At 63.4% G+C, this 112,853-nt stretch carries 92 protein-coding genes and 2 riboswitches (1 of these 94 cut by a window edge); of the genes, 55 read left to right on the plus strand and 37 right to left on the minus strand.

The features are described from left to right. Both ACP7B7_RS10210 and ACP7B7_RS10215 read left to right on the plus strand, forming a co-directional pair. A protein-coding gene (locus ACP7B7_RS10210; RefSeq protein ID WP_308920422.1) for a type II toxin-antitoxin system HigB family toxin crosses the window boundary here: on the plus strand, positions 1 to 128 show its 3' portion. 154 nt of this gene lie to the left of the window's left edge; the window shows 128 of its 282 coding nt (coding positions 155–282); the start codon falls outside the window, past its left edge; the stop codon is at positions 126 to 128. After that, positions 116 to 541, plus strand: a complete 426-nt coding sequence (locus ACP7B7_RS10215; RefSeq protein ID WP_308920423.1) for a helix-turn-helix domain-containing protein — start codon at positions 116 to 118, stop codon at positions 539 to 541. The genes ACP7B7_RS10210 and ACP7B7_RS10215 overlap by 13 nt, the downstream gene beginning before the upstream one ends. 23 nt (positions 542 to 564) lie before the next feature. Here ACP7B7_RS10215 and ACP7B7_RS10220 read toward each other — a convergent pair whose 3' ends face one another. Next, positions 565 to 984 (minus strand): DoxX family protein, encoded by a 420-nt coding sequence (locus tag ACP7B7_RS10220; RefSeq protein ID WP_308920424.1) that lies wholly within the window; start codon positions 982 to 984, stop codon positions 565 to 567. Positions 985 to 1,212: 228 nt separating this feature from the next. Further along, entirely contained in the window at positions 1,213 to 2,514 is a 1,302-nt protein-coding gene (locus ACP7B7_RS10225; protein ID WP_426076594.1) for a dicarboxylate/amino acid:cation symporter, read from the minus strand. A gap of 269 nt (positions 2,515 to 2,783) precedes the next feature. Here ACP7B7_RS10225 and ACP7B7_RS10230 point away from each other — a divergent pair, with 269 nt between their 5' ends. The 5 genes from ACP7B7_RS10230 (at position 2,784) to ACP7B7_RS10250 (ending at position 19,408) form a co-directional block, all read left to right on the plus strand. Then, positions 2,784 to 3,665: an alpha/beta fold hydrolase gene (locus ACP7B7_RS10230; protein ID WP_426076595.1), complete on the plus strand. Its 882-nt coding sequence runs from the start codon at positions 2,784 to 2,786 to the stop codon at positions 3,663 to 3,665. Between the two features lie 50 nt (positions 3,666 to 3,715). Continuing rightward, positions 3,716 to 4,066: a RidA family protein gene (locus tag ACP7B7_RS10235; RefSeq protein WP_426076596.1), complete on the plus strand. Its 351-nt coding sequence runs from the start codon at positions 3,716 to 3,718 to the stop codon at positions 4,064 to 4,066. A 7-nt stretch (positions 4,067 to 4,073) separates the two neighbouring features. Continuing rightward, positions 4,074 to 6,329 (plus strand): RelA/SpoT family protein, encoded by a 2,256-nt coding sequence (locus ACP7B7_RS10240; protein ID WP_426076597.1) that lies wholly within the window; start codon positions 4,074 to 4,076, stop codon positions 6,327 to 6,329. Positions 6,330 to 6,629: 300 nt separating this feature from the next. Further along, positions 6,630 to 8,738 carry a filamentous hemagglutinin N-terminal domain-containing protein gene (locus tag ACP7B7_RS10245; protein ID WP_426076598.1) on the plus strand — a complete coding sequence of 703 codons (2,109 nt, stop codon included), beginning with the start codon at positions 6,630 to 6,632 and terminating at the stop codon, positions 8,736 to 8,738. After that, positions 8,735 to 19,408, plus strand: coding sequence for a YDG domain-containing protein (locus tag ACP7B7_RS10250; RefSeq protein ID WP_426076599.1), 10,674 nt, complete (start codon positions 8,735 to 8,737; stop codon positions 19,406 to 19,408). Before ACP7B7_RS10245 ends, ACP7B7_RS10250 begins: the two co-directional genes overlap by 4 nt. Before the next feature lie 63 nt (positions 19,409 to 19,471). On the opposite strand, the gene ACP7B7_RS10255 is transcribed toward ACP7B7_RS10250, so the two are convergent. Further along, positions 19,472 to 20,440 (minus strand): cation diffusion facilitator family transporter, encoded by a 969-nt coding sequence (locus ACP7B7_RS10255; protein WP_426076600.1) that lies wholly within the window; start codon positions 20,438 to 20,440, stop codon positions 19,472 to 19,474. Between the two features lie 158 nt (positions 20,441 to 20,598). Here ACP7B7_RS10255 and ACP7B7_RS10260 point away from each other — a divergent pair, with 158 nt between their 5' ends. Then, positions 20,599 to 21,567 carry an IS1595 family transposase gene (locus tag ACP7B7_RS10260; RefSeq protein WP_426076601.1) on the plus strand — a complete coding sequence of 323 codons (969 nt, stop codon included), beginning with the start codon at positions 20,599 to 20,601 and terminating at the stop codon, positions 21,565 to 21,567. Between the two features lie 55 nt (positions 21,568 to 21,622). Here ACP7B7_RS10260 and ACP7B7_RS10265 read toward each other — a convergent pair whose 3' ends face one another. Further along, the gene (locus tag ACP7B7_RS10265; RefSeq protein WP_426076602.1) at positions 21,623 to 22,510 is read right to left on the minus strand and encodes a pirin family protein; all 888 of its coding nucleotides are present in this window, start codon (positions 22,508 to 22,510) and stop codon (positions 21,623 to 21,625) included. 36 nt (positions 22,511 to 22,546) lie between these two features. After that, the gene (locus tag ACP7B7_RS10270) at positions 22,547 to 23,146 is read right to left on the minus strand and encodes an FMN-dependent NADH-azoreductase (RefSeq protein ID WP_426076603.1); all 600 of its coding nucleotides are present in this window, start codon (positions 23,144 to 23,146) and stop codon (positions 22,547 to 22,549) included. Between the two features lie 124 nt (positions 23,147 to 23,270). On the opposite strand from ACP7B7_RS10270, the gene ACP7B7_RS10275 reads away from it, so the two are divergent. After that, complete coding sequence (locus ACP7B7_RS10275) at positions 23,271 to 24,176, plus strand: LysR substrate-binding domain-containing protein (RefSeq protein ID WP_426076604.1); 906 nt, start codon at positions 23,271 to 23,273, stop codon at positions 24,174 to 24,176. 4 nt (positions 24,177 to 24,180) lie between these two features. Here the strand turns inward: ACP7B7_RS10275 and asd are convergent, their stop codons facing one another. Continuing rightward, complete coding sequence (gene asd / locus ACP7B7_RS10280; protein ID WP_426076667.1) at positions 24,181 to 25,029, minus strand: archaetidylserine decarboxylase; 849 nt, start codon at positions 25,027 to 25,029, stop codon at positions 24,181 to 24,183. A gap of 214 nt (positions 25,030 to 25,243) precedes the next feature. On the opposite strand from asd, the gene ACP7B7_RS10285 reads away from it, so the two are divergent. From ACP7B7_RS10285 to ACP7B7_RS10305, 5 genes are all read left to right on the plus strand, one after another. Then, positions 25,244 to 27,460 carry a TonB-dependent receptor plug domain-containing protein gene (locus ACP7B7_RS10285; RefSeq protein ID WP_426076605.1) on the plus strand — a complete coding sequence of 739 codons (2,217 nt, stop codon included), beginning with the start codon at positions 25,244 to 25,246 and terminating at the stop codon, positions 27,458 to 27,460. Positions 27,461 to 27,636: 176 nt separating this feature from the next. After that, on the plus strand, positions 27,637 to 29,850 hold the full coding sequence (locus tag ACP7B7_RS10290; protein WP_426076606.1) for a TonB-dependent receptor plug domain-containing protein: 2,214 nt from the start codon (positions 27,637 to 27,639) through the stop codon (positions 29,848 to 29,850). A gap of 61 nt (positions 29,851 to 29,911) precedes the next feature. Further along, positions 29,912 to 31,150, plus strand: coding sequence for a DEAD/DEAH box helicase (locus tag ACP7B7_RS10295; protein ID WP_426076607.1), 1,239 nt, complete (start codon positions 29,912 to 29,914; stop codon positions 31,148 to 31,150). A 54-nt stretch (positions 31,151 to 31,204) separates the two neighbouring features. Further along, a complete protein-coding gene (locus ACP7B7_RS10300) occupies positions 31,205 to 31,822 on the plus strand; it encodes an LON peptidase substrate-binding domain-containing protein (RefSeq protein WP_426076608.1) in 618 nt (205 codons plus the stop codon). Between the two features lie 146 nt (positions 31,823 to 31,968). After that, complete coding sequence (locus ACP7B7_RS10305; protein ID WP_426076609.1) at positions 31,969 to 32,712, plus strand: DNA-binding protein; 744 nt, start codon at positions 31,969 to 31,971, stop codon at positions 32,710 to 32,712. Between the two features lie 6 nt (positions 32,713 to 32,718). Here ACP7B7_RS10305 and ACP7B7_RS10310 read toward each other — a convergent pair whose 3' ends face one another. Continuing rightward, positions 32,719 to 33,060, minus strand: a complete 342-nt coding sequence (locus ACP7B7_RS10310) for a DUF1294 domain-containing protein (RefSeq protein ID WP_426076610.1) — start codon at positions 33,058 to 33,060, stop codon at positions 32,719 to 32,721. 135 nt (positions 33,061 to 33,195) lie between these two features. On the opposite strand from ACP7B7_RS10310, the gene ACP7B7_RS10315 reads away from it, so the two are divergent. After that, positions 33,196 to 34,179, plus strand: a complete 984-nt coding sequence (locus ACP7B7_RS10315) for a chemotaxis protein CheB (protein WP_426076611.1) — start codon at positions 33,196 to 33,198, stop codon at positions 34,177 to 34,179. Between the two features lie 21 nt (positions 34,180 to 34,200). Here ACP7B7_RS10315 and ACP7B7_RS10320 read toward each other — a convergent pair whose 3' ends face one another. Further along, the gene (locus ACP7B7_RS10320; protein WP_426076612.1) at positions 34,201 to 34,659 is read right to left on the minus strand and encodes a DUF2141 domain-containing protein; all 459 of its coding nucleotides are present in this window, start codon (positions 34,657 to 34,659) and stop codon (positions 34,201 to 34,203) included. A gap of 26 nt (positions 34,660 to 34,685) precedes the next feature. Here ACP7B7_RS10320 and ACP7B7_RS10325 point away from each other — a divergent pair, with 26 nt between their 5' ends. After that, positions 34,686 to 35,207, plus strand: a complete 522-nt coding sequence (locus ACP7B7_RS10325; RefSeq protein WP_426076613.1) for a sterol desaturase family protein — start codon at positions 34,686 to 34,688, stop codon at positions 35,205 to 35,207. Here ACP7B7_RS10325 and crtB read toward each other — a convergent pair. The 8 genes from crtB to trpS all read right to left on the minus strand — a co-directional run bounded on the left by crtB (position 35,116) and on the right by trpS (position 45,149). Continuing rightward, the gene (gene crtB, locus ACP7B7_RS10330) at positions 35,116 to 36,084 is read right to left on the minus strand and encodes a 15-cis-phytoene synthase CrtB (protein WP_426076614.1); all 969 of its coding nucleotides are present in this window, start codon (positions 36,082 to 36,084) and stop codon (positions 35,116 to 35,118) included. The genes ACP7B7_RS10325 and crtB overlap by 92 nt on opposite strands. Continuing rightward, positions 36,081 to 37,571, minus strand: a complete 1,491-nt coding sequence (locus ACP7B7_RS10335) for a phytoene desaturase (RefSeq protein WP_426076615.1) — start codon at positions 37,569 to 37,571, stop codon at positions 36,081 to 36,083. The genes crtB and ACP7B7_RS10335 overlap by 4 nt, the downstream gene beginning before the upstream one ends. Next, complete coding sequence (crtY, locus tag ACP7B7_RS10340; protein ID WP_426076616.1) at positions 37,568 to 38,749, minus strand: lycopene beta-cyclase CrtY; 1,182 nt, start codon at positions 38,747 to 38,749, stop codon at positions 37,568 to 37,570. The genes ACP7B7_RS10335 and crtY overlap by 4 nt, the downstream gene beginning before the upstream one ends. Continuing rightward, the gene (locus ACP7B7_RS10345) at positions 38,742 to 40,040 is read right to left on the minus strand and encodes a glycosyltransferase (RefSeq protein WP_426076617.1); all 1,299 of its coding nucleotides are present in this window, start codon (positions 40,038 to 40,040) and stop codon (positions 38,742 to 38,744) included. The genes crtY and ACP7B7_RS10345 overlap by 8 nt, the downstream gene beginning before the upstream one ends. A gap of 21 nt (positions 40,041 to 40,061) precedes the next feature. After that, positions 40,062 to 41,054 carry a polyprenyl synthetase family protein gene (locus ACP7B7_RS10350; RefSeq protein ID WP_426076618.1) on the minus strand — a complete coding sequence of 331 codons (993 nt, stop codon included), beginning with the start codon at positions 41,052 to 41,054 and terminating at the stop codon, positions 40,062 to 40,064. A gap of 208 nt (positions 41,055 to 41,262) precedes the next feature. Continuing rightward, positions 41,263 to 42,498 (minus strand): chloride channel protein, encoded by a 1,236-nt coding sequence (locus tag ACP7B7_RS10355; protein ID WP_426076619.1) that lies wholly within the window; start codon positions 42,496 to 42,498, stop codon positions 41,263 to 41,265. Further along, positions 42,476 to 44,071, minus strand: a complete 1,596-nt coding sequence (locus ACP7B7_RS10360) for a pyridoxal-dependent decarboxylase (RefSeq protein WP_426076620.1) — start codon at positions 44,069 to 44,071, stop codon at positions 42,476 to 42,478. The genes ACP7B7_RS10355 and ACP7B7_RS10360 overlap by 23 nt, the downstream gene beginning before the upstream one ends. 4 nt (positions 44,072 to 44,075) lie before the next feature. After that, a complete protein-coding gene (trpS, locus tag ACP7B7_RS10365; protein ID WP_426076621.1) occupies positions 44,076 to 45,149 on the minus strand; it encodes a tryptophan--tRNA ligase in 1,074 nt (357 codons plus the stop codon). Between the two features lie 288 nt (positions 45,150 to 45,437). On the opposite strand from trpS, the gene ACP7B7_RS10370 reads away from it, so the two are divergent. Continuing rightward, positions 45,438 to 47,396: a CocE/NonD family hydrolase gene (locus ACP7B7_RS10370; protein ID WP_426076622.1), complete on the plus strand. Its 1,959-nt coding sequence runs from the start codon at positions 45,438 to 45,440 to the stop codon at positions 47,394 to 47,396. Positions 47,397 to 47,428: 32 nt separating this feature from the next. Here ACP7B7_RS10370 and ACP7B7_RS10375 read toward each other — a convergent pair whose 3' ends face one another. The 3 genes from ACP7B7_RS10375 to ACP7B7_RS10385 all read right to left on the minus strand — a co-directional run bounded on the left by ACP7B7_RS10375 (position 47,429) and on the right by ACP7B7_RS10385 (position 50,485). Beyond that, on the minus strand, positions 47,429 to 48,265 hold the full coding sequence (locus ACP7B7_RS10375; RefSeq protein ID WP_426076623.1) for a substrate-binding periplasmic protein: 837 nt from the start codon (positions 48,263 to 48,265) through the stop codon (positions 47,429 to 47,431). Positions 48,266 to 48,396: 131 nt separating this feature from the next. Continuing rightward, positions 48,397 to 49,671 carry a TCR/Tet family MFS transporter gene (locus tag ACP7B7_RS10380; protein WP_308920457.1) on the minus strand — a complete coding sequence of 425 codons (1,275 nt, stop codon included), beginning with the start codon at positions 49,669 to 49,671 and terminating at the stop codon, positions 48,397 to 48,399. 154 nt (positions 49,672 to 49,825) lie between these two features. Then, entirely contained in the window at positions 49,826 to 50,485 is a 660-nt protein-coding gene (locus ACP7B7_RS10385) for an HD domain-containing protein (RefSeq protein ID WP_426076624.1), read from the minus strand. A gap of 211 nt (positions 50,486 to 50,696) precedes the next feature. Between ACP7B7_RS10385 and ACP7B7_RS10390 the strand changes: the two genes are divergently transcribed. From ACP7B7_RS10390 to ACP7B7_RS10400, 3 genes are all read left to right on the plus strand, one after another. Further along, a complete protein-coding gene (locus tag ACP7B7_RS10390) occupies positions 50,697 to 51,188 on the plus strand; it encodes a chemotaxis protein CheW (protein WP_308920459.1) in 492 nt (163 codons plus the stop codon). Positions 51,189 to 51,370: 182 nt separating this feature from the next. Next, complete coding sequence (locus ACP7B7_RS10395; protein ID WP_426076625.1) at positions 51,371 to 52,990, plus strand: methyl-accepting chemotaxis protein; 1,620 nt, start codon at positions 51,371 to 51,373, stop codon at positions 52,988 to 52,990. 136 nt (positions 52,991 to 53,126) lie between these two features. Then, the gene (locus ACP7B7_RS10400; RefSeq protein ID WP_426076626.1) at positions 53,127 to 54,677 is read left to right on the plus strand and encodes a methyl-accepting chemotaxis protein; all 1,551 of its coding nucleotides are present in this window, start codon (positions 53,127 to 53,129) and stop codon (positions 54,675 to 54,677) included. A 78-nt stretch (positions 54,678 to 54,755) separates the two neighbouring features. Here ACP7B7_RS10400 and ACP7B7_RS10405 read toward each other — a convergent pair whose 3' ends face one another. From ACP7B7_RS10405 to ACP7B7_RS10420, 4 genes are read right to left on the minus strand one after another with little or no spacing between them, the layout of a single operon-like run. Beyond that, positions 54,756 to 55,241 (minus strand): ribonuclease HI family protein, encoded by a 486-nt coding sequence (locus tag ACP7B7_RS10405; RefSeq protein ID WP_426076627.1) that lies wholly within the window; start codon positions 55,239 to 55,241, stop codon positions 54,756 to 54,758. After that, positions 55,241 to 55,579 carry a hypothetical protein gene (locus ACP7B7_RS10410; RefSeq protein WP_426076628.1) on the minus strand — a complete coding sequence of 113 codons (339 nt, stop codon included), beginning with the start codon at positions 55,577 to 55,579 and terminating at the stop codon, positions 55,241 to 55,243. The genes ACP7B7_RS10405 and ACP7B7_RS10410 overlap by 1 nt, the downstream gene beginning before the upstream one ends. Before the next feature lie 36 nt (positions 55,580 to 55,615). After that, entirely contained in the window at positions 55,616 to 58,312 is a 2,697-nt protein-coding gene (gene mgtA / locus ACP7B7_RS10415; protein ID WP_426076629.1) for a magnesium-translocating P-type ATPase, read from the minus strand. A 57-nt stretch (positions 58,313 to 58,369) separates the two neighbouring features. Continuing rightward, positions 58,370 to 59,074: a hypothetical protein gene (locus ACP7B7_RS10420; protein WP_426076630.1), complete on the minus strand. Its 705-nt coding sequence runs from the start codon at positions 59,072 to 59,074 to the stop codon at positions 58,370 to 58,372. 416 nt (positions 59,075 to 59,490) lie between these two features. Here ACP7B7_RS10420 and ACP7B7_RS10425 point away from each other — a divergent pair, with 416 nt between their 5' ends. From ACP7B7_RS10425 to ACP7B7_RS10440, 4 genes are all read left to right on the plus strand, one after another. After that, on the plus strand, positions 59,491 to 59,943 hold the full coding sequence (locus ACP7B7_RS10425; protein ID WP_426076631.1) for a MarR family winged helix-turn-helix transcriptional regulator: 453 nt from the start codon (positions 59,491 to 59,493) through the stop codon (positions 59,941 to 59,943). 48 nt (positions 59,944 to 59,991) lie between these two features. Beyond that, positions 59,992 to 61,122, plus strand: a complete 1,131-nt coding sequence (locus ACP7B7_RS10430) for an efflux RND transporter periplasmic adaptor subunit (protein ID WP_426076632.1) — start codon at positions 59,992 to 59,994, stop codon at positions 61,120 to 61,122. 1 nt (position 61,123) lies between these two features. Further along, complete coding sequence (locus ACP7B7_RS10435) at positions 61,124 to 62,650, plus strand: MFS transporter (protein WP_426076633.1); 1,527 nt, start codon at positions 61,124 to 61,126, stop codon at positions 62,648 to 62,650. 91 nt (positions 62,651 to 62,741) lie between these two features. Beyond that, positions 62,742 to 62,963: a DUF2283 domain-containing protein gene (locus ACP7B7_RS10440; RefSeq protein WP_426076634.1), complete on the plus strand. Its 222-nt coding sequence runs from the start codon at positions 62,742 to 62,744 to the stop codon at positions 62,961 to 62,963. A 19-nt stretch (positions 62,964 to 62,982) separates the two neighbouring features. On the opposite strand, the gene ACP7B7_RS10445 is transcribed toward ACP7B7_RS10440, so the two are convergent. Continuing rightward, positions 62,983 to 63,924 (minus strand): LysR substrate-binding domain-containing protein, encoded by a 942-nt coding sequence (locus tag ACP7B7_RS10445; protein ID WP_426076635.1) that lies wholly within the window; start codon positions 63,922 to 63,924, stop codon positions 62,983 to 62,985. A 105-nt stretch (positions 63,925 to 64,029) separates the two neighbouring features. Here ACP7B7_RS10445 and ACP7B7_RS10450 point away from each other — a divergent pair, with 105 nt between their 5' ends. Continuing rightward, positions 64,030 to 65,118, plus strand: a complete 1,089-nt coding sequence (locus ACP7B7_RS10450) for a tartrate dehydrogenase (RefSeq protein ID WP_426076636.1) — start codon at positions 64,030 to 64,032, stop codon at positions 65,116 to 65,118. A 79-nt stretch (positions 65,119 to 65,197) separates the two neighbouring features. Then, entirely contained in the window at positions 65,198 to 66,550 is a 1,353-nt protein-coding gene (locus ACP7B7_RS10455) for a dicarboxylate/amino acid:cation symporter (protein WP_426076637.1), read from the plus strand. Positions 66,551 to 66,561: 11 nt separating this feature from the next. On the opposite strand, the gene ACP7B7_RS10460 is transcribed toward ACP7B7_RS10455, so the two are convergent. Genes ACP7B7_RS10460 through ACP7B7_RS10470 form a run of 3 tightly spaced genes read right to left on the minus strand, consistent with a single transcriptional unit; the run spans position 66,562 to position 68,924 of the window. Further along, positions 66,562 to 67,068, minus strand: a complete 507-nt coding sequence (locus ACP7B7_RS10460; RefSeq protein ID WP_426076638.1) for a nuclear transport factor 2 family protein — start codon at positions 67,066 to 67,068, stop codon at positions 66,562 to 66,564. 16 nt (positions 67,069 to 67,084) lie between these two features. After that, positions 67,085 to 67,687, minus strand: coding sequence for a TetR/AcrR family transcriptional regulator (locus ACP7B7_RS10465; protein ID WP_308920476.1), 603 nt, complete (start codon positions 67,685 to 67,687; stop codon positions 67,085 to 67,087). A 19-nt stretch (positions 67,688 to 67,706) separates the two neighbouring features. Beyond that, positions 67,707 to 68,924 (minus strand): Bcr/CflA family efflux MFS transporter, encoded by a 1,218-nt coding sequence (locus ACP7B7_RS10470; RefSeq protein ID WP_426076639.1) that lies wholly within the window; start codon positions 68,922 to 68,924, stop codon positions 67,707 to 67,709. A gap of 119 nt (positions 68,925 to 69,043) precedes the next feature. Here ACP7B7_RS10470 and ACP7B7_RS10475 point away from each other — a divergent pair, with 119 nt between their 5' ends. After that, positions 69,044 to 69,202, plus strand: coding sequence for a hypothetical protein (locus ACP7B7_RS10475; RefSeq protein ID WP_308920478.1), 159 nt, complete (start codon positions 69,044 to 69,046; stop codon positions 69,200 to 69,202). 19 nt (positions 69,203 to 69,221) lie between these two features. Here ACP7B7_RS10475 and ACP7B7_RS10480 read toward each other — a convergent pair whose 3' ends face one another. Continuing rightward, on the minus strand, positions 69,222 to 69,527 hold the full coding sequence (locus tag ACP7B7_RS10480; protein WP_426076640.1) for a hypothetical protein: 306 nt from the start codon (positions 69,525 to 69,527) through the stop codon (positions 69,222 to 69,224). A 16-nt stretch (positions 69,528 to 69,543) separates the two neighbouring features. On the opposite strand from ACP7B7_RS10480, the gene ACP7B7_RS10485 reads away from it, so the two are divergent. Then, the gene (locus ACP7B7_RS10485; protein WP_426076641.1) at positions 69,544 to 69,840 is read left to right on the plus strand and encodes a hypothetical protein; all 297 of its coding nucleotides are present in this window, start codon (positions 69,544 to 69,546) and stop codon (positions 69,838 to 69,840) included. 64 nt (positions 69,841 to 69,904) lie between these two features. Here the strand turns inward: ACP7B7_RS10485 and ACP7B7_RS10490 are convergent, their stop codons facing one another. The 4 genes from ACP7B7_RS10490 to gcvT form a co-directional block, all read right to left on the minus strand. Further along, on the minus strand, positions 69,905 to 70,612 hold the full coding sequence (locus ACP7B7_RS10490; protein ID WP_426076642.1) for a DUF6058 family natural product biosynthesis protein: 708 nt from the start codon (positions 70,610 to 70,612) through the stop codon (positions 69,905 to 69,907). Positions 70,613 to 70,801: 189 nt separating this feature from the next. Next, a complete protein-coding gene (gene gcvP, locus ACP7B7_RS10495; protein WP_426076643.1) occupies positions 70,802 to 73,708 on the minus strand; it encodes an aminomethyl-transferring glycine dehydrogenase in 2,907 nt (968 codons plus the stop codon). 100 nt (positions 73,709 to 73,808) lie between these two features. Beyond that, positions 73,809 to 74,189 (minus strand): glycine cleavage system protein GcvH, encoded by a 381-nt coding sequence (gcvH, locus tag ACP7B7_RS10500; protein WP_308920483.1) that lies wholly within the window; start codon positions 74,187 to 74,189, stop codon positions 73,809 to 73,811. Between the two features lie 70 nt (positions 74,190 to 74,259). Further along, positions 74,260 to 75,381 carry a glycine cleavage system aminomethyltransferase GcvT gene (gene gcvT, locus ACP7B7_RS10505; protein WP_426076644.1) on the minus strand — a complete coding sequence of 374 codons (1,122 nt, stop codon included), beginning with the start codon at positions 75,379 to 75,381 and terminating at the stop codon, positions 74,260 to 74,262. Between the two features lie 90 nt (positions 75,382 to 75,471). After that, positions 75,472 to 75,578, minus strand: a riboswitch (glycine riboswitch). Positions 75,579 to 75,604: 26 nt separating this feature from the next. Beyond that, positions 75,605 to 75,691: riboswitch (glycine riboswitch) on the minus strand. Between the two features lie 201 nt (positions 75,692 to 75,892). Between gcvT and ACP7B7_RS10510 the strand changes: the two genes are divergently transcribed. Next, positions 75,893 to 76,453, plus strand: coding sequence for an ATP-dependent Clp protease proteolytic subunit (locus ACP7B7_RS10510; RefSeq protein WP_308920485.1), 561 nt, complete (start codon positions 75,893 to 75,895; stop codon positions 76,451 to 76,453). Positions 76,454 to 76,538: 85 nt separating this feature from the next. Here the strand turns inward: ACP7B7_RS10510 and ACP7B7_RS10515 are convergent, their stop codons facing one another. Continuing rightward, complete coding sequence (locus ACP7B7_RS10515) at positions 76,539 to 76,760, minus strand: hypothetical protein (RefSeq protein WP_308920486.1); 222 nt, start codon at positions 76,758 to 76,760, stop codon at positions 76,539 to 76,541. 319 nt (positions 76,761 to 77,079) lie between these two features. Here ACP7B7_RS10515 and ACP7B7_RS10520 point away from each other — a divergent pair, with 319 nt between their 5' ends. The 6 genes from ACP7B7_RS10520 (at position 77,080) to def (ending at position 86,385) form a co-directional block, all read left to right on the plus strand. Then, positions 77,080 to 77,706 (plus strand): phosphatase PAP2 family protein, encoded by a 627-nt coding sequence (locus tag ACP7B7_RS10520; protein ID WP_426076645.1) that lies wholly within the window; start codon positions 77,080 to 77,082, stop codon positions 77,704 to 77,706. A 149-nt stretch (positions 77,707 to 77,855) separates the two neighbouring features. Continuing rightward, positions 77,856 to 81,389, plus strand: coding sequence for a chromosome segregation protein SMC (gene smc / locus ACP7B7_RS10525; RefSeq protein ID WP_426076646.1), 3,534 nt, complete (start codon positions 77,856 to 77,858; stop codon positions 81,387 to 81,389). Then, on the plus strand, positions 81,386 to 82,558 hold the full coding sequence (locus ACP7B7_RS10530) for a cell division protein ZipA C-terminal FtsZ-binding domain-containing protein (RefSeq protein ID WP_426076647.1): 1,173 nt from the start codon (positions 81,386 to 81,388) through the stop codon (positions 82,556 to 82,558). The genes smc and ACP7B7_RS10530 overlap by 4 nt, the downstream gene beginning before the upstream one ends. A gap of 13 nt (positions 82,559 to 82,571) precedes the next feature. Then, positions 82,572 to 84,914 carry an NAD-dependent DNA ligase LigA gene (ligA, locus tag ACP7B7_RS10535; RefSeq protein WP_426076648.1) on the plus strand — a complete coding sequence of 781 codons (2,343 nt, stop codon included), beginning with the start codon at positions 82,572 to 82,574 and terminating at the stop codon, positions 84,912 to 84,914. 44 nt (positions 84,915 to 84,958) lie between these two features. Next, positions 84,959 to 85,852 carry a UTP--glucose-1-phosphate uridylyltransferase GalU gene (galU, locus tag ACP7B7_RS10540; protein ID WP_308920490.1) on the plus strand — a complete coding sequence of 298 codons (894 nt, stop codon included), beginning with the start codon at positions 84,959 to 84,961 and terminating at the stop codon, positions 85,850 to 85,852. Further along, positions 85,849 to 86,385, plus strand: a complete 537-nt coding sequence (def, locus tag ACP7B7_RS10545) for a peptide deformylase (RefSeq protein ID WP_308920491.1) — start codon at positions 85,849 to 85,851, stop codon at positions 86,383 to 86,385. Before galU ends, def begins: the two co-directional genes overlap by 4 nt. Before the next feature lie 56 nt (positions 86,386 to 86,441). Here the strand turns inward: def and ACP7B7_RS10550 are convergent, their stop codons facing one another. The 4 genes from ACP7B7_RS10550 to map form a co-directional block, all read right to left on the minus strand. After that, a complete protein-coding gene (locus ACP7B7_RS10550) occupies positions 86,442 to 87,206 on the minus strand; it encodes a flagellar brake protein (RefSeq protein WP_426076649.1) in 765 nt (254 codons plus the stop codon). 107 nt (positions 87,207 to 87,313) lie between these two features. Continuing rightward, positions 87,314 to 88,063, minus strand: a complete 750-nt coding sequence (locus tag ACP7B7_RS10555; protein ID WP_308920493.1) for a pseudouridine synthase — start codon at positions 88,061 to 88,063, stop codon at positions 87,314 to 87,316. Between the two features lie 39 nt (positions 88,064 to 88,102). Next, positions 88,103 to 90,670 (minus strand): [protein-PII] uridylyltransferase, encoded by a 2,568-nt coding sequence (locus ACP7B7_RS10560; RefSeq protein WP_426076650.1) that lies wholly within the window; start codon positions 90,668 to 90,670, stop codon positions 88,103 to 88,105. A 39-nt stretch (positions 90,671 to 90,709) separates the two neighbouring features. After that, positions 90,710 to 91,522, minus strand: coding sequence for a type I methionyl aminopeptidase (gene map, locus ACP7B7_RS10565; protein WP_308920495.1), 813 nt, complete (start codon positions 91,520 to 91,522; stop codon positions 90,710 to 90,712). Between map and ACP7B7_RS10570 the strand changes: the two genes are divergently transcribed. The 20 genes from ACP7B7_RS10570 (at position 91,521) to ACP7B7_RS10665 (ending at position 112,777) form a co-directional block, all read left to right on the plus strand. After that, positions 91,521 to 91,877: a hypothetical protein gene (locus ACP7B7_RS10570; protein ID WP_426076651.1), complete on the plus strand. Its 357-nt coding sequence runs from the start codon at positions 91,521 to 91,523 to the stop codon at positions 91,875 to 91,877. The genes map and ACP7B7_RS10570 overlap by 2 nt on opposite strands. A 266-nt stretch (positions 91,878 to 92,143) precedes the next feature. After that, entirely contained in the window at positions 92,144 to 95,041 is a 2,898-nt protein-coding gene (locus ACP7B7_RS10575; protein ID WP_426076652.1) for a TonB-dependent receptor domain-containing protein, read from the plus strand. Positions 95,042 to 95,316: 275 nt separating this feature from the next. Further along, positions 95,317 to 96,069: a 30S ribosomal protein S2 gene (gene rpsB, locus ACP7B7_RS10580; protein WP_086145236.1), complete on the plus strand. Its 753-nt coding sequence runs from the start codon at positions 95,317 to 95,319 to the stop codon at positions 96,067 to 96,069. Positions 96,070 to 96,225: 156 nt separating this feature from the next. Continuing rightward, positions 96,226 to 97,137: a translation elongation factor Ts gene (gene tsf, locus ACP7B7_RS10585; RefSeq protein WP_426076653.1), complete on the plus strand. Its 912-nt coding sequence runs from the start codon at positions 96,226 to 96,228 to the stop codon at positions 97,135 to 97,137. Positions 97,138 to 97,286: 149 nt separating this feature from the next. Next, positions 97,287 to 98,003 carry a UMP kinase gene (pyrH, locus tag ACP7B7_RS10590; RefSeq protein ID WP_308920498.1) on the plus strand — a complete coding sequence of 239 codons (717 nt, stop codon included), beginning with the start codon at positions 97,287 to 97,289 and terminating at the stop codon, positions 98,001 to 98,003. 176 nt (positions 98,004 to 98,179) lie between these two features. Continuing rightward, entirely contained in the window at positions 98,180 to 98,740 is a 561-nt protein-coding gene (gene frr, locus ACP7B7_RS10595; protein WP_065305957.1) for a ribosome recycling factor, read from the plus strand. A gap of 99 nt (positions 98,741 to 98,839) precedes the next feature. After that, the gene (uppS, locus tag ACP7B7_RS10600; RefSeq protein ID WP_426076654.1) at positions 98,840 to 99,607 is read left to right on the plus strand and encodes a polyprenyl diphosphate synthase; all 768 of its coding nucleotides are present in this window, start codon (positions 98,840 to 98,842) and stop codon (positions 99,605 to 99,607) included. Then, positions 99,607 to 100,443 (plus strand): phosphatidate cytidylyltransferase, encoded by an 837-nt coding sequence (locus ACP7B7_RS10605; RefSeq protein WP_426076655.1) that lies wholly within the window; start codon positions 99,607 to 99,609, stop codon positions 100,441 to 100,443. Before uppS ends, ACP7B7_RS10605 begins: the two co-directional genes overlap by 1 nt. 13 nt (positions 100,444 to 100,456) lie before the next feature. Then, complete coding sequence (gene ispC / locus ACP7B7_RS10610) at positions 100,457 to 101,641, plus strand: 1-deoxy-D-xylulose-5-phosphate reductoisomerase (RefSeq protein WP_426076656.1); 1,185 nt, start codon at positions 100,457 to 100,459, stop codon at positions 101,639 to 101,641. Further along, the gene (gene rseP / locus ACP7B7_RS10615; RefSeq protein ID WP_426076657.1) at positions 101,638 to 102,999 is read left to right on the plus strand and encodes an RIP metalloprotease RseP; all 1,362 of its coding nucleotides are present in this window, start codon (positions 101,638 to 101,640) and stop codon (positions 102,997 to 102,999) included. The genes ispC and rseP overlap by 4 nt, the downstream gene beginning before the upstream one ends. 81 nt (positions 103,000 to 103,080) lie before the next feature. Next, positions 103,081 to 105,417, plus strand: a complete 2,337-nt coding sequence (gene bamA, locus ACP7B7_RS10620) for an outer membrane protein assembly factor BamA (protein WP_308920504.1) — start codon at positions 103,081 to 103,083, stop codon at positions 105,415 to 105,417. 49 nt (positions 105,418 to 105,466) lie between these two features. Beyond that, the gene (locus tag ACP7B7_RS10625; RefSeq protein ID WP_308920505.1) at positions 105,467 to 105,985 is read left to right on the plus strand and encodes an OmpH family outer membrane protein; all 519 of its coding nucleotides are present in this window, start codon (positions 105,467 to 105,469) and stop codon (positions 105,983 to 105,985) included. Positions 105,986 to 106,149: 164 nt separating this feature from the next. Beyond that, positions 106,150 to 107,205, plus strand: coding sequence for a UDP-3-O-(3-hydroxymyristoyl)glucosamine N-acyltransferase (lpxD, locus tag ACP7B7_RS10630; RefSeq protein ID WP_308920506.1), 1,056 nt, complete (start codon positions 106,150 to 106,152; stop codon positions 107,203 to 107,205). After that, positions 107,202 to 107,687 (plus strand): 3-hydroxyacyl-ACP dehydratase FabZ, encoded by a 486-nt coding sequence (gene fabZ / locus ACP7B7_RS10635; RefSeq protein ID WP_308920507.1) that lies wholly within the window; start codon positions 107,202 to 107,204, stop codon positions 107,685 to 107,687. Before lpxD ends, fabZ begins: the two co-directional genes overlap by 4 nt. Before the next feature lies 1 nt (position 107,688). Further along, positions 107,689 to 108,480: an acyl-ACP--UDP-N-acetylglucosamine O-acyltransferase gene (lpxA, locus tag ACP7B7_RS10640; RefSeq protein WP_426076659.1), complete on the plus strand. Its 792-nt coding sequence runs from the start codon at positions 107,689 to 107,691 to the stop codon at positions 108,478 to 108,480. Next, entirely contained in the window at positions 108,464 to 109,627 is a 1,164-nt protein-coding gene (lpxB, locus tag ACP7B7_RS10645; RefSeq protein WP_426076660.1) for a lipid-A-disaccharide synthase, read from the plus strand. Before lpxA ends, lpxB begins: the two co-directional genes overlap by 17 nt. Before the next feature lie 16 nt (positions 109,628 to 109,643). Further along, complete coding sequence (rnhB, locus tag ACP7B7_RS10650) at positions 109,644 to 110,282, plus strand: ribonuclease HII (protein WP_426076661.1); 639 nt, start codon at positions 109,644 to 109,646, stop codon at positions 110,280 to 110,282. Continuing rightward, the gene (locus ACP7B7_RS10655; RefSeq protein ID WP_426076662.1) at positions 110,279 to 111,064 is read left to right on the plus strand and encodes a TrmH family RNA methyltransferase; all 786 of its coding nucleotides are present in this window, start codon (positions 110,279 to 110,281) and stop codon (positions 111,062 to 111,064) included. Before rnhB ends, ACP7B7_RS10655 begins: the two co-directional genes overlap by 4 nt. A gap of 13 nt (positions 111,065 to 111,077) precedes the next feature. Next, positions 111,078 to 112,277 (plus strand): aminotransferase class V-fold PLP-dependent enzyme, encoded by a 1,200-nt coding sequence (locus ACP7B7_RS10660; protein WP_426076663.1) that lies wholly within the window; start codon positions 111,078 to 111,080, stop codon positions 112,275 to 112,277. Between the two features lie 125 nt (positions 112,278 to 112,402). Further along, a complete protein-coding gene (locus ACP7B7_RS10665) occupies positions 112,403 to 112,777 on the plus strand; it encodes a hypothetical protein (protein WP_426076664.1) in 375 nt (124 codons plus the stop codon). Positions 112,778 to 112,853 lie beyond the last annotated feature (76 nt).

The following is a 112,853-nucleotide window of genomic DNA, read 5'->3' on the forward strand; positions in this document are numbered from 1 at the left end:
GCAATTACTATGTTTTTGATATTGGTGGAAATAAGTACCGGATCATCGCGGCGATTCACTTCAATCGCCAGATGCTGTTTATCCGGCACGTCCTGACACACAAGGAGTATGACGCATGGAAGCGCTGATGGATCGCGAGAAAGTCGCGGCAATTACCGAGCATTATCGCGCCCTGTCGGCCCTGGTGCCGCTGCACGCGATTCAGGATGAGTCCGCTTACAAGCAGGCGGTGCGGGTATTGAATGGCTTGCTCGATGCCGGTGCCGCAGATGAACACCATCCGCTTGCCGCCTTGGCGCATCATCTGGGCGGGCTGATCGGCGACTATGATGATGCCAATTTTCAGCCGCAACCAGTGCCCCCTGCCGCAACCTTGCGGCTGTTGATGGCGCAACATGGATTGACGCAATCGGACATGCAGGAGATCGGCACGCAAGGCGTGGTATCCGAACTGCTCAGTGGCAAGCGAGAAATGAATGTCCGGCAAATCAAGGCGCTGGCCAAGCGCTTCCATGTTCCAGCGAGTGTGTTTCTCGCATAAAGGCTGGCTTTGCAGTATCCAGTTCAGCGATTGTGTGCCTTGCCGCGCAGTCCATCCAGGCTGAACGCGCCGCCACCCGCCGCCGCGAAATACAGGAAGATAAAACTGTACAGCACCGCCAGTTCGCCGCCGTTCAGGATCGGCAGGAAGCCTTGCGGCGCATGCGCCATGAAATAGGCGGCCGCCATCTGGCCCGACAAAATGAAGGCGACCGGGCGGGTGAACAGGCCCAGCAGCAGCAGAGCGCCGCCCACCAGTTCCAGGATGCCGGCCACCCCCATCAGCGAGAACACCTGCAGGCCATCGAACATGGCCACGTGCGGCGCGCCGAACAGCTTGGCCGTGCCGTGCTGCAGATACAGGAATCCCGCGATGATGCGCAGGATGCCCAGCAGGCGTGGGGTCCAAGTGGCGAGGAGGGCGGGCGAGGGGAAGGTGGACATGGCGTACTCCATTCAAGGGTGAAATGAATCGGTGTCATGCTGCAATCCTGTGTGGATGATTATGCATGGGTTTGCCGACGAATGGATCAACTTTAAATGTTTTTGATACGTTGATCATCCAGCAAAAAATTGATGCATCGTTTCCTGTGAATTGATATTCGTCAAATGTTGCGGCCATAAAAAAAGCCCCGCGGAGCGATCCGCGGGGCTTTTTTGACAGGTGAAGGATTACTTCACGATACTGACTGCCGGTGTGATGAGCGTGTCATCGGCCGGGTGGGTCGGATTGGCCAGCTCGCTGTGCAGCTTGTCCATGTCCAGTTCTTTTTCCCATTTCGACACGACGATGGTGGCCACGCCGTTGCCGACGAAGTTGGTCAGCGCGCGGCATTCGCTCATGAAGCGGTCGATGCCCAGGATCAGCGCCATGCCGGCCACTGGAATCGTCGGTACCACGGCCAGGGTCGCGGCCAGGGTGATGAAGCCGGCGCCGGTGATGCCGGACGCGCCTTTCGAGGTCAGCATCGCCACGCCGAGGATGGTCAGCTCTTGCCAGATGGTCAGCTCGGTGTTGGTCGCTTGTGCCACGAACAGGGCGGCCATGGTCATGTAGATGTTGGTGCCGTCCAGGTTGAACGAGTAGCCGGTAGGAACCACCAGGCCAACCACCGGCTTGGAGCAGCCCAGGCGTTCGAGTTTCTTCATCAGGGCCGGCAGGGCCGATTCCGACGAGCTGGTGCCCAGCACGATCAGCAGTTCTTCCTTGATGTACAGCAGGAAGCGGCCGATCGAGAAGCCCGTGTACTTGGCGATCAGGCCCAGTACCACGAACACGAACAGGAAGCAGGTCAGGTAGAACGAGCCCATCAGTTTAGCCAGCGGGATCAGCGAAGCCAGGCCGTATTTGCCGATGGTGAAGGCCATCGCGCCGAACGCGCCGATCGGAGCGACTTTCATGATGATGTTGACCATGCCGAAGATGGCATGCGACAGTTCGTCGATCAGCTTGGTAACCGGACGGCCGCGCTCGCCCAGCAGCGACAGCGAGAAGCCGAACAGGATGGCGATCAGCAGCACTTGCAGGATGTCGCCCTTGGCGAACGCATCGACAAACGTCTTCGGGATGATGTTCATCAGGAAATCGGTGGTGGTCAGGCCTTCGGCGTGCGTGTATTGCGCAATCGACTTGGCGTCCAGGTGGGCCGGATCGGCGTTGAAGCCGGCGCCCGGTTTGAGCACGTTGGCAACCACCAGGCCGATGGCCAGGGCGAAGGTGGAGACGACTTCGAAGTAGATCAGGGCCTTGCCGCCGACGCGGCCGATTTTCTTGACGTCCTGCATGCCGGCGATGCCGGATACCACGGTACAGAAGATCACCGGGGCGATGATCATTTTAATGAGTTTGATGAAGCCATCGCCGAGCGGCTTCATGTCGACGGCGTTCGATGGATAGAACACCCCCAGCAGCACGCCCGCCACGATGGCGAACAGCACCTGTACGTACAGGATTTTATAGAATGGTTTTTTCACGGAAAGTCTCCTCTTGCGGGTTGATGGATGCGATCATCCGCGCATTGGATCGCCCGCTCAATTGTGGATAACCGCAGATATGCACATTTTGTATATCGGGTATTTAACAATGGGAAAGCCGCACCGGGCATGCTGCGCCGCAGCAAATCAGCCGTGCGCTTGGAGCATTGCGCGTGCTGCGCTACACTTCGCCAGAGGCTTGCGCGCGGCACCCGTCACCTGGTACGGCGCGCTGCTGTTTTCCCATCGACTCCACCACCGGAATTAGCATGATCGAAGCCCGTATCCAGTCCGTCCAGTGCATTTCCCCGGCCGGCCTGCACAGCATGTCCTATAAAGAATGGGGCGCGCCCGACAATCCCAATGTGCTGGTGTGCGCCCACGGCGTCACGCGCGTGTCCGACGACTTCGACAGCCTGGCACAGGCCATGGCCAGCGACTATCGCGTGATCTGTCCCGACGTGGTCGGCCGCGGGCGTTCCGGCTGGCTGGCCAACCCGGAGTTCTACCGCGTGCCGCAGTATGTGAGCGACATGGTGACCCTGCTGGCGCGCGTGCTGGACTATGGCGAGCGCCAGACGGTGGACTGGTTCGGCACCTCGATGGGCGGCCTGATCGGCCTGGGCCTGGCGTCCTTGCCGCACAGCCCCGTCAGCAAGCTGATTCTCAACGATATCGGCCCGACCCTGGCGCCGGAAGCCCTGCAGCGCATCGGCGACTATATCGGCCAGGATCTGCGCTTCGATTCCTTTGACCAGGGCGCTGCCTTTGTGCGCGCCGTGTCGGCCAGTTTCGGCCCGCACACGGAAGCGCAATGGCACAAGCTGGCCCAGGACGTGTTGCGCCAGGACAAGGACGGCTACTGGCGCCGCCATTACGATATGGGCCTGGCGCTGCCGTTCCGTTCGGCCACGCCGGAATCGGCCGCGCGCGACGAAGCCATGCTGTGGGCCGCCTACGATGCCGTGCGCTGCCCGACCCTGCTGGTGCGTGGCGCCGAATCGGACCTGCTGACGCACGACACGGCGCAAGCCATGTTGCAGCGTGGCCCCAAAGCGCAACTGGTGGAAATTGCCGGCGTCGGCCATGCGCCCACCTTTATCCATGAAGATCAGATCGCCATTGCGCGCCAGTTCCTGCTGAACAAGTAAAAGTGTTACCGAATTTGTCATACGATTTTGAAACAAACAGAAAGAAAAGCATGGAAATTACCCGCTTGCATGTAGGCAAACGCCTGTCCGAAGTCGCCATCCACAATGGCACCATTTACCTGGCCGGCCAGATCGCCGAAGACACCACCCAGGATATCGTCGGCCAGACCCGCGAAGTGCTGGGCCATGTCGACCGCCTCCTGATGGAAGCGGGCAGCGACAAGACCTGCATCCTGTCGTGCCAGATCTATATTGCCGACATGCAGCACTTTGCCGGCATGAATGAAGTGTGGGACGACTGGGTGGCCTCGGGCCACACGCCGCCGCGCGCCACCGTCGAAGCCAGATTGGCCAACCCGGCTTGCCTGGTTGAAATCGTCATCATCGCTGCAGAACGCTAAGGTCACCATGGTTTCCACTTCGGCCCCGAATAGCGCCACCACGGATCAACTGGTCGAGGGCCTGAGTGCGCCGGACAGCGCGCGCGTGCTCGATGCGCTGGCCTATGCGACCGAAGCGTATGGCGACAAGCTGACCTTTGCCGGCCGCCCGGCGCTCGACTTCGCCATCGGCGTGGCCACCACCCTGGCCTTCCTGCGCAGCGATGCGGAAACCCGGATTGCCGGCCTGATGTTCGAGCTGACCCTGCTCGAACCCGATACGGCGGCCGATATCGAACCGCGCTTCGGCAAGCAGGTGTGCGACCTGGCCACCGGCGTGCGCCAGCTGATACGGCTGCGCGCGCTGACCCAGACCTCGCATGCGGGCGGCGCCGGTGGGCGCGGCAAGAATGCGGCCCAGCAAGCCGTGGCGCAAGTGGAAACCCTGCGCAAGATGCTGCTGGCGATGGCGTCGGACATGCGCGTGGTGCTGGTGCGCCTGGCGTCGTGCGTGACCACCCTGCGTTATTTTGCGGAATTGAAGTTGTTCAATGACATGACGCGCGAATACGGCCGGGAAACCCTGGACCTGTACGCGCCGCTGGCCAACCGGCTCGGCATCTGGCAGCTGAAGTGGGAACTGGAAGACCTGTCGTTCCGCTTTATCGAACCGGACGCCTACAAGCGCATCGCCAAGATGCTGGAAGAAAAGCGCATGATGCGCGAGGGTTTTGTTTCCTCGGCGATCTTGCGCCTGCAGACGGAACTGGCGTCGGCCGGCATCCAGGCCGAAGTGTTCGGCCGCCCGAAACATATCTACAGCATCTGGAACAAGATGCGCGGCAAGGAGCTGGACTTTACGGCCTTGTACGATGTGCGCGCGTTTCGCGTGATCGTCGCCGATGTGAAGACCTGCTACACGGTGCTGGGCGTGGTGCACAATATCTGGACCCCGATCCCGAAGGAATTCGACGACTATATCTCGCGCCCGAAACCGAACGGCTACCAGTCGCTGCACACGGTGGTGATGGCCGATGACAGCCGGCCGCTGGAAGTGCAAATCCGCACCAACGAAATGCACAGCTTTGCCGAATACGGCGTGGCCGCGCACTGGCGCTACAAGGAAGAGGGCGGCTCGAACTTTGCCGGTCAAAAATACGACGAAAAGATCGCCTGGCTGCGCCAGTTGCTGGCGTGGAAGAGCGATGTGGCCGATGCTGTCGTCGGCCAGGAAGAAATCCAGCGTGAATGGGTGGAAAAGCTCAAGTCCGCCACCCTGGACGACCGCATCTTCGTCATGACGCCGCAGGCGCGCGTGCTGGAGCTGCCGGTCGGCGCCACCCCGGTCGACTTTGCCTACCACCTGCATAGTGACGTCGGTCACCGTTGCCGCGGCGCCAAGGTCGACGGCGTGATGGTGCCGCTGAACACCCAGCTGAAAAACGGCCAGACCTGCGAAATCATCACCGCCAAGGGCGCGCCGGGCACGGCCGGGCCGTCACGCGACTGGCTCAGCGCCGGCTACGCCGTCAGCACCCGCACGCGCTCGAAAATCCGCGCCTGGTTCCATGCGATCGACATGCAGGAAACCCTGGGCCACGGCCGCGCGCTGGTGGAAAAATCGTTGCAGCGCGAAGGCAAGACCGCCGTCAACCTCGAAGCGCTGGCGCACAAGCTGGGGTTCGGCAAGGTCGATGAACTGTTTTTGTCGGTCGGCAAGGACGAATTCAGCCTGCGTCATGTGGAGCAGGCGCTGCACGACAACGGCGAAGTGGCGGCACCGGAAGACGCCGTGCTGGTCGGCAAAAGCCGCGCCTCCAGCGTGGAGCAGGGCGCCAAGTCCGGCGTGCTGGTGGTCGGTACCGAAGGCCTGATGACGGTGCTGGCCAAATGCTGCAAGCCGGCGCCGCCGGACAGCATCGTCGGTTTTGTCACGCGCGGCAAGGGCGTCTCGATCCACCGCGCCACTTGCAAGAACTTCGAGGAAATGCGCGCCAAGGCGCCCGAACGCGTGATTTTCACGGAGTGGGGCAGCACCGGCGGACACGATACGGTGTATCCGGTCGACATCTTCATCCTCGCCGGCGACCGCCAGGGCCTGCTGCGCGATATCTCCGAGATCTTCTCGCGTGAAAAAATCAACGTCATCGGCGTCAACACGCAAAGCGCCAAGGGCCAGGCCCGCATGACCTTTACGGCCGAGATCAGCTCGACGGCGCAGTTGCTGAAAGCCTTGAATGTGATCAAGGACGTCAGCGGCGTGCTGGAAGCGCGGCGCAGCTGATGCTTGCCTGCAAAGGCCCGGGCCGGCCGCATGGCGACGGGCGCTGACCGCCTTCGCTGTGCCCCGTGGCGCCCCGCCGCGCGGTCTGTTGTCATTATTTTCCATCCGGATAAGATGGCAATTGACTTAAGTTCTTGATGGCAATACACTGCAAATTGAACATTTTGCAATTTATTTTGCCGCGGCATGCAGTTTCGCCACGTTTATGTTGTCCATTGCGCGATCAGGCATGCGCCAGGTGTTTCTCGCGTACCGCAGATTGCACCCGGAAATACCACCCTCTCCCTATCGTCGGACATCATGAATCGCATCTACCGCTCCATCTGGAACCAGGCCACCGGCGCCTACGCAGCTGTTTCCGAAAACGTCAAATCGGCCGGCAAGCGCTCGATGCCCGGCAGCGCCGGCGGCGGCGCGCATTTTGCCCTGACCAGCATGGCGGCGGCGCTGATGCTGGGCTATGGCAGTCTTGCGCTGGCGGGGCCCACCGGTGGCACGGTGGTGGCGGGCCAGGCGAACATCACCGGCGCGCCCGGTTCGACGGTGATCAAGCAGGGCAGCCAGAACGCGGTCATCAACTGGGCCAACTTCAATATCAACAAGGGCGAGTCGGTGCAGTTCGTGCAGCCGAACAGCAATGCGGTGGCGCTGAACCGCGTGCTGGGCAGTGACGGCACCACCATCCTGGGCAATCTGTCGGCCAACGGCAAGGTGTTTGTCGTCAATCCGAACGGCATCCTGTTCGGTAAAGAAGCCTCCGTGAATACGGCCGGCCTGGTGGCCTCCACGCTCGATATCAATAACGCCGACTTCATGTCGGGTAACTATAAATTTTCCGGCAACGGCACCGGCAAGGTACTGAACCAGGGGTCGATCAGCGCGCCGGGCGGCTATGTCGCCTTGCTGGGCGCGAATGTGTCGAACGAAGGCACGATCAACGCCCGCCTCGGTTCGGTGGCGCTGGCGGCGGGCCGCGCCATCACGCTGGATGTGGCCGGCGACGGCTTGCTGAACGTGGCGGTGGACCAGGGTGCGGTGGGCGCGCTGGTGCAAAATGGCGGCCTGATCCAGGCCGATGGCGGCAGCGTGCTGCTGACCGCCCAGGCCGCCGGCGACCTGCTGAAAACCGTGGTCAACAATACCGGCGTGATCGAAGCGCACACCATCGATACGCGCAGCGGCACCATCAAGTTGCTGGGCGACATGCAGAGCGGCACCGTCAACGCCGGTGGCACGCTGGACGCCAGCGCGCCGGCGGGCGGCAAGGGCGGCTTTATCGACACCTCGGCCGCGTATGTGAATATCGCCGACGGCATCAAGGTGACAGCCAAGGCGGCCAAGGGCCTGTCCGGCACCTGGCTGATCGATCCGGTTGACTTCAATATCGCGGCCACCGGCGGCAACATGAGCAGCGCGGCCCTGACGACCAGCCTGGCGGCGGCTGACGTGCAGATCCAGAGCACCAACGGTAGCGGCGGCACGGCCGGCGACATCAACGTCAACGATACCGTCTCATGGTCGGCGAATAAATTGACGCTGACGGCGCAAAACAATATCAACATCAACCGGCCGCTGCGCGGTTCCGGCACGGCCAGCCTGGCGCTGGAATACGGGCAGAGCGCGGTCGCCGCCGGCAATACGTCCACCTATAATGTCAAGGCCGAGATCGACCTGCCAGCGGGCAATAACTTCAGCACCAAGCTGGGCAGCGATACGGTGACGGCGACGACCTACACGGTGATCAACAGCCTGGGCGCGGCCACCAGCACCAGCGGCACCGATTTGCAGGGCCTGAAAAATGCGTTGTCCGGCAACTTCGTGCTGGGCGCCAATATCGACGCCACCGGCACGTCGAGCACGGGGATGTGGGGCGCCAACGGCTTTACGCCGATCGGCACCACCGCAACGCCATTCACCGGCCAGTTCGACGGCCTGGGCCATGTCATCACCGGCTTGACCAGCGGCACCACTACCGGCAACGCCGGCGTCGGCTTGTTCGGCACCATCAGCACCACGGCAAATGTGCGCAATATCGGCATGGTCGGGGTCGCAATCACGGGCAATGCGCCGAACGGCACCTACGGTTATATTGGGGGGCTGGTCGGCATCAATAACGGCACCATCAATAACGCATATGTCACTGGCTCGGTCAGCAGCCCGGCCAACGCGGTGATGGGCGGCCTGGTCGGGAAAAACGCCGGCACCATCCGCAACAGCTACAACAGCGCTACCGTCACCGCGCCGGGCCTGAGCGTCGTCATCGGCGGCCTGGTCGGCATGACCAACAGTTTAAGCAAGATCAGCAGCAGTTATAACAGCGGCGCGGTGACCGCGGCTGTCAATCATGCCGGCGGCCTGGTCAACTACAACCTGGCAGCATCGTCGACAGTTTTAACACCGGCGCCGTGACCGGCAAACTCGGCGCCGGCGGCATCGCCGTCACCAACCGCACCAACGGCACCATCAGCAACAGCTACAGCACCGGCGCCGTCACGGGCAACGGGCAAGCCGGCGGCCTGGTCGGCTATAACTATGCGACGGCGCAAATCAACAACAGCTACGCCACCGGAACGGTGACCAATCCCGGCATTGCCGTCGCCGGCGGCACCGCCACCGGTGGCCTGGTCGGCGATAACCGTGGACTCATCGCTAACGGTTATGCCACCGGCGCGGTGAACGGCAACAATGCGGTGGGCGGCGTGGTGGGCGCGATGTCCTCGACGGGCGCCTCGCTGACGAATGTCTATTCGTCCGGCGCCGTGGCCGTGATCGCCAGCGGCGCCGGTGTGGTGGGCGGCGTGGTCGGCACCATGAGCGGCACCAGTACGGTCAACAGGGGGTATTTCAATGCGACGCAGAATCCGACGCTGGCGGGCGTCGGCGTCAATACCGGCAGTGGAGCCGTCACCTCGGTCACCGGCCTGACCTCGGCGCAAATGCAAACCGGATCGAGCTTCACCAACTTCAACTATACGACCACGACTGGCCTGACCGGCAATAACTGGGTCATGGTCGATACCGACGGCACGCTCAACAACAGCGGCGGCGCGCTGGGCGCCACCGGACCGATGTTGTCGTCCGAGCACAGCAGCACGATCAAATCGGCGCATCAATTGCAATTGATGGCGATGAACCTGGCCGGCAATTACACCTTTGGCAAGGATATCAATGCCGCCGCCACCGGCGCTACCGGCGACGTCTGGAATGGCGGCAGCTTCATTCCGGTCGGCACCGACACGTCGGCGCCGTTCACCGGCACCCTGGACGGCGCCGGCCATGTCGTGTCAGGCCTGATCATCAACCGTCCCACCACGAATTTCAACGGCTTGTTCGGCGCCACGTCGGGCACGGCGATCGTGCGCGATATCGGCCTGGAAGGCGGCAGCATCACCGGCAAGAATGCCACGGGCGCGCTGGTCGGCAACAATCTGGGTCTCGTCAGCGGCAGTTACAGCACCGCCAGCGTGACCGGCGGCACCCAGGTCGGCGGCCTGGCCGGCGCGAACGGCATCGGCGGCACCGTCACCAACAGTTACGCCAGCGGCGCCGTCGCCGGCACCGGCGTCATCGGCGGCCTGGCCGGCTTGAATAGCGGCACGCTGACCAACAACCATGCCAGCGGCGCCGTCACCGGCGGCAGCTCGCCGGGCGGCCTGGTCGGCAGCAATGGCGGCAGCGCCAGCGGCAACTTCTGGGATACCACGACCAGCGGCCAGTTGAGCAGCGCGACCGGCACCGGCCTGAGCACCGCGCAAATGAAATCGCTGGCCACCTACAGCGGCGCGTCATGGGACCTGGCCGGCGCATGGATCGTCTACGACAGCTATGCCTATCCCTTGCTGCGCGCCTTCATGACGCCGCTCCAGGTGACGTTTGCCTCGAACGCCAGCAAGACCTACGACGGCACCAACAGCTGGACGGCGCCAGACTACACGTTTTCGAACCCGAACGTCTCGCTGTCCGGTTCGCTGAACTACGGCGCGGCGGGCAACGCCGTCAACGCCGGCACCTACGCCATCACGGCCGGCGGCCTGTATTCCGGCCAGCACGGGTATGCGATCACGTCGAATAGCGCGACCTTGACCATCAACAAGCTGGGCGTGACCTTGAGCGGCGCGTCGGTGGCCAGCCGCGCGTATGACGGCACCACGGCCGCCAGCCTGCTTGGCGGCACGCTGAACGGCGTGCTGTCGCAGGACAACGTCAATATCGCCTACAACACCGGTACCTTCGACACCAAGGATGCCGGTACCGGAAAAACCGTCACGGCGCTGCTCACCGGCAGCGCCAGCGGCAACTATGCGGTGACGGCGAGCGGCTTGACGGGCGCGATCACGACCAAGCTCTTGACCTGGAGCGGCTTGACCGCGGCCAATAAAGTCTATGACGGCACCAAAGCGGCCACCGTCACCGGCGGCTCCTTGAACGGTCTGGTCGGCAGCGAAACGGTGACTTGGGTCGCCAACGGCCTGTTTTCCGACAGCAACGCCGCGAATGGCAAGACCGTTACTGTCAGCACCGTCCTGAGCGACGGCAGCAATGGCGGCCTGTCGGCCAACTACCGGATCTCCAATTCGGTCACGCCGGCCAACGTCACGAAAAAAGTGTTGACGCTGACCGGCGCGATAGCGGACAACAAAGTCTACAACGGTTTGACGGCGGCCACGTTTACCGGCGGCACCCTGAGCGGCTTTGTCGGGTCGGAAACGGTCATCCTGGACAGCTTGGCCGGCAGCTTCGGCGACAAGAACGCCGGCAACGGCAAGGCCGTGACGGTGACCGGCGGCACCTTGAGCAACGGCAACAACGGCGGCCTGTTCGTCAATTATTCGGTCGGCAGCGTCACGGGCTTGTCCGCCAACGTCACGCAAAAAGCGCTGACGGTCAGCGGCGTCGCGGTCGGCAGCAAGGCGTATGACGGCAACACGTCGGCGACGGTGACAGGCGGCACCTTGAGCGGCCTGGCCGGCTCGGAAACGCTGGGCCTGTCGAGCCTGAGCGGCGTGTTCAGCGACAAGAACGCGGGCGCAAGCAAGGCCGTGACGGTGACCGGCGGCGCCTTGAGCGACGGCGGCAACGGCGGCCTGGCCAGCAACTATACGGTCGGCGCGGTGACCGGCGTGACGGCCAGCATCACGCAAAAAGCGCTGACGCTGAGCGGCCTGAGCGCCAGCGCCAAGGCGTATGACGGCAATGCCAATGCGACGCTCTCCGGCGGCACCTTGAGCGGCATGGTCGGCGGTGAAACGGTGACCGTGTCCGGCCAGAGCGGCGCGTTCAGCGACAAGAACGCCGCCACCGGCAAGACCGTGACGGTGTCCGGCGTGACGCTGGCCGACGGCAGCGGCCTGGCCAGCAATTATTCGGTGACCGCTCCGACCGGCTTGACGGCCGACATCACGAAAAAAGCGCTGACGATCAGTGGCATCACGGCCGCCAACCGGGCCTACACCGGCACTACCGCGGTCAGCCTGGGCGGTACCGTGATTCTCGACGGCCTGGTCGGTGCGGAAGGCGTCGGCGTCGGCGGCATGGTCGGTGTCTTTGCCGACAAGAACGTCGGCACCGGCAAGGCCGTCACCATCACCGGCGCGGTCATGACCGTCGGCAGCAACGGCGGCCAGGTCAGCAACTACACGATCAGCAATCCGACCGGCGTGACGGCCAATATCACCAAGGTGACCATTTCTGCGGTCACCAGTATCGTGGTCGACAGCAAGGCTTACGACGGCGGCCTGAACGCCACCGTCAATGCGGCTGGCGCCACGTTCAACGGCATCAAACTCAGCGACAGCCTGACGGTCAGCGCGACGACGTCCACGTTCGCCGACAAGAACGTCGGCAATGGCAAGACGGTGTCGATCAGCGGCATCGGGCTGGGCGGCACCGACGCCGGCAACTACAACCTGGCCAGCAGCACCAGCAGCAGCACCGGCAATATCACGCCGAAAGCGCTGACAGTATCGGGCTTGACGGCCGGCACGCGCGCCTACGACGGCACGGCGACGGCGACCTTGAGCGGCGGCACCTTGAACGGCGTGATCAGCGGCGAAACGCTGGTGATCAACGGCGGCAGCGCTCTGTTCGCCGACAAGAACGTCGGCGCGGCCAAGGCCGTCACTGTCAGCGGCGTCGGCCTGCTGGATGGCACTGGCCTGGCCAGCAATTACTCGGTGACCAATCCGACCGGCGTCACCGGCGACATCACTGCCAAAGCGCTGACGGTGTCGGGCATGACGGCTGGCAGCAAGGTCTATGACGGCTTGCTGGCCGCGACGCTTGCCGGCGGCAATTTGAACGGTCTGGTCAGCGGTGAAACGCTGGTCTTGTCGGGGGGCAGCGGCGTATTCGGCGACAAGAACGTCGGCGCGGCCAAGGCCGTCACTGTCAGCGGCGTCGGCTTGCTGGATGGCACTGGCCTGGCCAGCAACTACTCGGTGACCAATCCGACCGGCGTGACCGGCACGATCACGCAAAAAGCGCTGACGCTATCGGGCACGCTGTCGGCCAGCGACAAGGTCTATGACGGCTTGACTGCGGCCGCCATTTCCGGCGGCGCCGTCAGCGGCTTCGTCGGCACCGAAACCGTCAGCCTGTCCGGCTTGTCCGGCGCGTTTGCCGACAAGAATGCCGGCAACGCCAAGGCCGTGACGGTTTCCGGCGCCACCTTGGCCGACGGCAGCAACGGCGGCCTGGCCAGCAACTATTCGGTCGTCGCCAGTGCCAGCCTGACAGCCAGCATCACGCAAAAAGCGCTGACGGTCACCGGCGCGACGGCGGCCAACCGGGTCTATGACGGCACGCTCAACGCGAGCATCAGCGGCGGCGCCTTGAGCGGCCTGGTCGGTTCGGAAACGGTCGGCCTGACCACCTTGTCCGGCGCGTTCGTCGACAAGAACGTCGGCACCGCCAAGGCGGTCACCGTCAGCGGCGCGGGCTTGACGGATGGCGGCAATGGCGGCCTGGCGGCCAACTACACGGTGACCAGCCCGAGCGGCCTGGTCGCCAACGTGACGAAGGCGACCATCGGCAGCTTGAGCAATATCACGACGGTCGACAAGGCATACGATGCCAGCACCAAAGCGACCGTCAGCGGCGCGACGTTCAACGGCATGGCCAGCGGCGACAGCCTGTCGCTGAGCGGCACCGCCGTGTTCGCCGACATGAACGTCGGCACGGCCAAGGCGGCCACCGTCAGCGCCCTGACGCTGGGCGGCCTGGATGCCGGCAACTACAACCTGACGCCGACGACCGGCAGCGGCACCGGCAATATCACGCCAAAAGCGATCACCGTCGTCGGCATGACGGCGGTCAACAAGGTCTACGATGGCAATACCAAGGCAACCTTGTCGGGCGGTTCGCTGAGCGGCCTGGTCGGCTCGGAAACGCTGGGTTTGAGCGGCTTGACAGCCAGTTTCGCCGACAAGAACGCCGGCAACACCAAGACGGTGACGGCGAGCGGTTCGGTGCTGGTCAACGGCAGCAACGGCGGCCTGGCCAGCAATTATTCGGTCACCGACCCAACCGGCTTGACGGCCAATATCACCCAAAAAGCGTTGACGGTGACGGGCATGACGGCCGGCACCCGGGTGTATGACGGCACGACGGCGGCGAGCTTGTCCGGCGGCGCCTTGTCCGGTCTGGTCAGCGGTGAAACGCTGGTGCTCAACGGCGGCAGCGGCGCGTTCGCCGACAAGAACGCCGGCGCGGCCAAGGCCGTCACGGTCAGTGGCGTCAGCCTGGGCAATGGCACCGGCCTGGCCGGCAATTACACGGTCGCCAATCCGACCGGCGTGACCGGCACGATCACGCAAAAAACGTTGACGGTCAGCGGTGCGACGGCGGGCAACAAGGATTACGACGGCAGCACCAAGGCCACGTTGTCGGGCGGCACGCTCGATGGCTTGATCGTTGGCGAAACCTTGACGCTGGCCGGCGCGTTCGTCGACAAGAATGCGGCGTCCAGCAAAGCGGTGACGGTCAGTGTCGGCGACGGCAGCGGCCTGGCCGGCAACTACGCGCTCAGCAACCCGACCGGTCTGACAGCGACCATCACACCCAAAGCCGTCAGCGTCAGCGGCGCGACGGCGGGCAACAAGGTCTATGATGGCAGCATGACGGCCACGTTGTCGGGCGGCACGCTCGATGGCTTGATCGTCGGCGAAACCTTGACGCTGGCCGGCGCGTTCGCGGACCAGAATGCGGCATCCAGCAAGGCGGTGACGGTCAGTGTCGGCAATGGCAGCGGCGTGGCCGGCAACTACGCGCTCAGCAACCCGAACGGTCTGACGGCGGCCATCACGCCCAAAGCGGTCAGCGTCAGCGGCGCGACGGCGGGCAACAAGGACTATGACGGCAGCACCAAGGCGACATTGACGGGCGGCACGCTCACTGGCCTGATTGGCGGCGAAACCTTGACACTGGCCGGCACGTTCGCCGACAAGAATGTCGCGTCCGACAAGTTGGTCACGGTCAGTGTCAACAACGGCAGCGGTCTGGCTGGCAACTACGCGCTCAGCAACCCGACCGGTCTGACAGCGACCATCGCGCCCAAAGCGTTGAGCGTGACCGGCATCACGGCCGGCAACAAAATCTACGATGGCAAGACGACTGCCAGCGTGAACACCCTTGATGCGACGTTCGACGGCATGGTGGCCGACGACAAGCTGACAGCTTCTGCCAATGGCGTGTTTGCCGACAAGAATGCAGCGACGGATAAAACCGTCACCATCAGCGGTATCGCACTGGGCGGTGCGGATGCGGGCAATTACAAGCTCGCCAGCACCAGCGCCACCAGCAAGGCCGATATTACGGTCAAGGCCCTGACGCTGAGCGGTTTGACGGCGGACAGCAAAACCTATGACGGCACCAAAACGGCAGCCGTCAACACCGCCGGCGCCAGGTTCGACGGCATCGTCAGCGGCGATGCACTGACGGCTGGCGCCAGCGCCGAATTCAGCGACAAGAACGCGGCGACGGGTAAAACTGTCACCCTCAGCGGCATCGCGCTGGGTGGTACGGATGCCGGCAATTACAAGCTCGACAGCGCCAGCACCAGCGCCACCACCAAGGCCGATATTACGGCCAGGGGGCTGGCGCTGAGCGGTTTGACGGCCGACAGCAAAACCTATGACGGCACCAAAGCGGCAGTGGTCAACACCGCTGGCGCCAGGTTCGACGGCATCGTCAGCGGCGATGCACTGACGGCCGGCGCGAGCGCCGAGTTCAGCGACAAGAACGCTGCCAGCGGCAAAACCGTCACCTTCAGCGGTATCGCGCTGGGTGGCGCGGATGCCGGCAATTACAAGCTCGACAGCGCCAGCACCAGCGCCACCACCAAGGCCGATATTACGGCCAAGGGCCTTGCGCTGAGCGGTTTGACGGCCGACAGCAAAACCTATGACGGCACCAAAGCGGCAGTGGTCAACACCGTTGGCGCCAGGTTCGACGGCATCGTCAGCGGCGATGCACTGACGGCCGGCGCGAGCGCCGAGTTCAGCGACAAGAACGCTGCCAGCGGCAAAACCGTCACCTTCAGCGGTATCGCGCTGGGTGGCGCGGATGCCGGCAATTACAAGCTTGACAGCACCAGCGTCACCACCAAGGCCGATATTACGGCCAGGGGCCTGACGCTGAGCGGTTTGACGGCCGACAGCAAAACCTATGACGGCACCAAAGCGGCAGTCGTCAACACCGCCGGCGCCAGGTTCGACGGCATCGTCAGCGGCGATGCACTGACGGCTGGCGCCAGCGCCGAGTTCAGCGACAAGAACGCCGCGACGGGCAAAACCGTCACCATCAGCGGCATCGCGCTGGGTGGCGCGGATGCCGGCAATTACAAGCTCGACAGCGCCAGTACCAGCACCACGGCCGATATCACGGCCAAGGCCCTGACGATCAATGGTCAGGTTGCCGGTAACAAGGTCTACGACGGCAACACGCAAGCGACGCTGTCGGGCGGAACTTTGAGCGGTCTGGTCGGCTCGGAAACGCTGGGCATCGCCGGTCAAAGCGCGACGTTCAACGACAAGAACGCCGCCAATGGCAAAACCGTGACCGTGACCGGCACGACCTTGCTCGACACCGCCAACGGCCTGGCCAGCAACTATACGGTCAGCAACCCGACCGGCTTGACGGCCAGCATTACGGCCAAGGCATTGATGGTGACGGGCCAGTTGGCTGGCAATAAAGTCTACGACGGCAATACCGTCGCCAGCCTGTCCGGCGGCGCCTTGATTGGCCTGGTGGCCGGCGAAACCCTGGGCTTGGCTGGCCAGACGGCGGTGTTCAGCGACAAGAACGCGGCCAATGGCAAGACGGTGACGGTCACCGGCACCACCCTGGTCGATACCGCTACCGGTCTGGCCAGCAACTACACGGTCAGCAATCCGACTGGCCTGACGGCCAGCATCACGGCCAAGGCCCTGACGGTAACGGGTCAACTGGCGGGCAATAAAGTCTATGACGGCAATGCCCAAGCCAGCCTGTCCGGCGGCGCCTTGAGCGGCCTGGTGGCCGGTGAAACGCTGGGTTTGGCCGGTCAGACGGCGTTGTTCAGCGACAAGAACGCGGCCAATGGCAAAGCCGTGACGGTGACGGGAACGACCCTGGTCGATACCGCTACCGGTCTGGCCAGCAACTACACGGTCAGCAATCCGACCGGCCTGACGGCCAGCATTACGGCCAAGGCCTTGACGGTGACGGGTCAGCTGGCTGGCAATAAAGTCTATGACGGCAACACGGCGGCGCAATTGTCCGGCGGCGCCTTGAGCGGCCTGGTTGCTGGCGAGACCCTGGTGATCGGCGGCCAGAACGCGGTGTTTGCCGGCAAGAACGCCGGCACCGCCAAGACCGTGACCATGACGGGCACGACCCTGGTCGATACGGCCAGCGGCCTGGCCAGCAACTATACGGTCAGCAACCCGACCGGCCTGACGGCCAGCATCACGCCGAAAGCCCTGACGGTGGCCGGTCAATTGGCCGGTAACAAGGTCTATGACGGCACGACGGCGGCGCAGTTGTCCGGCGGCGTGCTGGCGGGCCTGGTGGCAGGCGAAAGCCTGGGTCTGGCGGGCCAGGTGGCAACATTTGCCGACAAGAACGCGGCCACCGCCAAGGCGGTGACGGTGACCGGCACGACTTTGGTGAGCACCAGCACGGGTGCGGCCAGCAACTATACGGTCAGCAATCCGACCGGCTTGACGGCCAGCATTACGGCCAAGGCCCTGAGGGTGACGGGCCAGCTGGCGGGCAATAAAGTCTATGACGGCAATGCCCAAGCCAGCCTGTCCGGCGGCGCCTTGAGCGGCCTGGTGGCCGGTGAAACGCTGGGCTTGGCTGGCCAGACGGCGCTGTTCAGCGACAAGAACGCGGCCAATGGCAAGGCTGTAACGGTAACGGGCACGACCCTGGTCGATACGGCCACCAGCCTGGCCCGCAACTATACGGTCAGCAACCCGACCGGCCTGACGGCCAGCATTACGCAAAAGGCCTTGATGGTGACGGGGCAACTGGCCGGCAACAAGGTCTACGATGGCAATACCGTGGCCTCGGTCAGTGGCGGCAGCCTGAGCGGATTGGTCGGTACTGAAACACTGGGTATCGCCGGCCAGAGCGCCGTGTTCAGCGACAAGAACGCGGCCAATGGCAAGGCTGTCACGGTCACCGGCACGACCCTGCTTGATGGCACGGGTTCGGCATCGAACTACTCAGTCAGCAACCCGACCGGCTTGACGGCCAGCATCACGGTCAAGGCTTTGACGGTGACAGGGCAGCTGGCCGGCAACAAGGTCTACGATGGCAATACCGTGGCCTCGGTCAGTGGCGGCAGCCTGAGCGGATTGGTCGGTACTGAAACACTGGGTATCGCCGGCCAGAGCGCCGTGTTCAGCGACAAGAACGCGGCCAATGGCAAGGCTGTCACGGTAACGGGCACGACACTGGTCGATACGGCCACCGGCCTGGCCCGCAACTATACGGTCAGCAATCCGGCCGGTCTGACGGCCAGCATTACGGCCAAGGTCCTGACGGTAACTGGCCAGCTGGCCGGCAATAAAGTCTATGACGGCAATGCCCAAGCCAGCCTGTCCGGCGGCGCCTTGAGCGGCCTGGTGGCGGGCGAAAGCCTGGGCCTGGCCGGCCAGACGGCAACATTTGCCGACAAGAACGCGGCCACCGCCAAGGCGGTGACGGTGACCGGCACGACTTTGGTGAGCACCAGCACGGGTTCGGCCAGCAACTATACGGTCAGCAATCCGACCGGCTTGACGGCCAGCATCACGCCAGCCAGCCTGCTGGTGCGCGCCACGAGTGCCGCGTCGCGCGTGTATGACACCACCACCAACGCCAGCGTGACCCTGGGCGACAACCGTATCGCCGGCGACGTGCTGACCATCAGCAACAGCGGCGCCAGCTTTGCCGACAAGAACGCAGGCGCCAACAAGACGGTGACCGTGAACGGCATTGCGCTCGGCGGCGCGGATGCGGGCAACTATATTGTCAACACGACGGCGACCACCACCGCCAGCATCACGCAGGCGGCGCTAGGGGGCAAGGTGGACAACGCCGAGAAAGACCAGGGCCGCGCCAATCCCGCCTTTACGGCCAGCTACACGGGCTTGCTGGGCGGCGACACGCTGGCGAACGAGGTCAGCGGCAACCTGGCGTTCACCACGCCGGCGACCACCGGCTCGCCATCGGGCAGCTATGTGGTGTCGGCGGCCGGCCAGGCATCGACCAACTATGCGCTGACCTACACGCCGGGCGTGCTGACGGTCAATCCGACCGAAGCGCTGCAAAGCGCGGTGGCCAGCGTGATCGCGGCGGTCAATGTGGCGCCATCGCAAGGCAATATGGTGCAGGCCGAGGTGGTGGCGAAAGGGGAAACCGTCACCAGCAAGGAGGACGCGGTGCAGGTGGCGGTGGAGGGCAGCCAGCCGCAGCAGCAGGGCAGCGCGCCGGTGGTGCAGACGACGGCCTCGGTGAACAGCAATGTGTTGCCGGGCTTGCGCCTGAATGTGATTGATACGGGCCTGCGGCTGCCGGTGGGCACAGGCAACAGCAGCGTCGAAAGCGAGTAACAAGGCCGGTCAACACCGTCGCGCGGCAGGGCAGGCGTCCCAGGGCTGGCCGGGCTGCCTGCTTCAGGCGATCCGGTCGTGACTGTGGTCTTGCTGGTGCAGGCCCGCCATGCCGGCGGTTTCCGCCTGCAAGGTGATATGGTCGATGCCATGCTGGCTCAGCAGCATGGCCTTGATGGCGCGCAGCACCTGCGGCCAGTCTTGCAGTTCATTGATCTGCACGTGGCCGATCAGCGCCGGCTGGCCCGGCGACATGTCCCACACGTGCAGGTCGTGGACCGACAGCACGCCGGGAATCTGCTCGACGTCGGCGCCCACCCGCAGGTAGTCGATCTGGTGCGGCACGCCTTCCATCAGGAAGTGGTACGAGTCCTTCAACACCCCAAACGTCGATTTCAAAATCAGCAAGGAGACCAGCACCGACAGCAGCGGGTCGATCTGCATCCAGCCCGTGAAATAAATCACGGCGCCGGCGACGATGGCCGCCACCGAGCCCAGCAAGTCGCCCATCACGTGCACCAGCGCGGCGCGCGTGTTGACGCTGTCCTTGTCCTTTGACAGCACCCACGCCACCACCAGGTTGATCGCCAGGCCGATGACGGCCACTACCACCACCGTGTCGCCATGTACGGCTTCGGGGGCGGAAAAGCGCAGCACGGCTTCGTAGCAGATCCAGCCCACCACGCACAGCATGGCCAGGCCGTTGACGAAGGCGGCCAGCGCTTCGGCGCGGCCAAAGCCGAACGAGTGGCGCGGCGAAGGCGGGCGGCGCGCGATCACCTGCGCCAGCAGCGCCAGGCCCAGCGCGGCCGCATCGGTGACCATATGGCCGGCGTCGGAAATCAGGGCCAGCGAGTTGGACAGGAAACCGAAGGCCACTTCGACGCCGGCAAACGATAAGGTCAGGCCCAGCGCCCACGCCAGCACGCTTTGCTTGCGCCCCGTGAAGGAGTGGGTGTGCTTGGCGTCGCCTTTCAGGTGGGCGTGCAGATGGGTGTGGTCATGGTCGTTCTTGTTGTTCTTGTCGTGCATGGCGTTCTTTGTGGAATGATCTTGCCGCCAGTGTAAAGTAAAGGCCCGCGTGCCGTGGGAATGGCAGGCATAAAAAAGGCTATGTCACCGAAAGCAGTGGGAACGCCCAGCCGTTGCCGAGGTCTGACTGATCAGGTATTTCCTTCCAGGAGCCGATCGTGGACACCACCCAGTGGCAGATTTTCGCCGACCAATTTTCACAACTATCGTATCGCCAGCGTATTGCCAGCAGCAGCTTGTTGCGCATGCGCGCGCCGCAGGATCCGGCTGTCGCCCTGATTGAGCAGACAGCACAGGCGCAACTGCATTGCCCAGCCTGCCAATCGACCCATTTCCACCGCCACGGCCAGGCCCACGGCTTGCAACGCTATCGCTGTGTTCCTTGTGGCAAAACGTTCAATGCCTTGACCGGCACGCCGCTGGCGTATCTGCACCACAAGGAACGATGGCTGGCCTATGCGGATTGCCTGCTCAACTCGTTTTCGGTGCGCAAGGCAGCCCTGCAAGTGCATATCCATCGCAACACCAGCTTTCGCTGGCGCCATCGTTTTCTCGCGCTGGCCAAGACCGATCGGCCACATTGCCTGCACGGCATCGCCGAGGCCGACGAACTACATGTGCTGGAGTCGCAAAAAGGTTCACGGCACCTGACGCGGCCGGCACGCAGACGTGGTGGCCGCGCAGGCAAACGCGGCATTTCCAGTGAACAGGTATGTGTCCTGGTGGCGCGTGACCGCACCGGGCAAACCGTCGATTTCATCACTGGCCTGGGTCAGCTGACCAAGGCCAGGCTGCACGCCTGCCTGCCAGCGGTGATCGACCGCGATATTTTGTTGGTCAGTGATGGCCATCCGGCCTATTCCGTGTTTGCCAGGGAGCTCGGCATCCAGCATGCAGCCGTCAACTTGCGGGCCGGCGTCCGCGTGCGCGGTGCGGTGCACGTGCAGAACGTCAACGCGTATCACAGCCGGCTGCGTGGCTGGCTGCGCGCCTTTCATGGGGTCGCGACGCGTTATCTGCCCAACTACCTGGGCTGGCGCTGGATACTGGACGCCAGGAGAATCTTGTGCCCCGAAAGCTTGCTCAGGGCCACCTTGGGGACGTTCCCACATTTGATGGTGACATAGCCTAAAAAAACCTGCATGGCGTGAGCAATACAGGTTTTTTCCAAGCAAGCAGCAATTACGCAGTGGCAGCCGTCTCGCCGAACTTGCCTTCACGGAAGTCTTGCACCGCCTGGAATACCTCGGCCTGGGTATTCATCACGAAGGGACCGTACTGCGCGATAGGTTCGTTCAGCGGCTGGCCCGCCACCAGGATCACGCGGCCGCCTTCCGGCGCGGTGATGCGCACGCCGTCGCTGCCTTGTGTATTGGCGAAAATGGCCATGCGCAGGGCCGGCACCGCCTTGCCGTCGACCTCGACCGCGCCCCGGAAGGTGTACAAAAAGGCGTTATGGCCGGCCGGCAAGGGGTGCTCGAAGCTGGCGCCCGCCGGCAGGTCGATATCGAGGTACAGCGGTTCGGTGCGCTCGCGCTGCACCGCGCCCGCCACGCCATGGCTGCTGCCGGCGATCACTTGCACCGCCACGCCTGCATCCGTGGTATAGCGCGGAATCTCGCTGCTGTCGAAATCGCGGTACCAGGGTGTGCGCATCTTGTCGCTGGCGGGCAGGTTCAGCCACAATTGAAAACCTTCCATCACGCCCGCTTCCTGTTCCGGCATTTCCGAATGGATCACGCCGCTGCCGGCCGTCATCCATTGCACGCCGCCCGAGGTCAGCAGGCCTTCGTGGCCGGCGCTGTCGCGGTGCCGCATGCGGCCCGTGATCATGTACGACACGGTCTCGAAGCCGCGGTGCGGGTGCTCGGGAAAGCCGGCGATATAGTCGTTCGGCTGGTCGCTGGCAAAATTGTCGAGCATCAGGAACGGATCGAGGCGGCGCTGCAATTGCTGCGTCAGCACGCGGTTGATCTTCACGCCGGCGCCATCCATGACGGCCTGGCCGGCAATGACGCGCTCGACGGTGCGCGGTGCGGTGATGCTGGTAACGGTAGTGATAGCGTTCATGATGCTCTCCAGTTATTACTTTTCGGTGTGAAACAATCAGACGAGGATGGCGTTGATCTCGGCGTCCGCCTGGGCTTGCGCCTTGGCCACGGCTTCCGGACCCATGCCCATGCCTTCCGAATACACATACTGCACGTCGCTCAAGCCCAGGAAACCGAACATGGTGTTCAGGAACGGCACCTGGCTGTCGGTGGCGCCGTCACGGTGCAGGCCGCCACGCGACAGGCCCACATAGACTTTCTTGCCGGTCAACAGGCCTACCGGGCCTTTTTCCGTGTACTTGAACGTGACGTTGGCGCGGGCAATCGCGTCGAACCAGCTTTTCAGTTGCACGGTGATGCCGAAGTTGTACATCGGCGCGCCAACCACGATCACGTCGGCCGCCTGCACCTGGGCGATCAGTGCGTCGTCGAGGGCGATGCGGGCCGCCTGTTCGGCGGTGCGCTGCTCGGCTGGGGTGAACAGTGCCTGCAGGGTCGGTTCGTCCAGCACCGGATGCGGCTGGGCGGCCAGGTCGCGGCGCACCACGGCAGCGCCAGGGTTGGCGGCGAGAACCTTGGCGACCAGGGCGTCGGCCAGGCGGGTGGATGCGGAACCGGTGCTGCGGGCGCTGGAATTGATTTGCAGGATGTTCATCTTGTTTCTCCTTGTGAGTGAGGTGTCTTGCGATGGATGAACTATAGCAATTCCAAAATTGATGCGGAAGCCGTTAAAATGGATAACATTTATCCACTGATGGAACAATCAAGGAATGAATGCGATGGACATCGATCCCGGCGATTTGCTGCTGTTCGCCCGCGTGGTGGAATGCGGCAGTTTTTCGCGTGCCGCCGAGCGCGTCGACTTGCCCAAGTCGACCTTGTCGCGCCGTATTTCGCTATTGGAAGGCAAGCTGGGCGAGCGCCTGCTGCGGCGGACCACGCGCAAGCTGGTGCTGACCGAATTTGGCGCCAGCCTGCTGGAACACGCGCGCAAGGTGGTGGAAGAAACCGAGGCGGCCGGCGCGCTGGCCCAGCACCGCCAGGCCGGGCCCAGCGGCTTGCTGCGCATTTCGATGCCGGCCGACTTTGCCGATACCCTGATGCGACAAGTGCTGGCCGAGTTCGTGCGTCGCTATCCGGCGATTTCGCTGGAACTGGATCTGTCGGCGCGGCGCGTGGATTTGCTGGAGGAAAATTTTGATTTGGCGATACGCATGGGTAACCTGCCCGACGACGCCAGCCTGGCGGCGCGCCGCGTGGCCTTCAGCACCCTGGCGCTCTATGCGTCGCCGCAGTACACCAGCGTGCATGGCTTGCCCGAGCATCCCGACGATTTGTTCCGGCACGACCTACTCAGCTTGCCGCGTGCCCAGCATGGCCTGGTGCGCTGGACCCTGATACGCGGCAAGACCACCTGGGAGCGCGACTTGCCGGTGCGCCTGCTGGCCAATTCGCCGGAATTGCTGGTACGCATGGCCTGCACCGGGGTGGGCATCGCGGCCAGCACCGACCGCTTCGCCAAGGCTTATCTGCAAACGGGGGAACTGGTGCGCGTGCTGCCGGAGTGGAGTTTTCCGCTGGTCACGGGCTGGGCCGTGTTTCCCGGCCGGCGGCTGATGCCGGCCAAGACGCGCGCGTTTCTCAACCTGATGGAGGAGATGTACCAGATGGACATGCCGGTCTAAAACGTTACTTGGGAAAATTACCCATCACTTCACCAAGCTGCACCGGCCCGGCCGGCTGCCACGCCGGGTTGAACTGCAGCGTGTCTTTCGGGAACAGCATGACCACGGTCGAGCCCAGCAGGAAGCGGCCCAGCTCTTCGCCTTTTTTCAGCACGATATTGTCGTTGGCATAGCTCCAGTCGCGCACTTGCCCCGAGCGCGGCGGGTTGACCACGCCGTGCCAGACGGTGGCCATGCTGCCGACGATGGTGGCGCCCACCAGGGTCATCACGAAGGGACCGTTGGCGGTGTCGAACACGCACACCACGCGCTCGTTGCGGGCGAACAGGCCGGGAATGCCGCGCGCGGTGGTCGGGTTCACGGAAAACAATTCGCCCGGCACATAGATCATGCGCGTCAGGCGGCCGTCGCACGGCATGTGGATGCGGTGGTAGTCGCGCGGGCTCAGGTACAGGTTGGCGAAGCTGCCGTGCTCGAATTGCGCCGCCAGCGCCGCATCGCCGCCAACCAGCGCGGTGGTGCTGAAATGATGGCCCTTGGCCTGGAAGATCTGGTCCTTGTCGATGGCGCCGAACTGGCTGATGCGGCCGTCGACGGGGCAGACATAATCGGCTTGTGCGATCGGACGCACGCCGGGGCGCAGCGCGCGGGTAAAAAAATCGTTGAAGCTGGTGTAGTGCGTGATGTCCGGGTCGAGCGCCTCATCCATGTTGACGTTGTAGCGGCCGACGAACCAGCGGATCAGCCGGGTGGTCATCGAACCGCCTTTGGCGCCGGCGACGCGGCCGGCGAAATTGGTCAATGCTCCCTTGGGCAGCAGGTATTGGGGCAGGACGGCGAGACGGGACACGATAGGGAGCCTTTGAGGGGGAGGGTGGAATAATGATGTAAACGCATTATAGCGGCGAAGGATGACCAGGGATACCGCGGGCGTGCGAAGTCGTTTCCACGGAATTTAATTTTTTATAAGAAATATTTTCGGCTGGCCGTGTCATGATGAAAAAATTGCCTCAAAATATGAGCGCCTGTTTTCAGTCCCTGTTCCCCGTGATACCAACTGCCCAGCCATGATGCCACCCCGCCTGCTTGCCTTGTACCTGACCATTGCCGCCACCGCCCTGATGGTTGCCTGCCAGGCGCAGGCTCGGGAAGAGGCAGGGCAGGAGACAGAGCAGCAGCGCAAGCCGGCCGAGCCGGTGCAGCAGCAGGTGGAAGTCAACAGCCGCTACGATCCGCGCCGCGACGACACCGCCAGCAAGATGGTCGTGTCCAGCGAGGAAATCCTCAAGTATGGGGATACCAATGTCACGGACGTGCTCAAGCGCCTGCCCGGCATTACCGTGACGGGCGCGGCCGGCCGCACCGGCGGCGAGATCCGCATGCGCGGCCTGGGCAGCGGCTATACGCAGATATTGCTCAACGGCGAGCGCGTACCGGCCGGCTTTTCGCTCGATACCGTCTCGCCAGACATGATCGAGCGTATCGAAATCCTGCACGCGGCCAGTGCCGAGTTCAGCACCCAGTCGATCGCCGGCACTATCAACGTGGTGCTCAAGAAAGCCGTGAAAAAGGCCCAGCGCGATCTCAAGCTTGGCATGGGCGGCGGGCGCGATGCGCGCTCCGGCAATGGCAGCTTGCAGCTGTCGGACAAGGATGGACTATTTTCCTGGTCGCTGTCCGCGTCGGTATTTCGCTACGACTATGATTTCGGCGGCACGCGAGACAGCCCCGCGCTGGACCTCGGCTACCTGCCCGACGGCCAGCAGAACCTGCTGCGCCGTATCGCCGGTGATGGCGGTGGCCGCGTGGAAGGCCTCAACCTGGCGTCACGGCTGAGTTGGAACTATCCCGCTGGCGACAGCCTGACGGCGCAGTTTTTTCTCAATGCCAATCGCGGAAATAATCGCAGCAACTACCATACCGAAACCGTGCTGGGCGAGCGGCCGGACTATGACACCAATGACATCCACGGCGGCAATCGCCAGGTTGCCGGTCGCACCGACCTGAACTGGGTACGCAAGCTCGACGCTGGCGGCAAACTCGAACTGGGCGTGCGCGGCATGGCCAACAGCAGCGTGAACGACAGCGATACGCTGGGTCTGATCGATGGCGCGGAGCTGGCGCTGGACCGCCGGGTGCAGCTGGAAGCGACGTACGATACCATCTCGTCGAACGGCAAGTTTTCTTCGCCGTGGATGCCGGGCCATGCGTTGTCGATGGGCTGGGATGGCACGCTCAGCCGGCGCAAGGAAGAACGCCGCCAGCGCGAAGCAACCCCGCCGGGCGCCGGTCCAGCGCGCTACAGCGATGAGCACTACCGTTCCGACGTCAGGCTGCTGGCCCTGTACGCGCAGGACGACTGGGAGATCACGCCGCACTGGTCCATGTATGCGGGCCTGCGCTGGGAAGGCGGCGACACCCGCAGCGCCGGCGACAGTTTCGATGCCGTGCGCCAGCGCAACAGCGTCTGGAGTCCGCTGCTGCAGACCTTGTGGAAGCTGCCTTCCACCCGCGGCGACCAGCTGCGTCTGGCCCTGACGCGCACCTATAAATCGCCGTCCACCTCGACCCTGATACCGCGCCGCAGCATCTCGATCAACAATAGCCAGGCCGAACCTGACCGCCAGGGCAATCCCCGGCTGAAACCTGAACTGGCGCTGGGTATCGACGCCTCGTATGACCATTACTGGGCCGAAGGCGCCTTGCTCGGTGTGCGCGTGTCGGCCCGCCGTATCGACGGCTACACGCGCCAGGGCTTGCTGCTGATCGACGGACGCTGGGTCTCCACGCCCATCAACGACGGCCGCGCCAATACGCAGACGGTGGAACTGGAGACGAAGTTTCCCTTGCGCGCGCTGCTGGACGCGACGGCGCCGGCGATCGACCTGCGCGCCAGCCTCAGCCGCAACTGGTCGCAAGTGGAGCACGTGCCGGGGCCGGACAACCGGCTCGACCAGCAGACGCCGTTCAGTGGCAATCTCGGCATCGACTACAAGATGCCGGGCGGCATGCTGACCATTGGTGGCAGCCTGGTATTGACCAGCGGCGGCCCGGTGCGCATCACGCGGCAGCAGTTCGCGTACACCTCGATGCGGCGCGACCTCGACCTGTATGCGCTATGGAAATTCAATCCGAAAAACCAGCTGCGCCTGGCGCTGTCGAATTTGCTGGCGCAGGATTTTGAAAGCAATGCGATCTTCAGGGATGCCAGCGGCAGCATCGTCCGCGCCGGGATCTCGGCGACCACGCCGCAGGCGCGCGCCACCATGGAACTGAAATTCTGACGACTCGCCTTGCAGAATTGGCCATATTCTGACGGCCCGCGCGTTCGATGGCCGAATTTAATTTGCCCAAAACTTTATTTTCTGGAAACTGTGCCGTAGGGCAAAATTTTGCTGCAAAATGCCGCTGCCGTTTTTAGCGTCAGCCATTTCATTCAGCCAACTCCAGCTAATTCATCATGCCATCGTCCTTGCCTCTGTTTCGCCTCACCCTGTGTACCGCCGCCGTCCTGTTTGCCTGGCATGCCCACGCCCAGCAAGCCACTGCTGACGCCAATCCCGCCGCGCCGGTCGCGCCTGCTGATTCCGCGCCTGCCGTGCAGAAGGTGGAAGTGAAGGGCAGCGGCTACGATCCGCGCCGTGACGACACGGCCAGCAAGATGGTGGTGAACAGCGAAGAAATCCTCAAGTATGGCGATACCAATGTCACGGACGTGCTCAAGCGCCTGCCCGGCATTACCGTCACGGGCGCGGCCGGCCGTACCGGCGGCGAGATCCGCATGCGCGGCCTGGGCAGCGGCTATACGCAGATATTGCTCAACGGCGAGCGCGCGCCGGCCGGTTTTTCGCTCGATACCCTGTCGCCCGACGTGATCGAACGCATCGAGATCCTGCATGCGGCCAGCGCCGAGTATAGCACCCAGTCGATCGCCGGCACCATCAATGTGGTGCTGAAAAAGGCCGTCAAGACGGCGCAGCGCGAGCTCAAACTGGGCCTGGCGGGCAGCCGCGACAGTTTTTCGCCGACGGTCAACCTGCAATTGTCTGACCGCGACGGCAATTTTTCCTATTCGATGGCCGGCTCGCTGTTCCGCTACGACTATCACTACGACAATCCCGCGCTGGAACTGGGCTACCTGCCCGACGGCCGGCAAAACCTGCGGCGCCGCACCACCGGCAGCGGCGACGGCCGTCCCGAAGGCATCAATCTGTCGCCGCGCCTGAACTGGACCCTGAAAAGCGGCGACACGGTCACGGCCCAATTCTTCGTCAACGCCGGCCGTGGCGAGCACCGCAACGTCAGCCGCGCCGAAACCGAACTGGGCGCGCGTCCCGATTACGATACCAATACCGGCAGCTCCAGCAATCACAACGCCATGGGCCGCGCCGACCTGACCTGGATGCACAAGCTCGATGGCGGCGCCCGGCTGGAACTGAAACTGGGCGCGACCGGCGCGCGCAATACCTCCAAAAGCCTGCAGCGCGGCTATATCGATGGCGCCGGCCTGGCGCTCGAACGCGCGGTGGGCGTGAAGTCGACCGAGAACGGGGTCAGTTCGACCGGCAAATACTCGACTCCGCTGGTGCCGGGCCACGCGCTGTCGATGGGCTGGGACGGCGCCTACACGGAGCGCGAGGAAGAGCGCCGCCAGCGCGAGGCGGTACTGCCGGCCGGCCGGCCGCCCTTCAACAGCGACGAGGATTATGATGCGCTGGTGCGGCGGCTGGCGCTGTTTGCCCAGGACGACTGGGAGATCACGCCGCGCTGGTCGATGTATGCGGGCGTGCGCTGGGAAGGCATCGATACGCGCAGCACCGGCGACAGTTTTGACGCCGTGCGCCAGCGCACCAGCGTCTGGAGTCCGCTGCTGCAAACGCTGTGGAAGCTGCCCGATACCAAGGGAGACCAGATCCGCCTGGCACTCACGCGTACCTACAAGGCGCAGCCGGCGTCGAGCCTGATACCGCGCCGCAATACCTCGACCAACAACAGCCAGACCGATCCGGACCGCGAAGGCAATCCGAACCTGAAACCGGAGCTGGCGCTGGGCATCGATGCGTCGTATGAGCATTACTGGGCGCAGGGTGCGCTGCTGAGCGCCCGCGCCTCGGCGCGCCGCATCGACGGCTACACGCGCCAGGGGCTGCTGCTGATCGACGAGCGCTGGGTCTCGACGCCCGTCAACGATGGCCGCGCCAATACGCAAACGGTGGAACTGGAAGCGAAGTTTCCGTTGCGCGCCGTGCTGTCGGCCACCGTGCCGGCCATCGATGTGCGCGCCAGCATCAGCCGCAACTGGTCGCAGGTGGACCAGGTGCCGGGGCCGAACAACCGGCTCGACCAGCAAACTCCCGTCAGCGGCAATTTCGGCCTCGACTACAAGACGGCCGACGGCGTATTGACGGCCGGCGGCAGTTTCAATTTCCGCAACGGCGGCCCGGTGCGCATCACGCCGCAGCAGAGCGCCTACACCACGCCGCGGCGCGACCTCGATCTGTATGCCTTGTGGAAATTCAACCCGAAAAACCAGTTGCGCCTGGCGGTATCGAATCTGCTGGCGCAGGATTTTGAAAGCAGCACGGTCTATACCGACGCAAACGGGACGATTGCCCGCAACGCGATATCGCCCAGCTCGCCACAGGCGCGCGCCACCATGGAAATGAAGTTCTGACCGGGGCACCTGGCTGGCCTATAATCGCGGCTTCTTATCCGCTTTGCTGCAAGGTTCCCCCATGACGTTTTCCTCCCTCGGCCTGATCGATCCCCTGGTCCACACACTCGCCGACCTCGGCTATGACAAGCCGACCCCCGTGCAGGCCAAGGCCATTCCCGTCGTCCTGGCCGGACGCGACCTGATGGCCGCCGCCCAGACCGGCACCGGCAAGACGGCCGGCTTTGCCGTGCCCCTGCTGCAGCGCCTGGCTTTGGAGGGCGTGGTGGCGCCGCAGTGCGTGCGCGTGCTGGTGCTGGTGCCCACGCGCGAACTGGCCGAACAGGTGTATGCGAGTTTTCGCAGCTATGGCGGCAGCTTGCCGCTGCGCAGTTTTGTCGCGTATGGCGGCGTGGCGATCGAACCGCAAATCAGCAAACTGCGCAAGGGGCTCGACGTGCTGGTGGCGACGCCGGGCCGCCTGCTCGACCTGCAGTCACAGGGCGCGATCAAGTTCGAGCAGGTGCAGACGCTGGTGCTGGACGAGGCCGACCGCATGCTCGATCTCGGTTTCGAGCGCGAACTCGACCTGCTGCTGATGACGATGCCGAAACAGCGCCAGACCCTGCTGTTTTCGGCCACCTTCTCGGACGCGATCCGCGCCATGGCAAAAACCATGCTCAAGGACCCGGTGTCGGTGGAAGTGAGTCCGCGCAACAGCACCGTGAAAGCCGTGAAGCAGTCGGTGATCGTGTGCGACAAGAAGCGCAAGCCCGAACTGTTCCTGCACTTGCTGAAGAAGAAACGCTGGGGCCAGGTGCTGGTGTTCGTGAAAACCCGCAAGGGGGTCGAGGTGCTGGTGAAAACCTTGCTGGAGCAGGGCGTGAGTGCAGATTCGATCCATGGCGACAAGACCCAGCCGAACCGCCTGCGCGCGCTGGCCCGTTTCAAGGCGCGCGAAGTGCAGGTGCTGGTGGCGACCGACGTGGCGGCGCGCGGCCTCGATATCGAGCAACTGCCGCAGGTCGTCAATTTCGATTTGCCGACCGTGGCCGAGGATTATATCCACCGCATCGGCCGCACCGGCCGCGCCGGCGCCAGCGGCGAAGCGATTTCGCTGGTCTGCGCCGACGAAGTGGAATTGCTGTCGGCGGTCGAAGCGCTGACGCGGCAGACCCTGAAACGCAGCGAGGAGCCGGGCTTCGAGGCCGAGCACCGGGTGCCGGGCACGGCCGCCGGCGGCGCGATCCAGAAAAAGCCGGTCAAGGTGCTGGCGCCGAAAGCGGCCGAACGCGCGGCCAAGCGCCGCTTTTACAAATAGCCTGATCGGACCAGTTGTGCTGCACGCCCGGCGCATTCGTGCCATCATGCGGGCATGACCTCGATACCCTTGTTTCCGCTCAATACGGTGCTGTATCCCGATGGCTATCTGCCGCTGCAGATCTTCGAGGTGCGCTACCTGGACATGATACGCAAATGCATCACCGGCGAGCAGCCGTTTGGCGTGGTGCAATTGCTCGACGGCACGGAGGTACGCAAGCCCGGCCAAGATGAAACCCTGGCCCAGGTCGGCACCCTGGCAAAGGTGGTCGACTGGGCCGCACCCTTGTCGGGCCTGCTGCAAATCAAATGCATGGGCACCCGGCGTTTTCAGATTGGTTCCAGCGAACAGCTGAAAAACGGCTTGTGGGTGGCGGAAGTGGACTTGCTGCCGCCAGACCTGGTGATGCCGATCCCGCCTGAACAGCAAAACGTGGCCGACGCCCTGGGCGCCTTGATCCGTACCTTGCAAGAACAAAAAATCCCGCTCGACCAGATGCCGATCCAGCCGCCATACCGGCTCGATGAATGCGGCTGGGTCGCAAACCGCTGGTGCGAGCTGCTGTCGCTGACGCCGGTGCAGAAGCAATTGCTGCTGAGCCAGGAAAATCCCGTGCTGCGGCTGGAGTTGATCCAGGATAACTTATCGGAAAATGGTTTGCTGGAAGACTAATTCGGCATGCTGCACCTGGATCAAGATTCTGTTGTGCAATTGCAATTTCTGTTGAGAAATACTTTACGCTATGCCGCCGCTGGAATAATATGATGCCCCTGAGCAATGCGGCTTTCCAGCCGCAGGCAACGTAGACGAGAGCAATCATGGCAAAAGCAAGCGCGGAACAGATCAATGCGGCGATGGACGCGATGGCGGCCGAGGGCCTGCCCATCACGGTGCGCGCGCTGCGCGAAAAACTGGGCGGCAGCGCCTGCCTGGGCACCATCAGCAAGCTGCTGCAACGGCGCAAGGCCGGCGCGCAGCGCCAGATCGCCGCCGCGGCCGAACTGTCGCCCGTGCTGCGCCAGGCCATACTCGATTTTGTGGGACAGGAACTGAGCGCCAGCAACAGCGCGCATGAAGCCGAGATGAATGACAATCAACAGGAATTGATGGACCTGGCCAGCGAGAACGAGCGCCAGCAAGAGCTGCTCGACTTGCAGGCCACCGAGCTGGACACCTTGCGCGCCGAACTCGAGCGCGAGCGCCAGGTCGCCAACCAGGCCCGCACCGACCTGGCCAAGGCCCAGCTGCGGCTGGAAGGCCTGCCGCGCCTGGAAGAGGCGGCCGAGCAGGCGCGCATGGACCTGGCCAAGGCGCAATTCAAGCTCGAAGGCATACCGCGCCTGGAAGCGGCGGCCGAAACGGCGCGCGCCGACCTGATCCAGGCCCAGCTGAAACTGGAAACCCTGACCCGCGTGGAAACCGAACTGGCCACCGCGCGCCTGGAGCTGGAAGCCGAACGCGAGGAACTGGGCGAAACGCGCGCCGAGCTCGATGAAGAGCGCACCTTGCGAATTAAAGCTCAGCAGTTCATCGTAGACCCAATATTCAAGACCCCAGTCTAAGGGGTATCAAGCCTGTGCTGACAGCATGCTCAGCCAGGCAAACCCCATTATATTTACCACCACGGTAATCCAGAACACCACCTGAAACGAGCGCTTGGCGGTCTTGTGGCGCAGCCATTGCTGGGCCAGCAGGGCGCCTGGCCAGCCGCACAGCAAGCCCAGCAGCCAGAGGGTTTTTTCCGGCGTGCGCCAGGCTTGGGCGCGCGCGGCGCGCTTGTCGATCGCGTAGACGGCAAAGCAGGTGATGCTCATCACGCCGTACACGGCCGCCACCAGCAGCGGCAGCTGAACCAGCACGGTGGCGGCAAGATACAGCAAAACGAACGCGGCAAGGACTAGATAGGGCATGGACGGCATCGAAGCGAAGTGAGCCGCATTGTAACCGCTGGCCCGCGCGCTTGCCTGTGTTAGCGAACGCACGGAATCGGCCCCGGCGTCCTTTCACAATCAAGGTCAGATGAATCTCCCGAGAGGAAAACAGCTGTGCAATCGCTGATCGTCATGGGGGCTTCCGTCGGCGGCATGGAAGCCTTGTCCACCATTTTTGCCGCCTTGCCGGCCGATTTTCCCGCCGCCATCCTGGTCGTCACCCATGTCGGTGCGCGCAAGAGCATGCTGCCCGAGCTGCTGGCGAAAACCTCGGCCCTGCCGGTGCGCTATGCGCAAGACCGCGAACCGATACGCCCTGGCCGCATCCTGCTGGCGCCGCCCGACCTGCACATGCTGGTGGCCATCACGGCCGGCCAGGCGACCGTCGAGCTGACCCGCGGCCCGCGCGAAAACCATACGCGCCCCGCCATCGATCCGCTGTTCCGTTCTGCCGCCGCCGCGTTAGGTGCACACGTGGTGGGGGTCATCCTCAGCGGCTACCTGGATGACGGCACGGCCGGCCTGCAGGCGATCAAGGCCTGCGGCGGCACGGCGCTGGTGCAGGACCCGGAAGAAGCGGTGGCGCCGTCGATGCCGCAAAGCGCGATGCGCAACGTGGCGGTGGACAGCCGTTTGCCGGTGGCCGCAATAGCCCCGGCGTTGCTGGCGCTGGCCCAGGGCACGCCGGCGCCGCAAGGCGCCAAGGTCGAGCCGCCCGGCTGGATCGCCGTCGAAAACCGTTTCGCCAGGGGAGTGGGCAATATGGAACACCTGCAAAAAATCGCCACGCCGTCGACCTTCACCTGTCCAGAATGCCAGGGTACCTTGTGGGAACTGACGGACCAGCAGCCGCAGCGCTTCCGCTGCCATACCGGCCACAGTTTTACGGCGCCGATCCTGGGCGAGCTGCAACACGAAAAAGCCGAGGACGCCATCTGGGCCGCCGTACGCGCGCTGCAGGAAAAGGAGCAGCTGTTTGCCAGCCTGGCCGCCAAGGCCACCGCCTGGTTGCATCCGGCTACCGCCAGCGAATACACGCAAAAGGCGCGCCAGGCCAGGGAGCAGGCCGATCTGTTGAAGCGGGTGCTGCTATCCTGACCGGACTGCCGCCAGCCAGGTTCAATGCAGCTTGATCTTGACCGCCATGTCGCCGTCTTCCACCGTGATGGCCGCGTCGGCAAACTTGGGCGGACCGAAGCGGCTGGCCGCGTCGCGGCTGAAGCCATAGTCTTCCTTGGGGATGCCCATCATGTTGCGATCGAGTTCGGCGTTGCCGTTTTCATCGTGGTAGGCCAGCACGGCCCAAGTGCCGGCCGGCACGTTGGCCACCTTCAGCACGGTGTCGCCCGCTTGCGCCGGCGCCGAGGCCGTATGCACGCACTGTTTCAGGAAGCGTTCCTGGTCGCACACGGCGACGCGGATCTGTCCCTTGGCGTTGCTGATGTTGGTCACGTGGACCTCGATGGTGGCGGCCAGCGCCGCGCCGCTGGCCAGCACGGTGGCGCACAGCAGGGCCGCGGCTGCCAGGGTGGAGGCGATCGTGCGGTGTGCGGGCGCTGCTATGGTAGGCTTGCTCATCTTCTTGTCACTCCTGTAAAAAACAAATGTTAATCAATGCATTGATCGTGTTGGCCACCGTGGTGTTCATGGAGCTGTTCTCGATTGTGGCGCATAAATATGTGATGCATGGTTTTGGCTGGGGCTGGCACCGCTCCCACCATGAACCGCGCACCGGCTGGTTTGAAAAAAACGATTTGTACGCCGTGGTGTTCGCCGGCATTGCCATCGTGCTGATTTATCTCGGTACCGAAGGGCGCCATCCGCTCGAATGGATAGGCGCCGGCATGACCGCCTACGGCATGCTGTACTTCATCGCCCACGATGGCCTGGTGCACCAGCGCTGGCCGTTTCACTATGTGCCCAGGCGCGGCTACCTGAAGCGCTTGTACCAGGCGCACCGGATGCACCATGCCGTGCATGGCAAGGATGGCGCCGTGTCGTTCGGCTTCCTGTATGCGCCGCCCGTCACGCATCTCAAACAGCGGTTGCAGGCGCTGCATGGCGGCCCGCTGCGTGAACCGGCCGCTGCCACAGAGCCGCAGGACGAAGCGTCGCCGTCTTCCTGAAGCGCGACGCCAGCGCGTCAAAACCACCGCGGCACAGCAGCCACAGCTTGGTGGCGCGCGAGGTACCGACCCGTTTATCCCAGGCTGTTGCGCCGCGTGCCTTCACTTCGATGCCGATCTGGCGATACACGCGGTGCGCGGTGGCGATCGCCCATGCCGAGCGCAGGGGCAGGGCGGCCAGACCAACGGTCGCCGACGCATAATACGGTTCCGCCTGCTCGACCAGGCGCGCCGCCAGCCTGGCCAGCGCCGCGCGGTGCCGGGGCAGCGCCAGCTCCTCCTGGGGGATGCCGGCCTCGCGCAGCCATTGCGCGGGCAGGTAGCAGCGGCCGATTTGCGCATCGTCGACGATATCGCGCGCGATATTGGTCAGCTGGAAAGCGATGCCCAGATCGCAGGCGCGGTCCAGCACCGCCGGCTCTTTCGCGCCCATAATGGTGGCCATCATCAGGCCCACCACGCCGGCCACGTGATAGCTGTAGCGCAGGGTGTCGTCCAGCGTTTCATAGCGCGCTTCCCGCACGTCCATCGCAAACCCCGCCAGGTGGTCGAACGCATGTTGCGGCGCGATCGCGCAGCGCAGCGCCACTTCCTGGAAGGCGGCAAAGGCCGGTTCCCGCATGGCTTCGCCCGCGTAAGCCTGGCGCGTCTGCGCCTCCAGCCGCGCCAGGGCATCGGCGGCGGCGCCGGCATCCTGTGTCACCGCCGTAAAACCCAGTTCCTGGCCATCGACCACATCGTCGCAATGGCGGCACCAGGCATACAGCATCAGCACGCTGCGCCGCACCTCGGGCGCAAACAGGCGTGCCGCCGCGGCAAAGCTTTTCGAGCCGACGGCGATGGTGTGGGTGGCGTGTTCCAGCAATGCTTCGCTCATCGTGCGCCGTCCTCCAGCATCAGGCCGGCCGTGGCCTTGGCCGAACCGATCACGCCCGGCACGCCGGCGCCGGGATGGGTGCCGGCGCCCACCAGGTACAGGTTGGCGACGTCGCGGTCGCGGTTGTGCGGCCGGAACCAGGCGCTTTGCGTGAGGATCGGTTCGAGCGAAAAGGCCGACCCCACATGGGCGTTGAGTTCATCGCGGAAGTCATGCGGCGTGAAGATGCGGCTGGTCACCAGCTGGCTGCGCAGGCCGGGCATATAGCGTTCTTCAAGATAGTCGAAGATGCGCTCGCGGTAGCGCGGCCCTTCGACCGCCCAGTCGATGTCGGCATTGCCCAGGTGCGGCACGGGCGCCAGCACATAGTGGCTGCCGCAGCCCGGTGGCGCCAGCGACGGGTCGGTGACGCAGGGCGCATGCAGGTACAGTGAAAAATCGTCGGCCAGGTGCTGGCCCTTGAAGATGTCCTTGATCAGCCCTTCGTAGCGCGGACCGAAGCAGACGGTGTGGTGGCGCAGCTGTTCATGGTGGTGGTCGAGACCGAAATACAGCACGAACAGCGAATTGGAAAAGCGTTTCTTGCGCAAGGACGCGGCTTCCGCCACGCCGCGCGGGTGATGGCCCAGCAGCGAACCATAGGTATGGACCACGTCGGCGTTCGAGGCCACCATCTGCGCCGCAAACACGCGCCCGTCCTCCAGGCGCACGCCGGTGGCGCGGTTGCCGCTGGTGTCGATGCGCGCGACCGACGCGTTCAATTCGATGCGCCCGCCCAGGTCCTCGAACAGGCGCACCAGGGCCAGGATCAGCGCACCCGTGCCGCCGCGCGGGAACCACACGCCCCAGCGCCGCTCCAGCGCGTGGATCAGGGTGTAGATAGCCGAGGTGGCGAACGGATTGCCGCCGACCAGCAGCGAGTGGAACGAGAACGCCTGGCGCAGATGATCGTCTTCGATAAAGCGCGACACCATGCTGTAGACGCTGCGCCAGGCCTGCAGCCGCGCCAGCTGCGGGCCGGCGGCAATCATGTCGCGGAATGACAGAAACGGCACGGCGCCCAGCTTCAGGTAGCCTTCTTCGAACACGGCTTTCGAGTACGCCAGGAAGCGCTGATAGCCGGCCACGTCGTTCGGGTTGAGGGCGTGGATCTGGCGATCCAGCGATTCCTGGTCGTTGACGTAGTCGAACTGGTGGCCGTCTTCCCAGCACAGGCGGTAGAAAGGCGCCACCGGCAGCATCTCGATATAGTCGGACATTTTTTTCCCGGCCAGCGTGAACAGCTCTTCGATCGCGCTCGGATCGGTGATCACGGTGGGGCCGGCGTCGAACACGAAGCCCTGGTCTTCATACACATAGGCGCGCCCGCCCGGCTTGTCGCGCTTTTCCAGCAAGGTCGTTTGCATGCCGGCCGCCTGCAGCCGGATCGCCAGCGCCAGGCCGCCAAAGCCGGCGCCCACGACCACCGCTTGTTTTGCATTGTTCATTCAGGTTTCCTGATTTGATGAGGGTGGAATTTGAGTGCGGCCTTGATCGCTTGCCCGACCGGCACCGGCGGCTTGCCCGATACCAGGCGCGCCTGGTCGGCCAGGGTCAGCCTGCCCGCATAAAAACGCGCGATCAGCGGCGCCGGCAAATGATAGAAGCGCCGCATCACGCGCCAGCGGTGGTCCGCCTCGCCGGCCAGGAACAGCATGCGGTTCAGCAGGCGGAAAAAACGCTGGCCGCGCCATTCCTGCAAGGCGTCGGCACGGATGGTGGCGAACAGCGACGCGGCGTCGAAGGTGGCCAGGGCGGCGATGCGCTCGGCCAGGCGCACCGCATGCGGCAGCGAATAGCCGGTGGTCGGGTGGAACAGGCCGGCGCGCAGTCCGGAACAGGGCTGGCCCCGCAGGTCTCTCCAGAAGCTGTCGACATCGCCGGCCAGCACGATCGGCAGCGAACCGTGCTCTTCGCGCAGCATTTCGGCGATGCGCCAGCCGCGCGCGGCGGCATAGGCCTTGACATTGGCGCGCAGGCGCTCCGGCTCCCAGGCGCTGGTGTCGACATAATGCGTGTCTTCGATCAGCACGCGGTCCGGGCCGAACGGCAGCACGTAGACGAAGCGGTATCCGCCTTGCTGCTCCACGCTGGCGTCCATGATGATGGGCGCGGTCAAGCCGTGCGGTGCGGCCAGGCGCACTTCCTGGCCAAGAAAGGTCTGGTAGCCGAGCGCCAGGTGGCGGCTGGGCCGCATGCCGCGCCCGTCGATCACGGCGCGCGCCTGCAGTACTTCACCATCGGCAAGGCGCACGCTGGTGGGCGTGAGCTCCTGTATCGGCGTGTCCAGGCGCAGCGAGTCGCCCAGCGCTTGCCCGATCACGCGCGCAAAATCCAGCGACGCGATGCTGGCATAGCCGCTTTCCAGCGTGCGCGCATGCTGCGGGAAGACGACCTCGTAACGGGGCCAGCGTGTTGCCACCAGCGGCGCCAGCCAGCGATGCTGGTCCGCGCCGAGGTCGCCGTCATGGAAGGACCAGGTGTGATTGCCGCCCAGCTGCGCGTCGCGCTCGATCAGCAGGATGCGCAGCTCGGGGCGCTGGGTGCGCAGGCGCCAGGCGATCAGGCCATTGGCCAGGCCGCCGCCGACCAGGATCAGGTCATGGAGCGGTTGGCCCTTATGCAAACCGCGCTCCGTTGGCCAGGGCCGGTTTCAGTGACGCCTCGATCAGGGCGGCCGCGCGCGCGGTGCCGCCGGCCTCGCGAATTGATGCGGCGAGACCTGCACCACGCCGCACGAATTCGGGCTCGTCGAGCAGCCGGCGCAATTGCGCCGCCAGCTTGCCCGGGCTGGCCCAGCGTGCCGACGCGCACAGGCCAACGCCCGCATGTGCTATCCGCGCCGCCACGCCCGGCTGGTCAAACGCAATCGGCAGGGCCAGTATCGGCGTGCCGGCGGCAATCGCATCCATGGCGGTGTTCAGGCCCGCGTGCGACACCACCGTATCGGCGCGCGCCAGCACCGCCTGCTGGTCGGCAAAGGCACACACCCAGGTCGCTCCCGCTTCCTTCAGCGCTTCGGCCTGGCGCGCATCGAGGCCGCCACAGTGGGCGATCAGCAGTTGCGCGTCGAGCCGGCGGCAGGCCTGGGCGATGCGCCGGAACAGCGCAAAGCGCTCGCCCTGCAGCGTGCCCAGCGAGGCAAACACAAAGGGCCGCTCGCGGCTGACCTGCGCCAGGTCGGGCGCGCCGCTGGTGTCGGGACCTGGGGCGGACGGCGCGCGCAGCGGCCCGACATGGTGAAAGTGGGGCGGCAGTTGAAGGCGCGGAAAATCGAAGCCGGCGACAGTCTGGCTCAGTTGCAGCAAGGGCGACAGGCAATCGTGCAGGCCGTCGCGCGGTGACAACCCCAGTTGCCGCGCGCCGGCGGCGATGGCTTGCCGGTGCGGCGTCATCAGCCAGTCGTAGACTTTGGTGCTGCCTTCGCACAGGCGCAGGCTGCGCTCGTCCTGGCCGGCGGCGAACGGCATCACCGGCAGCGGCATGCCCGGTTCGCGGTTGACGGGCAGGGCGCAGGCGACCGATACAAACGGCAGGCCCAGCGCTTCGGCCACCATGCCGCCGGCCGCTTCCATCTGGTCGGCCAGCACGCAGTCGATCCGCTCTTGCCGCAGCGCGCCCGGCAGCTCGCGGCACAGCATGCCGGTCGTCTGTGCCATGTCGCGTATCACGCGGCGCAGCCCCATGATGCTGCCGGGATTGGCGGCCAGCTTGAGCGAGGCCGGCAGCGAGCCGGCCGGGTAGATTTCCTGGCCGAGTGCATGGAAGCCGATGCGGCGCTCTTTCAACAAGGCGCCGGCGTCCGGCCGGTGCAAAAACGTGATGCGGTGGCCGCGTTCCAGCAGGGCCACGGACAGGGCCTCCATCGCGCTGACATGGCTGTAGAACGCGGGTGTCACTACGCCAAAATGCGCCATGCGGTGTGTTCCTTCAGGAGGTCAATAACCGAGCGAGGCCGTGCTGGCCGCGTGGGCCGCCTTGCGCGGTTCGCACGGCGCGCTGGCGGCCGCCAGGCTGTCGGCAAAAAAGCTGCCCAGCAAGCGGCGCGTGCCTTGTTGCGCGCCGACCGCGTCATCGAGGTGGCGCTCGGCTTCGTGCAGATGATGGCGCAGGCGCCGCTGCGCTTCCTCCACGCCCAGCGTGGTCAGCAAGGTGGCCTTGCCCGCATCGAGCCCCACGTCCTTGCCGGTGATGGCGCTGTCGTTGCCGGGCAGGTCTTTCAGGTCGTCGCGGATCTGGAACGCCTGGCCGGCGGCAAAGGCGAATGCGCGCAGCGATTGCGCCACGCGCGCGTCGGCATGCGCGATGATGGCCGCCATGTCGACCGTGGCGCCCAGCAGCGCGCCGGTTTTCAATTCGTTGGTCAGCGCGATATCGTCGACGCTGCGCGCCGCGCCGCCATGCAGATCCTGGAACTGGCCCTTTGCCAGGCCCTGCGTGCCGACCGCCTCGGCCAGTGCGCCGACCAGGCTGGTTCGCACCAGCGGCGCCAGCGCCTCGGCCCTGGAAAGAATCCGGAACGCGCGGCTCAGCAGCGCGATCGAGGCGAGGATGGCGACGTCCTGGCCGAAGGTGACGTGGATGGCCGGCGCGCCGCGGCGCAGCCTGGCGTCGTCCATGCAGGGCATGTCGTCGAGCACCAGCGAGGAGGCATGCACCAGTTCCACCGCGCAGGCCACGTCGACCAGCGCCGGCGAGGCGCAGCCCAGGTCGCGCGCGATCACCATCAGCAGCAGGGGCCGCATGCGCTTGCCCGCGCCAAGGGTGGCGGCACGCATCGACATCGACAGCAGGTCGGCGCCGTCGCTGTTGTCACTTAGCAGCTGTTGTATCCGCTCTTCAAAACTGCGCTTCATGGCGTCGAGTTCGTTTGTCGCCGGCTCCCGGAGGGAGTCGCTGGCAACGCTGCCCCGCCGTCGTTCTGTCGTCATGCGCAAATTCCTCCGATAGTGGGTTCGTGCCAGCTGATGAATCAATGATGAGTGTACCGGAATTAGCATGAACGCCGGCGTTCTCCTACGATCCTTGCAAAGCATTTTGTGCGCTGCCGAACATAAAGCAGCCGTAACGAAGGCAAATGCAGGGTGCGACCGTTTTTGTCAGTCATAACCGAAGACGGGAATGGCGCCTTGCGCCAGGTCAGGCAGTAGGGTGATGGTGCTTCGTTTGGGCGCGATATATTCCCACGCGCCCCGAGCACGCGTACGCCACCAGGCAGGCCAGCGCCGCGTACACGCCGATTTCTGGTCCGAACAGCTCCATCGCCATCACGGTCGAGGCCAGCGGCGTATTGGCGGCGCCGGCGAATACCGCCACGAAACCGACCGCCGCCAGCAGCGCGAACGGCTGCTGCAGCAGCGGCGCCAGCGCGTTGCCGAGGGTGGAGCCGATAAAGAACAATGGCGTCACTTCACCGCCCTTGAAGCCGGAACCGAGCGAGACGATGGTAAACGCCATCTTGGCCAGGAAATCATGGGCCGGCAGCGGCTGTTGCAGCGCGTCGACGATGGTGGGGATGCCCAAGCCGATATAGTGGTCGGTGCCCAGCAGCCAGACCGCCAGCACCACCACCACGCCGCCCGCGAACGGGCGCAGCGGCGCATAGGCAATCGCGCGTTTCATGGCGCCGGCCAATGCATGGGTGGCACCGGCAAATACGCGGGCCGTCAGGCCGAACAGCACGCCGGCGATCGCCATCGCGCCCAGGAGCGGGATGGTTACTGCGGGTATCAATGGCGCGGCGTAGTGGGTATGGTGCACGCCCAGCAGGCCACCCCACAGCAGTTCGACCTGGTCGGCCAGCAGGGCGGCGGCCAGGCAGGGCAGCAGGGCGCGGTAAAAGGTCAGCGGCAAGCGGCCCAGGGCCAGCACTTCCAGGGCGAACACGGCGCCGGCCAGCGGGGTGCCGAACACCGAGGCAAAGCCGGCGCCGATGCCGGCCATCAGCACCATGCGCCGGTCGGCCTCGTCGAGGCGGAACCAGCGCGTCAGCTGGTCGGCCAGCGCGCCGCCCATCTGCACGGCCGTGCCTTCGCGGCCGACCGAAGCGCCGAACAGGTGCGACACGACCGTGGTGCCCAGCACCAGCGGCGCCATGCGCAGCGGAATCGGTTTGCCAGGGGTCTTGATTTCCGTGATCACCAGGTTGACGCCACCTTCGACGGCGCTGCCGTAGCGCAGGTAGAGCCAGCCGGTGGCAAAGCCGGCCGCCGGCAGCAGCCAGATCAGCCAGGAATGCGCGTTGCGGGTGCCGGTGGCCCAGTCGAGTGCGAACAGGAACCAGGCCGAGGCGGTGCCGGCCAGCACCGCGACCAGCGCGGCCAGCAGCAGCCATCTGGCCTGCTGGCGCAGCCTAGCCACGCAAGCCAAGTTCATTTGCCAGCACCTGGCCGATGGCGCGCTGTTCATCGAGGATGGCGCGCAAATGATGCGGCCGGGTTTTCACATTGCTCATCACCACGCGCAGCACATTGGTGGGACCGGGGTAGCGCGTCGATTCGAGCACGGTGCGCGACACAAAGCTGCGGCCTTCGGCCTTTTGCCGGTTCTGCAGCCTGGCATTGAGGCTGTTGAGCTGCTGGTTCAGCGCCAGGGCGGCGTCGATGTCGCCGTTGGCCAATAGCAACTCCATGCGCTGGCGCAATTGCGTGGGCACATAGCGGTAGGTGAGGATAAAGGTGTCGGAACGGGTGACCAGTTCGAAATCCTGCTGGTCCGTCAGCAAGTCCTGGAACTGCTGGCTGAGGGCGGCGGCCTGTTGCAGCAAGGTCGTATAGCCGGACACGCCCAATACCTTGAACGTGGTCCACAGTTTCAGCGCGTCGAAGCGGCGCGAGCCTTCCAGCGAGGTCTGGCCCAGGTCGCCGGAATTGTCGCGCAAGATGTAGTTGGCATTGTGCTTCAGCAGGTTCAGGCTGGCGCTGCGCTTGAACAGCACCATGCTTTGCGCCATCGGCACCCACAGCAGTTTATGGCCGTCGATCACCACCGAGTCGGCCAGTTCGATGCCTGCATACAGCGGGCGGAACTGCTCGGCCACCAGCAGGGCGCCGCCCCAGGCCGCGTCCACATGGAACCAGATCGCTTCGCGCGCGGCAATCGCGGCCATGGCGGCCAGCGGGTCGATGGCGCCCGTCTCCGTCGTGCCCGCAATGCCGATCATGGCGACGATCCTGATCTTGCGCGCTTTCAGGTTCGCAATGGTCGTTTCCAGCTGTTTGATGTCGATGCGGTTGTCGCGGTCGACCGGCACCAGGTGCAGGGCCGTTTCGCCCAGGCCCAGGGTGGCCAGTGCTTTCTTGACGGAATAATGGCTGCGCGCCGAGCCGATCACGGCCAGGCCGGCATGGCCGGCTTCCTGCAGGGTGGCAAACAGGCCGCGCTTGCGTGTGCCCGGCAACTGGTGTTCCAGCGCCACGGCCAGCGCCGTCAGGTTGCCCATGGTGCCACCATTGACGACATTGCCCAGCGCGCCGCTGGTGGCCGCCATCGCGTCGCGATACACCACGTCTTCCTGCTGGTAGACCTGGTGGTGCAGCCAGCCCAGCAGCTGCTTTTCGATCAGGGTCGACACATAGGCCGTCTCGATCTTCACCTGGTTCTGGTTCAGCGCGGCTGTAAACGCTTCGGCCAGCACGCTGACCCAGGGCAGGGCTTGCGTCATGTGGCCGATATAGCGCGGGTGGTTCAGCTGGGCCGTGTTGGCCAGCACGGTGCTGTCCAGCTCCTGCAGGAAGGCGGCCACCGGCATGCCGTGCGCGGGCGGCCGGGTGTCGGACAATTGCGTCAGCAACTGCTCGAACGGCAGGTGCGGATACGGCACCTCGCGCGCGCCTTCCAGCCAGCCGCCCAGCATGGCCAGCGCCTGTTGCAAGGGCTTTGGTGCCTGCCGCAGCGCATCGATGGAAAAATGCTGCGACAGCAGCAGGTCGATAGGGGTGTCGCTCATTGCATCAGAAGTAGTTCAAACCCAGCGCCGACTTGACCTCGTCGGCCGTGCGGGCCGCCACTTCGCGCGCGCGGAAAGTGCCTTCCTTGAGCATCTGGATGACTTGCCCCTTGTCCTTGGCGAACTCTTCGCGGCGGGCGCGGATCGGCGCCAGCATTTCCTGCAGCACCACTTCCAGGCGTTTCTTGACGATGCTGTCGCCCAGGCCGCCACGCACATAATGGGCTTTCATTTCTTCCAGTGCCGCTTTGTCCTGGTCGAAGGCGTCCAGGTAGATAAAGGCCACATTGCCTTCCAGGTGGCCGGGGTCGGCCACGCGCAGGTGCAGCGGGTCGGTATAGACTTTTTTCACGGCGGCCGTGATTTCTTCCGGCGTGGCGCCCAGGTTGATGGTGTTGCCCAGCGATTTGCTCATCTTGGCCTTGCCGTCGATGCCGGGCAGGCGGCCGATTTCCGGTACCAGCGCCTTGCATTCCATCAGCACTTCGCGGTTGTACATGCGGTTGAAGCGGCGCACGATTTCATTGGTCTGCTCGATCATCGGGATCTGGTCTTCGCCGACCGGCACCACGCCGGCCTTGAAGGCCGTGATATCGGCCGCCTGGCTGGCCGGGTAGGTGAGGAAGCCGGCCGGAATATCGCGCTCGAAGCCGCGCAGGCGGATTTCTTCCTTGACGGTCGGATTGCGTTCCAGGCGCGCCACGGTGACGATGTTCAGGTAATAGAACGTCAGTTCGGCCAGTTCCGGGATCTGCGACTGGATGAAGACGGTGGTCTTGCTCGGGTCGATGCCGACGGCCAGGTAGTCGAGCGCCACTTCCACCACGTTGCGGTGGACCTTGTCGATATCGTCCATATTGTCGGTCAGCGCCTGGGCGTCGGCCAGCATGATGAACTGCTTGAAATCATTCTGGTAAGTCACGCGGTTGCGCAGGCTGCCCACGTAGTGGCCCAGGTGCAACGGACCGGTCGGGCGGTCGCCCGTCAGGATCACCGATTGCGAAGCGATGGCGGCGGCCGACAGCGGCGCGGCGGTGTCTTGATTGTCAGGAGTATCGGGGGTGTTCGGCAAGCTCATCAAGTTTCCTTTCGAGCCGCCTTGTCGGGATGATCCAGGGTTTGCCTGTTACGCCACCGAGCGAGGCGGCGTTGATCATAAATCACATCACTATGCAGTGGCCGCGCGGAGTGAGCGGGACCACCAATTCGTGCAGGCGTGTTGTGACTGGATAAAATTCATAGCGGTATGGTTGCAGTTTGACAGCGGTCTGTCAAGCTGCCCGGCAATTTATCTGCCGTAAGCGTTTTGTGTTACAGGTATTATTGCTTGTTGGCTATTTTGCCTATATCTTGAAATGGAGTCGCCATGCGCCTTGCACCACCCGTCCGGCTTGCCGGCCTTGCCCTCGCCACCAGCATGCTGGCGCTACCTGCGACCGTGCTGGCGCAAACGCCGCCGATGACGCCCGATATCGGCAGCAAGCTGGTGATGCCGGATGTAAACGACTACGTCAAGCGCGTGGTGATGATCCCCATGCGCGACGGCGTCAAGCTGTACACGGTGATCGTGGTGCCGAAAGATGCGAAGCGTGCGCCGATCATGCTCACGCGCACGCCCTATAACGCGGCGCGCCGCGCCCAGCGCGCCACCAGCGCCAGCATGCTGGCAACCCTGCCGCAAGGCGACGATACCCTGGTCGAGAACGGCTATATCCGCGTGTTCCAGGACGTGCGCGGCAAGCATGGCTCCGAAGGCGATTATGTGATGACGCGCCCGGTGCGCGGTCCGCTGAACAAGACGAAAGTCGACAATGTGACCGACGCCTGGGACACCATCGACTGGCTGTCGAAAAACATTCCCGAATCGAACGGCAAGGTCGGCATGCTCGGTTCTTCCTACGAGGGCCATACCGTGCTGATGGCGCTGGTCGACCCGCATCCGGCGCTGAAAGTGGCGATCCCGATGAGCGCCATGGTCGACGGCTGGCGCGGCGACGACTGGTTTCACAACGGCGCCTTCCGCATGCCCAGCTTGTCCTACCTGGCCTGGCAGACCAGCGTGCGCGGCAGCGCCGAGTCGCCGGTGCTGGGCGTGTACGACGATTACGAGGCCTATCTGCGCATCGGCTCGGCCGGCGATTTTGCCAAAAAGTTTGGCATCGACAAGCTGACCTACACCAAAAAACTGTTCGAGCACCCGGCCTACGACAGTTACTGGCAGGAGCAGGCGCTCGACAATATCCTGGCCAAACGGCCCTTGATCGTGCCGACCATGCACGTGGTGGGCCAGTGGGACCAGGAAGATATCTATGGCGCCTACGCCACGTATGCGGCGATGGAAGGAAAAGACAAGCTCAACAACCTGAACTATCTGGCCGTCGGCCCTTGGCGCCACAGCGGCGTCAACTATGAAGGGTCCAGCCTGGGCGCCTTGAAATTCGATGGCGACACGGCGCGCCAGTTCCGCGAAAAGGTGATGCAGCCCTTCCTCAATCAATACCTGAAGGACGATGCGCCGCAGGCGAACACGGCGCCTGTCGTTTCTTACCAGAGCGGCGCCAATCAATGGCAGCGGCTGCAGCGCTGGCCCTTGGCCTGCGATACCTGCGACACGAAACTGACCCCGATTTACCTGCAAGACGGCAACAAGCTGGGCTTCAATGCGCCGGCCGGCGCGCTTGATGCCAGCAGCGCCTTCGACGAATACGTGGCCGACCCGGCCAAGCCGGTGCCGTTCGTGGCGCGCCCCGTGCGCCTGAACGATGGCGACGTGTGGAAGCCATGGCTGGTCAGCGACCAGCGCGGCTACGCCGACCGTACCGACGTGCTCAGCTATGTGTCGGCACCGTTGAAAGAGGCCGTGCGCATCGCCGGCGCACCCATGGTCAATCTGTTTGCCAGCACCAGCGGCAGCGACAGCGACTGGGTGGTCAAGCTGATCGATGTGTACCCGGACGAAGTGCCGTCGCAGCCGGCCATGGGCGGCTACCAGCTGGGCGTGGCGATGGATATCTTCCGTGGCCGCTACCGCGACAGCCTGGAACACCCGAGCGCGATACAGTCAGGCAAGGTCGAACGCTACCGCTTCGCGCTGCCGAACGCCAACCACGTGTTCCTGCCCGGCCACCGCATCGCCGTGCAGATCCAGTCGAGCTGGTTCCCGCTGTACGACCGCAATCCGCAGACCTTTGTGCCGAATATCTTCCTGGCGCAGCCCGGGGATTACAAAAAGGCGACCCAGCGCGTGTATCACGCGGCAGGGAGCGTCAGCGCGGTCGAGTTGCCGATCATTTCCGCGGAAGAGGCGGCGCGGGTGGCGCGCTAGCAGCAGGCAGAGGCAGGCGCCCGCAAGGGCGCCTAGCGCGGCCGGATGCTGGACGACAGCAGCTCGGCGCGGTGGCTGCGCTGGAAGCTTTCCATGATGGCGCCCGAGCGGGCGGCTTTTTCCAGCAGTTCGCGCAGCACCGTCTGGTCGTTCGCATTGAGCGATTTGCGCGAAATATAGGCGCCGGAAAGGCCCCAGGGCAGTTCCGGCAGCGCTTCCAGGCGCAGGCGGTCGGCCAGGCCCAGCACGCGCGCATCGTTTTGTACCGCGCCCGACAAAATGGTGGGGTTCATGATGGTGGCGTCGATAAAGCCGCTTTGCATCAGGCGCGCAATCGACAGGGCGTCGACTTCGTAGAACAGCCGGCCCTGGCTGCTCAGTTCCTTGGCCAGCGCCTGGTAGGGGTGGCCATAGTCGTAGCCGCGCACCAGCGCCACGCGCAGTTCGCGCCGTTCGATCAGTTCCTGCATGCTGTTGACCGGTTCGCGCGCGCCTTGCAGGGAAATCAGCAGCGGGCGGTTGCCCAGCAGGGGAATGAACAGGCCATGCTGGTCGCGCCGCGGCGTGCTGCTGGCCGGAATCAGGATGTCGGCCTTGCCGGTTTCATACAAGGCTTCCAGGCGGGCGCGCGGCACCACGCTGAAGACGAAATTGCAGCCCATCTTGGCGCCCAGGCTGCGCAGTATCTCCGGGTAGATGCCGCTGACCGTGACGCCGCTGCCGACCACGCTGGCGCCGATCTGCGACACGGGGACATGGATGTCGCGCGAGCAATTGGCCCATGCCGCCAGGGGCAAGGCCAGCGCAGGCAATGCCAGCGACAATGCGGCCGCGGTACGGCGCCAGGCGCTGCAATAAAAGTCAGTCATACCCATCCTTGCTTGCCATCGGCTCACGCTCCGGTAAGGCGCGGCCCATTCTGCGGTTTATCTGCGATCTTGTATTTTATTGTAACGCATTTTCATCCCTATATTGCCCTATGGCAATGTTGTGCGGCGGTCTATTTTGTGGCGGATACCACCAACCCTGTGTCACCTTGCGTCTTGAAGTAACGCCAGGCCACGATCATGCCCAGGGTCTGCATGATGGCGCAGACAAAAAAGGTGCTGCCGATGCGCCAGTCATTGGCCGGCAAATGGCTGACTTCGCCGAGAATAATGCTGCCCAGCAGCGGCATGATGATGATGCCCAGGCTGCTGATCGACTGCAATGACCCCATCAGTTCACCCTGTTCGCCGGCCGCCGACCCTTTCGAGATAATGCCCTGCAGGGCTGGGCCGGCCGCGAAGGCCAGCAGGTTGCACAGGATCAGCGCGTACATCATCCAGCCTTCGGTGGCCAGGCCATACAGCAGATAGGTGATGGCGCCCGAGGCCATGCCCAGCAGCGACAAACGTACTTCGCCCAGGCGCTTGATCAGGATGCCCAGCAGGCCGGCCTGCACCACCGCCGCGCACAGGCCCACGCAAAACAGCGCGATGCCGTTCTGGCGCGGCGTCCAGTCGAAGCGGAAGTGCGTGTACAGCACCCAGGTGGTGTTGAGCATCATTTGCGCAAACGTCATCAGGCCGAAGGCCAGCACCAGGCCGCGAATCTCCACCCGCCGCGCCAGTTTGACCAGGGCCGCGAACGGGTTGATACGGGCCAGGGTGAACGGCGCGCGCGGGCCAGGTGCCAGCGACTCCGGCACGAAAAAATAGCCATACACAAAATTGGCCGCCGACAGGCCGGCCGCCACAAAGAAGGGCAGGTGCAGGTTGATATCGCCCAGCAAGCCACCGAGCATGGGGCCGCAGATAAATCCCAGGCCGAAGGCGGCGCCGATCTTGCCGAAGCTTTTGGCGCGGTTGTCCGGCGTGGAAATATCGGAGGCATAGGCCGAAGCGACCGACATGCTGGCCGACGACACGCCGCCGATAATGCGGCCGATAAACAGGCAGGCCAGGTTGGGCGCCCAGCCGGTGGCCAGGAAATTGACGCACATGCCGGCCATGGAATACAGCAGCACGGGGCGGCGCCCGACGCGGTCGCTGATGGCGCCCAGCATCGGCATGAAGATAAATTGCAGCAAGCCGAACACGGCCGCCATGATGCCGTACCACATGGCTTGCTGGTCCTTGCCATCGACAAAGTCGCCGATCAGGATCGGCAGCACCGGCACCACCAGGCCGATGCCCAGCATGTCGATAAAGACGCAGACCAGGATGAAATTGAGATTGCCGGCGCGCGCTGGCGCAGCGGGTGGGGAAGAGTCGGGCGTGGCGTTGTCGGTCATGCAAGCTTTCGGCGCGCACCGCGCGGCAGTACGGCCGCGAGGCTGGAATGGTTGGCGTGGCGCCGGCGCCGGAACGCTGCAGCGCGCTGGCTGGACCTTGTATTATAGACAGCGCGCGCCGCGCTGGCTATCGCACGCTTGCCGCTCGCTTGCATCAGGCGCCAGCCGCGCCAGCGCCCCATTCCTCGGCAAAGGTGGCGCGGAAGTCGAGCAGGATCTGCAGCCGTTGCCCTGCCAGCGCGCGGCCGGCCGGCGTCTGCATCTTGCCGGGCAGCTTGTCGAGCTTGGTGACGATATGGTCCAGCGAATACGCCTTGTCGTCGAGCGGGCGGTGCAGCGCCAGCGGATCGCTGCCATGGGCCAGCGCGCTGTCCATGCGGGCCGCCGTATAAAACATGCGCGCCAGGCCCACCGCGCCCAGCGCGTCGATACGGTCGGCGTCCTGCACGATCTGCGCTTCGATGGTGGTGGGCGCCAGATTGGCGGAAAAACTGTGGGTCTCGATCGCGTGGGCGACGGCGGGCAATTTGTCTTCTGGAAAACCGAGTTCGGCCAGCTGGCGGCAAGCCAGCGCGGCCGCCTGGCGCGAGGCAAGGTGGCGTTCGGCATGGTTTTTCGGCAGGTTGACCAGGTCGTGCAGATAGCAGGCGGCCATCACCACCAGGGCATCTGCCTGCGGGTAATCCTGCAGCAGGATGGACGCGTTGCGCCAGACACGGTGCAGGTGGTTGATATCGTGGGCGCTGTCGTCGCCGAGGCCGGCGGACGCCAGCGCCAGCAGGCGCGGCTGCCATTGTGTAAGCAAAACTTGCATGTTGAGAATGTCGTGAAAAGCAAAGCCGCCAGTGTGGCATAAAACACGGGCCGCGGTCGTCCCGCGCCGCCCGCTGTTCTTTTTTAGTGCAATGAAAATTTACATGCGGTAACATTGCTGCATTGCAATTCCAGTGCATTATTTAGTAATTTTCACGCAGCGTGCGCCAGGCCCGTGGGCCGGCGCATTTTCTGCCTATCAAAGGAATATCATGAATACCACCACCAGCGAGTCCGGCGCCACCGTTGCCAAGGCCGCCGAGTATCTGGCCTTTACCCTTGGCCAGGAAGAATACGGCATCGATATCCAGAAAGTCAGCGAAATCCGCAGCTATGAAACGCCGACCCGCATCGCCAACGCCCCCGAATTCGTCAAGGGCGTGGTCAATCTGCGCGGCATCATCGTGCCGATCGTCGACATGCGCATCAAGTTCAACCTGGGCACGCCCAGCTATGACCAGTTTACCGTCGTCATCATCCTCAATATCGGCAACCGCGTGGTCGGCATGGTGGTCGACCGCGTCTCCGACGTGACGACCTTGCTGCCGGAACAGATCAAGCCGGCGCCTGACATGGGCCGCTCGATCAATACCGAATACGTGATCGGCCTGGGCACCATCGACGAGCGCATGCTGATCCTGGTCGATATCGACCAGCTGATGTCGAGCGCCGACATGGGCCTGATCGAAAAACTGGCGGCCTGATCCCTTAGCCGCGATACCATCTCAGCCCCGCAGTTTGCCGTGGGGTGACAGGCGCATGGTTTGCTTGCAAACCGTGCGCCTCTTTTCATGATTACGCCCGATTCCTCCAGCAGCCAGCCAGCACGCCTTGCGCAGTGCCGCGAGCCTGTTGCGCAGTCCGGCTCAGCTCCCAAGGATTTTCCATGAACTTATTCAGAAACGTCGGCATCGGCACGCGCCTGGGCGCCGGTTTTGCCATCATCCTGCTGTTTTCCATGCTCATTACCGGCATCAGCGTCTGGCGCCTGCACGACGTGGCGGCCGACACGCGCGCCATGATGGAGCAGCCGCTGGCCAAGGAGCGCCATATTTCGGACTGGTACAGCCGCATCGACAGCGCCGTGCGCCGCACCATCGCGATTGCCCGCAGTTCGGACACGTCACTGAGCGCATATTTTGCCGAGGAATCGAAGGTCTCGTCAGCCAGCTCGGCCGAGCTGCAAAAGAAAATCGAGGCGCTGATAGCCCAGCCCGAGGAAAAAGCCATGTTCGCCGCCTTGCTCGAGCAGCGCAAGGTCTACCTGGGCTCGCGCGACCAGGTCTACAAGCTGAAGGGCGACGGCCAGGCCGAGGCCGCCAACGAGGTGTTTGAAAAAACCTTTGTGCCGGCCGCCGCCACCTACCAGAAGATGGTGTTCGACCTGCTGGAACACCAGCGCGCCGCCATCGACGCCACCGCGCGCGATATCGATGCGGTGGCCGTCACCAGCCGCAACTTGCTGCTGGGCCTGGCCGCGATGGCGCTGGTGTTCGGCGTGCTGTGCGCCTGGCTGCTGACGATCGGCATCGTCCATCCGCTGCGCACGGCCGTGGGCGTGGCGCGCCGCGTGGCCGATGGCGACCTGACGGCGCGGATCGACGCCAGTGCCAAAGATGAAACCGGGCAATTGCTGCAAGCGTTGAAGGACATGAACGCCAGCCTGTTGACCATCGTGGCCGAAGTGCGGGGCGGCACCGACAGCATCGCCACCTCGTCGACGCAGATCGCGGCCGGCAACCAGGACTTGTCGAGCCGCACCGAGCAGCAGGCCGGTTCGCTGGAAGAAACCGCCTCGTCGATGGAGGAGCTGACTTCGACCGTGAAACAGAACGCCGACAATGCGCGCCAGGCCAATCAACTGGCGGCTTCGGCCGCGCAAGTGGCGCTCAAGGGTGGCGAGGTGGTGGCGCAGGTGGTCGGCACCATGGACTCGATCAACTCGTCCTCGAACAAGATCGTCGACATTATCGCCGTGATCGACGGCATTGCCTTCCAGACGAATATCCTGGCCCTCAACGCGGCGGTGGAAGCGGCGCGCGCGGGCGAGCAGGGCAGGGGTTTTGCGGTGGTCGCCTCCGAAGTGCGCAACCTGGCGCAGCGGTCCAGCCAGGCGGCGAAGGAAATCAAGACCCTGATCGGCGCGTCCGTCGAGCAGGTCAATGCGGGCAGCATGCTGGTCGCCCAGGCCGGCTCGACCATGAACGACATCGTTGCCAGCGTGCAGCGCGTGAGTAACATCATTACCGAAATCACGGCCGCCAGCAGCGAGCAGAGCGTGGGCATCGACGAGATCAACCGCGCCATCGGCCAGATGGATGCCGTCACGCAGCAGAATGCGGCATTGGTGGAAGAAGCGGCCGCGGCCGCGGAATCGATGCAGGACCAGGCGCACAAGCTGGCGCAGATCGTCAGCGTCTTCAAGCTCGACCACCAGGCGGCCGCACGCAAGCCGGCAGCCAGGCCGCAAGCGGCGCCGGCCCTGCGCCTGGGCCGCACGCGCTAGATTTTCCCCGGCGGCGCGCGTCCATGCGTGCCGCCTGCAACACCTTCCCCTTTCCAGCTTGCTCTCTTCTTGTTTTTCTTTTACCGTGCTGCTCTGACGCAATTTGCGTTCAAACAGCATCTCCCGGGGTAATCATATGAATTTATTAAGAGACGTCAGCATCGGTGTACGCCTGGGCCTGGGTTTTGCCGGCATTTTGTTGTTTTCCATGCTGATCACCGGCATCAGCGTCTGGCGCCTGCACAATGTTGCGCAGGATACGCGTGACATGATGGAGCAGCCGCTGGCCAAGGAACGCTATATTTCCGACTGGTACAGCAAGATCGACAGCGGCATCCGCCGTACCACGGCGATTGCACGCAGCAGCGACACCTCGCTGGGGCCCTATTTTGCGGAGGAAGCGAAAGCGTCCTCGGCCGCTTCAAGCGAGTTGCAGAAAAAAATCGAGGCCTTGCTGTCGGCCGACGAAGAAAAAGAAATCTTCAAACAGGTCAGCGAGATGCGCAAGGTCTACCTCAGTTCGCGCGACCAGATCAACAAGCTGAAAGCGGCAGACCAGCTTGATGAGGCAAAGGCGGTATTTGAAACTACCTTCGTGCCCGGCTCGGCCAAATACCAGAAACATGTGCTCGACCTGCTGTTGCACCAGCGCGCCAGCATCGATGCCACCGCACGCAATATCGACGCGATGGCCGTCACCAGCCGCAACCTGCTGCTGGGCCTGGCCGCGCTGGCGCTGGCCTTTGGCGCCGTCTGCGCCTGGCTGCTGACGATCAGCATCGTCCATCCGCTGCGCACGGCCGTGGGCGTGGCGCGCCGCGTGGCCGATGGCGACCTGACGGCGCGGATCGACGCCAGTGCCAAAGATGAAACCGGGCAATTGCTGCAAGCGTTGAAGGACATGAACGCCAGCCTGTTGACCATCGTGGCCGAAGTGCGGGGCGGCACCGACAGCATCGCCACTTCGTCGACGCAGATCGCGGCCGGCAACCAGGATTTGTCGAGCCGCACCGAACAGCAGGCCGGCTCGCTGGAAGAAACCGCGTCGTCGATGGAAGAGCTGACCTCGACCGTGAAACAGAACGCCGACAATGCGCGCCAGGCCAATCAATTGGCGGCCTCGGCCGCGCAAGTGGCGCTCAAGGGCGGCGAGGTGGTGGCGCAGGTGGTCGGCACCATGGACTCGATCAACTCGTCCTCGAACAAGATCGTCGACATCATTGCCGTGATCGACGGCATCGCCTTCCAGACCAATATCCTGGCCCTCAACGCGGCGGTGGAAGCGGCGCGCGCGGGCGAGCAGGGCAGGGGTTTTGCGGTGGTCGCCTCGGAAGTGCGCAACCTGGCGCAGCGGTCCAGCCAGGCGGCGAAAGAAATCAAGACGCTGATCGGCGCGTCCGTCGAGCAGGTCAACGCGGGCAGCATGCTGGTCGCCCAGGCCGGCTCGACCATGAACGATATCGTTGCCAGCGTGCAGCGCGTGAGCGACATCATTACCGAAATCACGGCCGCCAGCAGCGAGCAGAGCGTGGGCATCGACGAGATCAACCGCGCCATCGGCCAGATGGATGCCGTCACGCAGCAGAACGCGGCGCTGGTGGAAGAAGCGGCCGCGGCGGCCGAGTCGATGCAGAATCAGGCGCACAAGCTGGCCGAGGTGGTCAGCGTGTTCAAGCTCGCAGCGTAGGTCGGATTAGCGCTTCGCGCGTAATCCGACACCACCCGTGACGTCAACAATATTGTCGGATTACGCGGCGTTCCGCCGCTAATCCGACCTACTCGTCGCGGCGGTAATCGCCATCTGCGACAGCCGGTCCGCGTCGCCATTGCGGTGACGCGGCACCCAGCGCAGCGACACGTCGGGCAATTGTTCCATCAGCGCCAGCACCGTGGCGCGCTGCGTCGCCAGGCCTTGTGCCCGCGCGCTGCCCAGCACATCATGGATCACCACCTGGCTGTCGCCATGCAGCAGCAGCTGCGCCGGCTTCACTAGCAGCGCCGCCCGCAGCAAGGCGGTCAGGGCCGCATATTCGGCGTCGCTGCTGTCGCCGTCGCCGGCCGGCTCGCTGATCTCGATGCGTTCGCCATCGGGCCCCAGCAGCAGGGCGCCGATGCCGAGACGGCCCGGATTCGGGTGGGCCGAGCCGTCGAACCAGCCGCGCCAGGCCAGCGGCCCGCCATCGTCCTGGCGCTTGGCCGCATGCTGTTCACGCCGCAGCTGCGCCTTGCGCGCGGAAGCTGCCGACACCATTACTTGATGAACAGCAGGTCGACCAGCGCCGCGATCCAGCAGGCGACCAGCACGCCGACGGCCACTTGCATGCCGGGGCCGTCGTTGGCGGACAGGGCCGCCACTTTTTCCGTGATCAGCTGCACGTCGAGCGGCAGCGCGCCGCTGTTGATCTGGTCCATGATCTGCCCCGTGCGCTGCATGATGTTGTTGATCACCAGCAGCAGGGCGATCAATGACGGCACGATGAACAGCGCGCCGCGCGCCTTGCGGCCCAGCAGCAGATGTCCGGTGCCGGGAAAGACCAGGGTTGACAGCAAAATGGCCTTGGGCCGTCTGGAAGAGAGTGTGCCGCTCATGCGCGCCTTCACGGTGGTTACAAGCGGCACATCATACTATTGCCAGCCGAATTTGCGCAGATAAACGCGTTTCATCAGGGTCGTCAGCACCGTGTAGGCGACCAGGATGGCCAGCAGCCACGGAAAGTAGGCCAGCGGCAGCGCCTGCAGCTTGAAGTAGCTGGCCAGCGGTCCCATCGGCAGGAACACGCCCACCGCCATGATGGCCGTGGTCGCCACCAGCAGCGGCACCGAGGCGATGCTGTCGATAAACGGCAGCTTCGGCGTGCGGATCAGGTGCACGATCAGGGTCTGCGTCAGCAGGCCCACGACGAACCAGCCGGACTGGAACAGCGTCTGCTGGGCCGGCGTATTGGCGCCGAACACATGCCACATCAGGATAAACGTGCTGATGTCGAAGATCGAGCTCAGTGGACCGAAAAACACCATGAAGCGGCCGATGTCGCGCGGGTTCCAGCTCAGTGGCTGCTGGATCAGTTCGGCATCGACGTTATCGAACGGAATCGCGATCTGCGACACGTCGTACAGCAGGTTCTGCACCAGCAGATGCAGCGGCAGCATCGGCAGGAAGGGCAGAAAGGCGCTGGCCACCAGCACGGAAAACACATTGCCGAAGTTCGAGCTGGCCGTCATGCGGATATATTTCAGCATATTGCTGAAGGTGCGCCGGCCTTCCAGCACGCCTTCCTCCAGCACCATCAGGCTTTTTTCCAGCAGGATGATGTCGGCCGCTTCCTTGGCGATATCGACGGCCGAATCGACCGAGATGCCGATATCGGCCGCGCGCAGGGCCGGCGCGTCATTGATGCCGTCGCCCATGAAGCCGACGATATGGCCGTTGCCGCGCAGGGCGCGCACCAGGCGCTCCTTGTGCAGCGGGCTGAGCTTGGCAAACACGGTATGGCTTTCGGCCGCCTGCGCCACTTGCGCATCGTCCATGTCGTCCAGCTCGGGCCCCTGCAGCACGCCGCGCACGGCCAGGCCCACTTCGCGGCAGATCTTCGCCGTCACCAGGTGGTTGTCGCCGGTCAGCACTTTCACCGTCACGCCATGTTCCTTGAGCGCGCGCAGGGCCGGCGCCGTCGATTCTTTCGGCGGATCGAGAAAGGCCACATAGCCGATCAGGGTCAGCGCCGTTTCATCGGCCACGCCATACACGGTTTTGTGCGGCGGCACTTCCTTGACGCCGACGGCAACCACGCGCAAGCCTTCGGCGTTCAGGCCGTGGGTGGTGGCCAGCACACGGTCGAGAAGATGGGTGTCGAGCGGCACGTCGACACCGTCCAGGCGCATATGGCTGCAGGCGGCCAGCATTTCCTCGACCGCGCCCTTGCAGATCAGCTCGTGGTGATCATTGCGTTCGGACACCACCACCGACATGCGGCGGCGCACGAAATCGAACGGGATCTCGTCGACCTTTACATAGTCGCGCGCCAGCTGCATTTCCGTCTGCAGCTGCACATGGTCGAGCACGGCGCGGTCGAGCAGGTTTTTCAGGCCGGTCTGGTAGTGGCTGTTCAGGTAGGCAAAGCGCAGCACCTCGTCGGACGGCTGGCCGAACACATCGGTATGGCGTTCCAGCACAATCTTGTCCTGCGTCAGGGTGCCCGTCTTGTCGGTGCACAGCACGTCCATGGCGCCGAAGTTCTGGATCGCATCCAGCCGTTTGACGACGACTTTCTTTTTCGCCAGCTTCACGGCGCCCTTGGCCAGGGTGCTGGTGACGATCATCGGCAGCATTTCCGGCGTCAGGCCCACCGCCACGGAGAGGGCGAACAGGAAGGCTTCCATCCAGTCGCCCTTGGTCCAGCCATTGATCAGGAACACCAGCGGCGCCATCACCAGCGCAAAGCGGATCAGCAGCCAGCTGACGCTGTTGACGCCGGCTTCAAACGCGGTCGGCGTGCGTTCGGTGGCCGTGACGCGGGTGGCGATCGCGCCGAAATAGGTGCGGTTGCCGGTGGCCAGCACCAGCGCCGTGGCGGCGCCCGAGATCACATTGGTGCCCATGAACAGCAGGTTGGTCAGGTCCATCGGATTCTTGCCATTGCCATTGCCATCGGCCAGTTCGGCCATTTTTTCCACCGGCAAGGATTCGCCCGTCATCGCCGACTGGCTGACAAACAGGTCCTTGGCGGTGAGCAGGCGGCAGTCGGCGGGAATCATGTCGCCTGCCGACAGCACGATGATGTCGCCCTGCACCAGGGCGCGGATCGGCAATTCCGCTTGCGCGCCATCGCGCAGCACGGTGGCGGTGTTGCCGACCATCGCTTTCAGGCGTTCGGCGGCGCGGTTCGAGCGGCCTTCCTGCACGAAGCGCAGCAGGGTCGACAGGATCACCATGCTGCCGATGACGATGGTGGCCTTGACGTCTTCGGTCAGGTAGGAAACGATGGCCAGCACCGTCAGCAGCAGGTTGAACGGGTTCTTGTAGCACAGCCACAGATGCTGGTACCAGGCCAGCGGCTTTTCGTGTTCGACTTCATTCGGGCCGGTCTGCGCCAGCACGGCGTGCGCCTCGTCGCCGGACAGGCCCGTTTCACGCGTGGCCAGGCGCGCCAGTGCGGCCGGCAGGGCTTCGGTGGCGGCGGCCAGCAACTGGCGCGCCAGGTGGTCGGGCACAGGTACGGTCCGGGCGGTGCTGTTTGCCAAAGGCATGGCCTGGCGGCGAAAATGGCCGGCCGTGTGGCGCTTGCGCAGGAACGATTCGAACAGGCGGGTGAAGAGGGTCATGGCTCTTCCTTTCAGGCTAGTGATGGATACGATGTTTTTTTATTTACCGCAACGGGCTTATTGCAACGGCGCGCCGGTCCAGACCAGGCCCAGCGACCAGGTCTTGGCGCGCGGCTGGTCCGACTTGCGGCCCCAGCTGGCGTCGAGCTGCAGGCGGCCGGGCACGATGGCGCGGCGCAGGCCCAGCTGGGTGGTGGCGCCACCGCCGCGCTGGCCGAAACGTTCCAGGCCGATGCCGGTGAGTTCGCCCAGCTGCCGTTCCAGGGCCAGGCCCCAGGTCGCCGCCGTATGGGCGCCTTGCGGGCGTATCGCGCCCAGGTTGGCGTGCAGCAAAGTATCCTGGCCTTGCCAGGCCAGGCTGACGGGCAGGTTGATGCTGGTCGCCGCCTGTTCGCCCGCTTGCCGCGCCAGCACCAGGCCGACGCCCCAGCCGTTGTCCGTCACCGGACGCAGCACGGTCTTGCCTTGCAGGACAGCGGCGTTGCGGTGGCCGCTGTCGGCGGGCAGCGAGGCGGCGCCGAGTGCCAGTTCCCAGTTGCCCGTGAAATTGCAAGCGGGCATGGCCCAGGCAGCCGACTGGCCACCGCTGGTGTCAACCCAGCTTTCCAGCTGGCAGTTGCCGCGGTCGGCAATGCCGGCGTCGTCCACTGTCAAGGGGCGGCCGGCGGGCGCATCGGGCGCGGCCAGCAGCAGGCCCAGCGCCAGCGCGGGCAGTTGCGTGTTGCGTAGTAAATTGCGTTGTAAAGTTTGATGCCAGATCATCACCGACTCCTGTGTGTGCAGGGAGATCAGGCGAGACTTGTTACCGGGAGGGCGGCAACAAGCCGCACCCACGGTCGGGCTCAGCGCCGTCCGTCAGGACAATCAATGGTCAGGGGGAGAGTGCGCAACAGGGAAACCTGTTGCGGACCGCACCTTGCTCGGCAAGGCGCGGCGGAAGAGTCGCGTGCTTGCCGGGATTAATTGTCGATGCAAGATCGACTACTGTCACTGGAACAAGTACCCACGTGGGACTCCGTAAAATGAATAATGCACGCATGATAAAAGTGCAGCTTGGCAAGGTCAAGCAAAAAATCCTTACATTGCGGAAACGTAATGTCAGTGAAAACTATCGGGTATAATTGCCAACTACCTGCTCAGGCAGGTAATTGTTAACCACCTCGGCAAGGCAGGCGCCCATGAATTTCGATACGACCCTGGAATGGAACCAGATGTTTGGCGGCGGCTTCGGCTTTTTGCTGACGCACGCCCGCAATACCTTCCTGGCCGATATGGAACGCGAGATGACGCCGCTCAACCTGACGGCCGCGCAGTTCTTGGTGGTGGTTGGCATCGCCCACAAAAGGGCGCGCACGCTGACGGAGTTCACGGCCTTTCTCGGCTATGACAGCGGCGCCATGAAGCGCTTGCTGGACCGCATCGAAGAGAAGGGCATCATCCGCCGCATGCGCTGCCTGGAAGACCGGCGCAGCCAGATCCTCGAACTGACCGACGAGGGCCACGCCCTGTATCCGCGCGTGATGGAAGCGGCGCGCGTGGTGCATGGTCGTTCGCTCGACGGTTTTACTGCACAAGAAGTCGAACAGTTCCAGGGTTTCCTGCAGCGGGTGATCGCATCGGCCGCGCGCTGAACTTGCGCGTTTTTTTTAACTATTTATCTGCCTGGGCAGTTAGTTTTCATGACCTCCATTTCCCCCTCCAAAACCGTGGCGATTGCCGCCTTGCTGGCCGGCAGCGCCCTGATTGCCTGGTGGCTGCTGGCGCCAAGCAACCATGAAGTAACCGAAGACGCTTATGTCGAAGGCAACGTGGTACAGGTCACGCCGCAGCTGAACGGCAGCGTGACGGCGATTGCTGCCGACAATACCGATTACGTGCAGGCCGGCCAGGTGCTGGTGCAACTCAATGAGGTCGACGCGCAACTGGCGCTGGCGCGCGCCGAGGCGCAGCTGGCGAAAACGGTGCGGCAGGTGCGCGCCCAGTTCGCCAGTTCCGGCCAGGGCCGCGCCGCCATCGTGTTGCGCCGGGCCGACGTGGCGCGCGCCGAAACCGACCTGGCGCGGCGCAGCAGCCTGGCCGGCAGCGGGGCGGTGTCGGGCGAGGAAATCAGCCATGCCGAGGACGCGCTGCGCACGGCGCGCGCCGCGCTGGCGGTGGCCGAACAGCAGTCGCTGTCGGCCAGCGCCCTGACCGACCAGACCAGCGTGGCCGGCCATCCGGACGTGCTGGCCGCCAGCGCCCAGCTGCGCGATGCCTGGGTGGCGGCCCACCGCACCACCTTGCGTGCGCCTGTCAGCGGCTTAGTCACGCGCCGCAACGTGCAGCTGGGCCAGCGCGTGGCGGCAGGTGCCGCGCTGATGTCCATCGTGCCGCCCGGGCAGATGTGGGTCAGCGCCAACTTCAAGGAGTCGCAATTGCACGGCATCCGCATCGGCCAGCCGGTCGAGCTGCGCGCCGATGTGTATGGCAACACGGTGCGCTACCATGGCCGCGTGGCCGGTCTCGATGCGGGCACGGGCAGCGCATTTGCCCTGCTGCCGGCACAGAACGCCACCGGCAACTGGATCAAGGTGGTGCAGCGCGTGCCGGTGCGCATCGCGCTCGATGCGCAGGAACTGGCGGCCCATCCTTTGAAAATCGGCCTGTCGATGCGGGTGGCGGTCGATACCCGCCAGCGCGGCGGCCTGCTGGCCGCCAGCACGCCTTCCGGCCGGCCCGCCTGGCGCACCGCCGTGTTCGACGGCGAACTGGCGCAGGCCGCAGAGCAGGCCGAGGCCGTGATCGCCGCCAATCTGGGCAGGAGCCGTTGAGATGACCGTCAGGCATCCGCGCGAAAAGACCTTGCTGGCCACCATCTTTGTACTGAACGCGATCGAGTTCCTGCAGGCCGGCATGATCGCCTTTGGCGCCGGCCCCATCATGGGCGAGATCGGCGCCTCGCCCGAGGAATTCACCCTGGCCACGGTGGTGTATGCGGTGGTGGCGATCGCGGCGATCTCCAAGCAGGGCTGGCTGGTCGAGCGGCTGGGCTGGCGCGGCTTTATCGTCAGTTCGGTGGTGGTGTTCGTGGCGGGAGCGGCCATCTGCGGCGCCAGCAATGACTTTCACCAGTTCCTGGTCGGCCGCGCCGTGATGGGCATGGGTGGCGCCGCCTTCATGACCAGCGCGCGCTTGCTGATCACCCTGATGCCGCCCGGTCCGCGCCGTTTTACCGGCATCAAGTCGTTTGCCAGCGCGCTGGCGATCGGCAATGCGCTGGCGCCGTGGCTGGCGGCGCAATCGGTCGCGCATGACAGCTGGACGGCCATCTTCGTGATCCTGGCGGCGGCTGCCATGCTTGCCGGCTTGCTCGCCACGCAGTGCCTGCCGTCGACCACGGTGCCCGTCGACCAGCGCTCGGACGCGCATCCGGTGGCCTTACTGGCCCTGCTGGGCGGCTGTGCGCTGAGCCTGTACGCGCTGCAGCGCGCCACGTACGATTTCTATGGCAACGCGGTGCCGCTGCTGGCGACCTGGGCGCTGGGCGCCGCCGCCATCGCGTATTTCGTGCGCCACCAGCACGCCCACCCGCGGCCCTACCTGGTATTGAGCCGGCTGCGCCAGCCGCGCTACCTGACCGGGCTGCTGCTGTTTACCGTCTGCTACCTGGTGTTGGGCGCCAATAACTACATGCTGCCCGTGCTGACCCAGCGCGCGCTCGGTTTCGGCTGGGAAGTGGTGGGCGGCGTGCAGGGCGCCGGCCTGGTGGCGGCGCTGATCGCGTTCTGGATCATGGCGCACATCCTGCCAAAATACCCGTCGCCGAAGAAATTCTATGTGGCCGGTTTCCTGTCGCTGGCCTTGTGCGGCGCGCTGTTGTCGCGCTTGAGCGGCGAGGCCGATCTGTGGCTGCATGTAATGCCGGCCGTGGCCGCGTATGGCGCGTTTATTATCCTGGTAATGGCCACCACCGCCATCCAGGCGTTTGCCAGTCTGCAGCAGGACGAGCAAGCGTTCGCCCACGGCCAGCAACTGAAGAACATGCTGTCGCAGTTCGGCCTGGCGGCCGGCGTGGCCGGCGCCGCGCTGGGCCTGCAATGGCGCACCGGCGAGCACTATGCGGTGCTGACGTCACGCTTTGCCCATGGCGACGCGGTGTTCGAGCAGGCGCTGGGGCAGCTCAGCACCGTATTTGCCGCCAGCCACGGCGCGCAGGCGCCGCAGGTGGCCTTGAGCCAGCTGGTGGCGCAACTCAATCAGCAAGCGGCCCTGCTGGCCAGCCTCGACTATTTCAGTTTCCTGGTGGTGTTTGCGCTGGTGGGGGCGGTGGCGATGTTGGGGCAGCGGGTGTTGAAGTAAGAGCCATAGTCATCGCGCAGGATTGTCCGGATACCAGGCGACGCTTTACCAGGTGTAGCTATGTTGATACGATGAGACTTAAATCCTATCTATGAATGACATTGATCTGCGCATGGAAAAAATAAGTCTTGAAATAAGCGAGGATGACGCCGATGTCGCCTATTTGCGCTTGCCAGGCCACCCGGGAACGGGTTCGGTTGGGGCGGTAAAAAAAACCATACGCTTGCACGATTTGCTGGCCTACAGCGGTCCTGATATTTACCTTGAATTGGATGAAAGTGGACATCTGATCGGCGCTGAAATTTTGGCCTGAGTCCGATGGCGTGCAACGTTCAACCTTGATTGCCGTTCTCCCCAGGTTCTTTGAACCGCTCGAACGTCTCCCCCAAAAAACCCACAAACGTCCGTATCCGCGCCGACAGCTGCTGCCGCTGCGGATACACGGCGTAGATATCGGCGTCCGGCGTGCGGTAGCCGGGCAGTACCTGCACCAGCCGCCCCGTCTCCAGGTAGCGTTCGATATCCCATTCTGCCCGCATCAGGATGCCGTGGCCGTCCAGCGCCCAGTTCACGGCAATTTCGCCATCGTTGGTGGCCAGGTTGCCGCGCACTTTGACGGCCTGCGCGTCGCGTTCGGCTTCCTTGCCGCCGTACAAGCGCCATAGTCCATATGCTTCGTCGCCCTGGCGGATGCTGATGCAGTTATGCCGGCGCAAGTCCAAAGGCGTCTTCGGCTCGCCGTGTTTCGCCAGGTAGGCGGGCGCGGCGCACAGCAGGCGGCGGTTGGGCGCCAGGCGCCTGGCGATCACGCGCGTGTCGGCTGGCGCGCCAAAGCGGATGCAGACGTCGAACTGGTCGTCCGTCAGCGCGGGCGGATCGACCGACAGCTGCAGCTGCACGTCCACTTCCGGATAGCGCAGCACGTAGCGCGAGATGGCCGGCGCGATATGCAGGCGGCCAAAGCCCAGGGTGGCGTTGACGCGCAGCTGTCCTTTCGGCGCGCTTTTCGAGGCACCCAGCAACTGGTCCAGTTCGGCAATTTCCGCCAGGATGCGGCGCGCATGCTCCAGCAAGACCTCGCCTTCCGGCGTCATGCTCATGCGCCGCGTGGTGCGGTTCACCAGCGGCACGCCCAGCCTTGCTTCGATAATGGACAGCCGCTTGCTGACGGCCGAGGTGGTGATGCCCAGCTCGCGCGCCGCGCCGCTCAGGCTGCCTGCGCTGGACAGGGTGACGATAAAGCCCAGTTCGGCTGGCTGGAAGCCATTGCTCATGATTGTGGAGTCAGAGGTTAACAATGGATTGAGTTTAGCGGGCATTGCGCGTGGCGTCCACCGCGTAGAGTGGTGTCACTACCACCTTATTCCAGGAGACACCTCATGAAAACCTACAACATCGCCACCATTCCAGGCGACGGCATCGGCAAGGAAGTCGTGCCGGCCGGCCAGCAGGTACTGGCCGCGCTGGCCGCCGGCAGCAGCAGCTTCACGTTCGCCTTCGAAGATTTCGGCTGGGGCGGCGACTACTATCGCCAGCACGGCGTGATGATGCCGGCCAACGGCCTCGATGCCTTGCGCAACAAGGACGCAATTCTGTTCGGTTCGGCCGGCGACCCGGACATCGCCGACCATATCACCCTGTGGGGCCTGCGCCTGAAGATCTGCCAGGGTTTCGACCAGTACGCCAACGTGCGCCCGACCCGTATCCTGCCGGGTATCGACGGCCCGCTCAAGCGCTGCGCGCAGGACGACCTGAACTGGGTCATCGTGCGCGAAAACTCGGAAGGCGAATACTCGGGCGTGGGCGGTCGCGTGCACCAGGGCCATCCGATCGAGGCGGCCACCGATGTGTCGATGATGACGCGCGTCGGCGTCGAGCGCATCCTGCGCTATGCCTTCAAGCTGGCGCAGTCGCGGCCGCGCAAGCTCCTGACGGTGATTACCAAGAGCAATGCGCAGCGCCATGCGATGGTCATGTGGGATGAAATCGCGGTCGAAGTGTCGCGCGATTTCCCTGACGTCACCTGGGACAAGGAACTGGTCGACGCCGCCACGGCGCGCATGGTCAACCGTCCGGCCACGCTCGACACCATCGTCGCCACCAACCTGCACGCCGATATCTTGAGCGACCTGGCCGCCGCGCTGGCCGGCAGCCTGGGCATTGCGCCGACCGGCAATATCGACCCCGAGCGCCGCTATCCGTCGATGTTCGAACCGATCCACGGTTCGGCCTTCGACATCATGGGCAAGGGCCTGGCCAATCCGGTCGGCACCTTCTGGTCGGTGGTGATGCTGCTGGAACACCTGGGCGAATTCGACGCCGCGAAACAGGTGATGCGGGCGATCGAGCACGTGACGGCCAATCCGGCCCTGCACACGCGCGACCTGGGCGGCAACGCCACCACGGCGCAGGTGACGCGCGCCGTGTGCGACTTCCTGGCTGCCGCCACGCAATTGCAGGCGGCGTAAGGGCAGGGTCCATGCTCCTGACCGGCCGCAGAGCCGGCGGGGGCGCTGGAAAGCAAGCAATTCATAACAGGAGACAAGCATGTTCAAACGTATCTTTGGCAAGCTGTACGTGCAGGTGCTGATCGGCGTGGTCGCCGGCGGCCTGCTCGGCTATTTTTCCCCCGCGCTCGGCACCGACCTCAAACCCCTGGGCGACGGCTTTATCCGCCTGATCAAGATGGTGTTCGCGCCCGTGATTTTCGCCATGGTGGTGCTGGGCATCGCCAAGATGGAAAGCATGAAGGAACTGGGCCGCGTCGGCGCCCGCGCCCTGATCTATTTCGAGGTGATGTCGACCCTGGCGCTGCTGCTGGGATTGCTGGTGGTGAATCTCGCCAAGCCGGGCGTGGGCATGAATATCGACGCCGCCTCGCTCGACACCAGCAGCATCGCCAGCTATACGGCGGCGGCCGCCAAGTCCTCGCACAGCTTTGTCGACTTCGTGCTGCACATGGTGCCCGTCAGCGTGGTCGACGCGCTGGCCAAGAACGACATTTTGCAGATCCTCGTGTTCGCCACCCTGTTCGGCATTGCCCTGTCGCACATGGGCCGGCGCGCCAAGCCGGTGGTCGATTTCCTCGAAGCGTTCTGCAACAGCATGTTCATTATCGTCGGCATGATCATGCGCGTGGCGCCGCTGGCCGCGTTTGGCGCGATCGCCTTTACGGTCGGCAAATATGGCCTCGGCTCGCTGGTGTCGCTGGGCCAGCTGATGGGTGCCATGTATCTGACCTGCGCCGTGTTCGTCTTCGTGGTGCTGGGCATCGTCGCCCGCGTCTCCGGTTTCAGCCTGTACAAGTTCCTGCGCTATATCAAGGAAGAACTGTTCACCGTGCTGGGCACCAGTTCATCGGAATCGGTGGTGCCGCAACTGATGCGCAAACTCGAGCATGCGGGCGTCTCGAAACCTGTGGTGGGCCTGGTAATACCGGCCGGCGTCACCTTCAATCCGGACGGCCAGTGCATTTATTACACCATGGCGGCCATCTTTATCGCCCAGGCCACCAATACGCCGCTCTCCATGATGGACCAGTTCATCGTGCTGGGCGTGCTGATGCTGACCTCGAAGGGCTCGGCCGGCGTCACCGGTTCCGGCTTCATCACCCTGGCGGCGACCCTGGCTTCGCTGGGCACCATTCCCGTGGCCGGCATGGTGCTGCTGCTGGGTGTGGACCGCTTCATGTCCGAGGCGCGCTCGATCACCAATACCATCGGCAACGCGGTGGGCACGCTGGCGATTGCCCGCTGGGTGGGCGCGCTGGACCGCGAACGCCTGGAGCATGTGCTGAACGGAAACTCGACGGCGGCGGAAATGCAGGCCCTGTACGAGCATTCGGAAGAGGACGAGGCCGTACCGGCGCCGCTGGCGATGGTGCAAAAAGCCAGCGCGTGATCAGGGTGTCGTCAGGGTGCTTTTTTCGGCGGCTTTTGCGGATTCAATTCCATCGACCAGATCACCGAATTGATCTTCCAGCCTTGCGTGGTACGCACCAGTTGCCACGCCTCCTGGCCCCAGTTGGAGCGATAGTCGCCACGGTTGAAGTTGTAGTCGAAGTAGACCTGGGCGATATCGCCATCACTGTCGATGCGCACATTGTCGAATTTCTCCTCGATCGCTTCCGTGTCGCTGACGATGGAATCGATGAACTTGACGGCGCTGGCGCCGGGCGTGATCTTGCTGACCTTGTCGCCCCGGTCTTCAATCATGTTCATGCTCTTGTCCTTGATCACGCCGATCCAGGGGATGGTCTCGCTGTACAGCAGCTTCATGAAGCTGGCCTTGTCCTTGTTGATCAGGGACAGGCGGAAGGTTTCCACCACCTGTTCCAGTTGCTGGCGGTCGGTCTGCGAGGGCGCCGCCTGGACGTTGAAAGCGCTGAAAAGCAGAAGGGCAAGCAGGCTGTGTTTCATGGGGTCTTTCAGGAGGTTAAGAAGATTGAATCGACAGCGAATCGGACAAAATCTGCCATAGCGCCGCGTGGCGCTGCTGCAAGGCGGCGCCGCCGGCATAGATCAGTTCCACGTGCAGGCTGTCGACGATACCCAGATAGGCTTGCGAATACAGTTCGATGCGCGCCGACGGCAGGGCAGGGGCCAGGCGGCCCAGGCTGGCCACGTAGTGCTGCAGCAGTTGCACCAGCAGCGCTTCGAAGCCGGCGCCCACCTGCACCTTGAGTGTCGCCGGCGGCAGGTAGGCGGTGCGCAGCAGGAAGCGCAAGTGGGCCGAATCGGCATAGCGCTCGGCCATGCGGTCGCAATACAGCGAGCCGGCCTGCTGGCCGCCGCTGGCAAACCGGCTCGCTTCATCGGCAAAGCAGCTGTCCATGAAGGCCTGCTCCTGCTCCAGGGCATCGTCGAACACGGCCAGGAACAGCGCGTCCTTGCCGCTGAAGTGCGAGTACAGCGAGGCCTTGCGCATGCCGGCCAGTTCGGCGATATCGTTGAGGGACGAGGCGTCGTAGCCGTGGTCGGAAAAATGGGCGACGGCAACGGCGCAGATGTTATCGGCCGAGGCCGAGCGTTTCTTCATAGGGTTCAGCAAGTGAGCATCAATGTAATGGCAGGCTGGCCGTCTGCAGGGGGCAGGAGCGGGCGCTGACCAGCGTCAGCCATGATACCAGCAGGCCCGCCGCGGTCAAGAACAACAGCCATGGCAGCGGCCCCAGCTGCGCCAGGCTGGCCGCCACCGGCGTGGCCAGTGACGAAATCGTCATCTGTATCGCGCCCAGCAGGGCCGCCGTCGAACCCAGCGCGCGCTGCTGCGAACCCATGGCGATCGCCATCAGGGTCGCTTCGGCCACGCCCAACCCGCCCAGCGCCAGGAACAGGCCCGGCAGCACGCCGGGCAAGCCCAGTCCCAGCGCGGCCGCCGCCAGCGCCAGCACGGCGCCGCCCAGCATGGCGCAGGCGCCCGCCACCGACAGGCGCAGCACGCCGTAACGGCCCACCAGGCGGCCGCTGGCCATCGCACCCAGCAGCACCGCCACGCCGGTGGCGCCGAACACCAGGCCGAAGGTATCGGCCGGCAGGCCGAAATCGTGCTGGTACACCAGCGAGGCGCCGCCGATATAGGCGAACAGGAAAAAGAAGCTGGCCGCCAGCGCCAGCGCCGGCAGCAGAAAGGCGCGGTCCAGGGCGATGCGGGCATAGGTGCGCAGCGCGCCTGTCGGCGGCACGCGTTTCGCTGCCGGCAGGGTTTCGGGCAGGAACAGCGCGCTGTTGAGCAGGGTCAGGGCACCGAGGCCGGCCAGCGCCAGCATCACGGCGCGCCAGCCGTAGTGCGCGTCCAGCATGCCGCCTACGGCCGGCGCCAGCACGGGCGCCAGGCCGACGATGGTCATCAGCAGCGCGAACAGCTGCGCCGCCCGCACGCCGTCGGCCACGTCGCGCACCATGCTCATCACCACCACCAGGGTCAGCGCCGCGCCCAGGCCCTGCAGCAGCCGCGCCAGCAGAAGGATGTGCAATTGACCGGCTTGCGCGGCCCACAGGGCGGCGGCGATATACAGCGCGATACCTGCCAGCAACGGCCGGCGCCGGCCCAGCATGTCGGTCAGCGGCCCGCACAGCAATTGCCCCATGCCCATCGCCAGCAGGAACACCGTCAGGCTCAGCTGCACGTTCGCATACGAGGTGTGCAGTTCGCGCGCCATGGCCGGCATCGAGGCCAGATACATGTCGATGCCGGCTGGGCCAAGGACGGCCACCAGGGCCAGGGATGCCGCCAGGCCGAAGCTGCCGGTGCGGGGAAGAGTGTGCTGCTGCATGGACTACCTTTCAATAAAAAACAGGGCGTTGACACTGCCGGTGTTTTTTATTGTACACTTACTGCCTACCGGTAGGTAGCTACATTTTTAATCAAGCTTGTTAATCAAAGGAGATGGATATGATGCAATTCGGAATTTTGCTCAGTGGTATCGCGGCGGCCCTGTTGTTTGCGGCCTGGAGCACCAACCGCGCGCGCGGCGAGCGGCGCGATGTGGTGCTGCTGGGCGTGGTGGCCGGCGCGCTGGCCGTGCCGGGCGCGGCGATGCTGGCGCTGTGACATTTCAATAAAAGCTCTGTCAGCCAGCCGACGGTGTCGACCGCGTCCAGCGGTCGCCCGGCTGCTTCAGGTATGTCTTGATCACATGGCCCCATGGCATGGCGATCGGGATGATCACCATCACGCCGACCGCAAACAGGTTCTCCAGCATGGCCTGGTCCAGCGGCCCTGCGCGCCAGGCCGGCAGCGCGACGACGATCAGCCACAGCGTTTTCCAGGTCAGCTCCCACAGCAGCACCGGCAGCATCTGCAGCGGATAGCGGATGCCGAGCGCGCACAGCAGGCCGAACGCCGCCAGCATGCAGTTGACGAAGCCCTGCATCATGTCAAGGAGGTGGCATATGGCAAACACATACCCGGAAGTGGCAAGCGCCGAGGTGGCGGAGATTTATTTCCGCGGCGTCAAGAACCTGGCCGAGCGGCCGCTGGACGATATTTTCCAGTTGCTCGGCATGCCGGTGGACTACGATGACTGGGATCTTGGCCGCGTGGTCTATCAATGGCGCAGCGCCCGGCGTTGCGTGCGCATCCACACCAGGCATGACCGGGTCAATGCGGTGTACCTGATGGACCCGGTCGATACACCGCGATTTGGCGAAGCGCTGGAAGTGATCTTCGATAATCCGGACGGCCAATAAAAAAGCAGGCCGCGTGGCCTGCCTGTTGTCCGTCACCTGCGCGCCTGCGCGGCATCCACCGGACTCAAGCGGCGGCGGCCGATGCGCGGAGGTTGGCGCGCAGGTCCTCGACCAGTCGCTTGCGGCTGCTCGAAGCGTACTCAATCGGCGAGAACGGCATGGACGCCGCCGCGTAGGCGTCGATCAATTCGTGCGTCGCCTGCGCCTGCTGCGGAGAGAACACCGTTTGACTGCCGTTATCACTGATCTGCGTGAGTTTTTCCTGCAGCACTTCCTTGTAAGCGATGTGCGCCTCGGAGATGGGATTAGCAACGCACAAGCCGAATGTTCCGTTCAAAAAGTACTCCCACGCCGCATCGGTACGCACGCGCAGGCCGCCGGCTATCGGTGCGCCGTCGTCGCCGAAGCTGTCGCGCAAACGCCAGGTGGACAGATTCAGCGTTGCCAGCGCCGTGGCGAAGTTGACCGTGAACTGCGCCTTCAGGCTGGCCTCGATGTCTGCCGTGGCGCCGGCCGCGATGGCGCGGCGTGCCCGATCGATCCAGGCCAGTTGCGATGGCGGGAAGTAACGACCGGGCGTGGAGCCGGGCGCGCTCATCTCGCCGAACACAAAGGAACAGACGTTTCCCGCGTTGGTGACCACATACGATGGTGCGGGAAGCAGCCGATCATGTATCAGGGCATCGAGCTCATCGATATGCATGGCGCTTGCGCTGGCCAGCTGTACCTCGTTAAGGAAATGTTTTCCCAAGTACCTATTCAGTTCTGTCATGGGGTGGCTTTCATTGTTGCCGAGTGCGGCCGTTTGCACTGGCAATTAAGTACTGGGTGTTTATACAGTGTACCGCCATGTGCTCGTGCAGGCAATGTGCTAATGTCTGTTGTCCGGGACGAAAAAAAGCAGGCGGCCTTGCGGTCGCCTGCTGTCGTCAAGCTGCCCGCTGTCGCGGGCGGCTGAGGTTTACTCTTCTTCGTACGAGCTGATCGGTGCGCAGCCGCAGAACAGGTTGCGGTCGCCGTAGACGTTGTCGGCACGGCCCACCGGCGGCCAGTACTTGCGCTCGCGCAGCGATGCCACCGGATAGGCAGCCACGGTGCGGCTGTATTTGCGGTTCCACTCGTCCGACATCAATACCTGCGCCGTGTGCGGCGCATTTTTCAGCGGGTTGTCGTCGTGGTCGAATTCGCCGCTGGCGACCTTGGCGATTTCTTCGCGAATCGCGATCATGGCATCGATAAAGCGGTCGATTTCCGCTTTCGATTCGCTTTCGGTCGGCTCGATCATCAAGGTACCCGGTACCGGGAAGCTCATGGTCGGCGCATGGAAACCGAAGTCCATCAGGCGCTTGGCCACGTCTTCGTTGCTGATGCCGGTGGCGTCGGTGAGCGGGCGCAGGTCCAGGATGCACTCGTGGGCGACCAGGCCGTCGTGGCCCGAGTACAGCACCGGGTAGTGCGGCGACAGGCGGCGCGCGATGTAGTTGGCGGCCAGGATCGCCGTCTCGGTCGCCGCCGTGAGGCCTTCGGCGCCCATCATGGCGATATACATCCACGAGATCGGCAGGATGCTGGCCGAGCCGAATGGCGCGGCGCTGACGGCGCCTATCCCTGCATCGGCCTCGTCGCGCCGGTAGCCGGTGGAGCGCTGGTTAGGCAGGAATTTTGCCAGATGGGCGCCGACACCGATCGGGCCCACGCCCGGTCCGCCACCGCCGTGCGGGATGCAGAAGGTTTTATGCAGGTTCAGGTGCGACACGTCGCCACCAAAACTGCCGGGTGCCGCCACGCCGACCAGCGCGTTCATGTTGGCGCCGTCGATGTAGACCTGGCCGCCGTGCGCGTGAATGATCTCGCACAGTTCCTGGATGCCTTCTTCGAACACGCCGTGGGTGGACGGGTAGGTGACCATCACGCAGGCCAGGTTGGCGCTGTGTTTTTCCGCCTTGGCTTTCAAGTCAGCCAGGTCGACGTTGCCGTTGGCGTCGCAGCTGGTGACGACCACCTGCATGCCCACCATATTGGCCGATGCCGGATTGGTGCCGTGCGCCGACGACGGAATCAAACAGATATTGCGGTGGCCTTCGCCGCGCGATTCGTGATACGCCTTGATCACCAGCAGGCCCGCGTACTCGCCCTGCGAGCCGGCGTTCGGCTGCAGCGACACGGCCGCATAGCCGGTCAGCGCGCACAGCATTTCTTCCAGCTGCGCGATCATCTCGCGGTAGCCGACGGTCTGCGCATCGGGCGCGAACGGGTGGATGTTCGAAAATTCTGGCCAGGTGACCGGGATCATTTCGGACGTGGCGTTCAGCTTCATGGTGCACGAGCCGAGCGGGATCATGGTGCGGTCCAGCGCCAGGTCCTTGTCGGCCAGGCTGCGCAGGTAGCGCAGCATTTCGTGTTCGGAGTGGTAGCTGTTGAAGACCGGATGCGTCAGGTAGGCGCTCTCGCGTGCCAGATTCGCCGGCAGCGCGCTGTCCACGGCTGCTTCGACAGCGTCCAGATCCGGCGCGGCCGGCGCGTTGGCCACGCCTTGCGCAAACACGGTCCACAGCAGCGCGATATCGTCGCGGGTAGTGGTTTCATCGAGCGACAGGCCGACATGGGTGGCGTCGATCTTGCGCAGGTTGACGCCGTGCGCAATCGCGGTGGCGTGCAGCTGTTCTGCATTGTCAACGCGAATCGTCAGGGTGTCGAAGTAGGTCTCGTTGACCACCTTGTGGCCCAGCGTTTTCAGGTTGGCGGCCAGCACGCCCGTAAAGCGGTGCACGCGCTTGGCGATCTGCAGCAGGCCGACCGGGCCGTGGTAGACGGCGTACATCGAGGCCATCACGGCCAGCAGCACTTGCGCGGTGCAGATGTTCGAGGTGGCTTTTTCGCGGCGGATATGCTGCTCGCGCGTTTGCAGGGCCAGGCGATAGGCCTTGTTGCCCTGCGCATCGACGGTCACGCCGACCAGGCGGCCCGACATATTGCGCTTGAAGGCGTCACGGGTGGACAGGTAGCCGGCGTGCGGGCCGCCGAAACCGAGCGGTACGCCGAAGCGCTGGCTGTTGCCGACCACCACGTCCGCACCCCATTCGCCGGGAGGCGTGAGCATGGTCAGGGCCAGCAGGTCGGCCGCGACGATCACCATCGCGCCATTGGCGTGCAGTTTTTCGACGCCGGCGCGGTAGTCGCGCACCACGCCATTGACGCCCGGGTATTGCAGCAGCACGCCAAAGCAGTCATCGAGCGACTCGATTTCGGCCGGATCAAACGTGCGCACTTCGATGCCGATCGGCTGGGCGCGCGTCTGCACCACTTCCAAGGTTTGCGGCAGCACGTCATTGGCGACGTACAGCACGGTGGACTTCGATTTGCCCACGCGCTGGATCAATGTCATCGCTTCGGCGGCGGCCGTGCCTTCATCCAGCATCGATGCGTTCGAGATGCCCATGCCGGTGAGGTCGGTGATCACTTGCTGGAAGTTCAAAATCGCTTCCAGGCGGCCCTGCGAAATCTCCGGCTGGTAAGGCGTGTACGCCGTGTACCAGGCCGGGTTTTCAAAGATATTGCGCAGCACCACGCCTGGCGTGAAGGTGTTGTAATAGCCTTGGCCGATCAGGGATTTCAGGACCTGGTTCTTGCCGGCGATGGCTTTCAGGCGCGACAGGGCTTCCTGTTCCGGCATCGGCTGCGAGTAGGCGCCCAAGGGCAGCGCGCCCTGGTTGCGGATATTGGCCGGCACCAGCGCATCGATCAGCGCGGCGCGCGAGGCGTAGCCCAGCGTGGACAGCATGGCTTCCTGTTCGGAAGGGGAGGGGCCGATATGGCGGGCGATGAAGGCATCGCGTGCTTCGAGTTGGGTCAGGCTGGTGCGGGTCATGGTATAGAGGCCAAAAAGACTGAAAAAACCGGGGGCGGCGCGCAGGCGCTGCGAAGAAAAATGCGAACGGGCCGCAAGCGCGGCCCGTGGTCAAGCGTGATTACTCGCCGGTGGCGGCGCCGTACGCGGCGGCGTCCAGCAGGCCGTCCAGCGACGACACGTCGGCTGGCTTGATCTTGAACAGCCAGTTGGCGTAGGCGTCGGCGTTGATCGATTCCGGCGCGTTGACGACGTCGTCGTTGACGGCCGTGACTTCGCCGGCGACTGGCGCGTAGATGTCGCTGGCGGCCTTGACCGATTCCACCACGGCGGCGTCGTCGCCGGCGTTGAAGGTGGCGCCGACGTCAGGCAGTTCGACGAACACGATATCGCCCAGTGCATCCTGTGCGTACTCGGTAATGCCGACGGTGGCCGTGCCGTCCGCTTCCAGGCGTACCCATTCGTGGGAGGCGGTGTACTTCAGGTCTGCAGGAATGTTCATGTGTGGCTCCAGATGGTAAATGTTTGATTGTTGATGATGTTTGATCGGTCTTGCGGGCGCCTCTAGCCGCTTACGCAACCAGGATTTTACCGTTGCGCACGAAAGGCAGCTTGACTACCGACGCGGCCAGTTGCTTGCCGCGGATTTCCACGTGCACGGTGTCGCCGACATTGACGCCGTTCGGCACGCGCGCCAGCGCGATCGCTTCCTGCATCGATGGGCTGAAAGTACCGCTGGTGATCTCGCCGGCGGCTTCATTGCCAGCCACGATGACTTTTTGATGGGCGCGCAGCACGCCGCCTTTTTCACGCAGGATCAGGCCGACGAATTGCGCGTTCTGGCCTTTGGCGACCAAAGCGGATTTGCCGATAAAGTCGCGCTCGCTGACCAGGTCGATGGTCCAGGCCAGGCCGGCGTCGAGCGGATTGACGCTTTCGTCCATGTCCTGGCCGTACAGATTCATGCCCGCTTCCAGGCGCAGGGTATCGCGCGCGCCGAGGCCGGCCGGCTTCACGCCGGCAGCCGCCAGCGCGTTCCACAGCGCTTCGACCTGGCTTGCCGCCACGCCGATTTCAAAACCGTCTTCGCCCGTGTAGCCGGTACGCGCCAGCATCACTTCGCCAAATGGCGTGTCCTTGACGATGACGGCGTTGAAGGGCTTGATCGCTTCGGAGGCTGCTTGCGTTTCCGGCAGTACCTGCCATACCCTGGCGCGCGCGTTCGGGCCCTGCACGGCGACCAGCGCCATCGGATTGTTCGCGCTGCGGCGCTCGGTGATCGTCAGGCCGCTGTTGGTGGCGGTGTTTTGCTGCTGCATCCAGGCCACGTCCTTTTCGGCCGTACCGGCGTTGACCACCAGGCGGAACCAGCTTTCGTTGAAGAAGTAGACGATCAGGTCATCGATGACGGTGCCTTCGGCATTCAGCATGCACGAGTACAGCGCCTTGCCTGCCACCTGCAGCTTGTCGACATTGTTGGCCAGCAGGCCGCGCAAAAAGGCGCGCACGTTCGGGCCTTCGATATCGACCACGCACATGTGCGACACGTCGAACATGCCGGCGTCGCTGCGCACGGCGTGATGTTCTTCGATTTGCGAACCATAGTTGACAGGCATGTCCCAGCCGCCGAAATCGACCATGCGGGCGCCGCTGGCACGGTGGGCGTTGTTGAGTGGGGTTGCGTTGAGCGTCATTGATTCCTCGGGACGAAGGTGAAAGGGGAGTTAACGGTACAGTTAACAGCACACAGCATGGCCTGGCCGACACGGCTTTCCAGCGTGAACATTCACCCCCCTGTCCTTGGTACCTGAGAGATTACGGAGAAAAAAGCTCCGTGCGCCCCTTCGGTGGACCGCCGGCAGTGCCGCGGTCGCTCTCCAGAGTTGAGCCGCAGCATGGCCATTGCCATCGTTGCGCCTCGCCTGATCGGTCCTTTTGCCTGAGAGTTTTTGGGTAGTGCCCCTTCGGCGGCAACGCGAGTTTGCCCTCTCCCGATCAAGTGGTGGGAATATATGCCAGCAGGGGTTTTCTGTCAATCTGTAAACACCCAGCCGGCATGCACCAAAACAGGGCTTGCGGCCTGATATTTCCTGGGTGTAAGTATCTGCGTGGAAGTGTTGCGCGCGGGTTCAGGAAGACGGCGGCGGGCACGGAAATTTGCTATGCTCAATACCATCATCACCGTCCTTTCGAAGAGTGATTGCCATGAGCGAAACCCATAACAGCATCGAACAGCACGGCTGGTTTACCTTGTCCGGCGACGTCAACAGCGACATGGTGCGCCGCGTCTTCAATGCGGTGGCCGACATGACCGAAGACAAGCTGACCACCGCGCATATCCTGATCCAATCGAATGGCGGCTATGTCAGCGACGGCATCTGCCTATACAACTTTCTGAGCAAATTGCCGATCAAGCTCGTGACGTACAACACGGGCGCCGTCGCCTCGATCGCCGTCACCCTGTTTTTGTCGGGCCAGCAGCGCTATGCCAGCGATACGGCGCGCTTCATGGTGCACAAGTCGCATGCCACCGCCTCGCCCGGTGCGCGGCCCGACGCGCTCAGCATCATCGTCGAAGGCTTGCGCGCCGACGACCAGCGCACCGAGCGCATCCTGCGCGGCCATGTGGCGCTGAGCGAGGACCAGTGGCTGGTGCATGCCTATTCCGACCTGCACCTGACGGCCGAGCAGGCGCGCGAAGTGGGCATGGTCGAGGCGATCCGCGATTTCGAAATTCCCAAGGGCAAGCGCCTGACGAATATCTGACGCTGTGAAAAGGGCCTGGTCCGGCACGCCGGATCAGGCCCTGTTGCATGCGATCCCCGCCGCCAAAGCAGCTTAGGGAAAGTGATTATTTGCCGCTTTTGCTGCCGCTGCCCGACTGTTTGCTGTCGCTGCTGCCCGACTGCTTGTTGCCATCGTTTTTATGGCTTTGGCGGCCTGCTTCCACGTGCTGCTCGTGGGTGCCGCCCTGTTTGCTGCCCTGGCTGGGGCTGCCCGACTGCTTGTTTCCGCTAGCGGGGGCGCTAGCGGATTGCTTGTTGCCTTGATCGCCTTTTTGATTCGAGTTCATCATATTTCCTTTGAGAAATTAAAGAGTCACGAAAAAAGTCATCCACCGGAGCGCATCGGTAAAGGGGCGCCAGTGCCTGGTCGCCAGGCTGGCCTGGCTCCCCTTGGCTGATGTGTGCCGGTAAGGCATGATGCGCGGCAAGCATGAGCGCGACCATCGGAACACCACTTGACGCCATGTAGGATTTGGCCTGCTTTCTTGATAGAAATATACTGAGTTAATGTAATCGGATGTAATAGTCGCGGGCCATGTCTTGAAAAGCCCGGCGTGACCCTTGCCAGTCTGGCATAGTGCAGCCTGATCATAAAGATGCGCAGTGATGATGACTTGGTGGAATGCAATTTCTTTTACGGCCGACATGTCGGTGCTGGGGCCGGCTGGCGTGGCGATCGCCGTCTGGCTGCTGGTATCGAAACAGTGGCGCCTGGTGCTCGGCTGGAGCTTGTGGTACGGCGGCGGCATGCTGCTGGTGGTGCTGTCCAAGCTGGCCTTTATCGGCTGGGGCCTGGGCAGCGCCAGTCTTGATTTCACGGGTTTCAGCGGGCACGCCATGCGCGCCGGCGCCGTCTTTCCTGCCCTGATGTATGTGGTGCTGCAGCGTGCGCCGCGCTCCTGGCGTCAGGCCGGCGTGCTGCTCGGCGTGGCGTATGCCGTGCTGGTGGCCATCTCGCGCGTGGTGGTGCAGGCGCACAGCGTGTCCGAAGCGGTCAGCGGCTGCGTGCTGGGGCTGGCGATGGCCTTCGGCTTCATGTGGCAGGCGCGTGGCGCCGTCAATTTTGCCGTCAGCCATGCGCTGGCGCTGGCCAGCCTGAGCCTGATGGTGCTCATTACCTTCAAGGCCGAGCCGATGCCGACCGAAGACTGGCTGCAGAAAATCGCCTTGCACCTGTCGGGGCATGAGCGGGTTTTTTCACGCGCCGACTGGAAGCTGGCCGGCCGCCCCTGAGCCTTGACCCGGCACTGCGGTTTTTTGGCCAGAAAAATCATGGCAAATGGTATGATGGGCCACTTTTTTTGCGATGGCGGCAACCGGCGGGGCTGGTCCCGCGTTGCAACCACTGATTACCGCCAGCATAGGCAGGAACTTTAAAACACGTGCGTCTCTCTTCCATCAAGTTGTCGGGGTTTAAGTCTTTCGTCGACCCCACCAATTTCCAGGTGCCGGGCCAGCTGGTGGGCGTGGTCGGGCCGAATGGCTGCGGCAAGTCGAATATCATCGACGCCGTGCGCTGGGTGCTGGGCGAATCGAAGGCGTCGGAGCTGCGCGGCGAATCGATGCAGGACGTGATCTTCAACGGCTCCACCCACCGCAAGCCGGCCGGGCGCGCCTCGGTCGAGCTGGTGTTTGACAATAACGACGGCAAGGCCTCGGGCCAGTGGGGCCAGTACGCCGAGATCGCCGTCAAGCGCACCCTCACGCGCGACGGCACTTCCACCTATTACATCAACAGCCAGCCCGTGCGCCGGCGCGATATCCAGGATATTTTCCTCGGCACCGGTCTCGGTCCCCGGGCCTACGCCATTATCGGCCAGGGCATGATCTCGCGCATTATCGAATCGCGCCCGGAAGAACTGCGCGTGTTCCTCGAAGAAGCGGCCGGCGTGTCGAAATACAAGGAACGCCGGCGCGAGACGGAAAACCGGCTGCAGGACACGCGCGAGAACCTGCTGCGGGTGGAGGATATCCTGCGCGAACTGAACGCCAACCTGGAAAAGCTCGAAGCGCAGGCGGCCGTGGCCACCCGTTTCCACGCCCTGCAGGCGGACCAGGAAGAAAAGCAGAAGCTGCTGTGGCTGCTGCGCAAGAACGAGGCGCAGAACGAGCAGACGCGCTATTTCCGCGAAGTCGAGCAGGCGCAGACCGACCTGGAAGAGCAGACGGCCAAGCTGCGCAACGTGGAACTGACCTTGGAGCAGATGCGCCAGGCCCACTTTGCCGTCGGCGACCGCCTGCACACGGCGCAAGGCCATCTGTACCAGACGAATGCGGAGATCGGCAGCCTGGAAGCGCAGATCAAGTTTGTGATCGAATCGCGCGCGCGCCTGCAGGCGCAGCTGGCCACCTTGACGGCCCAGCGCGACCAGTGGAACAGCCAGGGTGGCGAGTACCAGGAACAGATCGAGGAAGCCGAATTCCAGCTCGAAGAACTGGCGGCCAAGGTCGAGCAGTCGCAGATGATGGCCGAGCAGAAGGGCGAGCAATTGCCCGAGCTGGACGCCGCCTGGCGCGCCGCCCAGCACAAGAGCACGGAATCACGCGCGAAAATCATGCAGGCGCAGCAGCAGCTGGAACTGGAATCGGCGCACCAGCGCAATGCCTCGAATATTTTGAACAGCCTGTTGACGCGGCGCGAGCGCCTGCAGCAGGAAAAAAACAGCCTCAGCCTGCCCGACAGCAGCCACCTGGAAAACCTCAAACTGCAGCTGGAGGAAAAGCAGCAGACGCTCGAGGAGCAGGGCTTTTACCTGGAAGAGGCACTGGAACAGCAGCCCAAGCTGGAGCAGGAACGCAGCGAGGCGCAGGCCCAGGTCAATGCCGAAACCGCCGCCAATGCCCAGCTCGAAGCGCGCCTGTCGGCCTTGAAGCAGTTGCAGGAACGGGTGCAAACGCAAGGCAAGGTCCAGCCCTGGCTGAAAAAGCACGAACTCGATACCTTGCCGCGCCTGTGGCAGAAGCTGCAGATCGAAGCGGGCTGGGAAGCGGCGATGGAATCGATCCTGCGCGAGCGCACCTCGGCCTTGCAGCTGTCGAACATCGACTGGGCCAAGGCCTTTTTTGCCGACGCGCCGCCGGCCAAGCTGGCCCTGTATGCGCCATCGACGGTGCCGCCGGAGCAACGACAGCAGCCGGACGTGCCTGGCCTGAAGCCGTTTTTGAATTTGCTGAAACTGAACGACCCCGGCCTGCGCGGCCTGCTGCAGGACTGGCTGCACAATGCCTACGCGGTGGAAGACGCGGCCGAGGCGCTGGCGGAGCGAGCCAGGCTGCCGCCGGGCGGCTATTTCGTCACCCGTGCGGGCCACGTGGTCACCGCCGGCAGCGTGCGTTTTTACGCGGCCGACTCGGAACAGGAAGGCATGCTGGGCCGCCAGCAGGAAATCGACAATATCGGTAAACAATTGCGCGCCCAGCAACTGCTGGCCGAAGAAGCGCGCGCCCGTTCGGTGCGCGCCGATGCGGCGGTGGCCAGCTTGAGCCGCAACCTGTCCGACCTGCGCCTGCGCATCCAGCAGCTGACCTCGTCGGTACATACCCTGCAGCTGGACGTGGTGAAACTGTCCGAAGTCGAGGCGCGCTTCAACCAGCGCAGCACGCAGATCGGCGCGGACCTGGCGGAAATCGCCGCCCAGGAAGCCGAACAGCAGCAGATCAAGGCGGAATCGGAAGAGAAATTCGAACAGCTCGACATGGAGCTGGGCAATCTGCAGGAAGCGCACGAAGACGGCCAGACCGACTTCCTGCGCAAGGAGCAGCTTTTGTCCGAAGCGCGCGACGCCTTGCGCGACCTGGAACGCGCCGCCAAGGACACCGAATACGCGGAGAAATCGCAGCGCACCCGCATCGAGGAACTGCGCCGCAATATCGCCACGGCCAGCACCCAGGCGCAGCAGGTGACGGCCAGCCTGCAGGCGGGCCAGCTGGAGCTGGCCAACCTGGAAAGCGGCGCGGCCAATGACGGCTTGCAGGATCTGCTCGAGCGCCGCACCACGCAGGAAAAAGCGCTGGCCGACGCGCGCCATGAACTGGACCAGATCACGCAGCAGCTGCGCCTGTCCGAGGATGCGCGCACGCAGTCCGAGCGCAGCCTGCAGCCGCAGCGCGACAAGATCATGGAAATGCAGCTCAAGGAACAGGCCGCGCGCCTGAACCAGGAACAGTTCGCCCAGCAACTGCTGGAATCGGGAGCCGACGAAGCGGCCCTGACGGAAAAGCTGCACCCGGACATGCGGCCGTCCTATTTGCAGGGCGAAGTGACGCGCCTGACTAATGCGATTGCGGCGCTCGGTGCGGTGAATCTGGCGGCGCTGGACGAGCTGGCGCAGGCGTCCGAGCGCAAGAACTTCCTCGACGCCCAGAACGCCGACCTGACCGAAGCGATCAACACGCTGGAAGACGCCATCCACAAGATCGACAAGGAAACGCGCGACTTGTTGCAAGACACGTTCGACAAGGTCAACCACCATTTTTCGGAGCTGTTCCCGATTCTGTTCGGCGGCGGGCAAGCCAGGCTGACCATGACGGGCGACGAAATTCTCGATTCCGGTGTACAAGTAATGGCGCAGCCTCCCGGCAAGAAAAATGCCACCATCCACCTGCTGTCAGGTGGAGAGAAAGCGCTGACCGCGACCGCACTGGTGTTTTCCATGTTCCGCCTGAACCCGGCGCCGTTCTGCCTGCTCGACGAAGTCGATGCGCCGCTGGACGATTCGAACACGGAACGCTTTTGCCGCATGGTCAAGCGCATGTCCGACCAGACCCAATTCCTTTTCATTTCGCATAACAAGATTGCGATGGAAATGGCCCATCAATTGATCGGTGTGACGATGCAGGAGCAGGGCGTATCGCGCATCGTGGCGGTGGACATGGAGTCCGCCGCAAATTTTGCTACCGAGGCACAAGCAGCATGACAGACCTTCAAATTACCTTGTTCGGCGCCGGTGGCGTCTTTATCGTCGCCGTGTTTTCCTACAATAAATGGCAGGAATACAAGGCCAAGAAAAGCGTCGAGCGCGCCTTTTCCACCGACCACGACGACGTGCTGATGCGCGAAGGCGAGGCGCCTGCCGGTTCGCCTGGCGCGCCGGCCGAACCCGTGTTGCGCCAGGAACCGCGCTTCGACCCCACGCCCGCCCCGGCACCGAACGCCAAGACCGAGCCCTCGTTTGGCGCCGCACCTTCAGCACCGGCCGTGTTTGCCGATGAGGTGGGCCAGAGCGATACCGCCTATGGCCTCGAAGCGGTGCCATCGCCGTCGCAGGAGGTCAGCGCCGCCAGCGAACTGGCCACCAGCCTGGTCGATCCGCTGATCGATTGCCTGCTGCCGCTGTCGCTGGAGGCGCCGGTGCGCGGCGAAAAGGTCCTGCCGGTGCTGCAAACCTTGCGCCTGGTCGGCAACAAGCCGGTGCACTTCATCGGCCTGCACGTCAATGGCGACTGGGAACCGATCACGCACGGCGGTGTGTATACGAAAATGCAGGGCGGGGTGCAGCTGGCCAGCCGCACCACGGCCCTGAACGAACTGGAATACTCGGAACTGGTCACGCGTCTGCGCGTGGTGGCCGACGATATCGGCGCCGAGCCGGAAGTGCCCGACATGATGGAAGTGATGGCCGAAGCGCGCAATCTGCACCGTTTCGTGGCCGGCCACGACGCCCAGTTGGGCGTGAACCTGCACACCAATGGTGCGCCATGGGCGATTTCCACCTTGCTGGTGGCGCTGGAAAAGCAGGGCTTCGACGTGCGCCCGGACGGCCGCTTCGTGATGCCGGACGGCCAGGGCGGCCATCTGTTCTCGCTGTCGACCAATGTCACCCTGGCCGAGGAAACCACGCCACGATTGACCCTGCTGCTCGACGTGCCTTGCGTGGCGCCGGCGCGCGACGGCTTTGGCGCCATGGTCGCCTGCGCCCGTTCGCTGGTGGGCCGCCTGGACGCGACCATCGTCGACGATTACAACCAGGCCCTGTCCGACGCGGCGCTGGCCGAGATCGCCGGCCAGGTGCAGGAGTTTTACCAGGAAATGGAAGCGGCCGATATTCCGGCCGGCTCCACCCGCGCCTTGCGCCTGTTCAGCTGAGAAGCGGGTAGCGATGACCGATATCACCACGGATGCCAGCGCGCGCGTGCTGGCGCTGACTGCCGAACTGAACCAGCACTTGCACGCTTACCACGTGCTCGACAATCCCACCATCCCCGACGCCGTCTACGACCAGCTCTTTATCGAGTTGCAGACGCTGGAAGCGGCGCATCCCGAGCTGCGCGCGCCCGATTCGCCCACCTTGCGCGTGGGCGCGGCGCCGCTGCCTTATTTTGAACAGGTGACGCACGCGGTGCCGATGCTGTCCTTGAATAATGGCTTTTCGGACGATGACATCGTCAACTTCGACCGCCGCGTGCGCGAAGGGCTGGACCACGACGGCGCCGAGGTCGACTACGCGGCCGAAGTCAAATTCGATGGCCTGGCGATCAACCTGCGCTATGAGAACGGTCTGTTCGTTCAAGCCGCCACGCGTGGCGACGGCGCCACCGGCGAAGACGTGACGGCCAATATCCGCACCATCGGCGGCATCCCGCTGCGCCTGCATGGCGATCAGGTTCCCGCCTTGCTCGACGTGCGCGGCGAAGTGATGATGTTCAAGAGTGACTTTGCCCGCCTGAACGAGCGCCAGCGCGAAGCAGGCCAGAAGGAATTTGCCAATCCGCGCAATGCTGCGGCCGGCAGCCTGCGCCAGCTCGATGCGCGCATCACGGCGCGCCGCAAGCTGCGCTTCTATGCCTACGGCATCGGCGCCCTGGAAGGGGCCGCCATGCCGGCCTCGCACTCGGCGCTGCTGGACTGGTATGTGACGCTCGGTATTCCCGTGTCGAAAGAGCGCAAGGTGGTGCGCGGCGCGCAGGGCCTGTTTGGCTATTTCAAGGATATCGGCCAGCGCCGTCCCGGCCTGCCGTATGAAATCGACGGCGTGGTGTACAAGGTCGACGCCACCGAAGACCAGCTCGAACTCGGTTTCGTGTCGCGCGCGCCGCGCTTTGCGCTGGCGCACAAATTCCCGGCCGAAGAAGCGCTGACGGTGGTGCAGGGCATCGATATCCAGGTCGGCCGCACGGGCGCGATGACGCCGGTGGCGCGCCTGGCGCCTGTCTCGGTGGGCGGCGTGACGGTGACCAACGCCACCTTGCACAATGAGGGCGAGGTGCAGCGCAAGGATATTCGTGTTGGCGATACCGTCATCGTGCGCCGCGCCGGCGACGTGATCCCCGAAGTGCTGGCGATGGTGCCCGACAAGCGCCCGGAAGGCACGGTTGCTTTCGTGATGCGTGATACCTGTCCCGTGTGCGGCTCGCACGTGGTGCGCGAAGAGGGCGAGGCGATCGCGCGCTGTTCGGGCGGGCTGTTCTGCTCGGCACAGCGCAAGGAAGCGTTCCGCCATTTCGCCGGCCGGCGCATGATGGACATCGAGGGCCTGGGCGAACGCTATATCGACACCCTGGTCGAACTCGATTATGTGCACAGCCTGGCCGATCTGTATGGCTTGAGCCTGGAAAAACTGCTGGAAATGAAGGTGCGCGCCGACGAGCGCGACGGTTCCACGCCGGAGACCGTGCAGCAAGGAAAAATCCCCACCAAATGGGCGGAAAACCTGCTGGCCGGCATCGAGGCCAGCAAGCGCCCGCCACTGGAACGCTTTTTGTTTGCGCTGGGCATACGCCACGTGGGTGAATCGACCGCCAAGACCCTGGCCGAATGGCTGGGCAGCCTGGAGCGCGTGCGCCATGCCCCGGCCGCGCTGCTGCGCGTGCTGCCCGATATCGGCGGCACGGTGGCCGAGTCGATTGCCGATTTTTTTGCGGAAGACAAAAACCAGCAAGCCTTGCAGGCCTTGCTCGACGCCGGTGTCACGCCGCAAGGCGAACACGCGCCCAGCGCCAAGCTGCGCGAGCAGCTCGACCTGGTCAAGCTGCTGGCCGCCATCGGCATCCCCAAGCTGACCGAGCCGCGCAGCCGGCAGCTGGTCGAGCGCGGCGCCACCCTGGCCAGCCTGGCCGAACAGGGCGGTGGTTTCCAGGCCGGCTTGCCGGCCGGCGTGGCCGAGGCGCTGGCGTCGTGGCTGCAGGTGCCGGCGAACGTGGACTTGCTGCGCCAATTGAACGGCATGCGCGAGCAATTGCTGGCAGAATTACCACAACAGCCAGCAGCCGGCGGCAAGTTCGATGGCAAGACTTTCGTGCTCACCGGCACCTTGCCCACCATGAGCCGCGATGCGGCGGCGGCGCTGATCGAAGCGGCCGGTGGCAAGGTCAGCGGTTCCGTATCGAAGAAAACCAGCTACGTGGTCGCTGGCAGCGATGCGGGCAGCAAGCTGGCCAAGGCACAGGAACTGGGGGTGGCATTGCTGGATGAAGCGGGTTTGCTGGACTTGCTCGCGCAGTAATCGCCGGCTCCAGCCTCAAGACACTCTACACATTGCGAAGACCCATGAAAAAAATCAGAAAAGCAGTTTTCCCCGTCGCGGGCCTCGGCAGCCGCTTTTTGCCTGCCACCAAGGCGCAACCGAAAGAAATGTTGCCCATCGTTGACAAGCCGCTGATCCAGTATGCGGTCGAAGAGGCGGTTGCGGCCGGCATCACGGAAATGATCTTCATTACCGGCCGTAACAAGCGCGCCATCGAAGACCATTTCGATACGGCTTATGAGCTGGAAACGGAACTGGAAGCGGCCGGCAAGCGCCAGTTGCTGGACATGGTGCAGAACGTGATACCGAAGCATATCAACTGTATTTATATCCGCCAGTCGGCGCCGTTGGGGCTCGGCCACGCCGTGCTGTGCGCGCGTCCGGTGGTCGGCGACGAGCCGTTCGCGGTCTTGCTGGCCGATGACTTCATGGACGTGGAAGAGGGCGTACGGCCGGTGCTGGCGCAAATGGCCGACGTCTATCAGTATGAAAACTGTTCGCTGCTGGCGGTGCAGGATGTGCCGCGCGCCGATACGCGCCAGTACGGCATCGTTTCGGCGCGCCATTACCAGCCCGATCTGGAACTGGTGTCGGGTATCGTGGAAAAACCGACCCCGGAAGAAGCGCCTTCGACCCTGGCCGTGGTGGGGCGCTATGTGCTCAGCAGCAGCATCTTTGATCACCTGGAAAAAATCGGCGCCGGCGCCGGTGGCGAGATCCAGCTGACCGACGGCATCGCCGCCCTGATGCGCGAAGAGCGCGTGCTGGCTTACCGCTACAAGGGCCAGCGCTATGACTGCGGCTCCAAGCTGGGTTACCTGAAGGCCACCATGGCGATGGGGCTCAAGCATCCTGAAACCGGTGCCTCCTTCCGCGCTTACCTCGACGAATTGAACGCGCCCGTGGAACCGAAATGACCGTACGTGAAATTCTGAAAATGGGCGACCCGCGCTTGCTGCGGATGGCCGAGCCGGTGCGCGACTTCGACACGCCCGAGCTGCACGCCCTGATCGCCGACATGTTCGACACCATGCACGCCGCCAATGGCGCGGGCCTGGCGGCGCCGCAGATCGGCGTCAACCTGCAGCTGGTGATCTATGGCTTCAAGCAGAATCTGCGCTATCCCGATGCGCCGCAGGTGCCGGAAACGGTGCTGATCAATCCCGTGCTGACGCCCTTGTCGGAGCGCAAGGAAGAGGGCTTCGAAGGCTGTCTGTCGGTGCCAGGCCTGCGGGGCAGCGTGCCGCGCTGGAGCGAGCTGCACTATGAAGGCGTGGACCAGTTCGGCAAAGCCATCAGCCGCGACTGCGACGGTTTCCATGCGCGGGTGGTGCAGCATGAAGTCGACCATCTGCATGGCATTTTGTATCCGATGCGGATTGTTGATTTCACGCAGTTCGGGTACACGGAAGTGATGTTTCCCGAACTCGATCCGAACGACGACGATTGATCTCAGGATAGAAAAATGGCCGCTGAAAGCGGCCATTCTTGTCTCTGCAGCCGGTGTCAGCGCACCTTGCGCCCGCTGCCCATGGCATCGAGCAAGGCCACCACTTCGTCGCGCATCGCGTCCGTCAGGTTCAGGAAGCGGCAGCCGATCTGTACCTGTTCGCCCAGCAAAAACGAGCGGAAGGTGCGCGAGAGGCGGATTTCCAGGTCGGCGATCATGACCTTGTTCGGCCCCAATTCCAGGCGCACGCGCGACAGCTTGCGGCCCACGTACAGGCCGACCGTGTCGCGCGGATGGGCGCGCATGCCGATGCCGCCGGCCGAGAAGTCATACAGCTGCAGTTCATACGGCCGGCCTTCAAGCACGAAGGCCGCCAGGTAGTAGACACCGAGCGGTGTTTCCAGGCGCGCCGATTCGCGCCGTTCCAGCACCAGGCAATGGCTGGGGAAATTAGTCAGGTAGACGTTGGGCCGCTCGGGATAGGCTTCCCATTCGCCATTGATGGTGAATTGCAGCTTGGCGCTTTGCACCCACGACACAAAGGTGGCGCTGCCGTCCGGCAGTGTCTGCCCCTCGTTCAACTCCAGCACGAATTGCGGCAGGTCGTCGTCGACCGACAGCACGCGTGCCATGATGGCGTCGTCGCTGCCGTTGGCATACACGGAAATGGCATCGCCATTGTCGGCCAGGCTGCACAGGGTTTCACCGATATCCCACGGGTCGCTCATGTGGTGCGGCTTGGTGCCTGGCGCCATCGGTTCGGCGACATCGGCCAGGCTGGGCGCACCTTTGCGCAGGGGATTGGGAATGGGATCGTTCACAACGGCTATCTCTTAGGTTCTATTGGGCAACAGTGTATAGGCTTACGGCAATATTTACTAAGTAAATATTGCACTTGTCGATAACACCATGCTTGCCGGGGGGCTGCTTAAAACTGCTCGTCGGCGCTCAGGTAGCGCCACTGGCCGGTGGGCAGGTCGCCCAGCTTGACCTTGCCGATGCGCACGCGCTTGAGGCCCAGCACTTTCAGGCCGACCAGTTCGCACATGCGGCGGATCTGGCGTTTCTTGCCTTCGCGCAGGGTAAAGCTCAGCTGGTCGTCATTTTGCCAGCGCACCTTGGCCGGCAGCAAAGGCTTGCCGTCGAGCCACAGGCCGTGGTTCAGCCGTTTCAGTTCGCTGTCAGGCAGCTTGTCGCCCTTGGTATATTGCACCCGCACCAGATATTCCTTGTCGACATCGGTATCGTGGCCGATCAGCTGCTTGGCCACGCGGCCGTCCTGGGTCAGCACCAGCAAGCCGACCGAGTCGATGTCGAGCCGGCCCGCCGCCACCAGGCTGCGCAACTGGGTCGGGTGGAACTGTTCCGGGCTGCGGTCTTCAGCCCAGCGGTTCTCGGCCTTGATCAGGGCCACGGCCGGCGTGTAGCCGTCTTCGGCCTGGCCGCTGACATAGCCGACCGGCTTGTTGATCAGCACGGTCACGCGCTTGGACTGCTCGGCGGCCGCCTGGCGTTCGACGGTGATGCGCTGGCTGGGAAACACCTTGCTGCCCAGTTCGGACACCACCTTGCCGTCCACGCGCACCCAGCCGCGGGCGATCCATTCATCGGCTTCGCGGCGGGAGGACAAGCCCAGTTCGGACATGCGTTTGGACAGGCGTAATAATTCTTCGGTCATGGTCTTTGTTTCGGTAAAGGTAAAGCGACGCGCACAGGTTTACACTTTCAGCGCATCGAGTAAATCGGTTTCCAGCAAGATCTGGTTACGGGCATTGTTCAGCGCCGGGCCATCGACCAGGAACACATCTTCGACCCGCTCGCCGAGGGTCATGATCTTGGCCGTGTGCAGGTTGACGCGGTATTTGGTCAGCACATTGGCGATCGAATACAGCAGGCCCGTGCGGTCGTTGGCGGCCACCGACAGCAGGTAGTACTGGCCCCGTTCGTCGGGCCGCAAATCGACCGTCGGCTGGAACGGAAAGGTGCGCGACAGGCGCGACAGCCTTCCCTTGCCGGGCGGCGGCAGCGGCGCCTGCGACAGCAGCAGTTCGCCCAGTTCATGCTCGATCAGGCTGATGATGTCGCGGTAGCTCTTGGCAAAACTCTGCTCCGTCACGAGGAAAGTGTCGAGCGCATAGCCGTTCTTCGTCGTATGGATCTTGGCGTCGAGAATGCTGAAGTTCTTGCGGTCGAAATAGCTGCAGATGCGCGCGAACAAGTCGGGCTGGTCGGGCACATACACGGCCACCTGCAGGCCTTCGCCGATCGGCGCGAGGCGGCATTTTACCACCGGCAGTTTGCTGTCGAGCTTGTCGTACAGCGAACGCGTCTGCCAGGCGATGTCGGACGCGTCGTGGCGCAAAAAATACGCCACGTCGAGCTGCTGCCAGAGTTTCTTGTGCGCGTCCGGCGGCAGGCCGTACAGGCGCAGGGTCGACAGCGCTTCCTGCTGGCGGTTCTTCAGTTCGCGGTCGGCCGAATGCGGCTCGCCCCCCAGCACGCGCAGGGTGACCTTGTACAGGTCTTCCAGCAGCTTGCCCTTCCAGGCGTTCCACACTTTCGGGCTGGTGCCGCGGATGTCGGCCACCGTCAGCAGGTACAGCGCCGTCAGGTGGCGCTCGTCCCTGACCACCTTGGCGAACGCTTCGATCACGTCGGGGTCGGACAAATCCTGCTTTTGCGCCACTTGCGACATGCTCAAATGGTTTTCCACCAGGAAGGCCACCAGTTCCGTGTCTTCCGCCGACATGCCGTGTTCTTCGCAGAACTGGGTGGCGTCGGCCACACCCAGCTTCGAGTGATCGCCGCCGCGGCCCTTGGCGATATCGTGGAACAGGGCCGCCACGTACAGCAGCCAGGGCTGCGAAAAATCGGCCATCAGCTGGCTGCAATACGGGTATTCGTGCGCATGTTCGCTCATCGTGAAGCGGCGCATGTTGCGCACCACCATCAGGATATGCTGGTCGACCGTGTACACATGGAACAGGTCATGCTGCATCTGGCCGACGATGCGGCGAAAGTTCGGCAGGTAGCGCCCTAAAATGCTCATCTCGTTCATGCGCCGCAGCGCATGGATGATGCCCACCGGCGCTTTCATGATGCGCAGGAACAGGGCGCGGTTGGCCGGGTCATGGCGGAATTGCGCGTCGATCTTGAAGCGGGCGTGCCACAGCGCGCGGGTGGCGCGCGAGGTCATGCCCTTCAGGGCCGGGCGTTCCGTCATCAGGACAAAGATTTCCAGCATCGCCGACGGATAGCGTTCGAAGGTGTCGTCGGCGCTGATGTCGATCAGGCTGTTGACTTCATTGAAACGGGGATTGATGGCGACGGCCACGTCGTCTTGCGGGAACAGCCGCGCCTCTATGTTCTGCAGCAAGATGGTATTGAGTTGCGTGACCGTCTTGGCGGCCCAGTAATAGCGCTGCATCAGGAATTCGCTGGCGCGGCGCATGTGCGGACCGCTGCCGGTCGCCTGCAAGCCCAGCGATTCGGCGATCGCCGTCTGCACGTCGAACACCAGGCGGTCTTCGCGCCGCCCCGCGTGCAGGTGCAGGCGCACGCGGATATCCTTGAAGGCGCGCTCCTTTTCCATCAGCTGGCGCGCTTCCGTCAGCGTGATCAGCCCGCTGGTGGCCAGGGTGCGCCAGGAATTGGCCAGGCCGGCCGCCTTGGCGACCCACAAGATCACTTGCAAATCGCGCAGGCCACCCGGGCTTTCCTTGCAATTGGGCTCCAGGCTGAAGGCCGTGTCTTCGTACTTGGCGTGGCGCTGGCGCATTTCCGCCGTCTTGGCCTGGAAAAACGCCTGCGGGTCCATCGCCGCCGCATAGCGGTCCTGCAGTTGCGTGAACAGCGTCTCGTTGCCGCACACCAGGCGCGCTTCGAGCAGGCTGGTCTGCACCGTGATGTCGGCCCTGGCTTCGCTCAGGCACTCGTCGACCGTGCGGATGCTGTGGCCGATTTCCAGTCCCAGGTCCCACAGCAGCTGCACCAGCTCTTCCAGCTTTTCCGTGGTGGGCGCATCGGGCGCGTGTCCGAGCAGGATCAGCAGGTCGATGTCGGAATACGGAAACAGTTCGCCGCGGCCGTAGCCGCCCACGCCGACCAGCGCCGTGCCGGGCGGCAGGGCCGCTTCTTCCCAGGCGCGCGCCAGCACGCCGTCGACGCTCTGGCGCAGGTTGCGCAGCAGTTTTTCAGGCTTGCCGTCGGCCTGGAAGGCGGCGATGACGACCTGGCGGTCGGCTTTCAGTTGCTGCTTGAGCTCTTCGCGTACATGCTTTTTCATCGGTGCCCTGGGGTGACTGCTGCGGCTGCGGGTTGAAAATCAGGCTTTTTGCTGGATAAAGGCCGGTGGCGGCGGCATCTGCGGCGACACGGTCAGGATTTCGTAGCCGGTTTCCGTCACCAGCACCGTGTGTTCCCATTGCGCCGACAGGCTGCGGTCGCGGGTCTTGATGGTCCAGCCGTCGTTCATTTCGCGGATTTCGCGGCGGCCGGCATTGATCATCGGTTCGACCGTGAAGATCATGCCCGCTTCCAGGCGTTCCAGCGTGCCCGGCTTGCCGTAGTGCAGGACCTGCGGCTCTTCATGGAACACCGTGCCGATGCCGTGGCCGCAAAATTCGCGCACCACGCTGTAGCCGGCTTTTTCCGCGTGCTGCTGGATCGCATGGCCGATATCGCCCAGGTGCGCACCCGGCTTGATCTGGTCGATTCCCAGCCACATGCATTCATAGGTGATTTCCGCCAGGCGCTTGGCGAGGATGGTCGGCGTGCCGAGCAGGAACATGCGGCTGTTGTCGCCGTGGTAGCCATCCTTGATGACGGTGATGTCGAGGTTGACCGAGTCGCCGCTTTTGAGCACCTTGTCGCCGGGAATGCCGTGGCATATCACGTCGTTGACGGAGGTGCAAATGGCCTTCGGATAGGGCGTGTAGCCGGGCGGGCAGTAATTGAGCGGAGCCGGGATGGTGCCCTGCACATTGACCATGTATTCATGGCACAGGCGGTCCAGTTCGCCGGTGGTGACGCCGACCTTGACGAATGGCGTGATGTAGTCGAGCACTTCGGCGCCCAGTTTGCCGGCGACGCGCATGCCTTCGATGTCGGCGGCGGAATTGATACGGATGGTGGACATGATGGGAATCGCAATCTGCAAGATATTCGGTGAAAAAGCGCAGAACAGTCCTGTCGGACAAAAAAATCTGCAAATATGCCGAAATTATAAACGAGGCGGTAGCGATGCGCGGCGGCGCTTTCAGAGTGGGAAAGGCGCGGGTGGCGAAATGCGCCAGATTGGTGCGCCAGGAAAAACAGGGAAACGAAATAAACCGTTTTTTTCTGCGCAATCGGCCGTGTTTTTTGCGGCCGGCACTGGCGTGGCCGGTATTTGCAGAGTTTTAACACCGAATGCACCGGAAAAGCGCATTGCGCCATGCGGCGGCGAGGCCATTGCACCGAAGAATGGCACGCCTTTCTGCATTGAAGAATAACAACGTTCTTTTGGTATGGAAATCGAAATATTTCACCGTGAAGAAAGTGTTGTTTCTTTGTTGAATTTAGTTTTGTACAACATTGACAACGCCACTTTTAAAATGGTTTGATGTGGTCATGTCCAGGGCAATCCAGCTGGCTCGCTTACAAAGCGAACAACGGTCAGGCACATGGCCGGCAGTATTGATTCGATAAGACATTAAACATACCTATGTTTACAAGAGCCTGACTAAATCAGTCGGTAAAATATCAAACCGGAGAAATTATGCATCAACGCACCAAGATTGCCGTCGCAGTGGCAATGGCATTGCATTCGCTGACAGCTTTTGCTCAGGCGCAAGCCGAAGCGGAAGCGCCGCAGCGTGTAGAGGTTACTGGCTCGCGCATTCGCCAGGTTGACCTGGAAACGGCTCAGCCCGTGCAAAAGATTACTGCCCAGCAGATTCAGGCTACCGGCCTGATTACCGTTGGCGATATCTTGAATCAGATGACGTCGGCCGGCACGCCTGCTTTCAGCAAAGGCGCTGTGCTGACCTCGAATCGCGAACAAGGCGGCCAATACATCGACATGCGCAACCTGGGTGCCAATCGCCTGCTGGTGCTGGTCAATGGCAAGCGCTGGACGCAATCGGTTGATGGTTACACGGACATGTCGACCGTGCCTGCATCGATGATCGAACGCATTGACGTCCTGAAAGATGGTGCTTCGTCGATCTACGGATCCGACGCTATCGCAGGCGTAGTCAACATCATCCTGAAAAAACGCCTTGAAGGCGGCGCCGTCAGTGTCTACAAAGGCGCCAACGAAAAAGGTGACGGCAAGACCAGCGATTACTCGCTGTCGTATGGCGCTAATGGCGAAAAAGCCTCGATGATGTTTGGTATTTCGCACAGCCAGACCGATCCGGTATGGGCCAGCAAGCGCGACATCACTTCGCAAAGCTACGGCACGGGCGATTTCTTCGGCGCCGGTTTCGGTACCGGCCCTTGGGGTCGTATCACGCCAATTAACGCGCTGGGTGTCACCAATCCTGCCGGTTTCAATCGGTATCTGAATCACACCGGCTCGTATGACGGCAGCGGCGTAGGAGCAGATTCCCGTAATCCGGCCAATTACCACGCCTATACCGGCGCGGAAGCCGATACGTACAACTCGACGCAGCAGATGATGTTTGCTGCGCCAACCAAGCTGACTACGCTGTTCACCAAAGGCACGATCGAATTGCCGATGGATATGCGCTTTACTACCACGGCCATGTACTCGGAGCGCAGCTCGGTAAGTCAGGTCGCCGGTTATCCGTTGAACAGCGCATCGCAACCGAACTACCGCGTCTATATCGACAAGGACAGCTACTACAATCCGTACGGCAATCAAGTTGCAGGCGCCGGCTTGGGTCAGGACCTGTTCTTTGCCCGCCGCATGGTCGAAGTGCCGCGTGTCACCGACAATAGCAACCAGACCTTGCATGTCGATGCCACCCTGGAAGGTGAATTCAACCTGCGCGGCCTGCCATGGAGCTGGAGCGCCGGCTACAACCACAGCTCGCTGAAGGGCACGACCACAGGTACCGGCAACCTGAATTTGCTGAACCTGAAAAAAGCGCTGGGTCCATCGTTCCTGAACGCGAGTGGTGTGGTGCAGTGCGGCACGGCTGCCAATCCAATCTCGCTCAACCAATGTACGCCATTCAACATCCTCGGTGGCCCATCGGCATCGACACCTGAAGCACTGAAGTATGTGATGTCGAACGGTCAGGGCACTTACGGCAGCACGATCAACAGCGCTACTGCGGATATCTCGGGCGAGCTGTTCAGCTTGCCAGCAGGTCCGCTGGGTATCGCCGGCGGTGTGGAGCGTCGCGAGGTGCGCGGTTATGATCGTCCTGGTCAATTCGAACAATCGGGCTTCTCGACTGATCTGGCAGCCAATACCACCCAAGGTGATTACAGCGTCAAGGAAGTATATCTGGAAGCGGATATTCCGTTGCTGAAAGACAAGCCACTCGCCAAGTACCTGTCGCTGAATCTGGCATCGCGTTATTCGGACTATAGCAATTTCGGCAGCACGACCAACAGCAAGGCCAGCGTGATGTGGAAACCGATCAGCGACCTGCTGGTACGCGGCACCATCGCCGAGGGCTTCCGTGCCCCGGCACTGGGCGATACCTTCGGTGCTGGCGGCCAGTCGTTTGACTCCTACCTCGATCCATGCGACAGCCGCTGGGGCCTGGCGGCGCGTGATACAGCAGTGGCAGCGCGTTGTGCGGCAAATGGTGTCCCTGCCGGTTATCGCCAGCTGAACCAAAGCAGCGTCGCCGTCGGTGGCAGCGGTGCGCAGTCGGCTGTTCCGTTCAATGGTGGTGTCGGTAACGACAGCCTGACGCCTGAAACGGCAAAAACGAAAACGCTGGGCTTTGTTTATAACCCATCGTTTGTGCCTGGTCTGTCGGCCAGCCTGGACTGGTTCAAGATCAATGTGAAAAACCAGATCTCGGGCTGGACAGCGGCGGAAGTCATCGGCAACTGCGTGGTCGATAATCTGTCGCAATATTGCGGCGACTACACACGCGACGCCAGTGGCGCCGTTACCAGTCTGAATCGCGGCACCATCAACAAAGGTGAGCTGTCGACCGAAGGTTTTGATATCGGCCTGGGCTACCGCCTGCCGCGTACAGCCTACGGTAGCTTCAATATCCGTACCGAATCGACGATCCTGCGCTCGTTCAAGGACAAGGCATCGTCGAATGCCGAATGGCAGGAATATGCGGGCGAATTTACCTATGCCCGCCTGAAGTCGAACGTCAGCCTGGACTGGGCGCTGGGCAACTGGGCAGCGACCCTGACCGGCCGCTATACCAGTGGCGTCAAGGATCTGTGCCTGGATTCCGAAATCCAGTGCTCGAATCCTGATGATCAGGGCGTCAGCTACGATGGCGGCGGTTACAACAAGCGTGGTTCGACCACTTACTTCGACCTGAGCGTAGCCTACAAAACGCCTTGGAAAGGTGAGATCGTGGTTGGTTCGAACAACCTGTTCGACCGTGCACCACGCCTGATGTACGCAGCGACCAGCCTGGGTGTCGGTACCTCGTCGTCGTCGGCAGTGGATCCTAACTCGCCGATCGACCGCAGCGTCTACGTTCGCTACAACCAGTCGTTCTGATGCCACGCTCCGCAAGGAGCCTGACATGACAGTTTGAGCAAAGCCCGCCAGGTTCGCCCGGCGGGCTTTTTTCATGGGGCGTTCCATTTGCACGGCGCCCTTGATGTGCGGGGCATTTCAGTGTAAAATCCCGGGTTGCTTGAATTCTCTTTCTGGCAATGCAACAAGCGGCCTGCAGCTGGGCTGACTTTAATTTATATAAACAAGCGAATCCGGTCGACAAGGGTGCCTGTATGGTGACTGATCGGATTCCAGACCCAACCCTGGAGTTAATAATGTCCGTAACAATGCGCGAAATGCTGGAAGCCGGTGTCCACTTTGGTCACCAAACCCGTTTTTGGAATCCAAAAATGGCACCGTTCATCTTCGGTCATCGCAACAAGATCCACATCATCAACCTGGAAAAAACCATGGCGATGTACCAGGACGCAATGAAGCACGTGCGTCAACTGGCTGCAAACCGTGGCACCATCCTGATGGTCGGCACCAAGCGTCAAGCCCGTGAAATCATCGCTGCTGAAGCACAACGCGCTGGCGTGCCTTTCGTTGATCAACGCTGGTTGGGCGGCATGCTGACCAACTTCAAGACGATCAAGACCTCGATCAAGCGCCTGAAGGACATGGAAGCGATGGTTGAAGACGGTTCGATCGAAAAGCTGTCGAAAAAAGAAGCGCTGATGTTCTCGCGCGAAATGATCAAGCTGCAAAAATCGATCGGCGGCATCAAGGACATGGGCGGCGTTCCTGACGCAATCTTCGTCGTTGACGTTGGCTACCATAAAGGCGCGATCACCGAAGCCGCAAAACTGGGCATCCCGGTCATCGGCGTGGTCGATACCAACCACTCGCCAGAAGGCGTGAACTTCGTTATCCCAGGTAACGATGACTCCTCGAAAGCCATCATGTTGTACGCTCGCGGTGTTGCTGATGCAATCATCGAAGGCCGTGCAGCTGCCGGTAACGAAGTGGTTGAAATGGTTAAAGCCGCTGCTGGCGACGAATTCGTCGAAGTCAACGAACAGGCTTGATGCCAAGCTACCCTCGGGTAGCGGTTTGTAAAGCTCAGCAGTAATGGAAAAGGGGTGGCAGCAGCTCCCCCTTTTTTTTAACAAAAAACGATGGTGGCAGGCGCCGGGACGCAAGTTCGCGCCACTGCCGTCGACTCACCGAATCAGGAGAAACACATGGCAGCGATTACAGCAGCGATGGTAGGCGAATTGCGCGGCAAGACCGACGCACCAATGATGGAATGCAAAAAAGCACTGACCGAAGCCGAAGGCGACATGGCCCGTGCGGAAGAGATCCTGCGCGTCAAGCTGGGCGGCAAGGCATCGAAAGCATCGGCACGCATCACCGCCGAAGGCGTAGTGGCAACCTACATCGCCAACGGCGTGGGCGCCCTGGTTGAAGTGAACTCGGAAACCGACTTCGTTGCGAAAAACGACGACTTCCTGGCGCTGGCAAACAATGCCGCCCGTCTGGTCGCTGAAAACAACCCGGCTGACGTCGCTGCCCTGCTGGCCCTGCCACTCGATGGCAAGACCCTGGACGAAGTGCGCGCTGCCCTGATCGGCAAAATCGGCGAAAACATGACCATCCGCCGCTTCCAGCGTTTCGAAACCAGCGCCAAGCTGGCTTCCTACCTGCACGGCTCGCGCATTGGCGTGATCGTCGAATTCGACGGCGCCGATGAGCAAGTGGGCAAGGATGTGGCGATGCACATCGCTGCGATGAAACCGGTATCGCTGTCGTCCGAGCAAGTTCCTGCGGAACTGATCGAAAAAGAGCGTTCGGTTGCAAAACTGAAAGCCGAAGAAGATGCAGCCAAAGCGGCCGCCGAAGGCAAGGCAGCGCAATCGCCGGAAATCCTGGCCAAGCGCCTGGAAGGCTCGGTACAGAAGTACCTGAAAGAAGTATCGCTGCTGAACCAGGCTTTCGTGAAAAACGACAAGCTGTCGGTTGAGCAAATGCTGAAAGCCGCTGACACCAGCGTCAAGGCATTCGCCATGTACGTGGTCGGCGAGGGCATCGAGAAGAAGCAGGACGACTTCGCAGCAGAAGTCGCAGCACAGATGGCTGCCTCCCAGGGAGCGTAAGTAAAGCGGGCCGAGAGGCCCGTTTTTTTGGCCCGCCCGCAGCAGAGCATGCCGGGCGGCGGCATGGGCAGCTGCCTCCCGCCTATCCGGCGCTGCAGGGCGCTGTGCCATGTCATACTCGAATAACCTCATTTATGGAGCCCCAGCTCATGTCAAAACCAGCCTACAAACGTGTCCTTCTGAAGTTGTCCGGTGAATCCCTGATGGGTGATGATCCCTACGGCATCAATCGCGCCACGATCGAGCGCACGGTGGCCGATGTGGCCGAGGTGGCCAAGTTGGGCGTGGAACTGGCAATCGTGATTGGCGGCGGCAATATCTTCCGCGGCGTCGCACCGGGTGCGCAAGGCATGGACCGGGCCACCGCTGACTACATGGGCATGCTGGCCACCGTGATGAACGCACTGGCGCTGGCCGATGCCATGCGCCACGTCGGCATCACCGCGCGCGTCATGTCCGCCATCGGCATCGAGCAGGTGGTCGAGCCGTACGTGCGCCCGAAAGCGCTGCAATACCTGGAAGAGGGCAAGGTCGTGGTGTTCGCCGCCGGTACCGGCAACCCGTTCTTCACCACCGACACGGCCGCGGCCCTGCGCGGTGCCGAGATGAGCGCCGAGATCGTCCTGAAGGCAACCAAGGTGGACGGTGTCTACACGGCCGATCCGCAGAAGGATCCGAACGCCACGCTGTACCACACGATCAGCTTCGACGACGCCATCTCCAAGCACCTGCAAGTGATGGACGCCACCGCCTTCGCCCTGTGCCGCGACCAGAAGCTGCCAATTAAAGTTTTCTCGATCACGAAACCAGGCGCACTGATGCGCGTCATCATGGGCGAGGACGAAGGAACTCTGGTTCACGTATAAGGGAAACGGAGCGCCGAGAAACCGCCCATGGCTGCGTTGCAGCGCCTCGCCGTACAATTCGTACTGTCTTCGGCGCCGCGCCTTGCCCTGAACGGTTTTCGACACTCCCGGCTGCGCGAGCATCTATACCGCAAGCGCAATAGAATATTCATTATTATCAAGACAAGGAGTAGGTAATGTCCTTAGCTGACGTTAAAAAGAACACCCAGGAACGCATGACGAAGTCGCTGGAAACACTGAAGGCCGACCTGGCCAAGGTGCGTACCGGCCGCGCCCACACGGGTATCCTGGATCACGTGATGGTCGATTACTACGGTTCGCCGACGGCGCTGACCCAGGTTGCCAACGTGACCCTGGTCGACGCGCGCACCATCGGCGTGCAGCCGTATGAAAAGAAAATGGCCAACACCATCGAAAAAGCCATTCGTGACGCCGACCTGGGCCTCAATCCTTCGGCACAGGGCGATATGATCCGTGTCCCGACGCCGCCGCTGACGGAAGAGCGCCGCAAGGAAATGGTCAAGCTGGTCAAGAGCGAAGCGGAAGACGCGAAGATTGCCGTGCGCAATATTCGCCGCGATGCCAATGAATCGCTGAAAAAACTGGTCAAGGACAAGGCTTGCTCCGAAGACGACGAGCGCCGTTCGTCCGATGAAGTGCAGAAACTGACGGACAAATTTATCGCCGACATCGACAAGATGGTCGTCGACAAAGAAAAAGAAGTGCTGACCGTCTAGTTTTTCAGGTAAGCCCACACTGCCCGGGACGGCTGCGCTATCCCGGGCAGTGCCATTTGGCGCATAATAGCGATCTTTTCATTTGGTATTATTGTTTTCATGATCTATTCGAGTTCGACAACGGCGGTACCGGACGTGGGCTGCGTGCCGCGCCATCTGGCAATCATTATGGATGGCAATGGTCGTTGGGCAACCAAGCGCTTCCTGCCGCGCGTGGCTGGCCACGTCAAGGGCGCGGACGCCGTGCGCAACGTGGTCGAGGCATGCCTGGACCGTGGGGTCGAATACCTGACGCTGTTTGCCTTCAGCTCGGAAAACTGGCGCCGTCCCGAAGAAGAAGTGTCGATGCTGATGCGCTTGTTCGTCACCATGCTCGAACGGGAAGTGGTACGCATGCACGCCAACGATATCCGCCTGAAGGTGGTGGGCGACATGTCGCGCTTCAATACGCAACTGCAGGAACTGGTGGCCAACGCCGAACGCAAGACGGCCGGCAACACGCGCCTGACCGTGACCATCTGCGCCAACTATGGCGGCCGCTGGGACATCATGCAGGCAGTCAACAAGATGACAGCCGAGTCCGCCGACAATGGCCTGCCTGCCGGGCATGCTTATACGGAAGAGGAACTGGCGCCGCACCTGGCCATGGCCTATGCTCCCGAGCCCGACCTGTTCATCCGCACCGGCGGCGAGCAGCGCATTTCCAATTTCCTGCTGTGGCAACTGGCGTACACTGAGTTGTTTTTCACTGAAACCTTCTGGCCGGACTTCAATGTCGACAGCCTCGACGCGGCAATCGCGTCTTACCAGCAGCGCGAACGGCGCTTTGGCCGTACCAGCGCGCAACTAACCGAAAAGACAAACTGATGCTGAAAACACGGATAATCACCGCCCTGGTCTTGTTGGCGGTCTTGCTGCCGGTTCTGTATCTGAATTATTTCCCCGCCTTCGCCGTGATCGCCACGGCGTTCTTCGGCGCTGCCGTCTGGGAAAGCTTCCGCATTTTCAAAAATCGCCAGGCGCTGCTGATCGCCGCCGTCTGGACGGCCGCCTTTGCCTACACCTTCTTCTTCAGCAATGGCATGGCCCAGCTCAATTTCTGGTACGCGCTGTGCGTGGCCATCTGGCTGATCCGTTTCGTGCCCTCTCTGGCGACCGGCCTGCCGCCGCTCGAAGGCCTGGGCAACACCTTGCTCAGCCTGGTGTATGCGGTGACCATCGTCGGCTGCTTTGTCGCCATCGTGGCCTTGTTCAAGCTCCATAGTCCGCTGTACCTGCTGTCGGTGATGGCGCTGGTGTGGATCGCCGATATCGGCGCGTACTTCTCCGGCAAGGCCTTCGGCAAGCGCAAGCTGGCGCCCAGCATCTCGCCAGGCAAGTCCTGGGAAGGCGCGATCGGCGGCGGCATCGCCGTACTGGTGATCGCCGCCATCACCATCCTTGCCGCGCCATCGGCGCCGTGGCTGCAGGATACCTTCGCGGTGCAGCTGCAATTGCGCCGCGGCTGGCCGATGGCCTTGCTGGTGCTGCTGGTGCTGGTGGCAGCGAGCATCGTCGGTGACCTGTTCGAATCCCAGCTCAAGCGCCGCGCCGGCATCAAGGACAGCAGCAACCTGCTGCCTGGCCATGGCGGCGTGCTCGATCGTATCGATGCGCTGATCCCCGTCTTGCCATTTGCGGCCCTGGTAGGCAGCTGGCTATAAGGAATTACTCTCAATGCAATACATCACCATACTTGGGGCGACCGGTTCGATCGGCGTCTCCACGCTGGACGTGCTCGCCCGTCATCCCGAACAGTACAGCGTGTATGCGCTGTCGGCCCACGGCAAGGTAGCCGAACTGGCTGCGCAGTGTGTGCGGTTTCGCCCCCAGCGCGCCGTGGTCGGCACGCCGGAGGCGGCGCAGGAGCTGCGCCGCCTGCTGGCTGAAGCGGGCGTCGCTACCGAGGTGGACCACGGCGTCGAGGCGCTGTGCGCGATTGCCAGCGCACCGCAGGTGGCCAGCGTGATGGCGGCCATCGTCGGCGCGGCCGGCCTGGCGCCGACCCTGGCGGCGGCCCGCGCCGGCAAGAAGGTCTTATTGGCCAACAAGGAGGCGCTGGTGATGTCGGGCCAGCTGTTCATGGATGCGGTGCAGGAAAACGGCGCCGTATTGCTGCCGATCGACAGCGAGCACAATGCCATTTTCCAGTGCCTGCCGCACAACTACGGCCGCGTGCCGCAGGCGGCCGGCGTGGCGAAGATCGTGCTGACCGCGTCCGGTGGCCCGTTCCTGACGCGTGACGTCGAGTCGCTCGGCAGCGTGACGCCGGACCAGGCGTGCGCGCATCCGAAATGGGTGATGGGACGCAAGATTTCGGTCGATTCGGCCACCATGATGAACAAGGGCCTGGAAGTGATCGAGGCGCACTGGCTGTTCGGCGCGCCGGCCGACCGGATCGAGGTGCTGATCCACCCGCAAAGCGTGATCCATTCGATGGTCTCGTATGTCGACGGTTCGGTGCTGGCGCAATTGGGCAACCCTGACATGCGCACGCCGATCGCCAATGCGCTGGCCTGGCCCGAGCGCATCGCTTCCGGCGTGGCGCAGCTGGACCTGGCGCAGGTGGCGACCTTGCAGTTCGAGCGGGCCGACATGCTGCGCTTTCCCTGTCTGCAGCTGGCCTACGACGCGCTGCGCGCGGGCGGCACCGCGCCGGCCCTGCTGAACGCCGCCAATGAAGTGGCGGTGCAAGCCTTCCTCGACCTGCGCATCGGTTTCCGCCAGATCGACAAGGTGGTGGCGCACGTGATCGAGACTGTGCCGCACGGCGCCGCATCCAGCATCGACACGGTGCTGGAGCAGGACCGCCTGGCGCGCGCCTGCGCCCAGGCCTACATTGCCGGCAGGCTGGCGGCATGACGCTGATCACGACGCTGCTGGCGTTTGTTGTCGCACTCGGCTCGCTGGTCACCTTGCACGAGTTGGGGCACTACCTGGTGGCGCGCCTGTGCGGCGTGAAAGTGCTGCGTTTTTCGGTCGGCATGGGCAAAGTCGTGTATTCGCGCAAGTTCGGCAAGGACCAGACTGAATGGGCGATCTCCGCGCTGCCCCTGGGCGGCTACGTGAAAATGCTCGACAGCCGCGACCCCGATACGGGCGTGCTGACGCAGGGCGACATGGCGCGCGAATTCACGCGCCAGAGCGTATGGCGCCGCATGGCCATCATCGCCGCCGGCCCGCTGGCCAACTTCCTGGTCGCCATCGTGCTGTACGCGGGCTTGTTCATGCATGGCATCGAAGAGCCGTCGAGCAAGATCGGCGTCGTCGCCGAGCAGAGCACCGCCTATCTCGCGGGCCTGCGCACCGGTGATACGGTACACTCCGTCAATGGCAAGGACGTGGCCAGCTGGAGCGAATTGCGCTGGGAACTGATGCAGGCCGCGCTCGACAAGGAGGCCGCGCGCATCGAAGTGCGCCGCCCCGACCGTGGCGTGCAGGAAGCCACCATACAGGCGTCGGTGCTGGCCGGGCTGGACCTGGAAGGCGATGTGCTGGGCAAGCTTGGCCTGGTGCTGGCGCGTCCGGCACCGGTGTTGGGCAAAATCATGCCGGGCGGCGCCGCCGAACGGGCCGGCTTGCAGCCGGGTGACCTGATACTCGCCATCGACGACAAGCCGATGACGGACGGTATCGCCGTGATCGAAACGCTGATGCGGTCGCCTGGCAAGACCTTGCAAGTGCTGCTGCGCCGCCATGGCCAGGACCTCACGGTGCCGGTCACGCCGGAAGGCGAGGCGGGCAAGGGCGCCCAGGCAGCTGTAACAGTTGGTAAGATCAAGGCCGAGATCGCTTTGACGCCGGATATGATCGTCGTCGCCTCCGGGCCGTTTCAAGCTGTCGGCAAGGGCGCCGTGAAGGTCTGGGATACCAGCATCATGAGCTTGAAAATGCTCGGCAAGATGGTCACCGGCGAGGTCTCGCTGAAGAACGTGACGGGGCCGATCACCATCGCCGACTATGCGGGCCAGACGGCGCGCATCGGCCTGGTGAGCTACCTGAGCTTCATCGCCTTCATCAGTATCAGTCTGGGCGTGATGAATTTGCTACCCATTCCTGTTCTGGATGGCGGGCATTTGCTGTATTATTCGCTGGAAGTTTTGACCGGACGCCCCTTGCCGGAACGCGTAGGCGAGATTGCCCAGCGCCTGGGGCTCGGTCTGTTGCTGACCTTGATGGTGCTTGCCGTCTTTAATGATGTGCTGCGGCTGCTCAACTAATGCCACTGTTCCTGCCATTGCGTGAGTCGCACAAGCAATCTTTTGTGTATGTTGTCCACTGATTTATCCATTGATTAGCCAATGAAATTACATTCTGCTCGTATTGCCTTGCCTTCCTTTCGCCGCAGCCTGATCGGCGCCGCCGTCCTGGCACTCTGCTCCGGCCATGCGCTCGCTGTCGCTCCGTTCGTTGTCAAGGACATCCGGGTCGAAGGGATCCAGCGCACCGAAGCGGGCACCGTCTTTGCATACCTGCCGGTCAAAGTCGGCGAAACCTTCACCGACGAGAAAAGTATCGCCGCCATCAAGGCGCTGTACGCCACGAGCATGTTCAAAGATGTGCGCCTGGAAGCCGACGGCGATGTGCTGGTGGTGCTGGTCGAGGAGCGTCCGGCGATTGCGGCGGTGGAGTTCACGGGCACCAAGGAATTTGAAAAAGACGTGCTGGTCAAGGCATTGAAGGAAATCGGCGTCGGCGAGGCGAAGATTTTCGACAAGGCCTCGGTCGACCGCGCCGAACAGGAACTCAAGCGCCAGTATCTGTCGCACGGCCTGTATGGCGTGAAGATCACCACCACCGTCACGCCGATCGAGCGCAACCGCGTCAACGTGGTGTTCGCCGTCGACGAGGGCGACGTGGCCCGCATCAAGCAGATCAATATCGTCGGCAACAAGGCTTTCAGCGACAAGGAACTGCGCGAACAGCTGGCCCTGAACACGGGCGGCTGGTTCAGCTGGTACACCAAGGCCGACCAATATTCGAAGACCAAGCTGACCGGCGACATCGAGTCGCTCAAGTCCTACTACCTGGACCGCGGCTATATCGAGATGCAGGTCGATTCGACGCAGGTGTCGATCACGCCCGATAAAAAAGACATCTACCTGACCATCAATATTACCGAAGGCGAGAAGTACACGGTCACCGGCAGCAAGTTCGAAGGCGAGATGTTCGGCCGCGAAGAAGAACTGAAAGCGCTGAACCTGATGCGCGAAGGCCAGATCTATTCGGGCGCGCGCCTGACGGCCACCAACAAGCGCATCCAGGACCGCCTGGCCACCTTCGGCTACGCGTTTGCCAACGTCAACGCCAATCCGGAAATCAACCGCGACAAGCATGAAGTGGGCTTCACCTTCTTCATCGATCCGGGCAAGCGCGTCTACGTGCGCCACATGAATATCGCCGGCAATACCACCACCCGCGACGAAGTGATCCGCCGCGAATTCCGCCAGTTCGAATCGTCCTGGTACGACAGCAACAAGATCAAGCTGTCGCGTGACCGTGTCGACCGCCTCGGCTACTTCAAGGACGTGACCATCGATACGCCGGAAGCGCAGGGCACGTCCGACCAGGTCGACGTCAACGTGACGGTGGTGGAAAAACCGACCGGTAACTTCCTGATCGGCGGCGCGTTCTCGCAATCGGAAAAATTCACCCTGTCGGCATCGATTTCGCAGGCCAACTTTGCCGGTAGCGGCAACACGGTCGGCATCGAACTCAATACCAGTCATTACAGCCGCACCATCGCGTTCTCGCAGACCAATCCGTACTACACGGATGACGGCATTTCGCGCAGCTTCGAAATCTACCTGCGCACCACCGAACCGCCGGCGCTGAACATCGGCAGCTACAAGATCAAGCAGACCGGTGGCCGCGTCAGCTACGGCGTGCCGTTCTCGGAAGTCGACACCATCTTCTTCGGTATCGGCGCCGAGCGCTCGCAGATCGAAACCGACTCGACCAGCCCGCTGCGCTTCCGTCAGTATGTGATCGACAATGGCGGCCCGTCGGACGGCATCGGTTCGGCTACCACCAACTCGATCCCGCTGACGGCGGCCTGGCAGCGCGACAGCCGCGACAGCGCCCTGACGCCGTCGATCGGCCGCTACCAGCGCGTCAACCTGGAGGCCGACCTGATCGGCGACCAGAAATACTTCCGCGCCATTTACGAACACCAGTATTTCCGTCCGCTGTTCAGCAAGGTCACGCTGGCACTGAAGGGCGAGCTCGATTACGGCCACGGCATCGGCAACCACGTGTACCCGGTCTTCAAGAACTTCTACGGCGGCGGCATCGGTTCGGTGCGCGGCTACCTGAGCTCGTCGCTGGGTGCGGTCGAACCGAGCACCAACGATGCCGTGGGCGGTGCCTCGCGCCTGATCGCCAACGCCGAATTGCAGATGCCATTCCCCGGTTCGGGCAATGACCGCAGCTTGCGCTGGTTCGGTTTCCTTGACGGCGGGCAGGTTTACCAGGAAGGCGAAAAGATGCGCATCTCGCAATTGCGCTATTCTGCCGGTCTGGGGATCAGCTGGATTTCACCGGTCGGCCCGCTCAAGCTGAGCTACGCCAAGCCGTTGAATGCCAAGCCGACCGACCGCCTGGAGCGTTTCCAGTTCCAGATGGGTACCGGTTTCTGACCGGCATCCGCATGGGGCGCCAGCTTACACATTTTGACCATGGAGTATCATGAATACCGCATCCGCCACCCTGCCCAAGTCTCTTGCCGCAATCGCATTGTGCTGGAGTTCGCTGTTGCCGGTGCACGCACTGGCCCAGGAATCGAAGATCGCCTGGATCAGCAGCGAACGTATTTATAACGAGTCGAAACTGGCGAAACTGGCCAGCGCCAAGCTGGCCGAAGAGTTCCGCTCGCGCGAAAAAGCGGTGCAGGAGCTGGGCGCCCGCTTCAAGGTGGCCAATGAAGCGCTCGAGCGCGACATGCCGACCCTGAGCGAGGCCGACCGAGCCAAGCGCCAGCGCGAATTTTTCGAGCTGGACAAGGAGCTGCAGCGCCGCCAGCGCGAGTTCCGCGAGGACCTGAACCAGCGCACCAACGAAGAGCGCAGCGCCATCGCGGAAAAAGCCAATACCATCATCCAGCAGATGGCGCATGTCGAAGGCTATGACATCGTGCTGCAGGAAGCCCTGTGGGCCAGCCCGCGCATTGACATTACCGACAAGGTACTCAAGGCGCTGGACAAATAATAGAACGGTTTTACGCCTGACATTGCCGTAGCGAGCGGATGTGAGTTGTGGTTGAGACGCGGAGCTGTGCGCATGCACGGGGCCGCCCGAGGCAGTGAGCATCGGAGACCGCAAACCGCGCCGCGCAGTAGGCAATGGCAGGCGTTTTTATAGGGGTTTTATAGATGGGCACTCGACTAGGTGAATTGGTCGAACGCTTCGGTGGACAACTGGCGGGCGATGCCAACCTGGAAGTGACAGGCATCGCACCGCTGGCCGACGCCGGCGCTTCGCACATCAGCTTTCTCAGCAATAGCAAATTCCGCGCGCAGGCCGCCAGCAGTGGCGCCGCGGCGCTGATACTCACGCCGGCCGATGACGCGCTGATCAACGGCGACTACGCCGGCGCGCGCATCGTCACACCGAATCCTTACGTGTATTTCGCCCGCGCGGCGCAGTTTTTCGCCGCCCTGACCGAGGTCAAGGCGCCGCTGGGCGTCCATGCCAGCGCCATCGTCGACGCCTCCGCACAGATCGATCCGACCGCTTCCATCGGCGCGCGCGCCGTGATCGAAGCGGGCGCGGTGATTGGCCCCGGCTGCGTGATCGGTCCTGGCTGCGTGATCGGCCGTGACGCCGTCATCGGCGCCGGCACCCGGTTGTTCGCCAACGTCACCTTCCATGCGGACTGCGTGATCGGCGCGCGCGGCATCATCCATTCGGGCGCCGTGATCGGCACCGACGGCTTCGGCTTTGCCAACGAAGCCGGCGTGTATATCAAGATCCCGCAAACGGGCAGGGTGGTGATCGGCGACGATGTCGATATCGGCGCCAATACCACCATCGACCGTGGCGCGCTGGCCGACACGATTATCGAAGACGGCGTCAAGCTGGACAACCAGATCCAGATCGGCCACAACTGCCATATCGGTGCGCACACCGCCATGGCCGGCTGCGTCGGTGTGGCCGGCAGCGCCGTGATCGGCAAGTACTGCACCTTCGGCGGCGCCGCCATGGTGCTGGGCCACCTGACGATCGCCGACCGGGTTCACGTGGGCTCGGGCAGCATGGTCTCGCGCTCGATCGCGGAACCCGGCCAGTACACCGGCTTTTACCCGCTGGCGAAAAACGCCGACTGGGAAAAAAGCGCCGCCATCGTGCGCAATCTCACCAGCATGCGCGAGAAGATCCGCGCGCTGGAAAAAACCATTAAAACACTGACCAAGCAAGACGAAAAATGACGACTACTGAAAACAAGACCCTCGACATCCTGGCCATCAAATCGCTGCTGCCGCACCGCTATCCGCTGCTGCTGGTGGACCGCGTGCTGACCTGGGAATCGGGCAAGACCATCACCGCCATCAAGAACGTGACCGTCAACGAAGAATTCTTCCAGGGCCACTTCCCGCACAAGCCGGTGATGCCGGGCGTCCTGATGATCGAAGCGCTGGCGCAAACGGCCGCCTTGCTGTCGTTCCTGACGATGGGCGTCAAGCCCGATGAGAATTCGGTGGTGTATTTCGTCGGCATCGACAACGCGCGCTTCAAGCGTCCGGTGGAGCCGGGCGACCAGCTGAAGATGGACGTCGAAATCCTGCGCGTGTCGCGCGGTATCTGGAAATACAAGGCGGTCGGCACGGTCGACGGCAAGGTCGCGCTGGAAGCGGAACTGATGTGCACCATCCGCAGTTCGCAGGACGCGAGCCAGCCAGCGGGGCAGTAATATGGGGTCCATCCACTCCACCGCGGTGATCGACCCGAAGGCCGAGCTCGACAGCTCGGTCGAGGTGGGGCCGTACACCATCATCGGCCCTGATGTGCGCATCGGCGCCGGCACCAGGATCGGCCCGCATGTGGTGATCGAGGGCCATACCACCATCGGCGCGGACAATCATCTGTTCCAGTTTTCCTCGATCGGCGCACAGCCGCAGGATAAAAAATGGTCGGGCGAGGCGACCCGCCTGGAAATTGGCGACCGCAACACCATCCGCGAATTCTGCACCTTCAACACCGGCACGGTGCAGGGCGGCGGCGTGACGCGCCTGGGCAATGACAACTGGATCTCGGCCTATGTGCACCTGGCGCACGACTGCCAGGTGGGCAACAACACGATTTTCTCCAACAACGCCCAGCTGGCGGGCCATGTGGAGATCGGCGACTGGGTCATCATGAGCGGTTTTGCCAACGTCCACCAGTTCTGCAAGATCGGCGCGCACGCCTTTGTCGGCATGAGCACCAGCCTGACCCAGGACGTGCCGCCGTTCGTGCTGTTGAACGGCAATCCGGCGGCGGCCCACGGCGTCAATATCGAAGGCCTGAAGCGCCGCGGCTTCACGCGCGAGCAGATCAACGGCATCCGCACCGCCTATAAACTGATCTACCGCTCGGGCCTGACGCTGGAGGAATCGAAGGCGGCGCTGTTCGAAGAAGAGCAGGGTTCCGCGCCGGAAGTGGCGGAACATATCCGCGCCATGCGCGAATTTTTAGGCGTGGCCTCGCGTGGCATCGTTCGATAAGCTCTCTGTCGCCATGGTGGCCGGCGAGGTGTCGGGCGACCTGCTGGCCAGCCGGTTGTTGTCCGGCCTGGCGCCGCAGCTGCCCGGCGCGCGTTTTCACGGCATCGGCGGCGAGCATATGGCGGCCCAGGGCTTTGTGTCCGACTGGCCGCTGGACAAGCTGACGGTGCGTGGCCTGTTCGAGATCATCCCCCGCTACCGCGAGATCAAGGGCATCCAGAACGCACTGCGCGACCAGCTGATCGCCGAGCGCCCGGCCGTCTTCATCGGCGCCGACTATCCGGGTTTCAACCTGGGCCTGGAACAGCAGCTGAAAGCTGCCGGCATCCCCACCGTGCATTACATCGGGCCGCAGATCTGGGCCTGGCGCGGCGGGCGCATCAAGAAGATCATCAAGGCCGTCTCGCACATGCTGGTGATCTTCCCGTTCGAGGAGGAGATCTACCGCAAGGCGGGCGTGCCGGTGACCTATGTCGGTCATCCGCTGGCCGAAATGATCCCGCTGCAGCCGGACGAAGCGGCCGCGCGCCGCACCCTCGGTTTGCCGGAAGACGCCAATGTGGTGACCCTGATGCCGGGCAGCCGCATGGGCGAACTCAAATACAATACGGTGGCGTTTGTTTCCGCCTGCAAGCTGCTGCTGGCGCGCGACCGTTCGCTGCGCTTTGTGGCGCCGATGGCCGGCGAAAAGCAGCGCCAGTATTTCCTGCAACTGGTCAAGGAAGCCGGCCTGCAGGAGGTCGAGATCCTGCTGACGGACGGCGGCTCGCACACCGCGATCTGCGCCGCCGACGCGGTGCTGGTGGCGTCGGGCACGGCCTCGCTGGAAGTGGCGCTGTACAAAAAACCGATGGTGATCGCCTACAAGATGATGCGCGCCTCGTGGGAAATCATGCGCCACATGGGTTACCAGCCGTGGATCGGCCTGCCCAATATCCTGGCACGCGACTACCTGGTGCCGGAACTGCTGCAGAACGCCGCCAGCCCCGAAGCGCTGGCCGAGGCCGTGTGGCGGCAGCTGAGCGACATCCCCGGCCGTTTGTGCCTGGTGCAGCGCTTTACCGACATGCACCACAGCCTGCTGCGCGACAGTGCGCGCGACAGCGCCAACGCGGTGATGCAGGTGATCGCCGCCAACAAGAAGTAATTGAAAAAGATTCAACGTGAAAAATAGCTATCCCGGCCTGTTTGACGACTTGCCATTCTCTCTGGACGAAATCATTTGCGGCGTCGACGAGGCAGGGCGCGGCCCGCTGGCCGGCCCGGTCTTCGCCGCCGCCGTGATCCTCGACCCGAACCAGCCCATCGACGGCTTGCGCGATTCGAAAAAACTCTCCGAAGCCAGGCGCGATTTGCTGGCGCCGCAGATCCGCGCCAAGGCGCTGGCCTGGGCGATTGCCGAAGCATCGGAAGAAGAAATCGACCGCCTGAACATTTTGCAGGCGTCGATGCTGGCCATGCGCCGCGCCGTCGAAGCATTGGCGACCGTGCCGACCCTGGCCCTGATCGACGGCAACCGCTGCCCGGTCATGCCGATCCGCGGCATGGCCATCATCGGTGGCGACGACAAGGTCGATGCGATTTCGGCCGCCTCGATCCTGGCCAAGACGGCCCGTGACGCGGCACTGGTGCGGCTGCATGCGCAGTATCCCGAATACTGCTTCGACCAGCACAAGGGCTATGGCACCAAATTGCATATCGAGCGCCTGCACCTGCATGGCGCCTCGCCGGTGCACCGCCGCTCGTTCGCCCCGGTGCGCAATGTGATCGCACTGTTCGGCGGCCAGGAGCTGGCCGCATGAAGACCATCACCTCGCGCGACAACGCGCAATACAAGGATCTGTTGAAACTGGCTGGCAGCTCGCAGGCGCGCCGCAAGTCGGGCCGCAGCCTGCTCGACGGCGTCCATCTGTGCCAGTCCTATTTGCAGCTGCGCGGCCTGCCCGAGCAATGCATCGTCAGCGAAAGCGCCTTGCGCAATCCGGAAGTGATGGAGATCGTCGGCCAGCTGGAAAGCCAGCGCGCCCATGTGCTGGGCCTGCCCGACGCGCTGTACAACGCCGTCAGCCAGGTCGAACACGGCGTGGGCGTGATGTTTTTGATCGAGACACCCGAGCGTGCCGTGACGGCGCCGGTGACGGTGTCGGCGGTGCTGCTCGATAACCTGCAGGACCCGGGCAATGTCGGCTCGATCCTGCGCAGCGCGGCCGCCGCCGGCATCACGCAGGTGTATTGCAGCGCCGGCACGGCGTTCTGCTGGTCGCCGAAAGTGCTGCGCGCGGCGATGGGCGCGCATTTCGTGCTCGATATCTTTGAAAACGTCGACCTGGCCGCGCTGGTGTCGAACGCCAAGGTCACCACGCTGGCCACCAGCGGCTACGCCACCACGCAGTTGTACGACGTCGACCTGCGCCAGCCGGTCGCCTGGCTATTTGGCCATGAAGGGCAGGGCGTGGCCGACGACCTGCTGTCGATGGCGACGCACCAGGTGGTGATACCGCACCTGGGCCAGATCGAGTCGCTGAACGTGGCCGCCTGCGCCGCCGTCTGCTTCTTCGAGCAGGTGCGCCAGGGCCAATCCTGATCGGGCTATCCCCATGTCTTTTCCTCTGCTTGCCGATGGCGCGGTACGTGACGAGGCCTGGTGGCGCCAGGTCGCCGCCTCGTATCCGGCGCCCCCGGATGCCGTCGTCAATCTGGAACACGGCTATTTTGGCGCCATGGCCGCGCCCGTGCAGGCGGCCTTTGAACAGGCCGTGCGCTACACCAACGAGCAACTGAGTCCCTTCGTGCGCGGCGACTTCACGCTGCGGCACGTCGATGTCCTGCGCGCGCGCATCGCCGCGCTGATCCGCGCCGAACCGCACGAGATCCTGCTGACGCGCAGCGGCACCGAATCGATGCAGGTGCTGATCACGCAATACCATGGCCTGGCGCCCGGTGATACCGTGTTGTGGAGTAATCTCGATTATCCGGCCATGCGCACCGCCATGCGCTGGCTGGCCCAGCGCCGGGGCGTGACCAGCACGCAAGTGCCGATCGATTTGCCTGTCGGCGACGACGAGATCATCGCCCGTTACGCGCAAGCCATGCGCCAGGCTGTCAAGCCGAAACTGCTGCTGCTGTCGCAGGTGACGCCGGCCAACGGCCAGCAACTGCCGGTGCGCGAACTGACCGCGCTGGCGCGCGAACACGGCATCGACGTGCTGCTCGACAGCGCCCATGCACTGGGGCAGGTCGAGGTGGATGTGCAGGCCATGGACGTCGATTTTGCCGGTTTCAATCTGCACAAATGGATAGGCGCACCAAGCGGGCTCGGTTTCGTCTACATGCGCGCTTCGCAGCTGCACAAGATCGAGCCGCATTTCGGCGACGGCGATTATCCGCTCGATGATATCCGTTGCCGCCTGCACATGGGCATGCCGCCGATAGCCGCCATCCTGGCGGCACCCGCCGCGCTGGATTTTCATGAAAGCCTCGGTGGCACGCCAGCCAAGATGGCGCGCCTGGCCTGGCTGCGCAATTACTGGATCAGCCGCGCCGCGCAGCTGCCCGGCGTGCGCCTGCTGTCGCCGCTCGATGCACAGCGCGGCTCGGCGCTGGTCGGCTTCGCGATTGACGGCATGAGCGCACGCCAGTTGCAGCAAGCGCTGCTGCAACGCTTCGGCCTGTTTACCGTCGAGCGCAATGCCGGCCACATCGACGTGGTGCGCGCCACGGTGGCCATCACCACCACGACAGAGGAACTGGACCGCCTGTTGGCGGCGCTGGCTGTGCTGGGCGCCGAGGCGGGCTGAAACCGCTGGACGCACTCAGGTCCGGCTCAGAAAATAAAAATCCATGGGCGCCGGGGATGGTGTTTTTTCTATCAAGAAAAGTGGATACACTTGTTACTCCCCCTTTAAAATTTGATTGGAATGCCATGCCTGCAAATTTGCCATCCTCCGCACAAGCCCTGGTGCCATACACGGGCTACTATCCCTTGCCCAGTGTTCCTGGCGCCTTTGTGACGGTCGACACCAGCATGACGTCGTCAGGTGACACCGTTTCCTATGATGCCAGCGTCACCATCTCGACAGATGGACTGAACTCGACCCAATACGCTGCGAGTGCGTGCGCGCTCGACGGCAATACGCTGGTGATTACCGGCCAGGCCGGTACCGTGGCAACGCTGGCTTTCACGCCGACCACAGGCGGGATGCAGGTAAGCGGAACGATCACCGACTACGCAGGCGAAGCACAGGGCATGTCGCCGTTCGCACCGGTGGATTTCTCGGTGTGGGATGGCATTTATTAGGTTCATCGCACTTTACCGGGGAACGCATCCTTGATTTTCAGAAAGAAGTAGGATGCGTCCCGAAATCCGTAAGCCA

The sequence above is a fragment of the Janthinobacterium sp. PSPC3-1 genome, assembly GCF_049896105.1.
GTDB lineage: Bacteria > Pseudomonadota > Gammaproteobacteria > Burkholderiales > Burkholderiaceae_D > Janthinobacterium.

Bases quoted from the DNA above. Each gene is read 5' to 3' on its own strand.
- ACP7B7_RS10215 (WP_308920423.1), top strand. From the start codon at position 116: ATGGAAGCGCTGATGGATCGCGAGAAAGTCGCGGCAATTACCGAGCAT.
- ACP7B7_RS10220 (WP_308920424.1), bottom strand. From the start codon at position 984: ATGTCCACCTTCCCCTCGCCCGCCCTCCTCGCCACTTGGACCCCACGC.
- ACP7B7_RS10230 (WP_426076595.1), top strand. From the start codon at position 2,784: ATGATCGAAGCCCGTATCCAGTCCGTCCAGTGCATTTCCCCGGCCGGC.
- ACP7B7_RS10235 (WP_426076596.1), top strand. From the start codon at position 3,716: ATGGAAATTACCCGCTTGCATGTAGGCAAACGCCTGTCCGAAGTCGCC.
- ACP7B7_RS10240 (WP_426076597.1), top strand. From the start codon at position 4,074: ATGGTTTCCACTTCGGCCCCGAATAGCGCCACCACGGATCAACTGGTC.
- ACP7B7_RS10245 (WP_426076598.1), top strand. From the start codon at position 6,630: ATGAATCGCATCTACCGCTCCATCTGGAACCAGGCCACCGGCGCCTAC.
- ACP7B7_RS10255 (WP_426076600.1), bottom strand. From the start codon at position 20,440: ATGCACGACAAGAACAACAAGAACGACCATGACCACACCCATCTGCAC.
- ACP7B7_RS10265 (WP_426076602.1), bottom strand. From the start codon at position 22,510: ATGAACGCTATCACTACCGTTACCAGCATCACCGCACCGCGCACCGTC.
- ACP7B7_RS10270 (WP_426076603.1), bottom strand. From the start codon at position 23,146: ATGAACATCCTGCAAATCAATTCCAGCGCCCGCAGCACCGGTTCCGCA.
- ACP7B7_RS10275 (WP_426076604.1), top strand. From the start codon at position 23,271: ATGGACATCGATCCCGGCGATTTGCTGCTGTTCGCCCGCGTGGTGGAA.
- ACP7B7_RS10285 (WP_426076605.1), top strand. From the start codon at position 25,244: ATGATGCCACCCCGCCTGCTTGCCTTGTACCTGACCATTGCCGCCACC.
- ACP7B7_RS10290 (WP_426076606.1), top strand. From the start codon at position 27,637: ATGCCATCGTCCTTGCCTCTGTTTCGCCTCACCCTGTGTACCGCCGCC.
- ACP7B7_RS10295 (WP_426076607.1), top strand. From the start codon at position 29,912: ATGACGTTTTCCTCCCTCGGCCTGATCGATCCCCTGGTCCACACACTC.
- ACP7B7_RS10300 (WP_426076608.1), top strand. From the start codon at position 31,205: ATGACCTCGATACCCTTGTTTCCGCTCAATACGGTGCTGTATCCCGAT.
- ACP7B7_RS10305 (WP_426076609.1), top strand. From the start codon at position 31,969: ATGGCAAAAGCAAGCGCGGAACAGATCAATGCGGCGATGGACGCGATG.
- ACP7B7_RS10310 (WP_426076610.1), bottom strand. From the start codon at position 33,060: ATGCCCTATCTAGTCCTTGCCGCGTTCGTTTTGCTGTATCTTGCCGCC.
- ACP7B7_RS10320 (WP_426076612.1), bottom strand. From the start codon at position 34,659: ATGAGCAAGCCTACCATAGCAGCGCCCGCACACCGCACGATCGCCTCC.
- ACP7B7_RS10325 (WP_426076613.1), top strand. From the start codon at position 34,686: ATGTTAATCAATGCATTGATCGTGTTGGCCACCGTGGTGTTCATGGAG.
- crtB (WP_426076614.1), bottom strand. From the start codon at position 36,084: ATGAGCGAAGCATTGCTGGAACACGCCACCCACACCATCGCCGTCGGC.
- ACP7B7_RS10335 (WP_426076615.1), bottom strand. From the start codon at position 37,571: ATGAACAATGCAAAACAAGCGGTGGTCGTGGGCGCCGGCTTTGGCGGC.
- ACP7B7_RS10345 (WP_426076617.1), bottom strand. From the start codon at position 40,040: ATGGCGCATTTTGGCGTAGTGACACCCGCGTTCTACAGCCATGTCAGC.
- ACP7B7_RS10350 (WP_426076618.1), bottom strand. From the start codon at position 41,054: ATGACGACAGAACGACGGCGGGGCAGCGTTGCCAGCGACTCCCTCCGG.
- ACP7B7_RS10355 (WP_426076619.1), bottom strand. From the start codon at position 42,498: ATGAACTTGGCTTGCGTGGCTAGGCTGCGCCAGCAGGCCAGATGGCTG.
- ACP7B7_RS10360 (WP_426076620.1), bottom strand. From the start codon at position 44,071: ATGAGCGACACCCCTATCGACCTGCTGCTGTCGCAGCATTTTTCCATC.
- trpS (WP_426076621.1), bottom strand. From the start codon at position 45,149: ATGAGCTTGCCGAACACCCCCGATACTCCTGACAATCAAGACACCGCC.
- ACP7B7_RS10370 (WP_426076622.1), top strand. From the start codon at position 45,438: ATGCGCCTTGCACCACCCGTCCGGCTTGCCGGCCTTGCCCTCGCCACC.
- ACP7B7_RS10375 (WP_426076623.1), bottom strand. From the start codon at position 48,265: ATGACTGACTTTTATTGCAGCGCCTGGCGCCGTACCGCGGCCGCATTG.
- ACP7B7_RS10380 (WP_308920457.1), bottom strand. From the start codon at position 49,671: ATGACCGACAACGCCACGCCCGACTCTTCCCCACCCGCTGCGCCAGCG.
- ACP7B7_RS10385 (WP_426076624.1), bottom strand. From the start codon at position 50,485: ATGCAAGTTTTGCTTACACAATGGCAGCCGCGCCTGCTGGCGCTGGCG.
- ACP7B7_RS10390 (WP_308920459.1), top strand. From the start codon at position 50,697: ATGAATACCACCACCAGCGAGTCCGGCGCCACCGTTGCCAAGGCCGCC.
- ACP7B7_RS10395 (WP_426076625.1), top strand. From the start codon at position 51,371: ATGAACTTATTCAGAAACGTCGGCATCGGCACGCGCCTGGGCGCCGGT.
- ACP7B7_RS10400 (WP_426076626.1), top strand. From the start codon at position 53,127: ATGAATTTATTAAGAGACGTCAGCATCGGTGTACGCCTGGGCCTGGGT.
- ACP7B7_RS10405 (WP_426076627.1), bottom strand. From the start codon at position 55,241: ATGGTGTCGGCAGCTTCCGCGCGCAAGGCGCAGCTGCGGCGTGAACAG.
- ACP7B7_RS10410 (WP_426076628.1), bottom strand. From the start codon at position 55,579: ATGAGCGGCACACTCTCTTCCAGACGGCCCAAGGCCATTTTGCTGTCA.
- mgtA (WP_426076629.1), bottom strand. From the start codon at position 58,312: ATGACCCTCTTCACCCGCCTGTTCGAATCGTTCCTGCGCAAGCGCCAC.
- ACP7B7_RS10420 (WP_426076630.1), bottom strand. From the start codon at position 59,074: ATGATCTGGCATCAAACTTTACAACGCAATTTACTACGCAACACGCAA.
- ACP7B7_RS10425 (WP_426076631.1), top strand. From the start codon at position 59,491: ATGAATTTCGATACGACCCTGGAATGGAACCAGATGTTTGGCGGCGGC.
- ACP7B7_RS10430 (WP_426076632.1), top strand. From the start codon at position 59,992: ATGACCTCCATTTCCCCCTCCAAAACCGTGGCGATTGCCGCCTTGCTG.
- ACP7B7_RS10435 (WP_426076633.1), top strand. From the start codon at position 61,124: ATGACCGTCAGGCATCCGCGCGAAAAGACCTTGCTGGCCACCATCTTT.
- ACP7B7_RS10440 (WP_426076634.1), top strand. From the start codon at position 62,742: ATGAATGACATTGATCTGCGCATGGAAAAAATAAGTCTTGAAATAAGC.
- ACP7B7_RS10445 (WP_426076635.1), bottom strand. From the start codon at position 63,924: ATGAGCAATGGCTTCCAGCCAGCCGAACTGGGCTTTATCGTCACCCTG.
- ACP7B7_RS10450 (WP_426076636.1), top strand. From the start codon at position 64,030: ATGAAAACCTACAACATCGCCACCATTCCAGGCGACGGCATCGGCAAG.
- ACP7B7_RS10455 (WP_426076637.1), top strand. From the start codon at position 65,198: ATGTTCAAACGTATCTTTGGCAAGCTGTACGTGCAGGTGCTGATCGGC.
- ACP7B7_RS10460 (WP_426076638.1), bottom strand. From the start codon at position 67,068: ATGAAACACAGCCTGCTTGCCCTTCTGCTTTTCAGCGCTTTCAACGTC.
- ACP7B7_RS10465 (WP_308920476.1), bottom strand. From the start codon at position 67,687: ATGAAGAAACGCTCGGCCTCGGCCGATAACATCTGCGCCGTTGCCGTC.
- ACP7B7_RS10470 (WP_426076639.1), bottom strand. From the start codon at position 68,924: ATGCAGCAGCACACTCTTCCCCGCACCGGCAGCTTCGGCCTGGCGGCA.
- ACP7B7_RS10475 (WP_308920478.1), top strand. From the start codon at position 69,044: ATGATGCAATTCGGAATTTTGCTCAGTGGTATCGCGGCGGCCCTGTTG.
- ACP7B7_RS10480 (WP_426076640.1), bottom strand. From the start codon at position 69,527: ATGATGCAGGGCTTCGTCAACTGCATGCTGGCGGCGTTCGGCCTGCTG.
- ACP7B7_RS10485 (WP_426076641.1), top strand. From the start codon at position 69,544: ATGGCAAACACATACCCGGAAGTGGCAAGCGCCGAGGTGGCGGAGATT.
- ACP7B7_RS10490 (WP_426076642.1), bottom strand. From the start codon at position 70,612: ATGACAGAACTGAATAGGTACTTGGGAAAACATTTCCTTAACGAGGTA.
- gcvP (WP_426076643.1), bottom strand. From the start codon at position 73,708: ATGACCCGCACCAGCCTGACCCAACTCGAAGCACGCGATGCCTTCATC.
- gcvH (WP_308920483.1), bottom strand. From the start codon at position 74,189: ATGAACATTCCTGCAGACCTGAAGTACACCGCCTCCCACGAATGGGTA.
- gcvT (WP_426076644.1), bottom strand. From the start codon at position 75,381: ATGACGCTCAACGCAACCCCACTCAACAACGCCCACCGTGCCAGCGGC.
- ACP7B7_RS10510 (WP_308920485.1), top strand. From the start codon at position 75,893: ATGAGCGAAACCCATAACAGCATCGAACAGCACGGCTGGTTTACCTTG.
- ACP7B7_RS10515 (WP_308920486.1), bottom strand. From the start codon at position 76,760: ATGAACTCGAATCAAAAAGGCGATCAAGGCAACAAGCAATCCGCTAGC.
- ACP7B7_RS10520 (WP_426076645.1), top strand. From the start codon at position 77,080: ATGATGACTTGGTGGAATGCAATTTCTTTTACGGCCGACATGTCGGTG.
- ACP7B7_RS10530 (WP_426076647.1), top strand. From the start codon at position 81,386: ATGACAGACCTTCAAATTACCTTGTTCGGCGCCGGTGGCGTCTTTATC.
- ligA (WP_426076648.1), top strand. From the start codon at position 82,572: ATGACCGATATCACCACGGATGCCAGCGCGCGCGTGCTGGCGCTGACT.
- galU (WP_308920490.1), top strand. From the start codon at position 84,959: ATGAAAAAAATCAGAAAAGCAGTTTTCCCCGTCGCGGGCCTCGGCAGC.
- def (WP_308920491.1), top strand. From the start codon at position 85,849: ATGACCGTACGTGAAATTCTGAAAATGGGCGACCCGCGCTTGCTGCGG.
- ACP7B7_RS10555 (WP_308920493.1), bottom strand. From the start codon at position 88,063: ATGACCGAAGAATTATTACGCCTGTCCAAACGCATGTCCGAACTGGGC.
- ACP7B7_RS10560 (WP_426076650.1), bottom strand. From the start codon at position 90,670: ATGAAAAAGCATGTACGCGAAGAGCTCAAGCAGCAACTGAAAGCCGAC.
- ACP7B7_RS10570 (WP_426076651.1), top strand. From the start codon at position 91,521: ATGATGGGAATCGCAATCTGCAAGATATTCGGTGAAAAAGCGCAGAAC.
- map (WP_308920495.1), bottom strand. From the start codon at position 91,522: ATGTCCACCATCCGTATCAATTCCGCCGCCGACATCGAAGGCATGCGC.
- ACP7B7_RS10575 (WP_426076652.1), top strand. From the start codon at position 92,144: ATGCATCAACGCACCAAGATTGCCGTCGCAGTGGCAATGGCATTGCAT.
- rpsB (WP_086145236.1), top strand. From the start codon at position 95,317: ATGTCCGTAACAATGCGCGAAATGCTGGAAGCCGGTGTCCACTTTGGT.
- tsf (WP_426076653.1), top strand. From the start codon at position 96,226: ATGGCAGCGATTACAGCAGCGATGGTAGGCGAATTGCGCGGCAAGACC.
- pyrH (WP_308920498.1), top strand. From the start codon at position 97,287: ATGTCAAAACCAGCCTACAAACGTGTCCTTCTGAAGTTGTCCGGTGAA.
- frr (WP_065305957.1), top strand. From the start codon at position 98,180: ATGTCCTTAGCTGACGTTAAAAAGAACACCCAGGAACGCATGACGAAG.
- uppS (WP_426076654.1), top strand. From the start codon at position 98,840: ATGATCTATTCGAGTTCGACAACGGCGGTACCGGACGTGGGCTGCGTG.
- ACP7B7_RS10605 (WP_426076655.1), top strand. From the start codon at position 99,607: ATGCTGAAAACACGGATAATCACCGCCCTGGTCTTGTTGGCGGTCTTG.
- ispC (WP_426076656.1), top strand. From the start codon at position 100,457: ATGCAATACATCACCATACTTGGGGCGACCGGTTCGATCGGCGTCTCC.
- rseP (WP_426076657.1), top strand. From the start codon at position 101,638: ATGACGCTGATCACGACGCTGCTGGCGTTTGTTGTCGCACTCGGCTCG.
- bamA (WP_308920504.1), top strand. From the start codon at position 103,081: ATGAAATTACATTCTGCTCGTATTGCCTTGCCTTCCTTTCGCCGCAGC.
- ACP7B7_RS10625 (WP_308920505.1), top strand. From the start codon at position 105,467: ATGAATACCGCATCCGCCACCCTGCCCAAGTCTCTTGCCGCAATCGCA.
- lpxD (WP_308920506.1), top strand. From the start codon at position 106,150: ATGGGCACTCGACTAGGTGAATTGGTCGAACGCTTCGGTGGACAACTG.
- fabZ (WP_308920507.1), top strand. From the start codon at position 107,202: ATGACGACTACTGAAAACAAGACCCTCGACATCCTGGCCATCAAATCG.
- lpxA (WP_426076659.1), top strand. From the start codon at position 107,689: ATGGGGTCCATCCACTCCACCGCGGTGATCGACCCGAAGGCCGAGCTC.
- ACP7B7_RS10655 (WP_426076662.1), top strand. From the start codon at position 110,279: ATGAAGACCATCACCTCGCGCGACAACGCGCAATACAAGGATCTGTTG.
- ACP7B7_RS10660 (WP_426076663.1), top strand. From the start codon at position 111,078: ATGTCTTTTCCTCTGCTTGCCGATGGCGCGGTACGTGACGAGGCCTGG.
- ACP7B7_RS10665 (WP_426076664.1), top strand. From the start codon at position 112,403: ATGCCTGCAAATTTGCCATCCTCCGCACAAGCCCTGGTGCCATACACG.